Below are 115343 nucleotides of genomic sequence, written 5' to 3' on the forward strand. Positions count from 1 at the left end.
TTTTTTATGAGCAATCTTTCCAGACATCTCTAATTTGATTAAATTCTTCAAAAATTTTCTCCTTACTGCTAAAAGTAAATCCAGATAGTCCTTTTCTGTATGTAAATATTTCTCTTCTGTCATCTGTTGTTCTTTGGATGAAAATAATTCGACATGTTGTGTAAAATCATCTATTAGAACTTTGTCGACAATTGCCATTTGGATGCTCTGATGAATCCCAGTATTCAATCTACCAAGAAAATTTCTACCAACTGTTTGTCCATACTTATTCATAATTCTTTGGTATTTACTCGCACGAATTTGAGTGACTTTTATTTGACATAATGATTTTCTCTTTATTTCATTTGATTTATGAGACTATTTTACAAAACAGAAACCGACAAGTAAATGAAAAAAGAGGTCAAGGTTTTGACAATTCGCGTCACATGAAGTTATTTAAGCATATCCTTTTCTCTCATTACCATTTTCTGTTATAATAAATTGTACTTCTAGAATAGAAAGGACTTAAGATGACAACTCTTATTAAACATAAACGTGTAGAATTTTCAGAACTTTTTTATGACCTAGTTTTTGTTTTTGCAATTTCAAAAGTAACTACTTTAATTGAGCATCTTCATAACGGTATTTTGACTTGGAATTCTTTCCTTGATTTTTTCATGGCTGTCTTGGTTCTCACTGATTCATGGATGATTCAAACCGTTTATACCAATCGCTATGGAAAGAACTCTTTATTTAACATGGTAATCATGTTTATCAAAATGGGACTTTTACTCTTTATAGCCAATATGATTGGACCTGATTGGCAACAATATTTTCATTATCTTTGTTGGGCTGTTGGTACATTAACCTTTACCTTATTTTTACAATATTTGGTTGAATTTTTTAGAAAATCAACCGATAATGTTGAACGGGAAAGTATCAAAGGTTTTCTATGGATAACAGGTCTAGGAAGTTTAGGAGTCTATCTAGCAGCTCTTCTTCCTATTTACGTTGGAGTCTCTGTCTTATTTGCTAGTATTCTGCTAACATTTATTATGCCAATTATCTTGCTTAGTAAAGATAAGCATTACCAGGTAAATCTCCCCCATTTAATCGAGCGCATCTCCCTTCTTGTCATTATTACGTTTGGAGAGATGATTATGGAGCTAGCTAACTTCTTTACAATCGAGAATTTCTCGATTTATTCGGTTCTTTATTTCATTATTATGATTTCTCTGTTCTTGTTTTATTTTGGTCAATTCGACCATGCTATTGATGAAGAATCTAATCAAAAGGGACTATTTCTAATTTACAGTCACTATCCTATTTTCATTGGACTTATTATGATAACCGTTTCGATGAGTTTTCTTCTGAATCCTGAAGCTAATCTTCTCTTTGCAACCATCTTCTCTTATATCGGATTTGGCCTCTTTCAAGCTGCTGTCCTAGTAAATGGACCCCATAACAAACACTATCTTCGCTATTCGAAAAGTTACTACTGTGTCCAAGCGACACTCTATCTGGCTGCCTTGATTCTCTCTTTAATCTTTGCTTCTAATCCTATAATAGTAGTGAGTATAACAACCATTTTAGCTCTAGCTATAGCCATTCATTTTATTTATTTTTATATGACACAGAATAAAAAATATTCCAAATCTAACTGGGGATTATTTTAATGAGTTTATAACATTAAAAAGCTTTGGGAACCAAGGCTTTATATGATATCAATCACCGACCACGAAAATGTTTAGCTTACAGAACTGCTAGTGAAGCTCTAGAGGATGAGTTCGAGTAAATGTTGCACTTATTCTTGCAATTTATCATTTACTTGATGCACGAACTCGATATTTTTTTCGTTAATTTGTTTTTGCCCCACTTTTGCCCCATTTTTAAATCCTGACATTGAAAATACCTAAATGTATTTCCCTAAAATCAGCTATATTTCAACATTTTTGTTTATTTTCAATATGAAAAGTTCTTACAAATTCATGCAGGGGGCATCTAAACAACAGGAAAAAGCCTTGATTTACAAGGCTTTTTTGTTTGTCTATAACTGATTTGCCCTACATTTAAATCTATCTTTTCTTTTTGAATCAAATTACATCTTAACAAATAGTGTAAAGCCAGTTACTTTTGCTTTGATGCCATACAATATTTTCATGTAGAGAAGACAAATTTTATCTTCTCTTTTTATTTTCAAAATAATAAAAACTGATTTTCTTTTCATAAATCAGACTGAAACTTCCAAATTTTCCATTTTGTTTATTGACATTTCCTCTAAAAAGGTGTATAATATTTTTATTATCAAACTATACTATACTATACTATATAGGGGGTATTGAAATGAAATTTTCTAATCGTTTACTGCTATTCCTTGCAGGAGTTGTTTTTGTCCTTTTAGGACTTTTCCTATTTACAAACCCAGTAGCTAATCTTGTTGCTTACAGCTGGTGGATTGCATTTGGTTTACTGGTTTCTTCTATAGCAGCTATTTTAGGCTATTTCTCTGTACCAAAAGAGCTTCGCTCACCAGCTCATCTTTTCCAAGGGATTGTTAATCTTCTCTTAGCTCTTTACCTCGTTGCCTATGGCTTTGTGACGCTGCCAGTTGTCATTCCAACTATTTTAGGAATTTGGTTAATTGTAGAAGCCATTATAGTTTTCTTTAAAGGCAATCGTTTGGGATTGATTTTCCCTATTATTGGCAACCATATCATGTGGATAGCGTTGCTTGCATTTTTACTAGGTCTAGTGATTTTGTTCAATCCAGTAGCTACAAGTGTCTTTGTCGTTTATGTCGTTGCCTTTGCATTTTTAATTGTTGGTTTCACCTATATCCTTGATGCCTTTCGTAAATAATCTAGCTGCCATTTTGGGCATATTAAAATAGCTGGGAAGTTACATTCTCAGCTTTTTCTGTTGCCTCCTTAGCTCAGTTGGGGCATCTAAATCAACAGGAAAAAGCCTTGATAACCAAGGCTTTTTTGTAGTCTTAGCACTCACTCTTTATTGGAGGCTGGGACAAAAGTCCTAGCCTCTCAATTGTCTTTGGATTATCGAACAAGACGCAGTGGTTGAGTGGGCTCTACTACGCTGATTTCATCAGCTTTTAAAGCCCTACTCAACTGTGCGGAGGTGGGACGACGAAATCGAATTCTAACGAATTACCGGTTTCTGTCCCACTCTCTATCCATGAGGCTGAACTCTATATTCTGAAACGGTTTGGCCGGTCCACTTTTTAAAGACCACTTCATACCCTTCCATTTCATTGCCATTTTCTGTTATAATAAATTGTACATCATAACTAGAAGGAACCTACTATGACAAACCTTATCAAACACAAACGGGTAGAATTTACAGAGCTGTTTTATGATCTGGTTCTGGTCTTTGCCATTTCAAAAACAACGGCCCTCATTCACCATCTTCATAACGGTATTTTGACTTGGAGTTCTTTATTTGATTTTTTCATGTCTCTTTTAGTCCTTGTCAATTCCTGGATGATTCAGACCGTTTATACCAATTGCTATGGGAAGAACTCTTTATTTAACATGGTGATCATGTTTATCAATATGGGCCTCCTGCTCTTTATATCAAATATGATTGGCCATGATTGGCAGCTCTATTTCCACTCTTTTTGCTTGGCCGTTGGTACCTTAACCCTTACCCTTTTCTTCCAATATCTTGTTGAATATTATCGACAATCAACAGATACCATTAATCGAAAAAGTATCAAGGGTTTTCTCTGGATGACAGGCTTGCGCACATTTGGTGTCTATCTAGCGGCTCTCCTTCCAATCAACCTTGGTATCTATGTCTTCCGTTCTCAGTATCTTCCTTACCTTTATTATGCCCATAACCATGACTCGTAAGGCCAAGTATTTTCAAGTCAATCTCCCCCATTTAATCGAGCGTATCTCCCTTCTAGTCATTATCACTTTTGGGGAGATGATTATGGGGCTAGCTAACTTCTTTACGATCGAGAATTTCTCGATTTATTCCCTTCTTTATTTCATGATCATGCTTTCTCTGTTCTTCTTTTATTTCGGTCAATTCGACCATGCCATTGATGAAACATCTAATCAAAAGGGGATATTTCTAATTTACAGTCACTATCCTATTTTCATTGGACTAATTATGTTGACTGTTTCGATGAGTTTTCTCCTTAATCCTGAAGCCAATCATCTCTTTGTGACCAGCTTCTTTTATATCGGACTTGGCCTCTTCCAAGCAGCTGTCCTAGCAAATGGCCCCTATAACAAACACTATCTTCGCTTTTCGAAACGTTTCTACTTCATCCAGGCTGCACTCTATCTGACCGCCTTAACTCTCTCTTTAATTTGTGCTTCTAATCCTATGATAGTAGTGACTATTGCAACCATTTTGACCCTAGCTATAGAAATTCATTTTGCTTATTTTTATATTAAACAGACTAAAAAGTTTTCAACAGTTGACTGGCATTTGTTTTAATGATTTTATAACACTGAAAAGCCTTGATTTACAAGCCTTTATTCTTTGCTTTGAACTAAAAAATGACAAGATTTTTAGGATATTCTGAGTCTAATATAGATGAAATTCTTTTCTTATAAGAAAAAACGCTATCTAGCGTTTTTTTATTCTTAGTTACTCGTCTAATCGAATAAACATCATTGCGTTAAGCAAAGAGATGAGAGCGACTGTATTGACATTATTGGAATAGATCAGTCTCTTATTTTCAATAGGCGGAATAATAAAATTAGAAATAATGATGTCGTAAGGTGATTCTTTTAGAGCATCAAGTGATAACTCTAGTTCACTCCAAACTTCCAGTTCAAAATTGTTACTGCAATAGTAAGCAAGTGTCTCGGCTACTGATTTTGCATGATACTGATCAAAATTACTCACGACCAAAACCTTTAATTTAGGTTGGTTTTGTAAAAGATTTAGCACCAAGTGTTTGCTATGAGTGATAAAAGTATAAGACAAATGATTGACCTTCATTGAATTACGATCCATATCCAAAGCCTCTAGATAATGTTCCATTCCTTCCTTCACCTCTGAAACAAATCGAGGGAAAATATTTTGAAAGTTCTTGATTGTATTGCCTTTTTGATCAAATAGGATAAACTCTGTCGATAATTCCTGGCGATGCAGATGTGCTGTATTATGCAGATGCCAAATCAGATTGTCTCTATTGTCTACTTGGAGATTATAGTCTCTTGATACCTGATCTACTAGTTCTCCCAATAACTGATACGATTTTTTTACATAGCTGTCTGTTTTTGCATGGTTCAGAAATACTTCTTCATCTATGAAAAACATTTTTTGAAAATAGGATACAAATAGTTGACCTATCACTTCTTTATTCAGAGAGATACGATATTCAGAATCAAAGCTCGCTACAATCTCTTCGATGCCTTCTGCCTGCATGAAAGACTCTAACAATTGATTGTTAAAAGAATTTTTCTCAACTTCCAAGAAATGACCAAACTTTATGCGATATAAATTTGTAACCAGAAGTAATTTTAACATTCTGTGAGTTGATAAATTCATCGGGAAAGAAGTTGCTTTATAGACAAATTCCAATAATTGAGACAAGGGTTCTTGAGAAAAATCTTCAAAAGGCCATTCAAGGAAATAATATTTCTCTGAAAAATACTGGGCAAAAAAGTAACGGATATCAATCTCATTTCCAGTGATTCGAACTGGATTGAGGCTAATTTCAAAACAATATTGTTTCTTAATAATCTTATTAATGTGACGGATGATACGGTAAAGAGAGGAAGAACTGATATAAAACTCTTTGCAAATACTATCAGCATCACATCCTTCATTAAAGAAGATAAATTCTAAAATTGAAAAGTGGGTTGAATGCTTAAAAAAATGATGATAGACCATCTCAATATCACTATCATCGGTATTAATGATACGGATGCCGTTTGTTGAGGAATGAAATATCAAGTCAGGAAAGGAAGACCTGACATGGGACAAGTCATCTTTTACAGAACGTTCTGTACAGTGCAATAATTCTGCTAGTTCCGAAATATGAAACCAGCGTTTGTTTTCAAATAGTAATTCTAATAATTCTAATTGTCTGTGACTTTTTTTCGATAATAAATCTCTCATGGATAGCTTTTCTCTCTTTATAATAAACTGAAGGATTGTCTTTCAATCTTCATGCAATTATACCACATGGAGTGTATTTATCCTCTTACAACGACTTTTGCTTGTCATCAAAAGACTAGTCTAATTCCTTAGAAACTCAGTAGCATCAAGATTTTCTTATTTATTTGTATCTAAAGTACATGTTTACAGTACGGTTTTTAAGACGAACTATTATGTTTCCAAGTTGAAATACTATATAATTAGTGTAATCAAAGAAATTGATTCTTTGATTTAGAAATAGAAAAGGAGGATACACTATGTTGTGGTCCATTATTGTAGGAGGTCTTATTGGTCTCATCGCAGGTGCAATCACTAAAAAAGGTGGTTCAATGGGATTGATTGCAAATATCTTTGCAGGTCTTATCGGTTCGTCTGTAGGGCAATCACTTCTAGGAAGCTGGGGACCTTCATTGGCTGGAATGGCTATTATTCCGTCAATCGTAGGTGCTGTGATTGTTGTTGCAGTCGTTTCATTTCTATTTGGTAAAAAATAAGCATTACCTAATAAGAAATTAAAAGTGATAAGCCATAATTTTGAATACTGTAGACGGGTAAAATTATGGTTTAAAGCTTTTCATTTGAAAGGATTTAATATGTCAAAATCAAAGAAAATATTGTTACTTATTTTCTGTATCTTAATCTTGACTATTTTCCTTCCTATTCTCATAGATTATCATCAGGTCAGTGATTTAGATATCCATTTATTCAGTTGGAGAGAACTCTACGCTGAATTCCTGATTGCTAGATATGTCTTTTGGGGGACACTTGTCCTATCTGTTTTAGTTTTAATTTCAATGTTAGTGATACTCTTTTATCCTAAACAATATCTAGAGATTCAATTAGAAACTCAAGAAGATACATTAAAACTAAAAAATTCAGCTATCGAAGGCTTTGTTCGATGTTTGGTCATTGATCATCAGTTGATCAAAGAACCAACGGTCCATGTAAATAGCCGCAAAAATAAATGTTTCGTTACTGTAGAAGGGAAAATTCTTCCTTCAGACAACATCTCAAATCGATGTCTAGTCATTCAGAATGAAATAACTCATGGATTAAAGCAGTTCTTTGGTATTGAACGTGAGGTAAAACTTGAAGTTAAAGTAAAAGAAGTTGAACCTCGAAAAACGACCAAAAAGACTGTTAGTCGTGTAAAGTAAGGAAGTAAAAATGGAATGGTTTAAAAAATATCAGTATCCAATTATTGCAGGTTTAGTAGGTGTCATTCTCGCTTGCTTTATCTTATCCTTTGGCTTTTTCAAAACACTCTTTGTACTAATTTGTGGAGCCTTAGGAGCATTTGCAGGATACTATGTTAAGGAAAAATATTTAAATAAATAAAGGAGTCTCGTATGTCAAACGTAGATAAAAATGTAGAAAAAAAAGATGTTGCTGTTGTTTCTCAAGATGTTAAAGGGGAACTCACTTATGAGGATAAAGTCATCCAAAAAATCATTGGTCTTTCACTTGAAAAAGTACCTGGACTTTTGGATGTGGATGGAGGATTCTTCTCTAATCTAACAGAAAAAATTATCAATACGGATAATGTCACTCATGGTGTCAATGTTGAAGTTGGGAAAGAGCAAGTTGCAGTTGACTTGAACATTGTTGTTGAGTACCAAAAGAATGTCCCTGCTTTATACAAAGAAATCAAAGATGTTGTCGTATCACAAGTTACAAAAATGACTGATCTAGAAGTGGTTGAAGTCAATGTGAATGTTGTTGATATCAAAACGAAGGAACAGCATGAAGCAGATTCAGTTAGCCTCCAAGACCGAGTAACTGACGTGGCTTCTTCAACAGGAGAATTTGCTTCAGAACAATTTGAAAAAGTGAAATCTGGTATCGGTTCAGGTGTTGCTGCTGTTCAAGAAAAAGTAGGCGAAGGTGTTGAAGCCGTTAAGGGCGAAGCAAAGGAAAATGCTCGCGTACACTAATTCATCTGGTCTAAATCAATCAATTTAAAGGAGGCAGAATCATGTCAACAGAAGAAAAACTAAATCAAGCAAAAGGTTCCATTAAAGAAGGTGTCGGCAAAATGATTGGCGATGAAAAAATGGAAAAAGAAGGAACAGCTGAAAAAGTTGTTTCTAAAGTAAAAGAAGTTGCTGAAGATGCTAAAGACGCTGTCGAAGGCGCTATTGAAGGTGTTAAAAACATGCTTCACAAAGATGAAAAATAAGGCTAAAAGTTAGCTGACCTTTTCATCTATAGTAGTCAAAAAGAGGACCGTAAATGTCCTCTTTTTTTGTACATCGAATTCTAAACACGCTCCCATTTTTCGTTAAAAGAGATTCTTAACAGGAAAGTCTCTGGTTTCAGGGCTTTTTTGCTTACTTAAAATAATATCTCCCTTTTAAAGAAAGAAAATTTAAAAGCTTGCACACTACTAGACTGGCTTATTTATCCACCACTTGAGCCTCAAATTGGGCTGGTTGGTTGTCTACATTGGTAATGGTTATCGTGTAGGGCTTGTTATTGGTGGCATCAAAGACTTTTTCACCTTGGTAACTCACAACAACTCCATCTTTTTCTAAATAAATATCTGCTTGCTTGTTTGGAAGTTCTTCATCCTCCTCATCGAAACCATGGCTTTTTGTAATTTTTTGTTCCTCTACTCCATAGTAAATAGCACCATTTCGCTCACTCCAAACATCTGATCCAGATAATTTAATTCTGCTAGAATCTTTCTTCTTCAAGATGAAGATTGAATAGTATTCCAAATCTTGTGTTCTGGGATTTACTCTTAAGCTGACGGATTCCCCTGGTTGAAGAGTGTATTTTCCATAGTTCAAAACTGAAAAGACAAACCAAACTAGTAGCAAACCATAGAACACTCCTATCATCATTCGTGAGCGCCTGCTTTTAAAAAAACGTAAAAGTAATACAAAAGAGACAATAAAGAGCAATTCTGTAAACATTCTTTTCCCCTTTTCTTATCATCGTTGACATCCTGAACAGAGTCTCGCTTCCATTTCTCACTAGTAACATCAACCATACAAAGTCTGATACATCTTATCTAGAAAAGATTTCAACTCTTTTTGAACAATCTTTAACAAGCGTTCTTCTTCGGCTTGAGAGATGTTCACATCTTCTTTTTTTGATTACTAATATGAGAATAGTAACTACGTTTTAGGGTTAATTGATTATCTAAAATATAGTAGGCATTTATTTTTTCCTCATTTACCATTGTTGCAAATAAAACAGAAACTTCATCCCTGCCAGGATTCAACATTTTCAGATCGATGTCTCCTTTTATCCCTATGGAGTCAATTCCTCCATCCAAGCGAATGGCACCGTCGGGAGGAACAATATAGCCTGCTTTCCGCATGTCAGACGCATATTTCCCTGACGCCGTTAAATGTTTTAAGACAGCTATAGTGTCCTTTTCTTCAAAGGAGGTCTTTAATTGGAAGCGTTCTTGGTGGCTTTGATACTGAGAATAAAGAGTGATACCAACAACTAAGGCAAGTACAGAAGCGAGCAAGATTCGTATTTTTCTACATCTCGACATGTTTATCTCCTCTATCTTAGAAATCATAGAAGTCTTGTTTCTAACTTTGAAAGATAACTTCCTTATCCTTGAAAATCCTTGGGACTCTAGTCCCCCGTGACTGTTATCTGCCCTTTTTCATGATGTATTTTCGTATAGGTACTTCAACCATTTGAACGATTTCAAATCCTGCTTTTTGGTAAAGCTTGTAAGCTGTTTTATTTGCCTCGTAGACATTTAGAGAAATAGTATCTATGTCTTCATTTTCAAAGGCCAAACTAACAAATTTTCTTAAAGCCTGGCTACCTAAGCCTTGTCCCTGTTTCTGGGGATTGATAAAAAATCTCCCAATATGAAGATTCCTGTCTTCTAGCCTGATTTTCTGGATAAGCCCCACAAACTCTTGTCCATCAAAGATTGAAAAGATTCCTTCCAAATCTTGCAAGATTTGAATTGTTAAGGGAAAAGGAATCATTGTTCCCATCCATTGTTCTTGAAAGGATTTGCCAAGGGAGTTGGACCATTGGCTTAAGAGCTGAGCATTTTCTGTGCTCATATTTTCTTCAAAACGAATCATCATCTTGACCTCACCGTCTTATCAATGTTTCTTTATTATACTACTTCTTCTATTTTTTACGAATAGATAAGTATGATTGATCTTTATTTTTTTCTTGTCGGGAGCATTCTCGCTTCCTTTCTCGGTTTAGTCATTGATCGTTTTCCTGAGCAATCCATTATCCAACCAGCCAGTCACTGCGATTCCTGTCAGACTCGCTTGCGACCCTTAGATTTGATTCCGATTATCTCTCAAGTAATTGGTCGCTTTCGCTGTCGCTACTGCAAGATTCGCTATCCTATTTGGTATGCCCTCTTTGAACTAGGCTTAGGACTCCTCTTTCTAGCTTGGTCTTGGGGCTGGCTTTCCTTAGGTAAAGTCATCCTCATCACTGCTGGTTTGACCTTGGGAATCTATGACTTTCGCCATCAGGAGTATCCCTTACTGGTCTGGATGACTTTCCACCTAATCCTCATGGCCTGCTCTGGCTGGAATCTGGTTATGGTCTTCTTTCTTGTTCTCGGAATCATGGCTCATTTTATCGATATCCACATGGGAGCAGGGGATTTTCTCTTTCTGGCTTCTTGTGCGCTCGTCTTTAGCGTGACAGAATTACTCATCTTGATCCAGTTTGCTTCTGCGACGGGAATCCTAGCCTTTCTCCTGCAAAAGAAAAAGGAAAGACTTCCTTTTGTGCCTTTCCTCTCACTTGCTGTTTGTTTGATTATTTTTGGTAAGCTACTGCTTGTTTGATAAAGTCCTCAATCGGCTCTCCTTGGTGGAGAGCTTTTACAATTTTCGAACCGACAATAACGCCATCTGACACCGCATTAAAGCGTTCTACATCTTCTTGACTAGACACACCAAAACCTGTCAAGACTGGGATGTCAGCTACTTGATGCAATTGCGCCAAGTGCTTGTCCAAGTCTGCACGGTAATTTCCTGATTTCCCTGTTACCCCATTGATGGCAACAGCATAGACAAAGCCTTCAGCTTCCTTGATCAACTCTTTTTGACGCTCGAGTCCTGTTGTCAAGCTAACTAGGGGAATCAAGGCAATGTCTGTATCTACCAAAAAGGGCTCTACAAAGTTGGCATGCTCATGAGGAAGGTCTGGGATAATCAATCCCTTAACCACTGTATCTGCCAAATCTTTGACAAATTTGTCCACACCGTACTGAAAGAGGGGGTTGAAGTAGGTCATGATGACCAGTGGCACCTCAGTCTGAATGGTTTTCAAGGTTTCAACCAAGGCCTGAGTAGAAGTTCCATGAGCTAGACTGCGTAAGCCTGCTTCTTCGATCACAGGTCCATCTGCAACAGGGTCTGAAAAGGGAATACCCACTTCAATGGCTGAAACACCCAAATCTTCTAAAAAGTGGATTGTTTCACCGAGACCCTCAAAGCCTTTCTCGTGGTCCCCAGCCATGATATAGGGAACAAAAATTCCTTTTCCAGTTGCTTTGATAGCGTTCAGTTTTTCTGTTAGTGTCTTAGACATGGACTTCTCCCTTCTTTGCTGCATCTGCTTCCAAGCGGTCTTTGACTTGAACTACATCCTTGTCTCCACGACCGGATAGGCAGACAATCATTGACTTGTCTGGACCAAGTTCTTTGGCCAATTTCACCGCGAAGGCAATGGCATGGCTAGATTCCAAGGCTGGAATAATCCCTTCCACACGAGACAAGAGTTGGAATCCTTCCAAGGCTTCCTCGTCAGTCACAGGAACATAGCTGGCACGTTTGATATCATGATAGTGAGAGTGTTCTGGACCGATACCAGGATAGTCCAATCCTGCTGAGATAGAGAAAGCTTCAAGAATTTGACCATGAGCATCTTGGAGCACATCCATAAGAGAACCGTGGAGAACACCTGGACGACCCTTGGTCAAAGTCGCTGCGTGGTGCTCCGTGTCCACACCAAGTCCAGCTGCTTCAGCCCCATACATAGCTACAGACTCATCTTCTACAAATGGATGGAAGAGACCAATCGCATTAGAACCACCACCAACACAGGCTACTAGGGCATCTGGCAAATCTTGACCTGTCAAGTCACGGTACTGTTGTTTGGCTTCTCTACCGATGACACTTTGGAAGTCACGAACTATTTCTGGGAATGGATGAGGCCCCAAGGCAGAACCAAGGATATAGTGGGTATCATCGATATTAGCCACCCATGAACGAAGGGCTGCATTGACTGCGTCCTTGAGCACGCGCGAACCATCTGTCACGGCCTCAACCTTGGCTCCCAAAAGCTCCATGCGGAAGACATTAAGGGCTTGGCGTTTGACATCTTCCTCACCCATATAGATGGTACATTCCATGTTAAAGAGGGCCGCAGCTGTTGCAGTTGCCACACCGTGCTGACCAGCACCAGTTTCAGCGATAATTTTCTTTTTACCCATGCGTTTAGCCAGAAGAACCTGTCCCAAGGCATTATTAATCTTGTGAGCCCCTGTATGGTTGAGGTCTTCCCGTTTGAGGTAAATCTTGGCTCCTCCGATATGCTGGGTCAAGTTTTTTGCGTAGTAAAGGGGAGTTTCACGTCCTACATACTGGCGTAAGAGCTGCTTTAATTCCTCTTGGAAACTTGGGTCTACCTGACTTTCACGGTAGGCCTTCTCCAACTCCAAAACTGCTGTCATCAATGTTTCTGGGACAAAACGTCCGCCGAATTTTCCGTAAAATCCATCTTTATTTGGTTCTTGATATGCCATTCTTTGCCCTCTCTATAAATCTTCTCATCTTTTCGTGATCTTTTTGTCCATCCGTCTCCACTCCACTTGATACATCTACTGCGTAGGGAGTAAAGCGTTGAATTGCTTGTACTACATTGTCTTCATTAAGCCCACCTGCGATGAAGAAGGTCTGAGCTAATCCCGTCGTATCCAATCGTCCCCAGTCAAAGGTCTGGCCACTCCCAGCCACAGGGGCATCAAAGAGTAGATAATCTGCCTGAGAACTTGGCACATGACCATTTCCATCCACCTGCACAGCCTGAATGCTGGCACAAGGTAAATCCTCAAACAAATCATCTGCTACCTGACCATGAACTTGAACCAAGTCCAAGCCAACTTTTTCAATCGCTTCTAGCAATTCTGCTCGACTTGGTGAAACAAATACACCAACCTTTTTAACATTAGCAGGAATGAGCTTTGCCAGCTCTGCGGTCTCTTCCAAGGTCACCTGCCTTTTACTAGGTGCAAAGACAAAACCAATGTAGTCTGCCCCTGCTGAAACAGCTGTCTCTACCGCTTCTTTGGTCGATAGGCCACAAATCTTAACCTTTGTCAATCTGCAACTCCTTGATTCTCTGGGCTACATCTTCTGCCTGCATGAGAGCTGTTCCCACCAAAATTCCGTTAAAGTATGGTGCTACTCGTTCCGCATCCTGCCCTGTGAAAATGGCAGATTCAGAAATATAATAGCGACCTTCCTTAAAGTGCTGGGCCAAGTCTACACTAGTCTGCAAGTCGACCTCAAAGGTGGTCAAGTTGCGGTTATTAACCCCAATAATCTCAGCGCCAAGTCTGTGGGCCACTTCTAGTTCAGCTAGATTGTGAGTCTCCACCAAGACTTCCAGACCAAGCTCTGTCGCGTAGTCATACAGTTCCTTGAGGCGTTCTTCTGACAAGGCTGCGACGATGAGCAAGATAACTGTCGCGCCGGCATTGCGAGCGCGGATGATTTGCTTTTCGTCGATGATAAAGTCCTTGTTGAGCGTTGGAATGTTTACCTGACTGGAGATCTCACGTAAATAATCCAAATGCCCTTTAAAGAAAACTTCATCTGTCAAAATTGAAATCATCACTGCGCCGTTCGCTTCATAAGTCTGGGCCTGTTGCACAATATCCACATCGAGATTGATATCTCCCAGACTAGGGCTAGCCTTCTTGACTTCGGCGATTACCTGCAAACGGTCCTGGTGATTCTTCAAAAATGCTGCCAAGCGATAGGTCTGGCGCAAGGGCTGGATTTCCTCCAGCTCCATTTGCTTGACTTCACGCGCCTTCTGCTCCAAAATTCGTGCTAAAAATTCCTGACTCATTTTTGGTACTCCTGTAACAGTCTGAGCTTTTCAAGGGCCTTGCCACTAGCAATTACTTGACGGGCCAAGGCTACTCCTTCCTTGATACTAGCTACCTTACCATTAGCATAGAAACCAAGACCAGCGTTTAAGACTGTTGTTTCCAAGAATGGACTTGGTTCATTTTGAAGAACGCTGAGCAAAATTTCTGCATTTTCCTGAGCATTGCCTCCACGAATATCTTCGATAGCGTAGCCTTCCATCCCCAAATCCTCTGGAGTGAAGCTTGACAAGGTGATTTCGCCATTTTCAAGAAGAGCAATCTTGGTTGTTCCGTTCAAGCCAGCTTCATCCAGCCCTTCTGGTCCAGCAACCACGATGGCACGTTTACGACCCATATTTTTCAAAACCTGAGCTGTACTTTCTAGCAGTTCTGGACGACTAATACCAAGCAACTGTGTTTCTAAGGCCATTGGGTGAATCAGTGGACCAGTCAAGTTCATGATTGTTGGAATTCCCAACTCCAAACGAGCTGGCATGATGTATTTCATAGCTGGGTGCATGTTTTTAGCAAAGAGAAAGACGATTCCAGTTTTATCGAAAACCTTACCTAGTTCAGCTGGTTTGAGGTCAAGATTGATGCCTAATGCTTGAAGGACATCTGCCGAACCTGATTTAGAAGAAATCGAACGGTTACCGTGCTTAGCCATATGAATGCCACCACCAGCCAAGACAAAGGCTGCAGTTGTGGAGATGTTAAAGCTGAAGGACTTGTCTCCACCAGTACCACAGTTGTCCATGGCGTCGTGGATTTCAGTCGGAATGTGTTGGGCATGTCCTCTCATGACTTGTGCAATAGCTGTGCGTTCTTCCGGTGTTTCCCCCTTCATCTTAAGAGCTAAAAGGAGAGAAGCAATCTGCGCTTCAGTGACACGACCAGTTACGATGCGCTCAATGACATCCGTCATTTCCACACCTGATAAATTTTCAAATTTTGCTAGTTTTTCAATAATCTCTTTCATCCTAGTTTCCTCACTTTACAACCTTCTCGATAAAATTCCGAATAGAAGACAAGCCATCTGGCGTTCCGATACTTTCTGGATGGTACTGGAAGCCATAAATCGGTAGACTTTTGTGTTGAATTCCCATAATAGCTTGGTCATCAGTCGAACGAGCTGTCACTTCAAAGCCTTCTGGCATTTCTTCAATCAAAATACTATGGTAACGCATGACTGGACGACCATCCTCAATGCCTTGATAGAGAACAGATGGCGCTTCAAAGCTGATATGGCTCTGTTTCCCATGCATGACCTTTGGAGCCAAACCTAACTTCCCACCAAAGACTTCTGCGATGGCTTGGTGACCCAAACAAATCCCTAGAATCGGCTTCTTACCTGCAAAGTCACGAATCATGTCTTCCATCTTTCCAGCATCAACCGGCCAACCAGGACCGGGAGAAAAGACCAGACCATCTGCTTTTTCAGCTTCTTCATACAGCTTGGGATCATCATTTCTCAAGACCTGCACTTCTGCAAAATTCCCAATGTATTGCGCCAAGTTATAGGTAAAAGAATCATAGTTATCAATCAATAAAATCATGGTCTTAGTTCTCCAATTCTAGTCATAGATTTTGCTTTGTTAATGGTTTCTTGGTATTCGTTTTGGGCGATAGAGTCATAGACAATCCCTGCCCCAGCCTGCACATAGGCTGTTTGTTTTTTGAGAATCATCGTTCGAATGGCAATGGCCAAATCCATATCACCCGTCGCAGACAAGTAGCCTATCGCTCCTGCGTATACGCCCCGTTTTTCCGTTTCCAGTTCATAGATACGTCTCATCGCTCGAATCTTTGGTGCTCCTGAAACTGTTCCAGCTGGAAGTGTGGCTTTCAAGGCATCCATGGCAGTGAGTTCTGGAAGCAAACGCCCCTTGACCACACTGGTCAAATGCATGACATAGCGGAAGAACTCCACTTCCATATACTTGGTAACTTGGACACTTGCCGTTTCAGAGATGCGGCCAATATCGTTACGACCCAAGTCTACCAACATCCGATGTTCTGCTGTTTCCTTCTCATCAGAGAGCAAGTCTGTCGCCAAAGCCTTGTCCTCTTCATCCGTGGCCCCTCTTGGTCGCGTCCCCGCAATCGGATTAGTTGTCACGATGCCATTTTTGACAGAAACCAAACTTTCAGGACTGGCACCGATGATTTGATAATCACCAAAGTCATAGAAATAGAGGTAATTGGATGGATTGGTCACGCGGAGATTTCTGTAGAAGTCAAATGGATTTCCAGTAACTTCAGCTGAGAAACGCTGACTGAGCACGCATTGGAACATATCGCCATTACGAATCAAGTCACGAGCTGTTTCCACCATTTCCTCAAACTTCTGAGGAGCGATATGGGGTTTGAAGTCAAGTGGTGATAAATCCAAATCTTCAAATTCATTTGGAGCAGGAATGCGTAATTCCTCAAGCACTTGATTCAAAGCTTTTTCCAAGTCTTCTTGACTGCGCTCACTATAAAGATCATCCTCGATGACATGGATTTTTTCCTTCTTGTGGTCAAAGACCATGTAACTCTCATAGACAAAGAAATGCATGTCTGGCATCCCAATTGTATCCTCAGGGATTTGACCGATTTCTTCATAGAGCGAAATCATATCGTAACCAACAAAGCCGATAGCTCCCCCACCAAAAGGGAGATCTGAATGGTGCTGGCTCTTATGAGTCACTTCATAAAGGTAATCCAAGGGATCCCGATCAATCACTTGACCATTTTGATAAAGGACTCCATTTTCAAACTGAATCTCAAAAACAGGATTATAAGCTAGGATAGAAAAACGAGCGGTTTCCTTGTCTCTCGGGATACTCTCTAGTATAACCTTGTGTTGCCCCTTTAGGCGCATATAAGCCAAGATTGGTGATAAGACATCTCCATGAATGATTCGTTCCATTGTAATTTCCCTTTCAGTTCTACTTCTAGTCCGTGGCGACTGTATGAAAAATCCCCACGCAAAATAACTTGCGTGAGGACGAGATTCGCGGTGCCACCTCAATTATAGGATTTCTCCTATCTCTCATTCCTGTCTCAGAACTTTCCTATAACAGGCTGTGCGATAAAGGGCACTCCCTTGAGAATTATGTTTTCTTCTCTCGTTTCAGATGGACCCAACCTTACAGCTTTCTCTGCTTGTTTCCAGCAACCACAAGCTCTCTGGGAAAGAAAGTACTGTAATTTTTCCATCTCTTATTTTTTAGCTTCAAGGTAGTCTGCAATCGCAGCTACGTCCTTGTCTCCACGACCAGAGACATTGATGATGATAATCTCATCTTTACTTAGTTTCGGTGCACGTTTAACCGCTTCTGCGATGGCGTGCGAACTTTCAATCGCTGGGATAATCCCTTCAGTCTTGCTGAGAAGGAGCAAGGCTTGAACAGCTTCTTCGTCTGTCGCTGCCACATATTCCACGCGACCTGAATCTTTAAAGTAGGCGTGTTCTGGGCCAACCCCTGGATAGTCTAAACCAGCTGAGATAGAGTAAACTGGCGCCAGCTCTCCATCTTCCTTAAAGACTGCATAAGTCTTCATACCGTCGACAATTCCGACACTACCCTTTGTCATAGTGGCTGCATGCTTGTCTGTGTCAAGTCCGTGACCGGCAGCTTCGACCCCAACCAATTTGACTTCTTCATCAGCCACATACTGTGAAAAAGCACCGATGGCATTGGAACCACCACCTACACAGGCAATGACGTAGTCTGGTAAACGACCTTCTTTTTCTAAGATTTGACGACGAGATTCTTCACTGATGACCTTTTGGAATTCATGAACAATGGTAGGATAAGGGTGAGGGCCTACAGCAGATCCCAAAACGTAGAAGGCTTCAAGGTCATTCATCCATGCTCCAAAGGCTGCATCAACCGCATCCTTAAGAGTTCGTGTTCCCGTTTCAACTGCATGAACGGTCGCTCCCATCATCTCCATACGGAAAACATTGAGACGTTGACGCTCCACATCTTCTGCCCCCATGTAGACATCACAGGCCATACCAAACTTGGCCGCAGCTGCTGCTGTCGCAACACCGTGCTGACCAGCTCCTGTTTCTGCGATCACTCGTTTTTTGCCCATACGTTTGGCAAGAAGAATTTGTCCTAAAACATTGTTGAGCTTGTGAGAACCAAGGTGGTTAAGATCTTCACGTTTAAGATAAATCTTAGCTCCACCTAGGTGGTCTGTTAAACTTTCCGCAAAATAAAGCGGTGTTTCGCGACCAGAATAATCCTTCAAGTAATGGCGAAATTCTGCCAAAAACTCTGGATCATCCTTGTACTTGTCAAATGTCACTTCCAACTCATCCAACAAAGCTTGAATCGGCTCCGGTACAAAACTACCACCAAATTGTCCAAAATAACCTTTAGTTGTCATAAAATTTTTCCTCTTTCCATATTAATTCGGCTTTTTGTTTGCTTTTAGTAGTAGGCAAGGAGCTGCAGATAGAACTCAAGTTCATCAAAGCGACTTAACGCCCTAATAAAAGATAAACAAAATGACCGAAAGAAAAAAGCCCACACACAGAATCGACTTCCATGTGAGGGCGTTGGTAACGCGGTGCCACCTCAATTATAAAGGGATTATTCCCCTTTACATCTCTGCCTTGTCTAACAACAAGTTGCACTGTAAGGTGTGCGCACCGAATTTTCATTGTTTCAAATTCATTTTTAAAATCAGCCCACTTTCACTACTTTCAACCACCTGTTCACAATCACCACAGGCTCCCTGAAGATCAAAAATAATTACTCTTCTGATTTATTGAGAATATTATATGTTATTGTTCTATCTTTGTCAAGATTTTTTTATGATTTTTTTCCAGAACCGAGGATTTCTTCGGAAATTCTCACCAAAGTCTGAACGATGTAATCAACTTCTTCATCGCTTAATTTTGTATGAAGAGGGAGCGTAATTTCATTTTCAAAGAAGGCATAGGCTCTTGGATAATCTGCCATATCAAAGCCAAGATTCTTATAGGCTGTCAAGAGAGGAAGCGGTTTGTAGTGTACATTACTTGCAATTCCTGCTTTGGCCAATTCTTGGATGATGAGGTTGCGTTCTTCTAAGCTTGCTCCTTCTACATGGGTGATGTAGAGGTGACGACAAGATTCGACAGTATCAGTCTTGTGTGCCAATGGGTGAATACGAGTACCCGCAAAACCACGATCATAGCGGTCCACGATGTCCTTACGACGTTGCAACAAACCAGGGTAACGATCCAATTGTACCAAACCAATCGAAGCCATGATATCCGTCATGTTGCACTTGTAGGCAGGTGTTACGATATCGTACTCCCACGAACCCAATTGCATCTTAGCAAGAGCATCCTTAGTCTGACCATGAAGGGAAAGGATTTGGAATTCCTTGTACATTTCTTCGTCGTCAATCGCCGGATTGGCCTTCCAAGTCGCACTTCCTCCCTCAGCCGTTGTAAAGTTTTTAACGGCATGGAATGAGAAGGAAGTAAAGTCAGCGATAGAGCCAGCAGGGTGTCCTTTGTAAGTAGATCCCAAAGCATGAGCACTATCAGAGACAAGCACAATACGGTTAAAGACCTTTTGCCATTTACTTGAAGCAGTAAAGAGATCGCGTTTCTTCTCCACAATTTGGAACAAACGATCATAGTTGCAAACAATCCCTGCAAGGTCTACTGGGATGATCACCTTAGTCTTTTCAGTGATGGCTTGCTCAAGCAAGTCATAGTCCATCTCAAACGTATCTGCTTGAATATCCACCATGACAGGTGTCGCTCCTACGTGTGTGATGACACTACATGAAGCTGTATAGGTCATGGCTGGAACAATGACTTCATCTCCAGGTCCCACTTCCAAAACACGTAAAATCAACTCAAGAGCGGCTGTCGCAGAGTTGAGGCAGACAGTCTTAGGTGTCTGTGTGTATTGGGACAAGCGACGCTCCAGTTCTTTTGTCTTAGGACCTGTTGTGATCCAACCAGAACGTAGGGTATCCGCTACTTCAGCAATTTCAGCTTCGGTAATATCAGGTGGTGAAAATGGAATATTGTAATTTGGCATTGATTTGCTCCTTTTATCTGTACTCATTTTCTCATGACTACTTTATTTTAGTACCTCAAACACGGTTTGAAACATGATTTTGATGTCTCCAAGGAAACTAAATTCTCGGAGATAGGCGAGATTATAGCGCATCTTTTCAGGGAGGACATGTTCGACATAGGCCTGGTCAACTGACAGACCTTTCTCCGTCATTTGACTGATGATGGTGTCCTCATCCTTGTAGTTGATGCTGGCTGGAGAGGTGATTCCTGCTGGCAAGAGCAAGGTCGCCATCATTTCAGGACTATACTGCTCCGTGTAGCGTGGCACCTCAGGTCGTGTCCCAACAAAGGACATCTCGCCTTTAAGGACATTGACTAGCTGAGGTAGTTCGTCCAAGCGCACACGGCGAATGAAATTTCCCACTTTGGTAATACGGCTATCGTTAGCAGAAGTCACTAGACTTCCTTTTTTATCCGCATCCGTTACCATAGTACGGAACTTCCAAATCTTGAACGAACGGTTGTACTGGGTCACGCGCTCTTGCTTGTAAATGACAGGTCCCTTGCTATCCAACTTGATCCAAATGCTCAAGATAAGAAAGATGGGAGAAGTCAAAATCAGTAAAACCAAGGCCAGAACCCAGTCCAGACAACGCTTGAAGATCAGCGAACCTTTCCTTTTAGAGACAAGCTGGTAGTAAGACTCAACCTCGCTTGATTGCATTTCCACGGGCAAGTCTTCCCATTTCAGCATGCTGTTTCTCCTTTGTTTTTATTATACTATTTGTCAACATTTTTCATTATACCACAAAATGGAAAAGGCGGTGCAAGAAATCTGTAATTTAGAGGAATTCTTCTTTAGGTAAGAGCCCCTGCCTGCAAACTATACATCTTGTGATAGGTTCCTCCCAAGGCCAAGAGTTCCTCATGGGTTCCACTCTCAATGATGCGTCCCTTGTCCAAAACATAAATGCAGTTGGCGTCCTGGATGGTCGAAAGGCGGTGGGCGATGGCAATGGTCGTCCGTCCTTTTCTCATTTTAGCCAGAGAATCCTGAACCAAACTTTCTGTCTCCGAGTCAATATTGGCTGTCGCTTCATCCAAAATCAAGATTTTAGGCTGACTGGCGACTGTTCTGGCAAAGGCAAGAAGCTGGCGCTGACCAGTAGAAAAGCTCGAACCACGCTCGGAAACAGGGGCATCATAACCCAGCGGAAGGTCCTGAATAAAGGAATCTGCATCGACAAAGGCAGCTGCAGCCTGAATCTCTTCATCACTAAGTTCTTGATACATGGCAATATTGGACTTGATAGTCCCGTGATAGAGGAAGGGATCCTGTAAGACCAGACCGATGTTCTTTCTCAGCTCTTCCTGACTGTAGTTTCGGATATCCACACCATCCAAGAGAACGCGGCCTGACTGAAATTCATAAAAACACATGAGGACATTGATAATCGAAGATTTCCCAGAACCTGTATGTCCTACAAAGGCAATGGTTTCTCCCTTGTTAACAGAGAAAGAAATATCATCTAGGATCTGGTGTTTGCCATCATATGAGAAACACACATGTTCAAAACGGATATTGCCTTCTTTGACTTTAGCTTGCCCATCTTTTTGAAGAGGCTCATAGGTCGTTTCGTCAATCAAGGCAAAGACACGGCCTGCAGATACCATAGACGTTTGAAGGGTTGAAAAGTTTTGCGTCACCTCAATCAGGGGATCAAAAAGGCGGTTGATGTACTGGATGAAGGCATACATGGTTCCAGCTGTTATCCCGATAGACAGACCACGGTAACCAAAGTAAGCCATCAAAACGGCGTAGCCTAGAAGTTTCAGCAAACTCATGGCAGGTCTCAAAAAGAGGGCATCCAAGGCTACAGAACGGTTGGCATAGACCAAGTGTTCTTGGTTGATTTCATCAAATTCTGCCTGCAGGCGCTTCTCTTGATTAAAGGCCTGGATAATCCTGATTCCCTCGATATTCTCTGCCAGCTTACTATTGATATCCGACAAAAGACTTCTGGTTTTTTCGATGACTTTCACTGACTTTTTCCGATAGAGATTGACCAAAAGGAAAATCAAGGGTAGAAATAGCAAAACTAAAGCTGTCAAACGAAAATCCAGCACCAACATGGTATACAGAGTTGTCAGAAAGATAAAAACTGCTGAGATAAAGCTGGATAAAATCCCTGAAAACATATCACTGATAGTCTCGGTATCATTGGTCAAACGAGAGACGATGGAACCTGCTGGCGTCTTGTCAAAATAAGACATGCCCAGTTTCTCCATATTGGCAAAGGCATCTCGACGAATATCTCTGACAATAGTGTAGGACACCCTCGCAAAGAGAAGATTGCCAACATACTGGACCAGAGTTTGCAGGATATAGAGGCCATAGTAGGCTAATAAAACTGTAATAGCAAACTGATTGAGATTGCTGAGGTACTGGTCGATAAAGTGGGAAGCTACAAGGGGAATGACACTTTTAATGACCGTCGTCGCAAGGAGAAAACTGAGTGCCAAAAAGGTCAGGAGTCCATAGGGCTTGAGATAAGACATCAAGCGCTTCAATACAGCCCATTGTTCTTGCTTATTCTGCATCTTCTTCTCCTTTCATTTCCAACTGCTGAGACTGGTAGGTTTGGGCATACCAGCCATCTAGAGCTAGCAGGTCTTCGTGCGTACCTCGTTCGATAATCTGTCCATTTTGCAGAACTAAAATCAAATCTGCATGGACAACCGCACTGAGACGATGTGCTGTAATAATGGTTGTCTTATCCTTCCGCGTCTCCTTGAGATTGTCGATGATCGCATACTCTGTCTTGGCATCCACGGCGGACAAGGAATCATCTAGAATTAAGATATCAGGATCTAAAATCATAGCCCGACTCATGGCCAGACGTTGCTTTTGACCACCTGAAAGACTGACTCCTTTTTCACCGATAACTGTATCAAATCCCTGAGGCATGTCTACAATATCTTGGTAAACTTGTGCTAGCTTGGTCGCTTCCTCAACTGCTGAAAGGGGCAAGTTCGGATTGCCGAAGCGGATATTGTCTAAGATAGAGGTCGCAAAGAGGAACTGGTCCTGAGGAACATAGCCCATGAGACTGCGAAGATCTGTCAGACGATAGTCTCGAATATCGTGATCGTTTAGGTAAATGGCACCCTTATCCACATCGTATTCACGCAAGAGGAGCTTAATCAAGGACGTTTTCCCAGAGCCTGTCTGCCCGACCAAACCAAGAGTTTGCCCTTTTTCCAGACCAAAGTGAATATCCGTCAGTGTTTCCTCATTTTCAAAGGCAAAGCTGTCAATGGCGTACTCCAAACGTCCATTTTCAATACCGTCCAGAGGACATTCAGGATCTTTTACAGGTGATTCCTGAGACAAAAGATCCTCAATCCGTTGGTAAGAAACCTTGCCTCGCTGAGTGATATTAAAGAGGAAGCCAATGGCCATAAGAGGCCAAACTAGCATATCCAAATAGCTGATAAAGGTAACTAGATTCCCAACTGTAATCTGCCCTTTCTGAACCATCAAGGAGCCGACCAAGAGCGTTAAAACATAGGAGGAACCAACAAATAAAAGAACCATGGGGTCAAAGAGACTATCGTATTTCATGGTTTGGAGGTTCTTTTGGAAGGTCAATTCATTGACTGCCTGAAAGGACTTCAACTCGTCCGCCTGGTAACCGAAAGACTTGGTTACTTTAATACCTGATACGGACTCCTGTACCTTGTTATTGAGTTCAGAAAAAGCAGCTTGAGATTCGCCAAAGGCCTTGTGGGTCTTTCTCCCTAGACGACTGGTCGCATAAGCCATGAAAGGCAAGGGAAGAATGGCAACCAAGGTCATTTGCCATGAAATACTAAAGAGCATGGTCAGCAAAGTCACCAGTGCCGTGATAGAAGCATCCACCGCAGACATAACACCGCCACCTGCTAAACGGGTTAAGGCGTTGATATCATTGGTGGCATGTGCCATCAAGTCCCCCGTCCTATAGGTCTGATAAAAGGCTGGCGACATCTTAGTAAAATGCTCAAACAAGCGAGAGCGCATAATCTGCCCCAGACGGTAGGAAGTTCCAAGGATATACATGCGCCAAACATAGCGCAGATAGTACATCCCAAAGGCTGCCAGCAGTAGATAAAATAGATTTAGAAGGAGGTCCTGCTGAGTTAATTGACCCGATGTAATGGCATCAATGACCCGCCCCATAACCATGGGAGGAATGAGATTGAGGACGGAAACCAAGACCAAGGCCATAATCCCGACTAGATAACGGCGTTTTTCTAACCTGAAAAACCACCAAAGTTTTTGAATAATGGACATAAAATCCCTTTCTGATTGCAAATGGAAACCTGAGGCCAAGACTCAATGAAAATCAAAGAGCAAACTAGGAAACTAGCCGCAAGCTGCTCAAAGCACTGCTTTGAGGTTGTAGATAGAACTGACGAAGTCAGTAACCTACATACGGCAAGGCGACGTTGACGCAGTTTGAATTTGATTTTTGAAGAGTACAAGACCCCAGGTTTTTCTTATTCATAAGTTACGACTGAGACGGCACCCTTGTCATACTCAGCGATAAAGATATTGGCCACATTGTCATGCCCTTGTTTGCTGAGATTATCAAGCAACCACTCTTCGCTACGGTCAATATATTCCAAAACATCGACTTGGATCACACCGTCAGTCACAACTGGATACTTAGGATTTTCATCTCCCATTTGGACCACGATGAGTTGGCCATTTTGCTCATGCACAGCTCGTTTGACCTGTTTCATCTGGAAAATTCCTTGGCTACGAAGTTTGAGAGCAACTTCTGCTGCAGACAAACCAACTGAACGACAGGCTTCTGGGTCAATCTGCCCATTTTTGATGAGGAGAGTTGGTTTCCCATCAATCAAGCGTTTGACAAAGCGAACATTGTTATTGAGCCACTTTAGGGTCAAAACCAAAATCGTCCACATCATCAAAATCACTGTGTATTGCAGGATACTGATTGAACTATTGTAAATTACCCCACCGATGATACCACCAAGAACATAGTTCTGAATTTGGTCTGTAGCAGAGTTAGGTGCTAGATTCCCCTTTCCTGTCACATTAATAACAAAAACAAGAGAGAAAAGACCCAAGGCCAGTTTGATTAAAATTTCCATATAGTTGAGTGTCATTTGTTTACCTCCACCAATTCAATAGCGTCTGTTTGATTCAATTCTAATTTCTCTAAAAGATACTTGTCTGGTTGGCTCCCGTTCATGGCGCGGTAGAAATTTGGACCTACCTTGACAAGCGCTCCATCAGTGGCAGCTGAAGTATTAACGTAAACTTCTGATTTATCCACCCCCAAGTCTTTGGAAACAACCTCTATGAAATGAAGTGAGGTTTGAAATTGATTGTTAGAGGCTTGATTGGTCTGGTATTTTGAGATTGTTACCAAAAGCATGGCTACCAAGGTCAAGGCCAAAATCATGACCAATTCCCGAAACTTAGTCCCCTTTTTATCTCGATAAGCCTTAAAAGCAAAAAATCCTGTGATAGCTAGGAGCACAATCCCAAAGCCAATCATGATTCCATTTTGTTGACTGATTTGGCTAAGCACATAGTCATATGAGTAAAATTTCATTTATTTTCACTCCCTTTCATAAAATCATTCTTTATTATAAACGAAAGAGGGTGATTTTTCAAACCATACGTTGGGGAAATAGACCTTTTTTTGGTATAATAAAATCTATAATCTGAATGAAAAAGGTAACTTTATGAAACTTATCTCATGGAATATTGATTCCCTCAATGCAGCCCTAACTAGTGACTCAGCTCGTGCCAAATTGTCCCAAGAAGTCCTACAAACCTTGGTCGCTGAAAATGCTGATATCATTGCTATCCAAGAAACCAAGCTTTCTGCCAAAGGCCCTACAAAGAAACACTTGGAAATTTTAGAAGAACTCTTCCCAGGCTACGAAAACACGTGGCGCTCTTCCCAAGAACCTGCCCGTAAAGGCTATGCTGGTACTATGTTCCTCTATAAGAAAGAACTCACACCCACTGTCACTTTCCCAGAAATCGGTGCCCCTTCTACCATGGACTTGGAAGGTCGTATCATCACTCTAGAATTTGATGAATTTTTCGTGACCCAAGTTTACACTCCAAACGCTGGCGACGGCCTCAAACGTTTGGAAGAACGCCAAGTCTGGGATGTCAAATATGCTGAGTATTTGGCTCAACTGGACAAAGAAAAACCAGTCCTTGCGACCGGTGACTACAACGTGGCCCACAATGAAATCGACCTTGCAAATCCTGCCAGCAACCGCCGTTCACCAGGATTTACCGACGAGGAACGTGCTGGATTTACCAATCTCTTGGCAACAGGATTTACCGACACCTTCCGTCATCTTCACGGCGATGTTCCAGAACGCTACACTTGGTGGGCACAACGCAGCAAGACTTCTAAAATCAACAATACAGGCTGGAGAATCGACTACTGGCTCACTAGCAACCGCGTGGCTGACAAGGTGACCAAGTCTGACATGATTGACTCAGGTGCGCGTCAAGACCATACGCCCATTGTCATGGAGATTGAACTCTAAGGAGAAAGCTAATGGACTATCAAGCTGTCATTCCTGAATTTGTAGTATCTGACCTCGAAAAGTCACGCCACTTCTACTGCGACTTGCTGGGATTTTCTGTCGAATACGAGCGTCCAGAGGAGAAATTTCTCTTCCTCTCGCTTGAAGACTGCCAACTTATGCTAGAAGAAGGCAGCACAGAAGAATTAGCCCAACTAACCTATCCTTTCGGGCGCGGTGTCAATATTTCCTTTGGCATTGAAGATGTCCCTCAGCTCCACCAAAAACTGCTGGAAGCTGACTATCCTATCCATCGTCCGCTGACCAAAAGAGAATTTCGTGTTGGGGATCACTATATCTATCCTCATGAATTTGCCGTTTTGGATCCAGATGGCTATTTTATAAGATTCAGCGAGTAAAAAAATAGAGACTGGAAAAATCTTTCAAATCAGAAAAAGGCATATTGTTAGGTCTTGAAAAATCCTGATAATGTGCCTTTTATAATGGAAAATTCTTCTAATACTCTTCGAAAATCTCTTCAAACCACGTCAGCTTCCATCTGCAACCTCAAAACAGTGTTTTGAGCAACCTGCGGTTAGCTTCCTAGTTTGCTCTTTGATTTTCATTGGGTATAAATGTTAGCTTACAATTAAGCTTTTGCTCTTTTTTCTTCAATTTGTTCGTTTTTTATATCTAAACATTAACAAAATATTTGATTTCTAAAGCTATTTAGTGTAAAATAATAACATTAACGCTATTGCGTTTGATAATAGTATCATTTTACTTGTTTATGTCGTGAATTGGCACGACGTTTCTACAAGGTGCCGGAACACCTAACAATGAGTATGTCAGCTGAAGGTATGGTTTTGACCATGCCTATTTTGGGGACTTACTTAGGGGATTAAGTAGGTTCTTTTTCTATTTCTTGCTAGAAACTCTAAACAAGTAAATGAAGCATCTTTTAGACTTTAGGAGGTCTTATGAAATTATTAGAAGAGCGCATCCTTCAGGATGGGCATATCTTGGGTGACAACATCCTCAAGGTAGATTCCTTTTTAACCCACCAAGTTGACTATCGTTTGATGCGGGAGATTGGTAAGGTTTTTGCGGAAAAATTCGCATCTGCTGGCATTACCAAGGTTGTAACGATCGAAGCTTCTGGTATCGCCCCAGCTGTTTTTACAGCCGAAGCCTTGAATGTTCCCATGATTTTCGCCAAGAAAGCTAAAAACATCACCATGAACGAAGGCATCTTAACTGCTGAGGTTTACTCCTTTACCAAACAAGTGACCAGCACGGTTTCCATCGCTGGAAAATTCCTCTCACCAGATGACAAGGTCTTGATTATCGATGATTTCCTAGCAAATGGACAAGCTGCCAAAGGATTGATCCAAATCATCGAACAAGCTGGAGCAAAAGTTGAAGCGATTGGTATCGTGATTGAAAAATCTTTCCAGGATGGTCGTGATTTGCTCGAGAAAGCTGGCTATCCAGTTCTATCACTGGCTCGCTTGGATCGTTTTGAAAACGGTCAGGTCGTATTTAAGGAGGCAGATCTCTAATGCAAAAACAAGAAAAACACTCGCAAGCTGCGGTTTTAGGGCTTCAGCACCTTCTAGCCATGTACTCTGGTTCTATCTTGGTTCCTATCATGATAGCGACAGCTCTTGGCTATTCAGCTGAGCAGTTGACTTACCTGATTTCTACAGATATCTTCATGTGTGGAGTGGCAACCTTCCTTCAACTACAACTCAACAAATACTTCGGGATTGGACTACCAGTCGTTCTCGGAGTTGCCTTCCAATCAGTCGCTCCTTTAATTATGATTGGGCAAAGCCACGGTAGCGGTGCTATGTTTGGTGCCCTTATCGTTTCTGGGATTTATGTAGTTCTAATTTCCGGCATTTTCTCAAAAGTTGCCAATCTCTTCCCATCTATCGTAACAGGCTCTGTCATTACCACGATTGGTTTAACCCTGATTCCTGTCGCTATTGGAAATATGGGAAATAACGTCCCAGAGCCAACTGGTCAAAGTCTTTTGCTTGCAGCCATCACTGTTCTGATCATCCTCTTGATTAACATCTTTACCAAAGGATTTATCAAGTCTATCTCTATTTTGATTGGTCTAGTTGTCGGAACCGCCATTGCTGCTACCATGGGTTTGGTAGATTTCTCCCCTGTTGCGGCAGCACCGCTTGTCCATGTTCCAACTCCCCTCTACTTTGGGGTGCCAACCTTTGAAATCTCATCTATTGTCATGATGTGTATCATCGCAACGGTGTCTATGGTTGAGTCGACTGGTGTTTACCTAGCCTTGTCTGATATTACCAATGACCCAATCGACAGTACGCGCCTGCGCAACGGTTACCGCGCAGAAGGTCTGGCCGTACTTCTCGGAGGAATCTTTAACACCTTCCCTTACACAGGATTTTCACAAAATGTTGGTTTGGTTAAATTGTCAGGTATCAAGACCCGTCTGCCAATCTACTACGCAGCTGGTTTCCTAGTCCTCCTTGGACTCCTTCCTAAGTTTGGTGCCCTCGCCCAAATCATTCCGAGTCCTGTCCTCGGTGGTGCCATGCTGGTGATGTTTGGTTTTGTTTCCCTTCAAGGTATGCAAATCCTCGCCCGCGTTGACTTTGCTAACAATGAACACAACTTCCTTATCGCAGCTGTTCCCATCGCTGCAGGTGTCGGACTCAACAATAGTAATCTCTTTGTCAGCATGCCGACAGCTTTCCAAATGTTCTTCTCAAACGGAATCGTCGTAGCCAGCATACTGGCCATTGTCCTCAATGCAGTATTAAACCGGAAAAAGAAATAAGAAAAAGAGGTGTGAGCCTCTTTTTTGTTTCTTTATATCCTTACCTGTCTTTCTTCTGACCTTTGTCCTGTGACAAACATGGTAAAGGTGGCTTTGCAGACATTTCTGCCTTCTTGATTGGTGATATCGACATCCACGACACAGGTTGTGCGTCCATGATGGACACATTCTCCTTTAATGGTCAGCACATCGTCGAGTTTTCCTGCCTTGAGGTAGTTGATGGAGGACTGGAGCGTCACTGCATCAAGCCCTAGCGAGATGACCGCCAATCCACTAATCTGATCACAAAGGGTGAAGAGATAGCCTCCATGGGCATTGCCATAATAGTTAAGCGACGAGTCCACTACTTTGGTTGTCACCTCAACGTGGCCATCTCTCATCTCTTTAATTTCATAATTTTCAAAAGCTGATATAGCGTCAAAATGAAAATCTTTCATATTCTCCTCCTGATAGTTCAAACGACACTATGATACTACTTTTTATAGGACTGTGCAAGGAGAAAGCTCCTAGTCGGGTAAAATTCCGACCTGTTCTACAAAGCGCATAAAGGCTGCCTGTCCTTGTTCCGTCTGCTTGTAAACCCCTGCGTCCTCCAAAACACGTGCAAAGATAGCACCCACAGAGTCCTTGACGATTTCAAAGGCTTTTTCTTTATCCGCTATGTCTGGATATTGGGCTTTGAGTTGGTCGGCCCATTCCTGATGATAGTCGGCAACTATATCACCATCTCCCACGAGGTAGCTAGCAACTTGCTCCACTTCCGCTTTCAGACGTGGTGGCAATATAGCCAAACCCATGACCTCAATCAAGCCGATATTTTCCTTCTTGATATGTTGAACATCCTTGTGGGGATGATAGATGCCATCAGGATGCTCTGGTGATGTCTGATTGTCCCGCAAGACCAAATCCAACTCAAATTGCCCATCTCGTTTACGAGCAATGGGTGTGATGGTGTGGTGTGGTGTCCCATCCGTCTCTGCCAAAATCTGTACTTCAGGGTCTGAATATTGCCGCCATTCCTGCAAAATCTTATCAGCCAAGTTGATCAAATCCTCTTTGGAATCCGAAGTCAAACGCAACACCGACATCGGCCACTTGACAATCCCAGCCTTGACCTGCTCAAAACCAGTAAAGCGGAATATCTTTTGCAGCGGAGCCAATTCCATAGGGAAAACATGGCGGCCTCCCTGATAGTGGTCATGGGTCAGGATAGAACCACCGACGATTGGTAGGTCGGCATTCGAGCCTGCAAAATAACCTGGAAACTGCTCTACGATAGCCAGCAGACGCTCAAAGCTCTGCCGGCTAATAGCCATGGGACGATGCTGACCATCTAAGAAAATACAGTGATCATTAAAATAAGCATAGGGCGAATACTGGAAGCCCCACTCCTGACCCGCCATTTCAAAACGGATAATGCGGTGATTACTGCGAGCTGGGTGGTTGACTCGACCATGGTAACCTTCATTCTCTAAACAAAGTTGACACTGAGGATAATGGCTAGCTTGCACCAACTTGGCCGCAGCTATTTCTTTTGGATCCTTTTCAGGCTTAGAGAGGTTGATAGTAATCTCCAGTTCTCCGTAGTCAGACGGAACACGATAAGCAATATTTTTAGCAATGGCCTTGAGTTTGATATAGTCATTTTTCTGACTGAGTTGGTAAAAATTCTCTATCGCTTGCTCAGGAGAGTGGGTATAGGTTTCCCAGAAATCACGATTGACCTGACTGGGACAAGGGGTCACCAAGTCCATCAATTCAGCACCGAGAATCTCACGCGCAGCCTGACTATCCTCAATCGTCTCTAATCGAACCGCTTCCTCAACCAACTGGTCTTTGAGGTCAATCACTTTATCCAGATCAGTCTCAACTTCCAAAACACCTTCTCCCACTCGTGCCAAGACACGATTGGTCAGGTAGATTCGATCCATTTCCTCAAATGAACTTTCAGCAATAACGTGTGTTACAAATTTATCTATTAAGGTCACTATAGAGCCTCCTTTTGACTAGTCAAGGACGCGAGTGCCACCTGCAACTTCAGCGATATAGAAGCTTGGAGCGTATCCAACTACTTCTTCGTAGCGTTTGCCTACAGATTCTTTAAAGGCCTCAACAGTATCTTTTTGCACCAAGGCAATGGCACATCCGCCAAAACCTGCCCCTGTCATACGAGCACCGAGAACACCTTCTTGAGCCCAAGCTGTGTGAACAAGAGTATCCAATTCCAAGCCAGTTACTTCGTAGTCATGCTCCAGAGAAACGTGTGACGCATTCATCAAACGACCAAATGTTTCCAAATCTCCTGCTTGAAGGGCTGCTTGAGCCTTAAGGGTACGTTGGTTTTCAAGAACAGCATGACGAGCACGTTTCAAACGATTTTCGTCTTTGATCAGATAGCTGTATTGGTCAAATGCCCACTCGTCCAATTCACCCAAGGTTTGAATATCTAAGGCGACTTGCAGTTCTTCCACGGCTTTTTCACATTCAGCACGGCGTTCATTGTATTTAGAGTCTGCCAATTCACGGCGTTTATTGGTGTTCATGATAACGACGACATTGTCCTTCAAATCGAGTGGTACCAAGTCGTACTCCAAAGTATTAGTATCTAGATAAATAGCACGTTGGTCTGCCCCCATACCGATAGCAAACTGGTCCATGATACCAGAGTTGACTCCGATAAAGTTGTTTTCTGTTTGTTTCCCGATTTTAACCAAATCCAAACGGTCTAGTTTTAGGTCAAAGAGATGCTCTGCCACGACCCCTGTCAAGAGTTCTAATGATGCTGATGAAGACAAGCCTGCGCCATTTGGGATATTCCCAAAAACATAAAAATCAAAACCTTTGTCAATCACGTGCCCAGCTTCTTGCAAGAAATGAAGAACCCCTTTTGGATAGTTGGTCCAGCTATGCTCTTTTTCAAACTTGAGGTCCGCAAGAGGCACTTCGATGATGCCCTTGTCCTCAAAGTTGGCTGAGTAGAAACGCAAAACTTGGTCGTCACGCTTGCGAGCCGCCCCATAAGTTCCCAAGGAAATCGCAGCAGGAAAAACGTGACCGCCATTGTAGTCCGTGTGTTCACCAATCAAATTGATACGCCCTGGTGAAAAGAAGGTTTGGTCTGCTTCTTGACCAAAAACAGCAAGAAAATCTTTACGAAGGGCTTCAGCAGTAAGATGTTGTGTCATATGAATTCTCCTTTTACTGTCCGTTAAGTCACCTTAACGTGTAATCGTTTTCTTCTATTGTATCCAAGGGATTTCCCAAGGTCAATCCTTTTTACTAAAGTTTTACTAAACAATCGGTAAAAAGAAGAAAAATATGATATACTAACCTAAAAGGAGGAGGATTTATGGCTACCTTAAAAGACATTGCACAGCTAGCCTCTGTCTCTATCGCGACCGTATCCCGTGTCCTCAATCGCGATCAGAGCCTATCTGTTACAGAAGAGACCAGACACCGTATTTTAACTGTCGCTGAAGAGCTAGGCTATACCAAGCACCTCAAGACAGGCGAATCCCACAAACCCAAGCAGAAGATTGCCATTATCCAATGGGTCAGCGAACAAGGGGAGTTGGACGACCTCTACTACTACCAGATTCGTCTCGGTATTGAAAAAAGAGCCCAAGAGTTGGACTATGACATCTTGCGCTATTTTAATGACCATCCCTTTACACTGAGCGAGGAAGTGATTGGCATTCTCTGCATCGGAAAATTTAGCCGTGCTCAGATTTCTGCCTTTGAAGAATACCAAAAACCTTTAGTCTTTATAGACAGCGATACCCTCTCATTAGGTCATACCTGTATTATCACTGACTTTTACACTGCTGTGAAACAAGTTGTAGACCATTTCCTCAGCCAAGGTATGAACCGTATTGGGATTCTCACAGGCCTTGAGGAAACAACCGACCAGGAAGAAATTATCCAAGATAAGCGGCTAGAAAATTTCAAAAACATTACCCAAGCAAAAGGAATCTACAATGGAGAACTGGTCTTTCAGGGGAGCTTTACTGCCCAGTCTGGCTATGACTTGATGAAGGAGGCCATTCACAAATTGGGAGAACAACTCCCACCAGCCTTTTTCGCCGCCAGCGATAGTTTAGCTATCGGTGCCCTCCGTGCCCTCCAAGAAGCTGGAATCAGCCTACCCGACCGCGTCAGCCTCATTTCTTTTAACGACACTAGCCTGACCAAGCAGGTCTATCCTCCTCTTTCTAGCATTACCGTCTATACCGAAGAAATGGGCCGAGCAGGTATGGATATTCTTAACAAGGAAGTCCTCCACGGTCGCAAAATACCTAGCCTAACCATGCTGGGAACCAGACTGACTTTGAGAGAAAGTACGCTGCCATAACTCAACAAATATACCAACGCAAAAAATCCTAATAGAGAGTCTCAAATCTCCATTAGGATTTTCATTGTTAATCCATCACAATCATAGACTTAATGGTCTTGCGTTCATCCATATCTTTATAAGCCTGGTCGATATCTTCCAGTTTATAACTTGAAGTAAAGACGCGACCTGGATTGATGTCTCCATCAAGAACCGCTTTTAACAAAACTTGTTTGTCATAAGTGGTAACTGAGGCTGCTCCACCTGCCACTGAAATATTTTGGGCAAAGGTTGAACCAAGGGCACGGTTATTATAATGTGGAACACCGACAAATCCCATGCGTCCTCCATTATGAAGGACTCCAAGGGCCTGCTCAACGGCTGCTTCAGTCCCAACACATTCAAGGGCTGCATCTGCTCCACCACCGAGGATTTCACGCACCTTGGCAATTCCCTCTTCGCCACGTTCAGCCACAACAGCTGTCGCCCCTGATTCCAAGGCCATCTTTTGGCGGTCTTCATGACGGCTCATAAGGACAATTTGTGATGCACCACGCATCTTAGCTGCAATGACAGCGCATTGACCAACAGCCCCATCACCGATAACGACCACCTTGTCGCCCTTTTGCACATTAGCAACACGCGCCGCATGATAGCCTGTCGGCATGACATCAGCAAGTGTCAAAAGTGACTTGAGCATGCCTTCGCTATAATCTGAAGGTTGACCTGGAATTTTCACAAGTGCCCAATTAGCAAAGTGGAAACGGATGTACTCTGCTTGGACCCCGTTAGACCAGTTGGTGCCAATATGGCGGTCACAAGTCCCATCATAGCCAGCGCGACAGGCATCACACTCCCCACAGCCATGGGTGAAAGGTGCGATGACAAAGTCTCCTGATTTTACTGTAGTAACGTTCTCACCAACTTCTTCGATAATTCCGATAGCCTCATGACCGCTATTTCTATGTCCTTCTTCGATTTCTGGATTACGGTAACTCCAGAGGTCCGAACCACAAACGCAAGTACGGACAATGCGGATAATAGCATCATCTGCTTCTATAATTTGCGGACGTTCAATTGTAGCAAGTCCAACCTTGCCTGCCTTTGTATATACTGCTGATTTCATTTAAAATTTTCCTTCCTTGTAAAGTTTAATTTTGAGATTTAAGCGATTTAAAGCCGTCTGTAACTGAGAAAAGCGCTCCTCTAATTTTTTCTTTTCGTCTTCTAAAATACCAAGCCTTTCTTCTCTCGTTTCATCCCCCTTTTGGTAGAGCGACATATAGTCAACTAAACTGTCTACAGAGACACCCGCCGAACGGAAACACTTAATAAATTCCAGCGCTTCTATATCCTGATCTTGAAAGTCACGAATTCCAGTCGCAGTTCGAGTAATCGGTGGCACAAGACCAACTCGCTCATAATACCGAATCGTATCCGCTGAAATTCCCAATAAGTCGCTGGCAGATTTAATATTCATATACTAGCCTCCTTTCATTATCTTCACTGAATTTAAGCAACTATAACTCATTCATCTTATTATACAACTTTGAGTTGACTCCAAGTCAAACTTTTTGCATCTAATAGAAAAATTTTTTTAATTACCAAACAACTAAGTAAAGTTTATACAGAGCCTTATAGGACCAAACTTTTAAAATATTTAAACAGTAATAAAATACTCTATTTAAAATAACATAGGGGCTTAATCATTCTTTACTTTTTACTAATGATGCCCATGCTTCTGCTCTAACTCTCTCACCTTCCGCCTATGTTCCGCATGATTACTTTGACTGCTGTCCACTTCAATAGTGATATTCTGCACGCCTCTTTCTTCTAAACATTGACGCACCACTTCTTTGGTCTCCATCATCTGCTCCCAGTCCTTAATACAAATGTGAACAATAGCATTGTTCTCTAGACCGTCCATGGACCAAATACTAAGTTGATTGACACTGTTGACATTGGGTAGAGCCTCTAAATCCTTCTCCAAATCACTTGTCTCGACCCCTTCTGGCACAGCATCTAGGAAAATTTTCAGTGCGCTCCAAAAGCGAGGAATGGCTTTTGTTAGAATAAAGATAGAAATAACCAGCGATAAAAGCGGATCGAGGATATACCAGTCCGTAAATCGGAGGATAATCGCCATTAGAATGACAGCCAGCCAACCAAGGGTGTCTTCCAAAAAATGCAAGCTAAGAATAGACTCGTTCTTTGTCTTTCCTTTACGAACTACCAGACTTGCTAGCACATTAATGGTCACTGCAATGATTCCCAGCCAGAGGATACCATTTTCATTAACGGGTTGCGGGTGAACAATCTTTGTGACATTTTCCAAGATCACTAGGACAGACCCTATCATAAGAATCACAGCCGTTAGCATGGCCCCTAAAAGACTAAAACGTTTGTAACCCAAGGTGTACTGTCTATCTTCTTCACGGTTTGAAATTGTTTCTAGAAGGGCTGAGATGCCAATGGCTATTGCATCTCCCAGGTCATGAACAGAATCAGCAAGAACTGCACTCGAACCAAAGATTCCTCCTGCGATAAACTCGACTATCGCATAGCTTAAATTTAAGAAAAAAGATAACCAGATAGATGTTTTAGAACTCATTTCTCTCCCTCCTTTGGTATAATGGGTATATACATACTTCTTTCATTTGTATTATCTAATAAAATCCAAAGAAAGGATAGAAGCAAACTGTCAGTCCTGTTCAGTTCTGAACAGTTTGTCTCAAGTGTCTATATGCCAAAAAGAGACCGTCGAGTCAGCAAGACGAAAAAAGCCATCTATCAAGCTTTTTTACAACTTTTGAACGACAAGGGCTATGATGCCACTACTGTTCAGGATATCATTGACCTAGCAGATGTTGGACGTTCTACTTTTTACTGTCACTACGAGAGTAAGGAACTGCTTTTAGATGAGCTCTGTCGCTACCTCTTTCATCATCTCTTTGAAAGGGAAGGACACTTTACTACCGAGGACTACCTCGCACATATCTTTTTACATTTTCAGAAAAATCAGGACCATGTCACCAGTCTTCTTTTTTCCAAAAACGACTACTTCCTCCGCCAACTACACAAGGAGCTCGAACACCACGTTTATCCCATGGTGGCGGATGACTTACAAGAAGCCTACCCAAACATTCCGGCCTCCTACCTCCAGCATTTTGTTGTAACGAACTTTATCGAGACCCTAACTTGGTGGCTAAAAAAAGGAAAATCCTATACCGAAGACCAAGTGGTGAGATTTTACCTTGATGTAATGGAGATGACCTCTACAACTACACTTGATAACTAAGCCTGTAACTCAGAAAGGAACCAACTATGTTAACTTCGATGATTCTAGGAATACTAACAATCGTACTAGCTCTCGCATTCTCATTACTTCACCTTGCTGCTGCTTTTTCAGCCATGAAACAAAAGAACTACAGTCTGGGAAACACGTGCATCTTGGTCGGCAGTTGCATCACTTCTCTGGCTCTAGCTATCTTTTACTTCGTCCCACTGGCAACCATTCTACTATGGATTGTGGGTTCGAGTATCGTCTGCTATGGTGCCTACTGGAACGGGCGACAGCAAGAAAACCAACATATATCGCACCACATTATTCGTATAACGAGTGCTATTGTCATTACGGTATTATTCATTTTGCTCTAACACAAAAAAAGGATCATCTGATCCTTTTTTTACTTTTTTAAGCGCTTTTTGCTGCCTTGCTCCACTGATACCACCCAACTAGACTATTGATGAGATAAATTAGGTATTTCCCTTGGATTTGCAGGCTTTCTCCCCACCAGAGATAGATTGAAAAGACATTAGTAGCAGCCCAGAATATCCACTGTTCACGGTAAACAGCTGTCATGAGGATTTGCCCTACACCATTGGTCACATCAGTGATAGAATCACGATAGGGACGATTAGCTCCGATAGACTGATAAATAAACCCAAAGGCCAACCACCAAAGAACACTAATAGAAAGATACTTTGTCCAACCCTTGCCGTCTAGTTTACGTGCGACAAACTCTTGTTGTTCTTTCTTAAACTGAGCTTGATAAATCCAAACCAAGAGACCAATTGGCTGCATAATTGTAAAATAGAGAGTTGTTAAAACCTCACCATAGAAGCCTTTTTGAAGGGCAAGCACCAGATAAATGATGGAATTAATCAAACCAAATAGGTAGTTACTAGCACGACCTTCAGCTTCTCAAAGAGCAGAAAAAAGGTTAGTAAGGCTTGAGAGATGAATCATTTTAAAGGCAAACAATTCCAACAAGACGTCATCATTGTCGCTGTTGGTTATTACCTACGTTACAATCTGAGCTATCGTGAAGTTCAGGAATTGCTTTATGTCCGTGGAATAAATGTTTGTCACACTACGATTTATCGGTGGGTTCAAGAATACAGTAAAATCCTCTATCATCTCTGGAAAAAGAAAAATAAACAGTCCTTCTATTCGTGGAAAATGGATGAAACCTATATCAAAATTAAGGGGCGTTGGCATTATCTCTATCGAGCGATTGATGCGGACGGTTTAACATTGGATATCTGGTTACGAAAGAAACGTCGAGCAGACGATAACAGCTATAAGTTAGAAGATACCGCCTATCAAGAAGATAAAGCACGCAAAGCAGAAACCGAAGATAAGCTAGCTATTGAAGTAATGAAAAGCAAGTACACCACGCTATTGCTAGAAAATATGTTGCTAAGTCCGTTTGAAATGCAAGATACAAAAATCATGGCAGGATTGCAAGTCCATGTTTACCCCCTCTATGACGAACTGAAAGAATTAAGAGGGCTAAATAGTGTTAAAGACCACTTGTCTTATGTTGCCAGCAGACGTGAAGAATATTCTAAGCATAATATCGCACGCTACCTCAAAAAAGCCATTGAACAATATCTACCAACGGTTAAAAGGCAGGACTTAAACCATGAGTGAAGACTTAAAAACGATCAAAGAGCTGGCGGATGAGTTGAGTGTTACAAAACAAAATATTCAATATCACTACCAAAGGTTACCAAAAGAATTACAGCTTAAAAGTTCCAATGGGTCTAATCTAATAAATTCTAAAGCAGAAAAAATAATTTTAGGTAAAGTAGAAAGTAGTAGCAAATCAAATACCAAAGACCAACAAATAGAAAAACTAACTAATTTGTTAGACCAGTAACAACGATTAGCCTTGCAAGATAAAAAGTTGCTAGAAGAATACAAGGCGGAAAATGATAACTTAAAAGCCCTCAAAATGCCCTCACAGGAAACAGAATTCAAACACTTAGACAATCAATATAAAGATGAAGTGAACGCTCTTAAAGAGAAGTTGGAAAATTTACAGGAACAAATCAAAGATCAAAAAAGGATAGAAGAACAAGAAAAACCAATAAAATGGTGGGGACTATGGCGAAAATAGATGATTCAGTTAAAAAGAAAGTTCCAGAATTGCGATTTAAAGGATTCACGGATGAATGGGAACAGCGTAAGTTGGGAGACGAAGTTCGAATAGTGATGGGACAGTCTCCTAATTCAGAAAATTATACTGATGATCCTAATGGGCGCTAAAAATGCGAAGACCTATGAAGACCTATTTTGTATTAGTCAAACAAAAAATCCAAAAGAAATGGTATATGATTATGACCATAAAACAAAGTAAAATCAAACCGAGTGATCTGAGGAAGCACCCGATGATCATGAAACGTTATTAAACACAAAAGTCACCCATGTGAGTTCTTGCCAGAAGCTGAAGTTAATCCTTCAACCTGGAAAACCCGCAGAGGTGACTTTTTCTATACATCTCGATTTTTCTGGCAATAATCATTAACCGATAAATATGTCTGTGAATCACCCAGCGACTCCGCTATGTCCATAATCCGCGGTGGTAGTAATCCCACTCGCTGGACAAGTTCGTGATTGCTGAACAATTCCCGTGGACTGCCGGCGAAGCCAAACTTCCCGTGTTCCATAACATACACCGACTCAAACTCGGCGGCGACCCAATCCATGTCATGGGTGATGGTCACAACTTGGTGGCCCGAATCAGCCAACTGATGGAAAATTGCGGTCAACTTGCGCCGGCTTTCCCAATCAAGCGACATCATCGGCTCATCAAATAAATAAATCGCCGGATCCACTGCCAAAACTGTGGCAACGCTCAACAGCTTGCGTTCCGACAATGACAGGTCATATGGACTTTCAGCTGTTTTATCATCCAAGCCAACTCTTTTTAGAGCTGCTAAAGCCCGCCTCGTAATCGTGTCGTGGTCATCCATGACCTGCGCGACATTCCACTCCACCTCTCGTTGAACGGTCGGGTTGAAAAGCTGATCGTCAGGATTCTGAAAAGTAATCCCAACCTTCAGTAACTTTTCTACTGGTTTAAGATCATTAAAATTTTCTCCATCGATCTTAATCACACCGGTTTGTGGTGTCAGCAAACCCGTCAACAATTTGAAGAGCGTTGATTTGCCGGCACCATTTTGGCCGACAATCGCCACCATCGGATCGGCGAAGTGTTTGTCTTCAACATCCAAGCTAAAGGACCGTTCCGGATAAGTGAACGTCAGGTGGCTCAGTTCAATTGTGGACATAACGAACCTCCTTCAGATCAGCGTAATTCACCGGATACCGGCCATCAGCCAAGTGCCAATCCATTTTTTGAGCAAGTTGCTGGATTGTCGGGGCTGGAATCTGCCAGTCAGCTGCCAAATGATTAAACACCTCACCCGGCCTGCCCTGGGCTACCATTTGACCCTCGTGCAGCACCCACACAACGTCGGCGACTTCGCACAAATCGTCAATTTCACTGGTGACAATGAAGACAGTCGTCTCTTTGACTTGGGCCAGCCATTGGAAAAATTGCCGGCGGCCAAGGGGATCCATCTCACTGGTCGGATCATCCATAATCAAAACAGCCGGATTAGCCACAATCGCCGTGGCAATTGCCAACCGCTGGATCTGACCACCGGAAAGGCTCTCGGGACGCAAATTCAGCTGTTCAATCAGCCCCATTTGCGTGGCAACTTCTTCAACCCGTTTTTGAATCAGTCCTTCAGCCATTCCCTGATTAATCAAGTCAAAGGCGATTTCATCGGCAACCGTGTCTGCCAACCCGCTTAGTTGGCCAGCTGGATTTTGCAGTACAACTCCATTCATGGCATTATAAACGGGCCAATTGTCAGACACTCGCTGGCCAAACATGTGCCAATCGCCCTCAATCTCAGCAGACACAATTTTGGGAATGACCCCTGCCAGCACACGGCACAAAGTCGATTTGCCGGAGTGGCTATTCCCGATAATCCCAACCACCTGGCCGGTATGAACCTCCGCGTTAATCTGACGCAGTTGTGGTTGCTCAGTACCCGGATAACGGGTGGTCAAATTTTCAATTACAATCCGTTTATCTTCGTCCATATCTTCCACCCAATCAATAAAATTGCCAATCCAGTCAGACCAATGTGCAGCGTCCGCGACAGGCGATACACGCGCTGGGAGGTTCTGACAGTCCGGTTGAGATTATCAAAACCTCTCAGTTGGAGAGAAATCGACCGCGTCATCGATTGATCCAAGGTCTTAATCACCAATGGAATTAGAACCGGCAGGACTGACTTTAATTTCTGAATCAACGTTTTTTGCGGATTGGTTCCGCGAACTTTTTGTGCCTGCTGGATTTTCCGCATATTGCGCATCATTTCCGGCAAAATATAACACACCGACATCAGAACGTAGACGGTTTTATAAGACAATCCGGACAGTTCCAAATAGGCCGCGTTTTCTGAAATACTCGTGGTCACCATAAAAAAGCCACTGGTCAAAATAATCACCAATACTCGACAACCCAGAGTGGTGGCGTAAATCAGGCCCTCTTTGTAGAACGACACCCCAAGCACAGAAAAAAGCACAGTTTGATTCCGACTGTAAAATAACCCTTGAATGATCAGCATGGTGCAAATCAGAAACAGGCTGAATCCCAGTGCCTTAAAGGTGGTAGAACTCAATTTGGAAAATAACAATAGCAGTGTTGCGACAAGAATTAATCCGGCCTGAAGCAATAAATTCATACTGGCAAAGCTCAACAACGTCATGTCCAAGATGAACAAGAGCTTAGTAATCGGATCGATCACCTGGTACCACTTGAGCTTGACCCGTGGCGCTCCAGAAATAAATGTTTGATCAGTCATCATTTATCATCTTTAAAGAAGTGCACCATCCGCTTCGGCAGCTGACGATAGATGAAGAATGCCAGGTAGGCCACACAGACTTTATCCAAAATATCCAAGACAAACTCATCGGTAAATGAGGCCAGCCACACTGGTGCATGATTGGCGACCATTACCGCAAACAATGAGTCACCCCAAGCGATACCGGTCTGACCACCCCAAAAGATGACGTTGAGTGGCGTTGAAATGACAGCTGAAACGATGGCAATAATAATAGCAGAAACAAATACTCGTCGCGCTGACGAGAACCACCCATTGGCGTGCAAAACTCCGACAGCAATCCCAATTCCGATGCTGGTAATCGCATACACGGTTGAAATTGGCGATAAGGTCAGCCCATAGATCACGTTGTTGATGAAACCACTAATGGCACCGGCAACCGGCCCAGCCAACATGCTGGTAAGAAAGGTTCCCAAAGACCCCAGCCAAACGGGCAACTTTAACCCCTCCGCCAAGGCTTTGGCAACATAGTTAATCCCCACGGCAGCGGGAATCAAAGTCATGGTGGCAGCACTTAACTTAAATTTCCACATACTGGTACGATGAATCGGTTCTGTTTTCATAATCTTCTCCTTTTGTTTTTAAAGAGCCGTGTCTGGATAGACTTTCGGACGCAACGCTCTATTATATATCTACTGAACTGTCTATACACAGGATTTCCATCCTTAGTCGACATGAGCTGGAAATCTCTATTTGTTAAGTAGTTCACAACACATTATACACCTATTTTGTGAATAGTCAAGTGTATTTACAGTGAAATTTTAGAAAATCCTAAAAATTTCCTCTTATTTTCCATTTAAAAATGAAAATCATTACTTCTGACACCAAAAAGCCCAGACAAGATTGCCTGAGCATTTTTCTATATGATCATTTAACCAAGTTGAGTTTGACATTTTCAAGCTATTTCTTCAACAAGCCTTGTTCTTGTAGAAATTCTTTGGCTACTTGTTCTGCTGACTTGCCTTCAACACCGACTTGGTAGTTGAGCTGGCTCATCTGGCTTTCCGTGATTTTACCAGCCAATTTATTGAGAACTGTCTCCAACTCAGGATGTTTCTTGAGAAGAGCTTCTTTCATGAGTGGTGCCCCTTGATAAGGTGGGAAGAGTTGCTTGTCATCTTCCAAGACCTGTAAATCATAACGCGCCAATTCTGCATCTGTCGAATAGGCATCCGTGATTTGAATATCGCCTGACTGAATTGCCTGATAGCGAAGAGCTGGCTCCATGGTCGCTACGTTGAGATTGAGACCATACATTGATTGCAAGCCCTTATTTCCATCCTCACGATCATTAAATTCTAGTGTAAAGCCTGCCTTCAGCTGCCCTTCCACTTTTTTCAAGTCCGAAATGGTCTTCAAGCCATATTCTTGAGCAATTTTTTTCGGAACAGCTACAGCGTAGGTATTTTGATAAGACATAGGTTTGAGATAGGCCAGATGATCCTGTTTAGCAATGCCATCACGCGCCACTTGATAAACCTGATCTGGCTCATGACCTACTTTAGGTGCTGGTTGAAGTAAACTTTCAGTCACCGTACCAGTAAATTCAGGATAGATATCAATATCCCCTTTTTTCAGAGCTTCATAGAGGAAGCTTGTTTTCCCAAAATTTGGTTTAACAGTCGCAGTCATACTGGTATTCTCTTCAATCAGCAACTTATACATATTGGCCAAAATTTCTGGTTCCGGTCCCAATTTCCCAGCAATCACCAAGTTTTCTTTCTCTTTTTGAGCTAATAGAGCTGGACTATAAGACAGACCGAGCAATATTGTCACCAAGGCAAAACCAGAGAAAATCGTCCGCAATTTTGCTTTTTCCATCACTTTTAGCAGGAAGTTAAAGGCAATGGCAAGCACTGCAGAAGAAAGGGCCCCAATCAAAATCAGACTGGTATTATTACGGTCAATTCCCAAAAGGATAAAGGAACCCAGTCCCCCAGCACCAATTAAAGCTGCCAAGGTTGCCGTACCGATAATCAAGACCGCTGCTGTCCGAATCCCAGACATCATAACAGGCATGGCGAGTGGAATTTCGAATTTCTTGAGACGTTCCCATCTGGTCATCCCAAAGGCAATCCCAGCCTCTTGCAGACTCGGATCAATTCCCTTCAGCCCAGTGATGGTGTTTTGCAAAATCGGGAAAATCGCATAAATCACCAGAGCTGTCAAAGCTGGCAAGGTCCCAATTCCCATCAAGGGGATAAAGAGTCCCAACAAGGCCAGAGACGGGATAGTCTGGAAAATCCCTGCAATCTGCAAGACCCAATCCGCCATCTTTTTATGATAACGAAGAAATACCGCTAAGGGGACTGCAATAAAGATAGCTAGTAACAAGGTCAAAAGTGACAACTGCAAATGTTGAGATAGAGCTGTTACCCAATCACCAAAACGATCCTGAAAAGTTGATATCAAATTAGCCATGAACACTACCTCCAAACAAGTCTGCTACAAAGTCTGTTGCAGGAGATTTTAAAATCGTCTCAGGATTCGCCACCTGACGAATCTCTCCATCCTGCAAGACAGCAATACGGTCCGCCAATTTCAAAGCTTCATCCGTATCATGGGTCACAAAAACCGTTGTCATCCCAAACTCTTTATGCAATTCTTTCGTCAGAACCTGCAACTGTTTTCTCGAAATAGCGTCCAAAGCCGAAAAAGGCTCATCCATAAGCAAAATCTTAGGCTGACCAATCATAGCACGGACAATGCCGACCCGTTGCTGTTCTCCACCAGATAATTCGCTTGGAAGTCGATGCCCATACTCAGCTACTGGCAAGCCAACTTTAGCCAAAAGCTCTTCTGTTTTCTGAGCAATTTCTTCCTTAGTCCAGCCCTTCATCTCAGGAATGAGGGCGATATTTTCCGCAACCGTTAGATTGGGAAACAGAGCAATGGCCTGTAAAACATAACCAGTAGAAAGACGAAGTTCACGCTCATCATAGTCTTTGATGCGCTTGCCATCCATATAAATATTTCCATCAGTTGGTTCCAAGAGACGATTAATCATCTTGATCATGGTCGTCTTACCGGACCCAGAAGGCCCAACTAAAACCATGAACTCTCCATTCTCAATCTGTAAATTGACGTCTCTCAAGACGTCTTTTTCTGTATAGCGTAGCGCTACATTTTTGTATTCAATCATTCTTTGTCCTCAATTTAAAATTTTTCCTCGGTTGGTCAAGTTACCAAACTTTTAATAACTAATTTACCCCATTCTAAACCTCATTTTCCTTCTCTTTCAGATTAGCCAAAATTCTTTCTTGAAAAGCTTCAAACTGACGAATCTCTTCCTCTGAAAATCCTTTGTAACAGATAGTATCCAATCTTTGGCTGACACGTTGCCCAACTTCTTTCTGAGACTTGCCCAACTCTGTTAAAACTAGATACTTCTTACGCTTATCTTCTCCACACGGACTGACAGTTATAAGATTTTGCTCCTCTAACTTTTTTATCATAGTCGTCAACGTATTATTAGCAAGCCCAGTCGCAAGCGCAATATCTGTCGCAGTTGCACAGCCCGTCTTACTATTCCATAAAACCGCTAAAATCTTTCCCTGCTCACTCCGATAAAGAGAGTCAGGGTCTTGTCTCAGTAACTTTTGAAAAAGCCGCCCATTCAACAAACAAATATGATGGGCTACCAAATGACAATATTTCATGAAACCTCCAATTTATTTCTATATCGATACGAATAAAAAACATTATAATACTTATTATTCCAATTGTCAACTATTTCGATTTAGAACTAATTTTTCTCAGTAAAAAATCTCCTACTCAAGGTAGAAGATTTCAATCTTATAAACTTAATCCGTCATGTCTGATACCAAGGTTCGACGCTCCAATGGAATACTGCACATAACTAACAAGAAAATGAAACCTGACTGAATCCAGAAAAGGGCCAAGTCAAAGATTCCATGCACAGCAACCACTGTAAGGAAAGATAGATAAAGACCGATAATTGGACGTTTCCCCGACTCCTGACTCATATCCATCATCAAACGAACAGGAGCAACAGAAGACAAAGCTAATAAAATGGTTCCCACAATTCCGTAACTCAGAATCGTATCAATATAAAGGCTGTGAGCATGTTCATGATAAGGAGCATTTATCCGAGGATAAGAGTGCATATAGGTCAATGGCCCCTCCCCCCAAAAAGGATTTTGCTTAAACAAGGCCATCCCAGCATCCCAGATAGAAATGCGTTCTTCCATAGAGGAATCTAAAGTCCCCATCCGAACTCCCAAATCACTAGAAAAAAGGAAACTCAAGCCAATCGCAAAGACCCCAATACTAAGCCAAAAGGCTTTCCAGTTTTTAATGGTCGTAAAGAGATAAATGATGGCTCCAGCGATAATAGCAGGAAAGGCAGTTCGATTTTGCGTAAAGTTCAATCCAAAGAGATTAACAAATCCTGCAATCACACAAAAAATTTTTAACCATCTTAGCTTCGTCGTTGTAAAAAGATAAAAAGCAATCATGATACAGAAACAACAGATAATCCCATAGTAGTTCGGATTAAAGAAAGTTACCTCTGCACGGTTCTGGTGCCATACTTGCATATTGGGCGAAAGAAAGGCGTAGTTAAATTTCTTTACAATTTGGAAATGCTCCAAAGTGGCAAAAGCCGCGGAGAGCACACTGCCAAACAAGATTGTCTGCAAAATCAAACGGAAGAAAGCATGTGTCAAACGTTTCTGGTAAAAACTAAAGAAAATGAGGAAGAGAAACATCAGTAAAGATGCAACCAATCCAAGCCAGTTCTTGGCGACGATGGAGATGATACTACTGTAGGCAATAAAAAAGAGAAGTACAGGATGTTTGGCTAATCCTTTGATAATTCCCTTCATCTCCCCAGTAACAAGTAAACCTATCAAATATAAAGCAAAGAGTGCTAAGAACAAATAAAAAGGTAAAAAGATACTCATGATCATCAAATACAAAAAGAAATCTTTTTTCGAAAGCCCTCTTATCTTATCCAGTAATCCAATTGATTTCAAAACGGATCCTTTCTGTTCTGGATTTCTCCAGAAGATAAATGCTAAACTATTTTTTAATTTTACCATTTTTTCCGTCATTTGGGAACAATGAACACGTTTTCTCTGCAAAAAAACTCTGTTATTAATATGGTACTAAAACTGAATTTTTCTGCCGTTTTCCAATACCTGATAGGTTTGACTTTGCAAATCAATTTCTGCTACTGCTGTTACGGACTTATCTTTATTTTGACGTTTAATCACAATGCTGTATTCCGTTGGTGTTTCCACCTCTATAGTTCCTTCTAGATCAAAGGCTTCTGACCGATTACGGAAAGAAAATAGATTGAGAAGAGACTTCACCACAGGACGTTGAACTTCTTCTGCTATTTCCTCGTTGCTATAGTAATGACGATTAATATTTCGACCTTCTTTGGTTTCTTCTAAAAATTTCAAGTCATTTTTTCCTGCTAATAGACCCACATAGTAAACCTGAGGAATGCCTGGGGCAAAAGCTTGAATCAGACGAGCGAGGAAGTACTTGACATCATCATCTCCAAGCGCAGAATAGTAGGTTGAATTGATTTGGTAGATATCTAGATTGTTATACTCAGCACTGGAGTACTTCCGTTTGACATTCGCTCCAACCTTATAGAGCTCATTTGAAGCATAGTCAACTTCCTCATCGGTCAGGATATCTTTGACATCCACCACTCCAATCCCATCATGAGTATCTAGTGTCGTAAATTGCTTCATCGGGCTCATCTTTAACCACTTAGCCAAGCGCTCTGTTCTGGAACTGTAAAGAGTATAAAGGGTCACCATTGGAAGGGCAAAATCGTAAACATAGTAATCATGGTCCGCTATTTTAAACTGAATCGAATAGTGTTCATGAATCTCAGGTAAGAGCTCTGTCCCATACTCAGCTGCTATATCTCGAACTTTATCCAGCAAATCCCAAATATCTGGTTCCACAAAGAAATCATTGGTATCCAATTTCTTCACTGCATAAGCAAAGGCATCTAGACGAATCAAATCACATCCGTTACTTGCTAGATGTTGAATCGTCTTACGGATGAATGCCATTGTTACTTCTTTGGTCACATCAAGATCAATCTGCTCCTCACCAAAAGTATTCCACAAATGTTCCACTGAACCATCTGCAAAAACAATCTCTTGCTTTGGTGCACGATCCTTACGCTTGTAAATTAAATCTACGTCAGACTGTGTCGGACGGTTCTCTGGCCAAAACTTATCCCAGTTTAAAAAGAGATCTTTAAATTCACTGGCTTCATGTTTTTCTTGATAGTCCTTATAGTACTTGGATTGACGAGAAATATGATTAATCATAAAGTCAAACATAAGATAATATTTCTCACCTAAACGCTTAACGTCCTCCCAATCACCAAAAGCTGAATCCACTTCATCATAGTCAACTGGCGCAAATCCACGATCACCTGTTGATGGGAAAAATGGTAGAAGGTGAACTCCTCCAATAGCATCACCAAAATGCTCTTCCAAATTCTCATACAAGTCTTTAAGGTTATTTCCAAGACTGTCTGAGTAAGTAATCAACATAGTTTTATTTTGAATGGTCATAGATGGTCTCCTTTTTCTGATGAAAGCCAAGTCTTATATGACCTGGCTTCGTAAATGAAAGATATTTTTAGATTTTTGTTCACATTGAACTCGTACTAATATAGACTGCAAGCAATTAAGTACTACTTTCTTATTTTCTACATAGAATTGTCAATAAGCTGAACTGTTCGTCTATGTATGGAATTATACATTCCCTAAGCACTTTCTTACTTCACTGCCCCGTTACTCATTCCTGAAATGATATGTTTTTGAAAGATGAGGTAGACAATGGTTATCGTTACAATTCCCACAATATAGGATGCAAAACTTGGGCCATAGTCATTGAAGTACTGACCTTGGTAGTTGTACTGGAAGAGAGGCAAAGTCCACATCTTGGAATCCTTATTTAGAATCAAAAGTGGTAACATAAAGTCATTCCAGAACCAGAGAGCATTGATAATCAAAGTTGTCGCATGCATGGGCTTCAACATTGGAAAGATGATTCGACGATAAGTTGTAAAACGATCAGCCCCATCAATTTCCGCAGCTTCGTCCAAACTATCTGGTATACTGATTTTTATATAACCAACATACAAGAAGAGAGTCTGTGGAATAGCATAGGTTAGATAGAGTATTACTAGCCCCCACATATTTGCTAGACCGAGTTTACTCATCATAACTGTGATGGGAATCATAATCACCTGAAATGGAACAAATATCCCTAAGATCAAGAGCGAATACATAATTGCAAAGGCTTTTTTCTTGGACATATTTCGAGCAATGGAATAAGCTGCAGCTGGTATAAAGAAAGCTACTACAATCAATGATAACACCGTAATAACTGCTGAATTCCAGAAATAGCCTCCAATTCCATCCGAAACCAAGCGTTCATAATTGCTTAAGGTAAAAGGATTGGGCAAACTAAAGAAATGATTCATGATATCCTTAGTTATTTTGAAAGAACTAAATACTGTTACCAATAAAGGAACAAGTATAAGGATACCACCTACTATCAAGAGGACATATTTCCAAAACTGATTCAATTTTTCTTCTTTTTTCATGTGTAGGACTCCTCTATTAGATTTCAAATTTCTTTGATAGCTTGATTTGGATAAGAGAGACAATTCCAATAATTAAGAATAAAATCAAGGCAATTGCATTCGCATATCCATATTGATTACTCTTGAAAGCATAGTTGTAGACTAAAAGTCCAAGAGACGTTGTAGCATTATTTGGACCACCACTCGTCAAGGCAAATATCTGGTCAAAGGCAGTCAGGCCAGACTTAAGAGCCAGAATAAAAACCATCGAAATCGTTGGAAGCAAATAGGGTAATTCAATTTTCCAAAAAGTTTGTTTGCTTGTTGCACCATCAATTGATGCAGCCTCTAAAATATCAGATGGAATACTCTGAAGACCAGCTAGAAAGAGAATGATTGGCATTGCTACTCCTTGCCATAGAAGAACAAAAATAGTTGCCACTACCGCTCCGACTGGTGTCCCCAATAGACTCTCTTGTAAAAAACCAATCCCTAAAATTCTTCCAATCGTTGGAAGACCATAGTTGAAAAATTGTTTAAAAATCAAGGAAACTGTCAAACCAGACAAAACAGCCGGGAAAAAGAACCAAGCTCTAAAGAAGGTCTGTCCTTTCATCTTAGAATTTAAGGCTCGTGCCACAACCATCCCAATTGTAATCTCTCCAACAATCAATGCCAGAGTTAAAATCAAAGTAAAGGCTATGGCTGTGAAGAATTTCCCATCAATCATCAGCAATTTGTAGTTATTCAAACCAACAAATTTGTAATTATAGGTCAATCCAGTCCAGTTAGTCAAACTATAGAAAGCACCTTGTACCATTGGAAAGTAAAAGAAGATAGCTTGTAAAGCAAGCGGGATAAGCAAAAATGTCCAACCCCAGTATTTATTTAAAAATTTTCGAATAGCCATATCATCTTAACTCCTATTCTAGTCCAAATCTGCCTTCATTGGATTAAAGAAAGCATTGAGATTGTTTGCCATATTTTTCAGATTTTTATCCATCAAGTAACCTGCAGTTAGATTAAAAAAGTCTTCTTCAGAATTCCAGTGTTGACCCAACCAAACATAATGTTTGTCCGTAAATGCCAGTTTAGAAATATCTGCAAGCGCTGAATCTTCTTTTTCCTGTATGCCTTTCACCGCAACTGGTGATCCATCTACATCATAGTATGACTGCATAGCTTTTGGACTAGTCATATAGCTGATAAATTCTTCGGTTTCTTTCGGATGTTTAGTAGTAGCTGAAGTTGATAATGCCATGTCCCCTGCACCAACAGTAACTTCTTTTCCTACTTCTTCTCCTGGAAAGGCAAACATCCCCACCTCAAATTTTGGATCCTGTTGATTAATTGCCGCTAATGCCCATGATCCTTGTGGCATCATCCAGGCTTTTCCACTCGAAAATGCTACCACTGCATCATTATAAGAGGCTCCACGCCAACCATCTTGAGCATTATCTGCCAATAAATCGAGTCGTTCTGCATCGGCTTTTAAAATAGCATCATCTGCAGAGATAGCATTTGGTTTTGAAAAGCGAAGGTAGCTATTAGCCGCATCTCCACTACCTGTAATAGTAATGAGAGAAAGTTGGTGGTAACCATTTAATGTCCAGCCTTCATTGCCTGCAACTGCAAATGGAGAATTCCCACTATCTTTTATCTTCTTAACAATCTCTTGAAACTCTTTAAAAGTCTTCGGTTCCTCAAGTCCTAATTCTTTAAATTTTGTTTTATTGTAATAGATTCCATAGAGGTTAGCCGTTAAAGGCACACTATAAACCTTGTTATTGATTGCATACTTTTCGGCATAGTCATTCTTGATGTTCTCAAGATAGGGTTTTCCTGTCATATCTGCAAAATAGCCTGCCTTCGCCCACTCCTGAAAATCCATATTTTGAGGATAGATATTAATAATATCTGGAACATCTCCTGATAAAATCCGAGTCTTCAGAACAATTCCAGCTGAAGGTACTGTAGTCAACTTCACATCAATATTAGGGTGTTCCTTCTCAAAATCATCCACTATCCTTTGCAAGGTATCCGCCATCTCGGTCTTCTGGTTAAAAAACTCAATCGTTACCTTACCATCAGCTGATTGATTGTTCTGACCACAAGCCACTAAGCCTAGTAAACTTGCCCCAGCTACTAAAAGAAAACCTGCTTTCTTATACCATTTCATTGGAATGCCTCCTTTATAAATTTACACCTTTATTATAGTCTTCTGAAAATATATTGTCTACTCAAAAAATCTCCTTGGGATAAGGTAACAGTTAAACCTGCATACATGAGCTCTGCACCCGAGTAAACATTGTTTGTCCCTTCCAACTCATAAAGCCCTTCCTCCTCTAGGTCTTTCAGTTTCAAGGTGGTTTCTATTATTTCCACAACTGAAAGGACTCGGACGTATGTTACGATCGTTTGATTTCCATAGTTAAATTGTACAGCTGCTTCGTTGGATGCAGCATCGGGATTAATTAACCTATGCTGATTTCCCAACTGGACTACTGGTCGCAATTCTTTATACAAGTTCACCTGATTAGCAATCTCAGCTTTCTCTTCATCTGATAAACTTGTCAAATCAAGCTCATAACCCAGATTTCCCATCATTGCTACATGACCACGAGTTTCCAATGGTGTCATTCGTCCCATCTGATGATTTGGTACTGCTGACACATGAGCCCCCATAGAAATGGTTGGATAGAGATAGGATGAACCGTATTGAATTGGTAAACGTGCAATGGCATCAGTATTATCACTAGCCCAAACCTGTGCGAAATAGCGCATCATACCAAGATCATTTCGTCCACCACCACCAGAGCAAGACTCAAAGAGAATATGACTGTGTTTCTCTGTCAGATAAGAAACGAGTTCGTAAAGCCCCAACATATACTGATGAGACTGCATCTGGGTTTCCAAGTAGGCTGAACCATTCCCCAGATTAGTGATATTGCGGTTCATATCCCATTTGATGTAGTCAATTTTATGATGAGAGAGGAGTTCATCTAAAACATTTTTCAAATATCCTACTACCTGGGGATTGGCAAGATTAAGTACTAATTGATTCCGAGAGTAAGTATGCTCATATCTTGGAACCTGAATAGCCCAGTCAGGATGTTTACGGTACAAATCACTGTCAACAGAAATCATCTCAGGTTCCAACCAAAGTCCAAACTGCAAATCTCTTTCATGGATAGCTGAAATCAGACTTTCAAGACTTCCACCCAGTTTTTTCTCATTAACAACCCAATCACCTAAAGCCCGATTATCATCAAAGCGATTACCAAACCACCCATCATCTAATACAAAAAGTTCAATTCCAACTTTCTTAGCTTCATCAGCTAGTTCTAACAGTTTTTCTCTCTGAAAGTCAAAATAGGTTGCTTCCCAGTTATTGATAAGAATTGGACGTTCTTTTTTAGAAAATTTACTTGGCATAATGTGCTTAAGTACAAAATTCTGACTTTCATGACTGATACCGGTTAATCCCTTATCTGAATAGGTCACTAAAGCTACCGGTGTTTCAAAGTTTTCCTCAGGATCTAACTTCCAAGAAAAGTTTTCTGGATTAATGCCAATAGCCACCCGAACTTCATTCAGTTGATTTTTTTGGACAAAAGCTTCGAAGTTTCCACTGTACAGTAGTTGCAAAGCAAACACATTCCCAGCATCCTCTGTGGCTCCTTGATCACATAGTAGAAGAGCTGGTGTTTGAGCATGCCCAGAAGCTCCACGGTTCGAACTAATCGAAAAGATTCCTTGTTCTACCTGTTGACGTTGAACAGTCTTTTCACGAGCATAAGCTCCCTGCAAAGTTACGATTTCGTAATACGCAACTGGAACATCAACCATAAAAGAAAAATCTTTATGGATGACAACTTCCTGATTACTATTATTCTCTAATTTACTGTAGCTAGCAATTGTCGCATCATTATCAAAAGCAGTATAATACAAAGTCAGACTAAGTTTAGCTTGAGGATCTTTTAAAATCAAGGCAAGCGTCTCTGTAGCATCCATGCTGTGAGGAGAAGGTAAGCCCTGTGGACCATTCTGACCTTTTAAAATCTTTGCTTCTACAAATCGAAAGTCTGTTACTTCAGTTGCATTATGTTGAACCTGTAAAGTTGGTTTTCTAAAGTCACCCAAACCATGTTGTCCAAAAATCTGACGTTGCGTATCCAAACTAAAGGTTCGATTAGTAGCTATGGGATTACCAGAAAAAGCATGATCGCGTTCGTAAACACTATTAGCCCCTCTATAGTTCTTAATAGTCTTTCCTAAATGTTTTAATAATAAGAACCCATCCCTATTTTCAATAATCAAACTTAAACCTTTACTCTCAACGTAAAATAGATTATTCTCTATCCGAATTCCCATAAATTGTACCTCATCTATTTCTTGAAAAAATTTTAACACATAAAAGCGCTTTCTAAAATAGAGAAATGTATACAAAGTATGGTAAAATGTTAGGTAGGAGGTGGCCCATGCTCGTTTTTTCAGAATACCAGACTGGAACAATTGACCTTTCTCTTAGCTTTTACGGTTATGAAGAATGTACGCCTAACTACTCTTTTGGCCCAGCTATTCGAGATACCTATGTACTCCATTACATTACTAAAGGAAAAGGGCAATTCCATTATAAGGGGAAAATTGTTGATTTAAAGGCAGGAGATTTCTTTTTACTAAAACCAGATGAATTAACATTCTATCAAGCAGATAACCAGGATCCTTGGGCTTACTACTGGTTGGGGATCACTGGAGGGAGGGCACCTGACTACTTTGCTCTATCTCAAATTTCTGACCAATCCTACCTCACCCAGTCAAATAACTGTCATACACAAACAACTGCAAAACTCGTTGAAAATATTGTCCGTTTCGCTCAGATTACAAAATCAAATGAATTGGCTCAACTCCACATCATGGGACAACTCCATGAACTAATGTTTCATCTAGGAACGATTGCTCCCAATCAGAAAAAAGAGAATATTTCATCAACTCACCAGCTCTATCTTGACTGCAAACAATTAATTGATAGTCACTATCCACGATCGCTCACCATTCAAGATTTAGCTAAAGAGCTATCGGTTCATAGAAGTTACTTAACTAGTGTGTTTAAAGAATTTCACCAACTCTCTCCAAAAGAGTATTTACTTTTCGTTCGAATGAAGCGTGCGCAACAGTTACTAGAACACACAAATGAAACGATCAAAGTCATTGCATATTCTGTAGGTTTTTCAGACCCACTACATTTCTCAAAAGCCTACAAACAGTTTTTTCATAAAACACCTAGTCAAACTCGAAAAGAATACTCTCATTCCCTCTCAGCTAGAAAGGAAAATCAATGAAATCACACCAACTAGTCTACCAAATATTAGCTAGAGAAAACGATTATGTTAGCGGAGAAAAAATCGGTGAAGAACTGAATTTAAGCCGTACATCCATATGGAAAGCGATCCAACGTCTTCAACAAGAGGGCCTAGAAATTGACAGTATCAAAAATAGAGGCTACAAGCTTATTCAAGGCGATCTGATATTGCCTGATTTGATTCAGGAGAAAACCAACTTAACCATTCGCTACAAACCTGAGACCAAATCAACACAAACAGATGCAAAAGAAGGGATTGAAGCTGGAAACAAAGGAAATACACTCTATCTTTCAACCTGTCAAACAGCAGGTCGTGGCCGCTTTCAGCGTCCCTACTATTCTCCATCTCAGGGCGGGATCTATATGTCCCTGCATATTCAACCCAATCTTCCCTATGAAAAACTCCCTTCCTATACTCTCCTTGTAGCTGCTGCAGTCTACAAAGCCATTAAAAATCTAACTATGATAGAAGTAGATATCAAATGGGTAAATGATATCTACTTAAAAAATAAAAAGATAGCAGGTATCCTCACCGAAGCAATGACATCAGTTGAGACAGGCTTGGTTACAGATGTCATTATCGGACTTGGTATAAATTTTTCTATAGAAGACTTCCCAGAAGAACTAAAAGAAAAAGCAGGTAGCCTATTTATGCCACCTGCACCTATCACACGAAACGAACTAATCTCAGAAATTTGGCGTTGTTTCTACCAAACAGCACCCGAAGAACTACTCTACCTTTATAAAGAACACTCTCTTGTTCTAGGAAGAGAGGTCAGTTTTATCCAAGATCAGACTAAAAAAAAAGGAGTCGCCAAGGACATCTCCGACAAAGGACAACTCCTTATTCAGCTTGATGACCAGACAGAAATCTGGCTCAATAGTGGTGAAATCTCACTCACTAGCTGGACTTAACAAACAGCACTATATGATGTCTAGAATCACATCTAGCAAGCATATAGTGCTGTTTGAATGTAGAAAGTAACAGATATATAAATAGCTAGCTTCCTATCAACAATTTACAGGTGGATAGCTTTTGAGGCATTCTTTTTATATGCCGTGCTATGTACCAAAGAAGCTCCATAGCAGTGATTCTCATATTCAAGCATAATCAATGGCAACGCAAAAACTTTAACAGCATATAAAAGCAGCCAAAACATAAAGATTTCAGCTTTTATATTCACCAAATTTTTACTAAACATCTCGTACAAGAAGCATGCATTTAAAGCCATATTGAAGAGACTTGCCAACGTTGCTAAGACTATATTGGTTTTCAATTTTGGATGATAATATTTAGCCACATATAAGGCCAATAATGAAATATTATAAAGGCAAATCGGTTGATAATTTTCTCTATAAATAACCAGCGTCTTACGATTATAGAACAGGAAACCATGAGGTCCACGATGATATTCATTGATCCAGACATGGCTAAGACCTCTAATCTCATCCCAAGCTACAAATAAATCAATTTTTCTTAGATAAATCCCTTTTTTATAAATCGAACATTTCCATTTAAACAAGAAAGATAGAAGAAAAGTAAGGAGTAAAACCGCAACTGTAACAATCTTCAACTCCCCTTGCCCGATAATCAAGGATAGGTTAAAAAAGCGAATTTGCGCTTTTTTTGCATCTAAGATCATTGAAATCACAGTTAGAAATACTACAAAGATAAATAGTATAAATCTATAAAAAATACTATGAAATTTTACTCCATTTTCCATCTCGATTATCCCCCAGCCACTTAAAGTCCCTAACCTTAGTATACCACTAAATCTAGTCTATTTATGATTTTTTCTAATATGAAAGTTACTGAAACAGCATTAGATAATAGAGCTCAATAATATTTGTAGTAGGTAAATCCACTATGGAGATTATGTAGCCTAGAAAAAAGTCCCAATGACCTATAATGAAAAGCGACTAAACAACTCATTAGAAAGATTCATATGGAACAATTACATTTTATCACAAAACTACTCGATATCAAAGACCCTAATATCCAAATTATGGATGTTGTTAATAAAGATACCCACAAGGAAATCATCGCTAAACTCGACTACGACGCTCCATCTTGTCCTGATTGCGGAAATCAAATGAAGAAATATGACTTTCAAAAATCATCTAAAATTCCTTACCTCGAAACAACTGGTATGCCTACCAGAATTCTCCTTAGAAAACGCCGTTTCAAGTGCTATCAGTGCTCGAAAATGATGGTCTCTGAGACTTCTCTCGTCAAGAAAAATCATCAAATCCCTCGTATCATCAACCCGAAAATTGCTCAAAAGTTGATTGAAAAGACTTCTATGACCGACATTGCCCGCCAGCTTGCCATTTCAACTTCAACCGTCATTCGAAAGCTCAATGACTTCCGTTTTAAACATGATTTTTCTCGTCTTCCCGAGATTATGTCTTGGGATGAGTATGCCTTCACTAAGGGAAAGATGAGCTTTATTGCTCAGGATTTTGAAAAGCTCAATATCATCACTGTCCTTGAAGGCAGGACACAAACTATCATCCGAAATTACTTTCTGCGCTACGAGCGAGCTGTTCGTTGTCAGGTGAAAATCATTACGATGGATATGTCTAGTCCCTACTATGGACTTGTCTAAACAGCTTCGCTTTCGAATTTCTAGGCTCAGGCTGAAACAGTCTCCCAGATTGTTTCACTCCCAAACGCTAAAATAGTTCTAGATCGTTTTTATATTGTCCAACATCTCAGCCGTGCTATGAGTCGTGTCCGTGTTCAAATCATGAACCAATTCGATCGAAAATCCCATGAATACAAGGCCATCAAACGCTACTGGAAGCTTATACAGCAGGATAGTCGTAAACTGAGCGATAAGCGATTTTATCGCCCTACTTTTCGTATTCATCTAACCAACAAAGAGATTCTAGACAAGCTTTTGAGCTATTCAGAAGACTTGAGACACCACTATAAAGCTCTATCAGCTCTTGCTTTTTCACTTTCAGAACAAGGAGCCTGAGAAATTTTTGGACTTATAGAGGAGAAACTAAAGCAGATTCATCCTCTTTTTCAGACGGTCTTTAAAACCTTCCTCAGGGACAAAGAAAAAATTGTCAACGCTCTTTAGTTACCTTATTCCAACGCCAAATTAGAAGCAACCAATAATCTCATTAAACTTATCAAGCGCAACGCCTTTAGTTTTCGGAACTTTGAAAACTTCAAAAAACGAATTTTTATCGCCCTAAATATCAAAAAAGAAAGGACGAAATTTGTCCTTTCTAGATCTTAGCTGACTTCAACCCACTACAGTTAACAAAGAGCAAAAAAAAGAGCCTAGCAGCTCTTAACGTACGGAGAATGGGGGATTCGAACCCCCGCGCCGGTTACCCGACCTAACGATTTAGCAAACCGTCCTCTTCAGCCTCTTGAGTAATTCTCCTATTAATGGGCACGAGTGGACTCGAACCACCGACCTCACGCTTATCAGGCGTGCGCTCTAACCACCTGAGCTACGCGCCCCAGTTTAAAAACTTGGTATGAACTTTCGTTCAAAGCGGGTGACGAGAATCGAACTCGCGACAACAGCTTGGAAGGCTGTAGTTTTACCACTAAACTACACCCGCTTAATAAAATAAGATATGGCGCGAGACGGAATCGAACCGCCGACACATGGAGCTTCAATCCATTGCTCTACCAACTGAGCTACCGAGCCAAATTGCGGGAGCAGGATTTGAACCTACGACCTTCGGGTTATGAGCCCGACGAGCTACCGAGCTGCTCCATCCCGCGTTAATATGAAAGGAGGATGTGGGATTCGAACCCACGCACGCTTTTACACGCCTGACGGTTTTCAAGACCGTTCCCTTCAGCCGGACTTGGGTAATCCTCCATTATTTTCAATGGACCTTGTAGGACTTGAACCTACGACCACTCGGTTATGAGCCGAGAGCTCTAACCAGCTGAGCTAAAGGTCCAACAAGATCATTATAGCGGCGAAGGGGATCGAACCCCCGACCTCCCGGGTATGAACCGGACGCTCTAGCCAGCTGAGCTACACCGCCATCAATCGGGAAGACAGGATTCGAACCTGCGACACCTTGGTCCCAAACCAAGTACTCTTACCAAGCTGAGCTACTTCCCGCGTTAAATAAAAAAATGCACCCTAGAGGAGTCGAACCTCTAACCGCCTGATTCGTAGTCAGGTACTCTAGCCAGTTGAGCTAAGGGTGCTCAGCATTAGAGGCCGAGGACCGGAATCGAACCGGTACGATCGGTACCAAGCGCAGGATTTTAAGTCCTGTGCGTCTGCCAGTTCCGCCACCCCGGCCTCTCTAAGCGAACGACGGGATTCGAACCCGCGACCCCCACCTTGGCAAGGTGGTGTTCTACCACTGAACTACGTTCGCATCGACCTCGTATATAAAAAATGCCGGCTACATGACTTGAACACGCGACCCTCTGATTACAAATCAGATGCTCTACCAACTGAGCTAAGCCGGCTGCTTTCTATTATGCGGGTTAAGGACTTGAACCCCCACGCCGTTCAGCGCCAGATCTTAATCCTGGTGCGTCTGCCAATTCCGCCAAACCCGCAAACATGACCCGTACTGGGCTCGAACCAGTGACCCATTGATTAAAAGTCAATTGCTCTACCAACTGAGCTAACGAGTCTAAAATAACTTCCGTTATCTTAAACGGTCCCGACGGGAATCGAACCCGCGATCTTCGCCGTGACAGGGCGACGTGATAACCGCTACACTACGGGACCTATATGGGAGTTAACGGGATCGAACCGCTGACCCTCTGCTTGTAAGGCAGATGCTCTCCCAGCTGAGCTAAACTCCCAAAGAGCTAAGCGACTTCCATATCTCACAGGGGCCAACCCCCAACTACTTCCGGCGTTCTAGGGCTTAACTGCTGTGTTCGGCATGGGTACAGGTGTATCTCCTAGGCTATCGTCACTTAACTCTGAGTAATACCTACTCAAAATTGAATATCTATCAAATCTCAAGAAAACCTCACACTTCGTATCCTCAGTTACTTTGGATAAGTCCTCGAGCTATTAGTATTAGTCCGCTACATGTGTCGCCACACTTCCACTTCTAACCTATCTACCTGATCTTCTCTCAGGGCTCTTACTGATATATAATCATGGGAAATCTCATCTTGAGGTGGGTTTCACACTTAGATGCTTTCAGCGTTTATCCCTTCCCTACATAGCTACCCAGCGATGCCTTTGGCAAGACAACTGGTACACCAGCGGTAAGTCCACTCTGGTCCTCTCGTACTAGGAGCAGATCCTCTCAAATTTCCTACGCCCGCGACGGATAGGGACCGAACTGTCTCACGACGTTCTGAACCCAGCTCGCGTGCCGCTTTAATGGGCGAACAGCCCAACCCTTGGGACCGACTACAGCCCCAGGATGCGACGAGCCGACATCGAGGTGCCAAACCTCCCCGTCGATGTGAACTCTTGGGGGAGATAAGCCTGTTATCCCCAGGGTAGCTTTTATCCGTTGAGCGATGGCCCTTCCATACGGAACCACCGGATCACTAAGCCCGACTTTCGTCCCTGCTCGAGTTGTTGCTCTCGCAGTCAAGCTCCCTTATACCTTTACACTCTGCGAATGATTTCCAACCATTCTGAGGGAACCTTTGGGCGCCTCCGTTACCTTTTAGGAGGCGACCGCCCCAGTCAAACTGCCCGTCAGACACTGTCTCCGATAGGGATCACCTATCCGGGTTAGAGTGGCCATAACACAAGGGTAGTATCCCAACAACGTCTCCTTCGAAACTGGCGTCCCGATCTCTTAGACTCCTACCTATCCTGTACATGTGGTACAGACACTCAATATCAAACTGCAGTAAAGCTCCATGGGGTCTTTCCGTCCTGTCGCGGGTAACCTGCATCTTCACAGGTACTAAAATTTCACCGAGTCTCTCGTTGAGACAGTGCCCAAATCATTACGCCTTTCGTGCGGGTCGGAACTTACCCGACAAGGAATTTCGCTACCTTAGGACCGTTATAGTTACGGCCGCCGTTTACTGGGGCTTCAATTCATACCTTCGGATTACTCCTAAGCACTCCTCTTAACCTTCCAGCACCGGGCAGGCGTCACCCCCTATACATCATCTTACGATTTAGCAGAGAGCTGTGTTTTTGATAAACAGTTGCTTGGGCCTATTCACTGCGGCTGACATATGTCAGCACCCCTTCTCCCGAAGTTACGGGGTCATTTTGCCGAGTTCCTTAACGAGAGTTCTCTCGCTCACCTGAGGCTACTCGCCTCGACTACCTGTGTCGGTTTGCGGTACGGGTAGAGTATGTTTAAACGCTAGAAGCTTTTCTTGGCAGTGTGACGTCACTAACTTCGCTACTAAACTTCGCTCCCCATTACAGCTCAATGTTATAGATATAAGCATTTGACTCATATCACACCTCACTGCTTAGACAGACACTTCCATTCGTCTGCTTTAGTTAGCCTACTGCGTCCCTCCATCACTACATACTCTAGTACAGGAATATCAACCTGTTGTCCATCGGATACACCTTTCGGTCTCTCCTTAGGTCCCGACTAACCCAGGGCGGACGAGCCTTCCCCTGGAAACCTTAGTCTTACGGTGGACAGGATTCTCACCTGTCTTTCGCTACTCATACCGGCATTCTCACTTCTATGCGTTCCAGCGCTCCTCACGGTACACCTTCTCCACACATAGAACGCTCTCCTACCATACCTATAAAGGTATCCACAGCTTCGGTAAATTGTTTTAGCCCCGGTACATTTTCGGCGCAGGGTCACTCGACTAGTGAGCTATTACGCACTCTTTGAATGAATAGCTGCTTCTAAGCTAACATCCTAGTTGTCTGTGCAACCCCACATCCTTTTCCACTTAACAATTATTTTGGGACCTTAGCTGGTGGTCTGGGCTGTTTCCCTTTCGACTACGGATCTTAGCACTCGCAGTCTGACTGCCGACCATAATTCTTTGGCATTCGGAGTTTATCTGAGATTGGTAATCCGGGATGGACCCCTCACCCAAACAGTGCTCTACCTCCAAGAATCTCTAATGTCGACGCTAGCCCTAAAGCTATTTCGGAGAGAACCAGCTATCTCCAAGTTCGTTTGGAATTTCTCCGCTACCCACAAGTCATCCAAGCACTTTTCAACGTGCCCTGGTTCGGTCCTCCAGTGCGTCTTACCGCACCTTCAACCTGCTCATGGGTAGGTCACATGGTTTCGGGTCTACGACATGATACTAATGCGCCCTATTCAGACTCGGTTTCCCTACGGCTCCGTCTCTTCAACTTAACCTCGCATCATATCGTAACTCGCCGGTTCATTCTACAAAAGGCACGCTCTCACCCATTAACGGGCTCGAACTTGTTGTAGGCACACGGTTTCAGGTTCTATTTCACTCCCCTCCCGGGGTGCTTTTCACCTTTCCCTCACGGTACTGGTTCACTATCGGTCACTAGGGAGTATTTAGGGTTGGGAGATGGTCCTCCCAGATTCCGACGGGATTTCTCGTGTCCCGCCGTACTCAGGATACTGCTAGGTACAAAGACTATTTTAAATACGAGGCTCTTACTCTCTTTGGCTGATCTTCCCAAATCATTCTTCTATAATCTTTGAGTCCACTTTGCAGTCCTACAACCCCGAAGAGTAAACTCTTCGGTTTGCCCTCCTGCCGTTTCGCTCGCCGCTACTAAGGCAATCGCTTTTGCTTTCTCTTCCTGCAGCTACTTAGATGTTTCAGTTCACTGCGTCTTCCTCCTCACATCCTTAACAGATGTGGGTAACAGGTAGTACCTGTTGGGTTCCCCCATTCGGAAATCCCTGGATCATCGCTTACTTACAGCTACCCAAGGCATATCGTCGTTTGTCACGTCCTTCTTCGGCTCCTAGTGCCAAGGCATCCACCGTGCGCCCTTATTAACTTAACCTTATTTTCTGACCTTTCAGTCATAAACTCTTTTAATACTACAGCGTTTCGGTTTATTTTCTTGTTACTATTTGATATAGATATTCAATTTTCAATGTGCATTACTTGGTGATCTCTCACCAATGGAGCCTAGCGGGATCGAACCGCTGACCTCCTGCGTGCAAAGCAGGCGCTCTCCCAGCTGAGCTAAGGCCCCACAAGACCTCTCAAGACTAAACAAGACCAATGTGCAGTTCCTTATCCTTAGAAAGGAGGTGATCCAGCCGCACCTTCCGATACGGCTACCTTGTTACGACTTCACCCCAATCATCTATCCCACCTTAGGCGGCTGGCTCCTAAAAGGTTACCTCACCGACTTCGGGTGTTACAAACTCTCGTGGTGTGACGGGCGGTGTGTACAAGGCCCGGGAACGTATTCACCGCGGCGTGCTGATCCGCGATTACTAGCGATTCCGACTTCATGTAGGCGAGTTGCAGCCTACAATCCGAACTGAGACTGGCTTTAAGAGATTAGCTTGCCGTCACCGGCTTGCGACTCGTTGTACCAGCCATTGTAGCACGTGTGTAGCCCAGGTCATAAGGGGCATGATGATTTGACGTCATCCCCACCTTCCTCCGGTTTATTACCGGCAGTCTCGCTAGAGTGCCCAACTGAATGATGGCAACTAACAATAGGGGTTGCGCTCGTTGCGGGACTTAACCCAACATCTCACGACACGAGCTGACGACAACCATGCACCACCTGTCACCTCTGTCCCGAAGGAAAACTCTATCTCTAGAGCGGTCAGAGGGATGTCAAGACCTGGTAAGGTTCTTCGCGTTGCTTCGAATTAAACCACATGCTCCACCGCTTGTGCGGGCCCCCGTCAATTCCTTTGAGTTTCAACCTTGCGGTCGTACTCCCCAGGCGGAGTGCTTAATGCGTTAGCTGCGGCACTAAACCCCGGAAAGGGTCTAACACCTAGCACTCATCGTTTACGGCGTGGACTACCAGGGTATCTAATCCTGTTTGCTCCCCACGCTTTCGAGCCTCAGCGTCAGTTACAAGCCAGAGAGCCGCTTTCGCCACCGGTGTTCCTCCATATATCTACGCATTTCACCGCTACACATGGAATTCCACTCTCCCCTCTTGCACTCAAGTTAAACAGTTTCCAAAGCGTACTATGGTTAAGCCACAGCCTTTAACTTCAGACTTATCTAACCGCCTGCGCTCGCTTTACGCCCAATAAATCCGGACAACGCTCGGGACCTACGTATTACCGCGGCTGCTGGCACGTAGTTAGCCGTCCCTTTCTGGTAAGATACCGTCACAGTGTGAACTTTCCACTCTCACACTCGTTCTTCTCTTACAACAGAGCTTTACGATCCGAAAACCTTCTTCACTCACGCGGCGTTGCTCGGTCAGACTTCCGTCCATTGCCGAAGATTCCCTACTGCTGCCTCCCGTAGGAGTCTGGGCCGTGTCTCAGTCCCAGTGTGGCCGATCACCCTCTCAGGTCGGCTATGTATCGTCGCCTTGGTGAGCCGTTACCCCACCAACTAGCTAATACAACGCAGGTCCATCTGGTAGTGATGCATTTGCACCTTTCAATCGATTATCATGCGATAATCCATTTTATGCGGTATTAGCTATCGTTTCCAATAGTTATCCCCCGCTACCAGGCAGGTTACCTACGCGTTACTCACCCGTTCGCAACTCATCCGCTCGGTGCAAGCACCAAGCTTCAGCGTTCTACTTGCATGTATTAGGCACGCCGCCAGCGTTCGTCCTGAGCCAGGATCAAACTCTCATTAAAAGTTTGAGTTCTCACTCATTTCTGTCACTGACAGATTTATTGTTTTTTTCATTGTTCAGTACTACAACATTAGTTGTAGTGCCCTGCACATTGGTTCGTCTTGTTCAGTTTTCAAAGGTCTTTGTCACTCAATCTCTCTCAAGCGACAACTATATTAGTATATCACAGCTAACTCTCTCTGTCAACAGTTTTTTGAAACTTTTTTGAACTTTTTTCATCAAGTGTTCCATCCGCAATATACCATAGTCCGTACGGGATTCGAACCCGTGTTACCGCCGTGAAAAGGCGGTGTCTTAACCCCTTGACCAACGGACCTGAGCTTTTCAACTCTTTCTATTATACCTACTTTCCCTACTTTGTCAAGAACTTTTTGAGAATAGCTTCATTTTTTTATTTTAGCATCTATCTTTTATAACCGGATACCTTATTTTACACTCTTCTTAATCAACTTCACGACTGCTTCTGTCCGTGCAGTGTGGGGAAACATATCAACTGACTGGATATACTGGAGATCATAAACTTTTACCAGTTTAACCAAATCTCGCGCCAAGGTCGAAACATTGCAAGAAACATAAACCATTTTTTCCGGTACATAGGTTAGGATGGCATCTAATAACTTGTCATCTAATCCCGTTCGAGGAGGGTCGACTATTAGGGCATCGGCCCTATATCCCTCTTGATACCAGCGGGGAATAATCTCTTCAGCTGTACCAGCTTCGTAATGGGTATTGTCAAATCCCATTTTTTTAGCATTTCGCTTGGCATCTTCAATGGCTTCTGGAATAATATCCATCCCTCTGAGACTCTTGACCTTCTTCGCGAATGCGAACCCAATTGTCCCGACTCCACAATAAGCATCAATCAAATGATCTTCTTTGCTAACATCCAGAGCCTTGACTGCTTCTCCATAGAGAATTTCTGTCTGCTCAGGATTAAGCTGATAAAAAGCTCGGGGCGAGAGAGAAAACTCATAGTCGAGTACTCCTTCTTGAATACTCTCTTGGCCCCAGATAATTTCCGTCTTTTCACCATAGATTTCACTTGTTTTTGCTGTATTTGTATTGACAGCAACCGTGACAACTTCTGGAAAATCATTGACTAGGTCTTTGACTAGTTGATTCAAATTAAGCTGGCGATTCGTGACAATGATTATCTGAACTTGCCCCGTTTTTCTTGCTCTACGTATCATGATAGTGCGAACACCAAGCGTTTTTCTCTCATCTGTAATTGGAATTTGGTGGTAAGTCAGAAGTTCAGCTAGGCGATTCGCTATCACTTGGGTTTCCTTATCTTGCACCAAACAGTCTTTCAACTCTACGAGGTAATGAGAGTTTTGCGCATACAAACCTGCCTTGACCTGATTGTTAAATTTTCGGGTCTGAAATTGCAACTTAGCACGATAGTACTTTGGTTCCTGCATTCCGATAGTTGGACGAATTTCAAAGTTTTCATATCCTTCTGGGGCGAATTTCTTCAGAGCTTGATAAAGTAAGTCTGTTTTAAACTCTAATTGTTTATTATAGTGAAGATGCATGATTTGGCAACCACCGCATTCATTATAAATCGTACATGCTGGTACAACTCGAAATTTAGACTTCTTATTAACTTTTAGTAATTTGGCTTCAACAAAGTTGCGTTTAATAGAAGTAACCTGACAATAGATATCTTCTCCCTTGAGGGCGCCAGGCACAAAAACGAGGGTTTTCTGATAAAAACCGATTCCCTCACCATTAATGCCCATACGCTTGATTTTTAAAGGTATTTTTTGTTTGACTTTCAGATTCATACCCCTATCTTATCACATTTTAGGGTATAATAGAACTATGAAAATCACAAAACTTGAAAAGAAAAAACGCCTCTACTTGATGGAGCTAGATCATCAGCAAACCTTTTATATCACTGAAGATACCATTGTCCGTTTTATGCTGTCTCGAGATAAGGTCATTAGCAAAGAGGAACTTGCCGAGATTCAGTGCTTTGCCCAGTTTTCTTATGGTAAAAATCTTGCTCTCTACCATCTATCCTTCAAAGCCCGTACCGAAAAGGAAGTGCGAGAGTATCTGAAAAAGTATGATATTGAAGATACAATAGCTAGTCAAGTTATCGCTAACCTTAAAGATGAAAACTGGATTAATGATCGTCAGTATGCTTATTCCATTATCAATGCAAATCAACTTTCTGGAGATAAGGGGCCTTATGTACTGACTCAGAAACTAGCACAAAAGGGGATTTCAAAATCTAATATAGAAGAGATCTTGAAAGAATTTGATTTTTCAGAAGTTGCTCATCGTGTAGCCAATAAACTATTGAAAAAATATGAGGGAAAACTTCCAGCTCGTGCCTTGCAAGAAAAGATTATCCAAAATCTGACCAACAAGGGCTTCTCCTATGCCGATGCTAAAAGTGCATTTGATGACTTGGACAGTCAAGTTGACCAAGAAACGACTCAGGAGCTCATTTTTAAAGAGTTAGACAAACAATATACTAAGTACGCTCGCAAATATGAAGGATACGAACTAAAGCAACGTTTGACCCAAGTTTTAGCTAGAAAAGGCTATGATTTTTCGGATATAGCCAGCGCTCTCAGAGAATATCTTTAATATTTTCGTGTAAAATTCAAAAAAAATAAACCAATTTATGATATAATAGTAAACGATAAACTTATAAATTGTAGAAAGTTGGTTAGTTATGAAACTTCCAAAAGAAGGCGACTTTATTACAATTCAAAGTTATAAGCATGATGGGAGTCTCCACCGCACTTGGCGGGACACCATGGTACTAAAAACAACAGAGAACGCCATTATCGGCGTCAACGACCACACACTTGTTACCGAAAGTGACGGTCGTCGTTGGGTGACTCGAGAACCGGCTATTGTTTACTTTCACAAAAAATATTGGTTTAATATCATTGCTATGATTCGCGATAATGGAATTTCCTACTATTGCAATATGGCTAGCCCCTACTATCTAGATGAGGAAGCCCTGAAATACATTGATTATGATTTGGATGTCAAGGTCTTCACTGATGGTGAAAAGCGTCTCTTAGACGTTGAGGAGTATGAGCGCCATAAACGCAAAATGAAGTATTCTGATGATTTAGACTATATTTTGAAAGAGCATGTTAAAATCCTTGTTGATTGGATTAACAATGGACGCGGTCCTTTCTCAGAGGCCTATGTCAACATTTGGTACAAACGCTACATAGAACTAAAGAATCGGTAAAGTTGTCAAACTGGGGTGAGAGCCCTGGTTTTTTATTTGAAAAACCCAGCTTTTCAGCTGGGTTGATTTCTATATATCTAATTTAGTAACAGTAAACTTGATGTGGGAATAGTCTTTTTCAACATCCTTATCCAACAAGAAAGCCGTGGCATCCTTCTTAACCTGGACCAGATCAATATTCTGGGCTTGGGCCGCATAAACGCATCCACAATAACATTGACGATAGATATCATACTCCTCGCACATCTCTACCGAGCGCTTGTAGCCTTGATTTTTCTTGAAATCACTTGGAAGATAGTGGGTGGTATAAATCTTTTGCACATCGATTCCGATGCTGTTGATGGTTTGAGAATTCTTATGGGGACTGATGGTCAAGGCTGAACCAAAGTAGTCAAAGCCCAAGTCCATAGCTACTTGCGCTGTTTTGTCCAGACGGTAGTCGAAACAAACCTTGCAACGATCACCACCTTCGGGTTCTTCTTCCAGTCCTCTGACTAACTTCCGGTATTCATTGGGTTCATAAGGCGCTTCTAGGTATTGAACCGTATTTCCTGTCCGCTCATTGAAATCACTGACAAATTTCTTGGTGACGTAAGCCCGCTTGTGGTATTCTGCCTTGGGATGGATATTGGAATTGGCAAAATAGATGGTCACATCAGCGTATTTTGTCAGGTACTCTAGGGTGTAGGTACTACAAGGAGCACAGCAAACATGCATGAGAATAGTGGGACGTTGCTCATTTTTCTCCCAAACCTGAACCATTTTCTGCATAACACGGTCATAATTAATCTTCTGATTGGGATTCATCTTGCTCAGAATTTCTTCTACATCAATCATGTTCTTCTCCTTTTACTAGTCTTATTTTATCATATAAGTTAGGAGAGCTCAAATCTATTTAGAAGCGAATATCATAAAAAGGAAGGATAAACATTCCCTCCTTTTGTGTTTCTTATGAATTGCTTAGTATAGAAAGCTTACATCATCCCACCCATCATACTTGGATCCATGGCTGGAGCTGGGGCTACTGGTTCCGGTTTATTGGCTACGACTGCTTCTGTTGTCAAAATCAAGCTGGCTACAGATGCTGCATTTTGAAGGGCTGAACGGCTCACTTTCACTGGGTCAATGATTCCTTGATCAATCATGTTGACCCACTCGCCAGTCGCTGCGTTGAAGCCTGTACCAACTTCCGCATTTTTCAAGCGGTCAATAACGATAGACCCTTCGAATCCTGCATTGTGAGCAATTTGACGAACAGGTTCTTCCAAGGCACGGAGAACAATATTGCGTCCTGTTGCTTCATCTCCTGTCAATTCCAAATCAGCTACGGCTGGGATGACATTTACAAGAGCTGTTCCACCACCTGCAACAATTCCTTCTTCAACGGCTGCACGAGTAGCGTTGAGGGCATCTTCAATGCGGAGTTTCATTTCTTTCAACTCAGTTTCAGTTGCAGCTCCGACCTTGATGACTGCGACACCACCTGACAATTTAGCCAAGCGTTCTTGGAGTTTTTCACGGTCGAATTCAGAAGTTGTGGTTTCGATTTGTGACTTGATAACCGCAACACGGTGAGAAATAGCTTCAGGATTTCCAGCACCTTCTACGATAACAGTGCTATCTTTGTCCACAGTTACTCTCGCTGCTTGACCAAGCGCCTCAATAGTCGCATCTTTCAACTCAAGGCCAAGATCTTCTGTGATGACTGTTCCTCCTGTCAAGATAGCGATGTCTTCAAGCATCGCTTTGCGACGGTCACCGAAGCCAGGGGCCTTGACAGCTACGACATTGAATGTTCCACGAATCTTGTTCAATACAAGAGTTGGAAGAGCTTCGCCATCTACATCATCCGCAATAATCAAGAGCGGACGGTTGCTTTGGAGAATGCTTTCTAGAAGTGGCAAGATTTCTTGGATATTTGAGATCTTCTTGTCGGTAATCAAAATGTATGGATTTTCAAGGTCAGCCACCATTTTTTCGCTATCTGTCACCATGTACTGTGATAGGTAACCACGGTCAAACTGCATTCCTTCCACGACTTCGAGCTCTGTTTCCATACCACGTGACTCTTCAATAGTAATGACTCCGTCTTTACCAACTTTTTCCATAGCTTCAGAAATGTACTCGCCAACTTTTTCAGAACGAGAAGATACACTGGCAACCTGAGCGATGGCTTCTTTATTGGCAACAGGGATGGCATTGTTTTTCAAAGCTTCTACTGCTGCGGCAACCGCTGCTTCAATCCCACGACGAATGCCGATTGGATTAGCACCTGCAGTAACGTTTTTGATTCCTTCGCGGACGATCGCTTGGGTCAAAACAGTTGCAGTAGTTGTCCCGTCACCTGCGATATCATTGGTTTTTGAAGCTACTTCTGATACCAATTTGGCACCCATATTTTCAAAATGGTCTTCTAATTCAATTTCTTTAGCAATAGTAACACCGTCATTGGTAATCAATGGTGAGCCAAATGATTTTTCAAGAACGACATTACGACCTTTTGGTCCCAAGGTTACTTTAACTGTGTCCGCAAGGATATCGACACCACGGACCATAGCTGAACGAGCATCAGATGAAAATTTAATTTCTTTTGACATACTTACTTTCTCCTTCTATTCTTCAATGATCGCCAAGATGTTGGCTTCGCCTACGATGATATACTTTTCATCGCCATCTTTGACATCAATGCCTGCATGGGCTTCCACTAAAACACGGTCTCCAGGCTTCACGCTTGGAGCAACCAAGTCACCGTTCAAAGTACGAACACCTTGTCCAGTAGCTACAACTTGGGCTGTTTTTGTTTTTTCTTGGGCTGATCCTGCAAGGACAAAGCCTCCAACAGTTTGTTCTTTTTCTTCGATTTTCAAGACCACACGGTCTCCTAATGGTTTCAACATCTGTTTTCCTCCATGATGAAATACATATTATTAGCACTCTTTATATCTGAGTGCTAATTCATAATTCTATTGTATCACTTGGTCAGAAATAGTCAAGAAAAAAGTCTGACTTTCTCAAGATAAAAAGCCTGAGACCAACTCAGACTTTTTAATGTTTATACTCAATGAAAATCAAAGTGCAAACTAGGAAGCTAGACGCAGGCTGCTAAAAATACAGTTTTTAGGTTGTAGATAGGACTGACGAAGTCAGTTACCTATACCTACGGCAAGGTGAAGCTGACGTTGTTTGAAGAGATTTTCGAAGAGTATTAAAATGGCAATTCCTCCTCTTCCAAAACCAAATCTGCCAAATCCTGTCCGGCATTATTTTCACGCATGGCTCGTTGGGCACGACTTTCCAAAAGTTGGAATCCTGTCACAAGAACTTCAGTCACATAGTTCATCTGGCCATTTTTCTCAAAGCGACGGGTACGAAGTTCTCCATCCACAGATATAAGACTACCTTTAGTTGCGTAGCTTGCCAAGGTTTCAGCCAATTTCCCCCAAAGAACCAAATTGACAAAATCAGCTTCACGTTCCCCATTTTGGTCTTTGTAACGACGGTTCACAGCAATAGTCGCTCGCGCTACTGACTTGTCATTGTTGGTTTTGTGCAATTCTGGTGTAGACGTCAAGCGCCCGATCATGATAACTTTATTATACATATTTTCTTCCTCCTACTTATCTATTCGCAGGAAATCAAAAAAAGTTACAGAAATTTGTAACTTTCGAGGAAAATTTTTTACTTTTTATGAACCATAAATCCAGTCGCCTGTTGATTGGCCATAATAGTCATATCTGTAATCTGCACACGACGAGGCTGACTGGTCACATAGACCACTGTATCTGCAATATCCTGAGCTTGCAAGGCCTCAATTCCCTGATAGACGGTAGCAGCCCGCTCTTTGTCACCATGAAAACGAACTGTAGAGAAATCTGTTTCGACAATCCCTGGTTGAATGGTAGTCACCTTGATATCCGTTGCGATGGTATCAATTCGCAGTCCATCTGAAAAAGTCTTAACTGCTGCCTTGGTGGCTGAATAAACTGCTGCCCCAGCATAGGCATAGATTCCTGCGGTCGATCCCATATTGATAATATGACCTTGATTTGCCGCAACCATGGAAGGCAAGAAAGAGCGAGTGACTGCCATCAAACCCTTGACATTGGTATCCAACATGGTCAGCATATCCAATTCTTCATAGTCTTGATAGGGAGCTAAGCCAAGAGCTAGTCCAGCGTTATTGACCAAGATATCAATCTGCCCTATCGTTTCTAAAATATCGGAGCAGACACTCTTGACCATGCTCATATCCGTGACATCCAGCGGAAAGGTCCAAACTGTTTGATTTGGAAAAGTTTCTGCAAACTCTGACTTGAGGGTCTCTAGTCTGTCTGTCCGTCGCCCTGTTAGAACGACATTCTCCCCCTGCTCCAGATAAGCACGCGCAATCGCTTCTCCGATTCCTGAGGTCGCTCCTGTAATTACTACATTTTTTGGCATCTTATCTCCCTCTATCTGGTCTATCAAGCACTGACAATTTCCTAGACAGTCCAGTGTTTGGCTGGGTCAAACGGAGTTCCGACAACTTGGTCTTCTGATAATTCAAGCACCCCACGTTTTTGCGGAGCATTTGGCAAGGCAAGTTCACGAGGGCTGCACATCATCCCAAAACTCTTTTCGCCACGAAGTTCGCCTGGGAAAATGAGGTTGCCTTTTGGCATCATAGCTCCTGGAAGAGCGACAATGGTTTTCAAACCGACACGCGCATTGGGAGCCCCTGCAACGATTTGCACTGTCTTGTCACTTGCGACTGTTACTTGACAGATATTGAGGTGGTCACTATCTGGATGGGCTACCATCTCGACAATTTCACCAACAACAAACTTAGGTTCCTTGTCATTAACAATTTCCTCTGCAAAACCTTCCGCCTGCAACTCTTGGTTCAAACGTTCTACTTGTTCATCTGATAAAAAGACTTGACCGCGCTCTGCAATTTCAAACAAACTTGAAAGGTCGAAAATATTCCAAGCTACTGTTTCTCCATTTTCTTTGAGGAAAACACGGGCTACCTTGCCTTTGCGCTCCACGTCCAGTTTGGCATCGCCGCTATTTTTCACGATGACCATAAGGACATCTCCAACATGCTCTTTGTTATATGTAAAAATCATTCTTTCCTTTTTCTCCTATTTCAGTCCTGCTAAAAAGTCGTTAATTTGTTGCTTGCTTTTACGGTCGCGATTGACAAATCGGCCGATTTCCTTGTCCTTTTCTAGCACAACAAGGCTAGGAATCCCGTAAACATCCCAGAGTTTGGCCAGATCCATGTACTGGTCTCGGTCCACTCGAATAAAGGTGAACTCTGGATTGGCCTCCTCAATCTCTGGCAAGGCAGGATAGATATAACGACAATCGCCACACCAGTCCGCTACAAAAAGGAAAACCTTCTTGCCATCTTGCTCGACAAAACCTGCGAGCTCTTCTATACTACTAGGAGTTATCATAAGACTTCCTCCTCATAGACTAGGTCTTCATTTTCATAGACAAAGGTATAGTAACGACCATCCTCGAAAATGACTCCTCCGACGAGTCGCTCTAGACTACTTTCGTAGACTTGAACATAGAGAGTCGCAATCTCACCCATATCTGAGAAAAGTTCGCGCACGATAGCGGTCAACTCTTCTTGAGTCTTCATGAGTTTGTGGTTATCTGCTGCTTTTTTGGCACCCAAAGCGAGGGCACTTAGACCAGCCACTGTCAAGCCAGTCATCCATAATTTCTTAGCTTTCATACCATTCATTGTAACACAAAAAGGGCTCTAGGACAAATAGGGAAGCCGCAGAAAAGCAAGTAAAAAGCCCCTTCCTTAAAGGAAAAGGACTTCTTATACTCAAAGAGCAAACTAGGAAACTAGCCGCAAGCTGTACTTGAGTACGGTAAGGCAATGCTGACGTGGTTTGAAGAGATTTTCGAAGAGTATTATTCTTATTGCCAGGCACCTGAGTTGCCAACGTAGTAGCCATCTGGTGTGTAGGTATTGCGAAGCATCTTACCTGATGAAGCTAGATAATACCACTTACCATTGTCTTTGACCCAATCATTCGCAATCATGGCACCAGAAGAACTTACATAATACCATTCTCCCTTGTCAAAAATCCAAGTGCTTGCTTTCATAGAGCCTGAAGTTGATAAATTGTACCACTTGCCTTGGTCGTAAAGCCAATCACTAGCAATCATAGCTCCTGATGATTTAAAGGCATACCATTTGCCACCTTGATAGAGCCAAGTTTGATTAAACATAATCCCTTTATCATTCATAAAGTACCAAGTTCCATTGTCTTTAACCCAAGCATTTTGAACTAGTTGGCCTTGTTTTTGATAGTACCAATTTTGGTCTGATTTTAGCCAGCTTTCTGCTTTTACAATCGGATAAAGTTCTCGGAAGACTCCTCCCCCCTTGTAGGAATGACTGATAGATTCTGGTTTTGTAAGTTTTAACTCACCATTGTCATGGTCTTTCCAAGCATAAACTTTTTGACCATTGATAGTCTCTGGTAAGGTAGCAGTGTAGGTCTTGGTTTGATAGTCCCATTTTGTATCAAGGTAGGTGTAATGGTCTTTTGATTCTTCAATACGGTAGTAGCCACTTTTCTCACCATTATATACATCATCTACCACTTTAGTGGACCAGGTCTTTACTTCATTTCCACTCTTGGCCTCGACCTTGATATCTCCTCTATAGCCATAAGGTACGTAGAAATTCAGGTAACGCCCCTCTGTACCGACCATAGACTTGTCCTTTTCTTGACCTAGGAAATTGACTGTCTGATCTTGACCATTGAGACTGACCGTCCACTCGACTTTCTCAGTTTTTGGCAAATCCAAGACTTTGATATCTACTTCATGGCCATTATTAAATCGAAGAATTTTGCCATCTTGATACTTAACCCCACCCTTAATAACCCATTCTTCTTCCAATTCGAATGCTTTTCCTGAATGAGGGAAAGCCAGTAAAGCTAAACCTGCTAGAGACAAACAAAATAGTGTGATTTTTTTCATTGTATATCCTCCTTAGGAATTATTATATTAATTATATCACTATCTATTTTTTTTGCAAATCTTATCCTAAATATGCTAGAAGAAACCTCTGAGATTGCTCTCAGAGATTAGAGGATAACTAGTTACTATTCTCAACTGCTGCAGTAACAAAGGCTGTGTAGAGTTCCTCTGGACGGTTTGGACGGCTGGAAAGTTCAGGGTGATACTGACAAGCCACGAAGAATTTATTTTCAGGAATTTCCACAATTTCTACCAAACGATTGTCTGGAGAAACTCCTGAAAAGACAAAACCTGCTGCCTCAAACTGTTCACGAAAGGCATTGTTAAACTCATAACGGTGACGGTGACGACGTTGCACTACTTCTTGATCATGATAAGCTGCAGCCGCCTTAGAGCCACGTTTCAACTTAGATGGATAAAGTCCCAAACGAAGGGTCCCACCCATATCCTCAACATCAATCTGATCACGCATGATATCAATGATAGGGTATTTTGTTTCTGGTGCAAGTTCTGCAGAATTGGCACCTTCAAGTCCTAAAACGTGACGAGCAAACTCGATACAGGTCAACTGCATTCCCAAGCAGACACCCAACATTGGAACATCATTCTCACGCGCATAACGGATGGCTTGGATTTTCCCTTCCGTACCACGTTGACCGAAACCGCCTGGTACGATAATCCCGTCCGCATCAGACAAGAGTGCTGCTACATTCTCTGCTGTCACATCATTGGCATTGATCCAATTAATCTTCACTTCTGCGTCGTTGGCATACCCAGAGTGTTTCAAGGCTTCGACCACAGAGATGTAGGCATCTTGCAACTCCACATACTTACCGACAAGGGAAATTTTAACTTGTTTTTTCAGGTTCATGACCTTGTCCACCATGGCTGACCACTCTGTCATATCCGCCGCTGGTGCATCTAGTTTCAAATGGTCACAGACAATTTGGTCCATACCTTGCGCCTGCAAGTTCAATGGAATTTGGTAAAGGTGTTCGACATCCAAAGACTCGATAACAGCTTCTGGTGCTACGTCACAGAACTGAGCTAGTTTATTTTTAATTCCTTGACCAGCTGGTTTTTCTGTACGAATGACCAACATATTTGGCTGGATTCCCAACCCACGTAATTCTTTTACAGAATGCTGAGTCGGCTTGGTCTTCATCTCACCAGCAGCCTTGAGATAAGGAAGCAAGGTTGTATGGATGTACATGACGTTATCTGCACCCACATCTGCCTTCATCTGACGAAGGGCCTCTAGGAATGGCAAGGATTCGATATCCCCGACAGTTCCACCAACCTCTGTGATAATGACATCCGAGTCTGTCGTTACAGCGGCACGCTTGATTTTTTCTTTCAAAGCATCTGTGATATGAGGAATGACTTGGACAGTTGCCCCAAGGTATTCTCCACGGCGTTCCTTACGAAGAACTTCACTGTAAATTTTACCAGTTGTCACGTTGGAATATTTGTTGAGATTGATATCGATGAAACGTTCATAGTGACCCAAGTCCAAATCTGTCTCAGCCCCATCATCTGTCACAAAGACTTCCCCATGCTGGTAAGGACTCATGGTTCCCGGATCGATATTGATATAAGGGTCAAACTTTTGAATGGTTACTTTGAGACCACGATTTTTTAAGAGACGACCCAGACTTGCTGCGACAATCCCTTTCCCAATAGACGATACCACACCACCAGTTACAAAAATATATTTCGTAGACATAGATTCCTCTTTCTAAAATGCTCAAGGCCTTGTTAACTACGAGGGGACATAGAAAACAAGACCCTTATGAATAACGACTTCTCAAGAAAACTTCCTGAAAAACAAAAATAGCTCCCTAGTAACTAGGGAGCCCCGACCTCTAAAAGAGGTGCCCGAACAATATGATACCTTAAAGCAGAACATTTGTCAACCCGAATTGGTAAAACAGGAAAAAGAAGATTGTTTTCAGAAAACCAACTAAAGATCCACATCCAAACGGATGTATCACTCAACTACTCTACCCAAGCGACAAAAAGGTGATCAGGTGATCTCCTCTGTTAAGTCTTTTACTCTTCTTCACTCGTTTCAGTGTCATCGTCTGAAAACTCATCGTCTTCTTCATTAAGATCCACGTCTTCACCCAAGTCATCAGGGGCGATCTCGTTGATTTCCGCATCGTAAGCTTCCACTTCATTTTTCTCATCATCTGGATTTTCATCATCGTATGAAAGAGCTGGATCTGCTTCGTATGCATCCTCGTCTTCGGGATCATCGGCATTGTAGTCAATGGCATCTGAATCACCATCCATGAAGGCATTGACACGTTTTTTCTTAGCTTTTGGTGCCACTTCGTCGTCGTCACTTTCTTCAAGAGCGATGATTTCTTCGTCGATTTCGTCCACACCATACCATGAACGAAGACCCCATTTGTTGTCCCCAAGAGAGATGAAGCTACCGTCAAAGTTCAACTCTGTGTAGAACAAAGGTAAAGCTTCACGGATATCGCTGTTTGATGTTCCAAGGTAGTTTTGAATTTCATTTACAAGATCGCTAAAATGCATCTCATGATCGCGACCACGAAGTTCCAAGATAGCACGCGCTACCTCAATCATAGATAGTTCACTTTTTTCTTGCCCAGCAAATACTTCTAATTCCAAAGCGTTTCTCCTCATTTTTACTACTATCGCCAGAGCGAACAGACTCTGACCTCATTTTATCATGTACTCTTTATTGTACGATAATTTTGCGGAATAGTCAAAGGTTAAATGGGAGAAAGTGGCAGGACTTTTTATTTCTTTGCTACCCAGCCAATGGCATCGCTTTGTGGGTTTTCGGTATCAATCCAGATGAATTCGATGCCGATTATAGATGAAAATTAGGCTCAATGCCCTACTTCTCAGAGCGGTGCGAACTTGTAGAATTAGCTGCTTTCTAAATTGTTTAATCGTCACTCAATTTACTAGGATCAATTTTAGTCTCATCTTTTTTATCATCCGATACGTCTACAAAGTTTTTAGAGAGATATCCTAAATAATCTCCAAAATCTGGGAATAATGCGTGTGAAAAGTAACCATATTCTCCCAACTTACGAATTAACTCCTCTTGTATTACTTTATAATATTTTTCTTCAAAATCTTTAGCTTCCAGACTTTTTTTAACAGCTTCGATATTTGCCTTTGAATATTTTTGGGTAGGAGTGAAATTTTCTAATAGTGTCCCTCCCATAATATCATCTAGTGTTGTTTTACCTTCTCGTACTTTTTCTATATCTTCCTTAGAAAAAAAATATCCTTCTTCTTTAACTTTAGAAATTAATTCCTCTTCATTTTTTAAAAGTTCTTCCGTTTCTTTTTTAGAGAACTCTATTGTAATCGACACTCTTGGGATTCTTCGAAACTCTTCACTAATTTTTATTTCATCTTTAGTAAAGTGAGTATATTTACTCAATTTATCATAATTTATGAATGCACCATGTTGAGCTCTAATTCTTTGATTATCATGTCCTTTTCTAACAAATGTTAACAAACTGCTCTTAGAATGTTCCTCTATACTCATTTTAAACGCTTCGAATTTTGGTTTTTTAATAATTCTATTTCCAGAATTTGATAAAAACAATAGAGCAACGAATGGGTTATCTGTAATATCCAAAAGGCTTGTTGGAAGTTCATAATGTTGTAATTTAGCCAACTGATCTGCTCTAACATCCAAATCTTCATCGATAGAATGATATTCGACTCTATCTGGATATTCTTGACTCACTTGCTTGTATAATTGCTCAAAGAGTTCATAATAGAACTTACTGTCCTTATTGACTTTTTTTCTAAATAAGGCAGGAATAGTCGGCCATGACTCAGTTTGACCTCTAAAAAAATTATACTCACACTGCTCAAATTTAGAAATCAGTTCTTTAAGTAAATAAAAAATTGACCAGTGATTTCCTTTTTCATTGTAACCAGCATTAGTACCTGATTTTTTTAATTTTGTATTCAACTCTGACACAAAACTATTAATCTCTTCATCCGCTCCCTTAGAATATAATGAAACAATCTTATAACAAAATGGACCATACTTAGAATCTTCATTTTGATTATCTATAGAATTCGTTGCACCAAGTTTTATAGTTATATCAGTGTCATTATAAATCTGGCTATTTAGCTTTTTTATAGTATCTTCGGTACTTTTTCCACAAAAGAATGATCCTAAGCTATCATAAAACATTTGATTATTACTTGTCATAATTTTAGTATGTAATTACTCCCAAATTTTGTAAACGAAATGTTGTAGCTTGTTTTGAGGTTCTCATCATTGATGATAAACTATCGATAAATTCATCAACATTAGCATTTACTAACTGTTCATCAGTCAGATTATTATCTTGTTGAAATTTAGTAATACAACGAGCAATTAGTTTTTTGGGCATTAGTAGTTCAGCGGCAAATTGGTTTGCAGAACGTTCTTTAGCAATATCAACAGTTGCAATGTCTTCTGGATTCTTTAATCTATTAGAAATGCCACTATGATTTAAAGCATAATGTCCTATCTCATGTGCAATGGTGAATCTTTGTCGAACATCAGGCTCCATTGAATTGAGATAGATAACTCTATTCTCGCTATCAATCTGACCAGAATGATTATGATAAAATCCTTTTTGTACACTAATATTTAATGCATTTAGAATCTTATCTAAATCAATAAAATAATCATCTTTACTAATTTCAATAGTTTTCATAGCTATTTTTTCTTTTTCGCTTAAACCAATTAAATCTGTTTCAAAAAAATCTCTCGGAAACAATTCTTCCAATCTTTTTATTCCCATTACATTATATCTCCAAGTCAATATCTAATATAAACCTTTCTACAATTTTACTATTAATATATTCGTAAAATACGTAGAAAATGGATTCTCCTTCTATTATACCAAAAACCCCAGCAAATTGCCGAGGTTTGTAGCTTATTTAACAAGTTTATTCATCTCATCAATACGTGCTAAGGTCGCATCGTACTTGGCTTGGTAGTCGGCTTGTTTGTCGCGTTCTTTTTGGACGACTTCTGGTTTGGCGTTGGCTACGAAGCGTTCGTTAGAGAGCTTCTTGCCGACCATGTCCAGTTCTTTTTGCCATTTAGCCAGTTCCTTGTCGAGACGAGCCAATTCTTCTTCGACATTGAGGAGGTCTGCCAGTGGCAAGTAGATTTCTGCTCCGGTGATGACGCTTGACATAGCGAGTTCAGGTGCTGGGATATTTGATGCGATTTCCAAGTGTTCTGGATTTGTGAAGCGTTTGATGTAGTTGACATTGCTGTTAAAGAAGGCTTCCAAGTCGCTATCGCTTGTCTTAACAAGGATGGTGATAGGCTTGCTTGGAGCAACGTTTACTTCCGCACGCGCATTACGAACAGCACGGATCAAGTCTTTGAGACTTTCCACGCCAGTGTGGGCAGCAAGGTCTTCAAAGGCTGGGTTAACAGTTGGGTATTCCGCTGTAACGATAGAGCCTTCTGAGATTTGTCCAAAGATTTCCTCTGTCACGAATGGCATGATTGGGTGAAGGAGACGAAGGATCTTGTCCAAAGTATAAAGGAGAACAGAACGTGTGATGACTTTCTCTTCTTCATTATCGCTATAAAGGACTTCCTTGGTCAACTCAACGTACCAGTCCGCAAACTCATCCCAGATGAAGTTGTAGAGGATGTGGCCAGCAACACCAAACTCAAACTTGTCAAAGTTTTCAGTGACTTTTCCGATCGTTTCATTGAGGTTGTGGAGAATCCAGCGGTCTGTGACATTTCCAGCTTCCTTGTTAACAACTTTTTCGACATTAGCCGTTGCTTGCTCAAGAGTCAAACCTTCATTGTTCATGAGGATGTAGCGAGAGATGTTCCAGATCTTGTTAATGAAGTTCCATGAAGCATCCATTTTCTCGTAAGAGAAGCGCACGTCTTGCCCTGGTGCAGAACCGTTTGAAAGGAACCAACGAAGGCTATCTGTTCCGTACTTATCAATAACATCCATTGGATCAATCCCGTTACCGAGAGATTTCGACATCTTGCGTCCTTGCTCATCACGAATGAGACCATGAATCAAGGCATTTTTGAATGGCGACTTGCCAGTAAATTCCAAACCTTGGAAAATCATCCGAGACACCCAGAACGGAATAATATCATAACCAGTCACCAAAGTTGATGTTGGATAATAACGTTTAAAGTCTTCTGAGTCAACATCCGGCCAGCCCATAGTTGAGAATGGCCAAAGGGCAGAACTGAACCACGTATCCAATACGTCCTCATCCTGAGTCCAACCGTCACCTTCTGGAGCTTCTTCGCCGACATATATTTCACCCTCAGCATTGTACCAAGCAGGGATTTGGTGACCCCACCAGAGCTGACGAGAGATTACCCAGTCGTGGACATTTTCCATCCATTGGAGGAAGGTATCGTTGAAACGAGGTGGGTAGAATTCTACCTTATCATCAGTATCTTGGTTAGCAATAGCGTTCTTAGCCAATTGATCCATCTTGACGAACCATTGTGTAGACAAACGTGGCTCAACCATAACCCCTGTACGCTCTGAGTGACCAACTGAGTGGGTCATCTTCTCAATCTTAACAAGGGCACCAATTTCTTCTAACTTCTTGATAACAGCCTTACGAGCTTCAAAGCGGTCCATGCCATTGAATTCACCAGCCAATTCATTCATGGTACCATCATCGTTCATAACGTTGACTTGTGGCAAGTTATGACGTTGACCAACCAAGAAGTCATTAGGGTCGTGGGCAGGAGTGATTTTAACCACACCGGTACCAAATTCAGGATCTGCGTGTTCGTCCCCAACTATTGGAATTGGCTTGTTCAAGATTGGCAAGATAACATTTTGACCAATCAAGTCTTTATAACGGTCATCATTTGGGTTAACCGCTACGGCAGTATCCCCAAACATGGTTTCAGGACGAGTTGTTGCTACTTCAAGGGCACGTGAACCATCTTCCAACATGTAGTTCATGTGGTAGAAGGCACCTTCCACATCCTTGTGAATAACCTCGATATCAGAAAGGGCTGTACGAGCTTTCGGATCCCAGTTGATGATAAATTCACCACGGTAGATCCAGCCCTTCTTGTAAAGCTCTACAAAGACCTTACGAACCGCTTTTGATAACCCTTCGTCAAGGGTGAAACGCTCACGAGAATAGTCTACAGAGAGCCCCATCTTCCCCCATTGTTCCTTGATGGTAGTGGCATACTCGTCTTTCCATTCCCAAACCTTATCGAGGAATTTCTCACGACCGAGGTCATAACGAGAGATGCCGTCCTCAGCCAAACGGGCTTCTACTTTAGCTTGAGTGGCAATCCCAGCATGGTCCATACCAGGAAGCCAAAGCGTATCAAAACCTTGCATGCGTTTTTGACGGATGATAATATCTTGCAGAGTCGTATCCCAAGCGTGACCAAGGTGGAGTTTCCCAGTTACGTTTGGTGGTGGAATTACGATTGAATAAGGCTTAGCCTTTTTATCGCCAGAAGGCTTGAAAACATCTGCATCAAGCCATTTTTGGTAACGACCAGCCTCAACCTCAGCTGGATTGTATTTAGGTGAAAGTTCTTTAGACATGTGTGTTCTCCTTGTTTAAGTAGTTCAATATCTTAAAAATTTGTTCTAATTCTTGTTTTTTCATATAAGAAGTCATATAGTCATAATCTGGCAATCCAGTTTTAGTAACTGGCAACATAATCTTTTGACGTTTCATGCGTTCGCCATTGAATTTATAACCATAGGCATACTTGATTTTTTGCGACAAAATCATTTGTTTCAAGAAAAGGTAGGTATATTTGTTTCCGTATATCTCGTCCTTCCATTTCAAACGTTTGACATCATCAGAAAAAATGGCTTCGTAGGGATGATAGAAATTTTCAACAACACTACCATTGTAATTTACACCGAGTACATTTGCATCAAGACTTTTATTTGTATTAGATACAAAAGCTGTAACTCCATTATCACTATCGCTAGCACCTACAAATGGTCTCAATCCAATTTCTTGATTTGCTTTTGTCAAACGAACGCCTGATTTAATCTCACAAACATCCTCAATCCAGAAATCTTTCCAAGAAATTTCACAAACTTTTTCTTCAAGAATGTTCTTCACTCTGATATATATATATATATATTCGAGCACTTCTTGGGCTTTATCCAGTTCTAATTTTTTCACAAAGTCAGACATATATTGGAAATTAGGGTTACCTTCTTTATCAACTGGAAGAATGAGTTTTTCTCTTTTTATACGGGTGTCGTTAATCTCTCTGTTAAAAGAATATTTTTCTTCTAAGCGTTTAACAACGGTAGATAAAAATAGATAAGCGTATTTGTCTGCATTCTCAGACTTTAAAGCTGTTACGTGATCACTAGCCACAAACTCAAATTGCTGATAAAAAGTGGAACCGACACTTCCGCTATTGGCAAGAGTGAGGACATCTTCAAATTTCCGAACCCCTGTTTCATTTCCAATAAAGGCATCTACACCATTGTTTTCGGAAGTTGAGGAAATATAAGGTTTAGGACCATCTGTCTGATTAGCTTTTGTCAGACGTTTTCCTCTTTGAATTTCTTGAAAAACTTCAGTGAAACGAAATGTTTTCCATTCTACCTTGTCTAGTCCTGCCACATCTCCAGCTAGCTCAACCAATTTACGCTCATAATAATCAATGATTTTCTGAACTTGTTGCTTCTGTTCCTGCTTGATGTAATCTTCCATGAACTGCCAGTTAGGCTGACCTTGGGAATCCATCGGCAAAATTACGATTCTTTCTTTGAATCTAGTTCCTGTCAGACCTTTTCCATATCCAAAACCACAGTCTTTTATACTATTTCTAAAAGATTGAACCAAAAATATCCCTACGTTTTTGGAAATATTATCATTTTGGATAATATACATTTTATTTCCAGTAATATACTCCACTGACTGGTAAAAGAAATCTGCATTTTCAGCTCCGAGACTTATAGTATTTTTAGGATTTTTATGAACATTTATATTTTCAACTATTTCCTCTAAGCCATTGTTAAAAGATGTTCTTGTAATATATGGTATACCCTTTTTAGTGATTTTAAGATTATTTTTATGGTAAGGTTTTGAATTAGTTACTTCAAAAATATCTTTTACTTTAAACTCTCCCCACTCCACATCCGTCAATTTTAACTTACTCATCTTTGTCACCTGCCATTAGTTTTTTGATTTGCTTGTCAAAATCCGATACGATTTTCTGGGTACGGTTGAACTTCTCATATTCTTGACTGGCTTTCTCGTCTGCCTGTTTTTTAGAAATAGATCCTTTTCCTTCTAGAATTTCATATTCATTAAAAGAAAGGAAGCGGTCAATACTTTCCGCCAAAGATTGCATGGTAAAGGTATTACGGCGTTCAACCAAACCTTCAATATAGTCGAAGTAAGAGGTTACGGTACGCTCTAGCTGACGGATTTCGCTTTCTTGCAAATAATTCTTAGCAACTGTTACATCCGATTTCAGTACTCGGCCATCTGGTGCATTCTTCCAAGTCGTTAATCCCATTTGTTTCTTATCAGCGTCTGCCTTATGATAAATGATCTCAGCAGCGGTATTACCTGTAATAGCAAAATGAAACTTGTTCTGCACCATGGCATAGAAATTCTTAGTGATTTCAGAATTTCTATCGTAGTCAATAGCGCATTCCGCAAAAATATCGGTTATTTGCTGATAAATACGGCGTTCACTGGCACGGATGGAACGGATTCGCTCTAAGAGTTCACGGAAGTAATCTTGACCAAAGACCGTTTGTCCCTGTTTAAGACGCTCATCATCAAGTACGAACCCCTTAATAATAAATTCTTTTAAAGTATTAGTTGCCCAAATTCGAAATTGTGTCGCCTTTGTTGAATTGACGCGATAACCAACTGATATAATGGCATCAAGATTGTAATACTCCAATTCGCGCTGAACCGCTCTACTACCCTCTTTTTGAACTGTTCGAAATTTTCGAACAGTTGCCAGCTTGTCTAACTCGCCATCACTATAAATATTTGATAAATGGTGACTAACCGTTGATTTAGAAACTCCGAATAACTCAGAAATCCCTTTTTGTGTCAACCAAAGATTTTCATCTTGTAATAGAATATCTAAATTAACATCACCATTAGGTGTCGTATATAGGACAAAATTAGAAATTTCATTCATAATCGTCACCTTTTTCCGCTACCATCGGAAGTTCCTCAATATCGGTAATTTCTTGGTAATTCTCTTTCTCTTCTATTCCGAAAAGATAACCTCGTCCATGAGTAATCATATTGACTTCAAAAGTTAGATAATCTGCAATGGTCTTTTGAAAATCTTCCTCAGAAGGAATTTCATCATTAAAGTAATAGAAAGAGTGGAGCCACTCATCATCAGCTTCAATCGTTGTTTGAACACAGAACTTAGTTTCTGCTTCAGTGCGATCAAACCAGACATCAAGCAAGTGTTGTTTTTTATCTTTAGCCGTAGCTGTTTCAACTAGACCGATGTGTTTAGAGACTTCAAAACCATCATTTTCAAAGTTGATAAATTTGCATTCTTTTTCCGGACGATGCGGTATACCAGCTGTAAATACTGCAATACAAGGGTTTGTTCCCACGCCATAAAAGGTATTTTTATTAAGTGTAATAACACCTTCTAAAGTATGGTGTTTTAAAATATTTTGTTTAGTTTCTTTTTCAAACTTGGTCTTCCCTGTAAAGGTGGACTGAGGAACGATGACAACCGCCTTAGCACCTTCAACTAAAGAATTTAACAGGTGTTCTGTAAAGTTGATTTCATACAGATCTGTATTGGCTGTCGAACCCATTGAATATGGCGGATTCATCATACCAACGTTGCATTGTTTTAGCTGAAGCTTACTAGGATTTTGGCGTAGAAAGTCTTGGTTTTCAAGGTTACTTTTCCCATCACCTCGTAATATCATATTCGTCGTAGCAATTGTAAACATATAAGATTGTTCTTCAATCCCGAAGAGCTGATGTTTCCGAATTTGGTCACGTTGAGAATCATTTTCTGCTTTTGTTAACATATCATGCATAGCAGCGATTAGGAAGCCTGCTGTACCGCAAGTCGGATCAAAAACCTTATCCGTCGGTTTCAAATCAACCAAATCACAAAACAGTTCCGTGATATGCTTTGGTGTTAAAACAATGCCTAAGTTCTGGCCATCTCCTCCAGAGTAAGACATGAATTCTCCGTAAAAACGACCTAGATAATCTTCAGCAGAACTGTTATATCTTAAACTTTGATAAATACTCTTATAAAGAAATTCTGTGAAATGTTTGATAGGTGTTTTACCTAGATTAGCATTTTTTTCATTAATTTTCACATCGTCTCTAATGATAGCAAACTGACTAAGTAGTTTATCTTTTTTTACTTCAGGAGACACATTAGCGCGCTGAAGGTTAGACTTGATGGCAGTATAAATCTTTGAGCCGTCTGTTTTTACAGTATCTCCAGTTAAACTTTCCAGAGAGAAGTTTCCATGCTCCGTTTCTCTCAATGCTAACAGAATTCCTGAAACAATCAGAGGTTTGTTCTTTTCCTCAATATTGCCGTAATTTCTCAAATCATTGTGTAAAGTCGCGGCATCTTTTAAAATTTCAGCAGTTTCTTTTTCAAAATTGGTTTCTTCTTGAAGAATCTCTTTTACGTAATACTCATCAATATTATCTATTGAAAAGGAAATAAGGGTCTCAATATCCGCAAGTTCAAAATATTCACCACGTTCATTTACAAAAACAGGAGTAATGCGATGTTTTTTTTCATTGCCACTAATTCCAACAGCAATGATTTTTTTGTAACTAACCTTATCTGCTAAATGTTTAGCATAAAAGACCGCTCCGTTTACTGCATAGTCTGTATTTGATTTGACATCATCAGCAATCAAATCATCATCTGTATAATTGATATGTTTTGATAATCCAGGTTTATCTTCAATAATGATTAAGAAGTCTTTAACAATTCCAACGTATTCTGGGAAGCCTGAATTTCCAGTCCCTTTTTTCGAAGCAGTCTTCAGTGCTTCATTAATCTCTTTAACATTACTTCCCTGCGCATCAAAATTTTCACGGATTCCTGCTTCTTTTAAAAGTTCATGAACCCATAAATCAGTATTTACTTCTTTTTTTGCCATTATTCATCTCTTTTCATTACTAAATTTCCCACTCACTCCTCAGCAAGCCATATATCAGACTGTCACAGCGGTTTCCTTGAACATCCGTTCTGTCCCGGATGCGGGCTTCGAGGGTAAAGCCAAGTTTCTCTGCAACTCGTTGACTTTGAAGGTTATACCCAAAGCAAGTCAGTTCAATCTTGTGAAGATCAAGTTCTTTAAAAGCTAGGTCAATCAAGGCACGTGCCGCCTCTGGAACATAACCTAGACCCCAATAGTTTGGGTGCAAGGTATAGCCAATCTCCAGCACGTCGTCTTCGTGTCGATGAGGAAAATCAACAGAGCCGATGATTGTATCAGTTCCTTTGACCACAATGCCATAACCAGCTGGGAGATTGTCCTTTTCATTGCGTTCGGGAAGAATGTGCTCCAGATAATAAATCTCATCTTCCAAGATCTTGACGGGTGGAAAACCAGCGGGATAAGAAACTTCTGGAAGACTGGCATAGTCAAATATATCCTCAGCATCCGCCACTGTGCGGACTCGCAAGACCAGTCGCTCCGTTTCGATTCGCTCAGGTAATGTTACTCTTGCCATCCTTCCTCCTCGCTTTCTTGATGAAGTTCCCCATAGGGTCGACACGATCATCTAAATAACGATAAACGCGCTGGTGGCCGTCCCCCATAAAGTAAGTTGGCGAAAAACGGTCATTTTTAAAATGCCCCTTGTCATCCAAGAGCTCAGGATCAGCAAGTCGCTCGAGAATCTTGGCAAAGATATGGCAGATGCCGTCTTCCTCGATAATCCTATCTACCTGACAGTCCAATACGACTGGACAGGCCTTTAAAATCGGTGCCTGAGTCTGTTCAGAAATCTCATAGTCTAGCCCCAAGTGTCCCAACTTTTCTCGATGGCTAATAAAACCAGCCTGCTCCATTTCGAGCATGAGGTTTTCATCAGGTATGTTCACAGTAAACTTCTGGAAATGCTTGATTTGCTCAGCCGCATTTTCCTCAGCACCAACACCTATGACTAGCCAATCTCCCAAGCTATAAGAGGAGCTACAGGTCGTAATATTGTGCCCAAAATTCTGATCCTGATATCCCAAAATGAAGATAGGAAAGCCATAGTAGAGCTTACTTGTTTTAAAAGATTGCTTCATAACAACCTCCTTTGACTAAGACGCAAAAAAAGAAAAGCCCTGCCATATCCATGACAGGGACGAATGTGTTTATCCGCGGTACCACCCAATTTCGGGCAGAGCCCGCAACTCTCGTCTTCATAATAAAAAGACAATATTATTTCATTTTCAGCCATTAGCAACCAGTTTCGACACATTTGTGGACTTCTCAACACCGCCACTTTCTGTAAAATGTGGGACTCAAAACACCTCTAATGGCTTTATTTTAACAAGTTTTTGACGGAAATGCAAGGGGCAAGAAAGATTACTTGAACTTGATGCCGTTTTCTTTTAATTTCTTGATGGTAGCTGGGCCAATCCCTTTCAAAGCAAGGAGTTCTTTTTCAGTCCAGTTTTTAAAGTCAGCAGCCGACTTGATCCCTTCATCATAGAAAGTCTTAGCTCGATCTACTGAGAGTCCACCTAGGTTGGCTGCGAATTCTTCTACAGAGCTTGTAACTTTTTGAGCTTGCTCTTTAGTTGCTTCTACTGCTTGTTCCACTTTTTTAGAGACAACTTTCCCTGCTTCGCTAGCAGATTTTTCTGCATGTTTCACAACTTTTTTTGTTTCTTCGACAACCTTGGTCACCGTACTTGAAAATGCACCTGAACGACGAAGGCTGTTTCGTAATTGTTTTTTCCGTTGGAGTTTCTTTGACATGATAAAATCCTTTCAATAAAAAATCCCTGTTCTGACAAGGATTTAATAAAGATATTCTATCAAGATTTTGGGAAAAAATCAAGAAAGGAAACGAGATTGCTCCTAAAAATCTAGCCGTTTTTTCTTTCAATCTAATTTGACAATGATTCAACTTCTTGATAAAACATGCAGTAATGTGCAAGACTAATTCACGTAAAAAGCTGATAAGGAGAAGAATATGAATAATGAAAGTTACTTTGATGGTGGTCTTTTGAGCTACGTTGGATATGCTATCCTAGCCATGCTTATCATAGTTTTTACTATTGGAATCGCTACGCCTTGGGCAGTTTGTATGATGCAAAACTGGAAAGTCAATCACACTGTCATCGATGGGCGTCGCCTCTATTTTGACGGAACAGGTTCTCAATTATTCGGGAACTGGATCAAGTGGTTCTTGCTCACCATCATCACTTTGGGCATCTATTCATTCTGGTTGCATATTAAAATGGAACAATGGATTACCAAACACACACATCACGTATAAACAGAAAAAGTGCGTTCATACGCACTTTTTGATTTACAACGATTAATAGTTTCGCTCACCAAACAAGCCCTCTGGTAGATCATGGAATCCCTTTCCTGCTTTGAAATTTTCAAACTTACCCAGCAAAAACTTGTAGGCATCCAAGCGGCTTTCGTAGCGAATCATGGCATCTTTGGCACGCTCGTCTTGGTCTTCTTCGTAAACTTTTTGACTTTCCTTGTGCGCCATGTCGTTGATCACGATCTGGGTATTGACCCAAGCTTCAAATTCCTTCATAAATTCCTGTTCGTAACTCATTCGTTCTCCTTATTCTAATCCACGGAAATAGTCCGTATCAATCTCTCGGTAGGGCTGGATATCCTGAACATACTCCAACACGCCTTGGAATTCTCCGTTCTCATCGTGTACCGCAGCATAGGTGATGTGGACAAATTTGCCTCGCGACTCTGACTTGAACCACATTTCATACTTGTCCTTTTTACCTTCACGAAGACCTTTCATAACAGCCTTCACCTTGTCTAGGTACTTAGGTGGATGGCAGAGTTCAACATTGCGCCCGACTTGGGACGGTGTCCGTTTGAAAATCATCTCATCAGCTGGCGCATTGTCATTGTAATACTGGAAAATGTCGTCTTTATTGACAAAGGTAATCTCCATAGGGAGGTGATTGAGGATGAGGTTGGCCTGCTCGACTGAGAGAAAGCCATTGCCAAAAGCCTGTTGGCTATGGCGGTCCAGCACTGCTTCTTTTTCCTTAGGGGTAAAGGTAATGGTAAACTGGCCTTCTGGTGTATCGATAACTTGCTGCACTTGGCCTTCGGCCGTGTCTATCTGCACGGCCTCCTCTGCACTCTTTTCCTCAACAAAGCTCTGGCGTTCTGGAACCCATTTCTCAGACGGACGGATGATGGCATAGCCATAGGCGTCGCTCTCCGCCGCAATCTGAAGCCAGTCATCCTGAGTAAAAGACTCGAGGAGAATCATGAGAAGAATGGACTCTTCTTTGAAAATCATGCTCTCAAACTCTGTCGCAAAAGCTTTAAAATCTTCTTTTACACTACTAATCGACACTTCTGGTAGTGACTTGACTGTCTTTAGAGCTGTTTGAAAGAGTTCCCTGATCTGGTCATCCACTCCCCACATAACTTTTGGAGGTGAATCGTGTCCATAGCGCTCCATGATAGGAAAGAAGAGCTCTTCCTTGCGCTGATAGTGGATGTCAAATTGCCCCAAAAGTCCCATTTGACGGACCAAGCCCTTGCGCATCTCTGCCAGCATTTCCTCATCTTCCATAGACTCATAGGTATCCAACAGTCTCCGAATGCGAATCAAAGCTGCACGGAGAGCCAGATTTTCATCCTTGAAGACGCGAACTGGGTGGCCAGGGTGTTCAGTATCCTCCACTTCGACGCCCTTAACAGCATTTTTAAAAAGATTGGCATGGACATCACAGAGCTCCATGACATCTTCAAAGGTAACACCTGAGTCTGAGTTCATCAGCTCGTGCTCCATGAGGGAAATCTCGATGGCTGACACACCTGTAAAGGTCGCATCAAAACGCTCCTGAACTGACTCAGGAGAGGCGCCATTGTGCAATTCTAATAAAATATCCCGTAGGATATGAATCCGTTCATCTGCCATTAGTCTAATCCAATCACTTCGTAACCATTCGCTTCCAGTGTGCGGACAATCTTGTCCATAGGAGTTCCTTCAAGCTTCGAACCCTGTTTAAGAGATACCTTGCGACCGACTGTATTGCGCATCAAGGGATTAGCAAGTGGTTTAAAACCGAGCTCCACTAGGATTTCCAAGACTTCCGGGTGCTTGTCTACCACTTCTGCAACGGGTATTGACACATCGATGATATTGTCCATGACGACCTCCATGTATGTTCTAAAATGATTTTCCTGCTTATATTATACCATAAGGACGATTAGCATACACCAAAAAAGAGGGTTTCCCCTCTTTCTTAGTTTTTATCCAGATTGCGTAACATCTCGTCAATCTTGTTTCCATATTCAATGGATTCGTCTTTGACGAAGGTTAAATCTGGGATTTTGTACAATTTCAAATTGCGACCAAGTTCACGTTTGATGGTACCAGTTGCTTTTTCAAGCCCGATTTGAGCTTTTTGGTTATCCGAAGCAAGGTTACTCAAAATGGTGTAGTAAACCTTAGCAACAGACAAGTCACCTAGCATCTGAACATCTGTAATGGTCACACCTTGGACACGCGGATCACGGACTTTCTTTTGCAAAATCTCATTGACTTCACGCTTGATTTCCATGCCCACACGATCCGTACGGAAATGATTTGCCATGATATTCCTTTCTCTACTTTGAACCAAAAGCTAGGCCAGCAGACCTAGCTATTTTCTAATAGATAGAGGAACTAGAGCCATTTGAATCTAGGAAACAAGCCTTTGATAGAACTGAAGTTCATCAAGGCGCTGTTGACAACGAGTCAAATGAGCTATCGTTTCTCTATTATCGTTTGATTTCTTCCATGATATAGGCCTCAATCACATCATCCGTCTTGATATCATTGTAGCCCTCAATCATCAATCCACCTTCACGACCGTTCGTAACTTCTTTGACGTCGTCTTTGTAGTGTTTCAAGCTTGCGAGTTCACCGTCAAAGATAACAACACCGTCACGGATAACACGGACTTTAGAGTCACGGGTAACTTTACCACTCGTAACCATGAATCCACCGATGGTTCCCACTTTAGACACCTTAAAGGTTTCACGGATGATTGCTTCACCGATAATTTTTTCTTCGAATTCAGGATCGAGCATCCCTTTCATGGCTTCTTCCATCTCTTCGATAACCTTGTAGATAATGCTGTGGAGACGGATTTCTACATCGTCAGCTTCGGCTTGTTGACGCGCTTGTGGTGTAGGGCGTACGTTGAATCCAACGATAAAGGCATTTGAAGCTTCCGCAAGCGTCACATCAGATTCATTGATAGCACCGACTGCTGAGTGAACGATAGTAACTTTCACACCTTCTACATCGATCTTTTGAAGCGAGGCAGAAAGGGCTTCAACTGAACCTTGTACGTCGGCCTTGATGATAACGTTAACAGACTTGAGTTCACCCGCTTTAAGCGTATCAAATAGGTTTTCAAGGCTGACACGTTGGGTAGCTTGACGTTGTTTCATAAGAGCACGTTTGGCACGTTCTTCACCGGCTGCACGCGCAGATTTTTCATCTTCGTAAACAGCAAAGTGGTCACCCGCCATCGGTGCTTCGTTCAAACCTGTGATAGAAACTGGCGTTGATGGTCCAGCAACCTTGACACGACGACCAAGGTCATTGGTCATAGCACGGACACGACCGAAGGTATTTCCGACAACGATAGGGTCTTGCACATTCAGAGTACCTTGTTGCACAAGAAGGGTTGCGACCGCACCTTTCCCTTTATCCAAGCGAGCTTCGATAACCGTACCGATAGCACGCACTGTTGGGTCTGCCTTGAGTTCTTGGATTTCAGCCACAAGAAGGACCGTTTCCAAGAGTTCATCGATATTTTGGTTGAACTTAGCTGAAATTTCGACAAACTCAGAATCTCCACCCCAAGCAGTTGACATGACACCGTGTTCTGCCAATTCACCGATAACGCGTTCTGGGTTGGCACCAGGTTTATCAATCTTGTTGATGGCTACAATGATTGGAACGTTGGCTGCTTTTGAGTGGTTGATGGCTTCGATAGTCTGAGGCATAACCCCGTCGTCTGCCGCTACGACCAAGATGGTGATATCGGTAACAGATGCACCACGCGCACGCATCGATGTAAAGGCCGCGTGTCCTGGTGTATCAAGGAAGGTAATCTTCTTGCCGTTTTCAACGATTTGGTAGGCACCAATATGCTGAGTGATACCACCTGCTTCTCCTGTTGCAACACGAGAGTTACGAAGGGTATCTAGAAGGGTGGTTTTACCATGGTCAACGTGCCCCATGATGGTCACAACTGGTGGACGCTCAACCAATTCATCTTCATTGAGATAACCATCTTCGACGAAGAAACGCTCGATGTCCGCATTGTCCACTTCAACCTTTTGTTTGGCTTCGATACCGTAATCCACCATGAGGAGTTCAATGGTTTCTCCATCCAAGGATTGGTTTTGTGTGGCCATAATCCCCATCATAAAGAGTTTCTTAACGATTTCAGCTGGTTCACGTTTGATACGTTTTGCGATTTCCGCAACAGTCATACCATCTGTATATTCGAATTCTGTTGGCAATTCATGGAACTTGCGCTCTGTAACAGGTTTTGGAGTCTGGTTACGGTTGTTCTTGTTATTGCCTTTTTTGTTCTTCTTATTGTTATTCCAGTTACTATTTCTTTGATTTCTCACTTGATTTTGACTACTTCGATTCTTTTGTTGTTTTCTAGGACCATCTTCTTCGTGATCATAATCATCACGTTCTTTGTCTGGTCGAGCTTGTTTTTTACGACGTGTATCCACTGGCGCTTCTTTCGCTACAGGAACTACTGTTACTGCTGGTTGCGTTTGTTCAGCTAACTTAGCAGCTTCTTCAAAGATTTCCTCTGGCTCCTTGCGTTTATTAGCTTGAGCCAAGGCTTCTTTAGCAGCTTGCGATTGTTTGAAGCGCTCCTCGCTTGAGCGTGCGTACTCTGCATTTTGCTCTGCTTTTAGGGCTGCTGCACGGGCTTTAAAGTCAACACGTGGTCCAGCTGGTTTTGGCTGGAAATCTTGTTGCTGACGGCGATTATTGCCACGATTCCCTTGACCTTGTGGTTTTTTCCCTTGGTCGTTAAAACGGCGATTGTCGCGGTTTCCTTGACCAGGTTTACCACCATTACGGCCGTCATTTTTCTGACGGTTGCCGTTTTGTTGTTGGTCACGGTTGTTGCCCTTGTTTTGTTTGCGTCGCTCTGCCTGCTCTTTAGCACGCGCCTCACGCTCCGCTTTGAAGTTTCGACTTTGTGGTCTCGCTGCCACTACTTTTTCTTCCTTAGGAGCTACAGGTGCAGCTGGTTTACTTTCTTCCTTAGCAACAGCTGGTTTAGCTGATGCAGGCTTTTCCACCTTCTTTTCTACACTTGCTTTTGGTGTCGCAGGTTTTGCTTCTGCCTTAGGAGCAGGTGCAGGCTTAAAGCTCGCTGCGATTCGCTCAGCAGCAGCAGCTTCCACGCTCGATGAGTGGCTTTTTACATCCAAGCCCAACTCTTTTGCACGCGCTACAACTTCTTTACTTTCTTTTCCAAGTTCTTTTGCGATTTCGTACAATCTTTTCTTAGACAAATCATGTCCTCCTCTTCTATTCCATAAGAGACCTCATTTTCTTTGTAAATCCAGCATCTGTCACAGCCAAAACTTTTCTCGATTTTCCGACTGCTATGCTTAATTCCAGTGTTGAAAACACGGTTATAACTTCTACTTGATAATAGTCACTTTTATCGTGAATCTTCTTGGTTAGATTGGGACCAGCATCATGAGCTAGAAAGACTAGCTTGGCTTTCTGGTCTTGGATAGCCTTGATCACCAATTCCTCACCCGATATGATCCGGCCTGCTCGTTGAGCAAGTCCCAAGAGATTACTTATCTTTTGCTTATTCAAGTCCTAACTCTCTTCTTTTCACTTTGTGATCCACATAAGCGATCAACTCGTCATAAAAGCTTTCTTCCACTTCCATGTTAAAGCTGCGGTTAAAGACTTTCTTCTTTTTTGCCTCTAGGGCTTCGGCATTGTCTAGCTTGATATAAGCGCCACGGCCATTGGCCTTGCCTGTCGGATCGATAAAGACCTGTCCTTCTTTGTTCTTGACAATGCGGAGCAAATCACGCTTATCAATCACTTCGTTGGATACAACAGACTTGCGCAAAGGGATTTTTCTTGTTTTCATCTTTCCCTCCTCTAGCAGCTTTTATTCTTCTGTCAATTCATCCGCAGCTGCGTAATCCACTTGACCTGCTTCTTCCATAGCTTCAAACTCACTGGCAGACTTGATATCGATACGGTAACCCGTCAAGTGAGCTGCCAAGCGAACGTTTTGTCCACGACGACCGATGGCAAGAGAAAGCTTGTTATCAGGTACAACGACCAAGGCACGTTTGCTGTCATTTTCATCAAAGATAACTTGGTCAACTTCTGCTGGTGCGATAGCATTGTAGATAAACTCAGCTGGATCTGCTACCCACTCGATAACATCTATATTTTCTTCGACAGGAATCATGCGGTCGCTCTTGGCATCGTAACGAGCTGGGTGGAATTTGCTGGTGATTTTCTTGATATTGGCACCACCACGTCCAACGATTGTCCCGATAGCGTCCACGTTTGGATTGTGACTACGAACGGCAACTTTCGTACGGTCACCAGCTTCGCGGGCTACGCTCATGATTTCAACAGTTCCATCGTAGACTTCTGGAATTTCTTGCTCCATCAAGCGTTTGATCATTTCTGGATGGCTACGGCTAACAAATACGTTGACACCACGAGGATTGTCTTCAACCTTGTAAACGTAGACTTCGATACGGTCGTGGGAAGCAAAGACTTCTCCAGGGATTTGGTCTTGTTTGGACAATTGGGCTTCGATGCTGCCAAGGTTGACGTAAATAAAGCGGTTGTCAAATCTTTCTACTGTACCAGACATGATTTCTTGTTCATGTTCTTTATAAGTATTGTAAGTGATGGCACGTGTTTGCTTGCGCATTTTTTCCATGATGGTTTGTTTAGCAGATTGGGCTGCTACACGACCAAACTCAGCTGGCGCTTCTTCAAATTTGATTTTGTCACCAAGCTCATAGGCAGAATTAATGGCAAGAGCATCTTTCAAACTGATTTCCAAACGGCTATCAAATACTTCATCAACCACTTCACGGACAGTATAAACTGTAAAGTCACCCGTTTTTTCGTTGAAGTCAATAGCTACGCTGTCAGATTGACCATAGCGTCTGCGATAAGCGGAACGAAGCGACTCTACTACTGCGTCGATGATGTCTTCTTTTTTGATTCCCTTGTCTTCTTCCAAAATGCGGAAGGCCTCTAGCATTTCTTTACTCATGTTTTCTTCACTTTTGAATCCTCAAAAGCTATCCTTTCTTTTCTATAATTTTACTGCTAAACGTGCTTTTGATACTAAACTGTATGGAATTTGGACGGTTTTCTTACGCGTCTTGTCCATATACTCCACAGTCAACTCATCCTCTTCAAAGGACAGCAAGGTTCCTTCAAAGACTTTTTGCTTATCGATAGCTTGATAGAGCCCGACATGGATGTATTTTCCAACTGCTCCAGCAACGGCATCCTTGGTTTTCAAAGGACGTTCCAAGCCTGGACTGGTGATTTCTAGGAAATATTGTTCTGGGAAGGGATCGGGCTTGATGGTGTCTAGAACAGGACTGATGATTTCTGTCAAGTCTGCCGTGTCGTTCAAGGTAATTCCTTCGGGTTTATCTACAAAAATACTGAGAATCATGTCACTGCCAATCTTTCCATACTCGATATCCACGAGCTCGAAAGGTGCTTGGATGACAGGTTCTACAACTTCTCTGACTAATTCTACGATTGTTGCGATTGCGTCCACCTCCTCATAAGCAAGAGGCGAAGATATTTCCCCGCCTCTCTTTCTCATATTCTTACTATCAGTATAGCACGTTTGTCAATTTATGTAAAGTATTAGCACTCAAACGGCTGGTTTTCAAGCTATTTCTTAAAATTCTGCTTCAACTCGATAGATCACTTGACCTTTGCTGGAGAATTTTTGCTCATATTCTGTCATGACATTGCCTTCAAAATCACTGGCATGCAAGTCTAGCCAAACACCATTGAGTTTCATCCCATACTGAGAAAAGCTTACCAAGCTGTACTCAAACAAGCCACGATTGTCTGTCTTGAAATGGATTTCCCCATTCTCAGGCAAGATGCGCTTGAAGGTATCCAAGAAACTCTTGTAAGTCAAACGACGTTTTTCATGGCGTTTTTTAGGCCAGGGATCTGAAAAGTTTAGGTAGAGACGATCAATCTCACCGTCTTCGAAATAATCAGTCAAATCTGAACCATCTACCCACAATAACTTGATATTGGGCACTCCAACTTCAAGCACCTTGTCCAAGGCATAACTCAATACCGACTTTTGAATATCAATCCCGATGTAGTTGATGTCAGGATTTTGCTTGGCCATTCCTGATACGAAGGCTCCTTTTCCACTTCCAACTTCTACATGAATAGGATGATCATTTCCAAACAAGTCTCGCCATTTCCCTTTGGCTTCCAAGGGATTGAGGGCCACATACTGGGGATTAGCCTCTAGTAATTCTGTCGCCCCTTTACGATTTCTAACTCTCATCTCTTCTTTCCATACTTGTCACGGAAGACGCGCAAGGCGTAAATCTCCCGGTTTACATTATCTAAATCTTGATTTTCACAGTATTTGGCAATCTGGTTCAAATAAGAATACTGACCATACCAATACAATTTATCTAACACTGTCTGATTGTACTTATAGCCGTAGTCTCTCAACCATTGACGCCACTGATGATCTGGAATGTAGTGGCATAGCAAATGCGCCACATCAAACATACGATCCGTCAGACGAACCGAATCCCAATCCACTAGATAAACGAGTCCACTCTCTGTCTCAATCCAATTACTATGACGAAGATCTCCATGCACAATCGTTGCATGGTCTTCTCTAAAACCTGGAGCCGTCTTACCTAGCTCAGCAATCACACTGTTCAAATAGTGATTCTGTTTCAAGATTTCTGGAACTCCATGTTGCCAAGAACGCAATAAATCAACTGGTGTTTCCATGGTATATCCCAAACGGCTCAACTGCTTCATCAAAGGACGCGAGCGGTGGAGACGGTTCAAGATATTGATAATCTGCTTGCGATTCATGTCGTAAGGGGTCAAGATTTTGCCCGTCAGCCATTCCTGAGCACACATATCACTGCCATCTGGCAAACGACGAGTCCATAGTAATTGAGGAGCGATTTGTTCTCTGGCCAGGCCAGGTAGGATTGGAGAGGTGTTCATTTTTACAAAGACGCGCTTCCCATCAGGGTAGCTTCCCATATAAGCTTTGCCGCTCTTCCCAGGGATAGGGGTCAGCGTTAGCTCATTATCACCCAAGTCCATTTCTTTCCTCCGTATAAAGTTTCCTTACTATTCTACTAGTTTTTGGTCTATTCGTCAACCAATCTTTTTAGTTGGTAAGGTAAATAAAACAATTGTAGGAAGAGACTAGCCCCTACAAGAGCCAACAAGGCTATTTTCCCTTGAAAAACCACTGCTCCGACCAGCAATTCTAACAAAAGAACTGCACTTCCCACACCGACTACAATCTGTTTCAATCCCTTCTCTTTCTCCCCTTTTTCTAGTGGAAAGAGCTGAGTCAAGTACTGGTAGTCAAAGGCATGATAGAGGGCCAGTAACTGAAAGAGCAGGAGATAGTTAAATAAAACTACTACTGCTGTCGCGATCCAAGCTTGCTCAATAAAGATCACAGCTAACAAGGATAGGAAGAGGAGGCGGAGACTGAGGGCAAAGAGGTCTCCATTTCGCAGATAAGAGCGGAGATAGAGATTTTGCCAAATCTTCCCAGGCACCTTTTGAACAGTCTTTAGGATGAAATCTAGATAAGCGCGACGTTTGACACTATTTGAAACGCCCTTGACCTGAGTAAAGAGAGCAAAGAAACGAAGCAAAATTTGCTTGCGTTTGCTTTCTTGAGAGATCACATAGTCCCAGTCAAGCCCAGTCTCTGTAAAAAATTTACTGGCTTTTTGGCGAAAGAGGAGATATTTCCCAGCTCCCAATAAAAGCACGTAGGAAAGAAAGATAGGCAAGCCATAGCCCATGGCTAAAAATAAGGGCGCAAATAAAAGCAAGAAAAGGGTTTGGACAAAGAGCCAAAAGACCAGTGAGCGCGTCGTCTGCCCTTTAAGGTGGGACTTGACCTCTTCTTCACTGACTAAGAGAAAGAGCTTGTCAGATGCCTCCATATAAGTGGCAATCCCTCCCCAAGCCAAAAGCAAGGCAGATACAATCCCCAAAAACAAGAGGATGGGCCAGTGATTTTCAGGAAAATCTTGCAAGAGTTGACTGTACTGGTAAGATAGAAAACCGATGAGAACTAGTAGGAACAAGACAAAGTGGTCATTGAGAACATAACGCAGATAACCTACACACTCCTTACGAAAAGCCTGCTTTCGCTTTAAAAACAAGTCTTTCATAGCTCCTCCTCTTTGGTCAGAGCCAAGTAAATATCATTCAAACTCGCTTCAGGCATGTCAAAGGCTTCGCGCAGTTGCTGGAGGTTCCCCTGAGCCCTCACCTCCCCCTTGTGGAGAATAACAAAGGCGTCACACATCTTCTCAGCCGAGTCCAGCACGTGGGTACTCATGAGGATAGACTTGCCTTTTTGCTTTTCTACTTCCAAAAGCTGAATCAAGTCAGAAATAGCCAGCGGATCGAGGCCAAGAAAAGGCTCGTCAACGATGAAAAGACTCGGATCCACGACAAAGGCACAGATAATCATGACCTTCTGCTTCATCCCTTTGGAGAAATGCACTGGAAACCAGTCTAATTTTTGATCCAGACGGAACATTTTCAACAAAGGTTCTACTCGATCAAAGGCCACTTTTTGCTCAATACCATAGGCCATGGCAACCGTCTCGATATGCTCTCTGAGGGTCAGTTCTTCATACAAGCTAGGCGTTTCTGGGATATAGCCAATCTGCTTGCGATAGCTGGTCGCATCTTCTCGCAAGGTGAGACCGTTAATCTTGATTTCCCCACTGTAAGGTGTCAACAGACCAATGATCTCATTAATTGTCGTTGATTTCCCAGCACCGTTGAGACCAATCAAACCAACCAACTGCCCACTTTCAACGGTAAAGGACACATCTTTCAAGACAGGAACATGAACATAGCCTCCTGTCAGGTTTTTAATTTCTAACATATTTTCTCCGAATCTGGTATAATGTAGCTATATTATATCAAAATTCAATACAGTAGAGGTGGATTTTATGTCAGATTGTATTTTTTGTAAGATCATCGCAGGGGAGATTCCTGCTTCAAAAGTATACGAGGATGAGCAGGTTCTTGCCTTTCTTGATATCTCTCAAGTAACACCTGGACACACCTTGGTCGTACCAAAAGAGCACTACCGCAATCTTTTGGAGATGGATGCTACCAGCGCCAGCCAACTCTTTGCCCAAGTACCAACAGTGGCTCAAAAAGTCATGAAGGCTACCAAGGCTGCCGGCATGAATATCATTGCCAACTGCGAGGAAATTGCTGGTCAAACGGTCTTTCATACTCACGTGCACCTCGTACCTCGCTACAGTGCAGAAGACGACCTCAAGATTGACTTTATCGCCCACGAACCTGACTTTGACAAACTTGCCCAAGTCGCTGAAACTATTAGAAATGCCTAAGGAGATGCCATGAAACTATCCAATCTATTGCTATTTGCAGGTGCTGCAGCTGGAAGTTATTTTGTCGTAAAAAATCGCCAAGTCATCACAGAGGTGTTGATGGATACTAGCGACCGTGTCGAAGCTATGAAGGAGGACTTGGATGTCATTCAAAACAGCCTGCAAATCATCGACCAACAAAAAGCCCTTATCAAGGAATACCAAAAAGACTTGACCTACAAGTTCAAAGTTTTAGAAAAAGATTTCCAAACCAGACTAGCTGTGATAAAAGAAACACAGGAGCTTGAGGATAAGTAAAAAGAGCCAACAACTTTCCTTAAATCCATTTTAGGTTGTCAAGTCCAAACAAAGAAGAGGAATGAAAATGAAACAGTTTGTAAAAGTTCTAGCGAAGGTCATCGCGATCCCTTGCGGCTGCCTCTGCCTTCTTGTAGCCTTGGCATTTCTACTAGTGGCCAATCTTTTCAAGGCTTCACCGAGTGACATCCGTGAGGGGAATGAAGCCTTAAAACAAATCTTTATCTCCCTTGACCTCCCTCCCGAGAAAGTCGAATCGGATGGACACTATCAATACGAGGGTGGAGGCCTAGATTTTTATGTTACTTTCTCAGACGAGGTCATCAATAGTCACCCCGTCCTAAAAGAAAGTCCAAAACTCACCAAAAACCGACTTAAAGTCTATGTCCTCCAGACAGGAGATATTTCCTACTATAAAGTAGGGGACAACTTATTCAATCGTGGTTTAATACAATTTTTAGAGGAGGAGGGCGAGAAATATTTCCAAGAAAAAGGAAAGAAATCAAATTCTTCTTACACAATTCTAAATTGGAAGGATCAGGCAAGTCTTAAAAAGGGAATTGCATTCTATGAAAAAGCTTTGACTTTAGTGGATATTCAGGATAATTCGGCGATCAAACATATCGATACTGTCACCGTGAAACCTGGTAAAGAAGCGGAACTTAAGCAACTCATTCAGGAGATGGATGTGGCTGGCTTGCTCACTCAAAAGTACAAATAGTAGACTAACTGGAAAATGATTTTTCGACACTAAATTTTCAATGATAACAAAAAAAGAGCCAATCGGCTCTTTTTACTTTATTCTCCTTCAAAGGCATCTTTTATATGGTCAAAGAAACCTTTTTTCTTTGGATTGACTTTCAAGTCACCTGCAGCTGCGAACTCTTTAAGGGCTGCTTTTTGGCGATCGTTCAAACCTGTCGGAGTCACGACATTAACGGTTACGTATTGGTCACCAACGGCACCGCCACGAAGGCTCGGTGCTCCCTTACCACGTAGGCGGAATTTCTTGCCAGTCTGAGTTCCTTCTGGGATGACCAATTCGACATCACCATGCACGGTTGGAATTTCCACAGTATCACCAAGGGCTGCTTGGACAAAGTTGAGGTTCAGATTGTAGAAGATAGTGGTTCCTTCACGTTCAAACTTATCACTAGCTTCTACTGAAACCACCACATACAAGTCACCATAAGGTCCACCGTTAAATCCTGCTTCACCTTGACCCGCTAGGCGGATTTGTTGCCCTGTTTCCACACCAGCAGGGATCTTCACATGTACGCTATGAGCTTGTTTTTCATGACCTGTTCCGTGACAAGTTGTACATGGATCTTTGATTTCTTTTCCGCGACCATGACAGACATCACAGGTTACTTGGCGGCGCATCATACCAAGCGGAGTCTGCGTATCGACGTTAATAACACCAGCGCCATGACAGCGTCCACAAGTGACTGGACTTGTCCCTGGCTTAGCACCTGAGCCATTACATGTACGACAGCTAGCTTCACGATTGTATTTAACTTCTTTTTCCGTTCCGAAGATAGCTTCTTCAAAGGTCAAGTTCACACGATACTGGAGGTCATCCCCTTGACGAGGAGCGTTTGGATTGCGCGAAGCTCCGCCTCCACCGAAGAAACTTGAGAAAATATCCTCAAAACCACCGAAGCCACCTGCTCCGTCAAAGCCACCAAAACCACCGGCACCACCAAAGCCACCGTTAGCACCCGCAGCACCATACTGGTCGTAGGCTGCACGTTTTTGGTCGTCACTCAAAGTCTCATAGGCTTCTTGAACTTCCTTGTACTTTTCCTCAGCGCCAGGCTCCTTGTTGATATCTGGGTGGTATTTTTTGGAAAGCTTACGATAAGCCTTTTTGATCTCGTCTGCCGAAGCGTTTTTTGACACCCCCAGACGATCATAAAATTCAGTATTGTTCATAATTCAAGATACAAAGGGCGTCAAACGGACACAGCCAAAATAGGAGTTTTGACGACGGACGCTTACGTCCTAGAAAAAACTATCTTTTTGGCATAGTCCGTAGCCCGTGTTCAGTTACTCGAACACCCTTATTCCTTTCTGTTAATATTGCGGAACGAGACCACGATTTAGGTCGGGTTCAATTCCTTTCTTTGTATATTGATGATAAAAACTCAAATAAATTAGGTTTTGCCCCTTTTTACCGAAAAACAGAGGCTGGGTTGCAACCTCTGGATTTCTTCCTATCATTACGACGTTCATAAGCAAAGTCGATTATACTTTGTTTTTGAACTAGTAAGGCTGAATCGAGTTTCGGCTAAAAACTTCGGAAAAAAGATAAGCCATCTTTTGTGCATCGCACAAGGCGATGGCTTCCTATTTTTCTTTCGTTTTCTTAACGCCCTCGCTCTTCTGATTTTAAAGCTCGGGATAAAATAGTCCGCTGGACTATTTTATTTCTCCGTAAACTCTCCATCTACGACGTCATCGCCTGCGTTTCCTGTTGCTTGTGCGCCTTCTGCTCCTGCTTGAGCTTGTTGCGCTGCTGCGGCTTGTTCGTAGAGTTTAACAGCAAGTCCTTGAGCTTTTTCGTTCAATGCTTCAAGTTTTGCTTTCATTTCGTCCAAATTGTTATCTTCTTGGGCTTTCTTAAGCTCATCAAGGGCAGCTTGGGCAGCGTCACGTTCTGCATCGAAGCCTTTTCCTTCAGTTTCCTTGATTGTCTTTTCAGTCGCAAAGATTGCTTGGTCTACTTCATTACGAAGGTCTACTTCCTCTTTACGTTTCTTATCTGCTTCAGCATTTGCTTCTGCATCTTTCATCATGCGGTCGATTTCTTCATCAGTCAAACCAGAGTTAGATTGGATGACAATAGTTTGTTCTTTTTGAGTTCCAAGATCTTTAGCCTTAACAGATACGATACCGTTCTTGTCGATGTCAAATGTTACTTCGATTTGTGGGATACCACGAGGAGCAGCTGGGATGTCTGTCAATTGGAAGCGTCCAAGAGTCTTGTTATCTGCGGCCATTGGGCGTTCACCTTGAAGAACGTGGATATCAACGGCTGGTTGGTTGTCTGCTGCAGTTGAGAAGACTTGTGATTTAGATGTTGGAATCGTAGTGTTGCGGTCGATGAGTTTTGTGAAGACACCACCCATTGTTTCGATACCAAGTGACAATGGTGTTACATCAAGAAGGACAACGTCTTTCACATCACCAGTGATCACACCACCTTGGATAGCAGCACCCATGGCAACAACTTCGTCAGGGTTTACTGATTTGTTTGGTTCTTTACCAGTTTCAGCTTTCACAGCTTCTACAACGGCTGGGATACGAGTTGAACCACCAACTAGGATAACTTCGTCAATATCTGACAAGCTCAAACCTGCATCTGAAAGGGCTTGACGAACTGGAACTTTTGTACGCTCTACAAGATCACGAGTCAAATCGTCAAATTTCGCACGAGTCAAGGTCATTTCTAAGTGAAGAGGTCCAGATTCACCAGCAGTGATAAATGGCAAGCTGATTTGAGTTGAAGTTACACCTGAAAGGTCTTTCTTAGCCTTTTCAGCCGCATCTTTCAAACGTTGAAGAGCCATCTTGTCTGTTGATAAGTCAATACCATTTTCTTTCTTGAATTCTGCAATCATGTGATCGATGATTTTTTGGTCAAAGTCGTCACCACCGAGTTTGTTATCCCCTGCAGTCGCCAATACGTCGAAGACACCGTCACCCAATTCAAGGATAGATACGTCGAATGTACCACCACCAAGGTCAAATACCAAGATTTTTTCTTCTTTGTCAGTCTTGTCCAAACCATAAGCAAGAGCTGCTGCAGTTGGTTCGTTGACAATACGTTCTACTTCAAGACCAGCGATTTTACCAGCGTCTTTTGTAGCTTGACGTTGTGCATCGTTGAAGTAAGCAGGAACTGTGATAACAGCTTTGGTTACTTTTTCACCAAGGTAATCTTCCGCATAACCCTTCAAGTATTGAAGGATCATAGCTGAGATTTCTTGTGGAGTGTACTCTTTACCATTTGCAGAAACTTTTTCAGAAGTTCCCATCTTAGATTTGATAGAGATAACTGTATCTGGGTTTGTGACTGCTTGACGTTTTGCAGCATCACCAACAATGATTTCACCGTTTTTGAATGATACTACAGATGGAGTTGTACGGTTTCCTTCTGGGTTTGCGATGATTTTGCTTTCAGTTCCTTCAAGAACTGCAACTGCTGAGTTTGTTGTTCCTAAGTCAATACCGATAATTTTAGACATGTGTTTTTCTCCTTGTTGTTTTTTCTTCTTTTTTTGATATTTCCCTTAAGTGGTGGGGACGTGAGCAACTCCCTTCGGGATTTCATCACTTATTTTTGAGCCAATTGTCTCAAAAATCCCCTGTTTCAGTAGCACACGCTACTGAAACTTTCACCACGGCGGGCAACATCTTCCTTGCAAGCCTCCAGCTTGCTTTTTATCTTTCTTCATAGTTTATTGTCGTTTCGGACAAGTTTTTAAGTTCTCTAGCCTAGTTATACACTACTACCATGGCTGGGCGTAGGATGCGGTCATGGAGTTTGTAGCCTTTTTGGAAGACTTGTGCGATGGTATCTGCTGGGTGCTCATCGTCTGCTGGGAGAGTTTGGATGGCCATATGATAGTTATGGTCAAATTCGCCGTCAGCTACAATTTCTTCGATTCCTTCTTCTTTCAAAGCGTGAATCAAGCTCTCTTGCACCATCTCCAATCCTTTTTTGACATCGTCTGTCAATCCTTCAACGGCAAGCGCACGTTCTAAGTTGTCAAGCGATGGTAAGATTGCTTTTGCCAGGTCTTGGCTACGATAACGTTGCAAGTTTTGACGTTCTTCATTGGCACGGCGTTGAATATTTTGCATTTCTGCATGAGCGCGAAGGTATTTGTTTTCGAACTCATCCGCACGTTCATTTGCCAAGTCCAACTCAGACTTCTCAGGAGTTGTTTCTTCAGTTGTTTCCACAACTTCCTCTTCCTTCATTTCTTCGATTTTTTTATCTTGGGCCATTTTCGCCTCCTTTAATGATTCCAATATTAATTTACTTCGTAATGATTACTGCTGAGGTAGCGATAAAAATCTGTCAACTTCATGGTCAAAACACGATTGACCACATTGACTTGGTTGACCAATTGCTGGTAATCCAGGTTGACTGGACCGATAATCGCTAGAATTCCAAAACCTCGATAAGGAATGAGGAACTTACTGCTAATCACCGCCAAGTTTGCTAGACAAGACTCCTGACTGTCCGCAACACGGACATTTTGCATTTGATCTTCATGCAGACCTTCACGAATCTCCAGAGCCACTTTCTGTGGTTGGTCAAAGAACTGATAGGCTGCGAGATTGGCAAAATTCAAGAGATTGACTTTGCCCGATACCACAATGTTTTCGTTGAACATTTCTTTAAAAATGTGTTCAAAGAGATCCATGACATTGTCCGTGGTTGTAAAGTAACGCTGGATAATCTGCGGAATCTCTGTCCGAATCTTGTAGTGAATATCTAGAACCGTGTGACCGAGGAAACGTTCCTGAATGATGTTCTTCAGTTTCAGCAAATCTTCCTGCAAGAAGTTCCTTGGAATCAGAAATTGACTGGTAACCGTTCGGGACTCGTCTAGGGTAAAAACTGCCAAGGCTGTATGTTGTCCCAAAACAACGATATCAAAGGCTGTCAACCGTTGCCTGCTCGGCTCAACATCCAGTGCTACTACCGTACAGCCACTCAGGTCTGTCAGTAGATTAGCAGCCTCTTGCAGAATATCCTCCAGTTTGAAGAACTCCTGATCAAAGGCTTTGACAATCTCGTATACCTCATTTTCAGCCAGTCTGTCAAAAGCCAGCGAGTGTTTCACATAGTACTGAAATCCCGCGACACTTGGCATCCGACCGCTTGAGGTATGAGCCTTCTCAAGCAAACCCTGCTTCTCTAGAGCCGCCATGTCATTACGAATGGTAGCACTACTAGAATTGATAGACTCTTGTAGCGCCTTGGATCCGACAGGTTCGTGCGTTTTGGTAAAGATGTCAATAATCAGATTTAAAATATCCTGCTGACGCTCTGTAACCATCTCATCACTCCTCTCTGTCCGATCGATTAGCACTCTATGTGCCCAAGTGCTAATTCATGATTCTATTATACACCCTTAGAAGAGAATGTCAAGACAAAAACTCAAAAAATTAGCACTCTTTTGTTAAGAGTGCTAAAAATCAGTCTACAAACCTAGAAACTTACTTCTCATCTACTTGGTATTTCCTTTTAAGTCTGAAAAAGCCGTAGATTAGATAAGAAATTAAACAAGTGTATAAAACGAAAATAATAAAGAAAGACTGAGACAAGTTTTCTCGATACAAACTCATGCAAACAACAAGACCACCTGAAAAAGTGGCTATACAGGAACGAAGTCTAGACCGCATAACTTCCCATCTGAGACCCTTACTCATATAGACTTTCTCCTCTGAAAGTATATCAGAAGTTGGTTTACGAAGAATTGAACAAAAACCTGTTTCTATCAATTCCCAACCGCTATTTCTAAAATCTTGCAGTTCATGCTTATACTTTTTAAGAAATCTAGAATCATAGATACGGTAGATGACATCGTCAGGTTGGCATTGTTCAAAATAGAAAAAACCAAAACGACTCGTTCTATATCTCCAGCCTTTCAGATGCATCTCATGTAAATATTCTTCTTTCCTGTCCAAATCAACAATGGTGAAAATCCTAAATTGCTTTTTATTTATCATGACTTCCCCTCCAATTTGAGCATACCTACCTTATCATAAATCTGATAATTCCTTCTTTTTATGCCATAACTTCCAGCTAATATAGGCAACTATTAACAAAAGGATTAAAGACTAGAAAATATCTAGCCTGACCGCAAGAAAACTCCATAGACCATACGCATTACTTCTATTGAGCAATTTAAGTAAGAATGGTATATGTATGGCTAGCAAAAGTAAAGCAGGTACTAACCGCAGTCTTAAAATGCGATTAATCATAGCTAACTTCCCTGTAGCATCATTATAGATTTCAAACTCAGTATCCGATTCAATTTCAGAATGCGCTTTTCTAAAATAGGAAAAACTATTAAAGTCTGTAATATGCTCCCAGCCACAGTCTTTAAATAGTTGTAAATAGGAGGCTCTCTCTGATTTTTTCATGGGATAAAAGTCCAACTGATAAGACACCTGCTCCGGTTGGCACTTTTCAAAAGTATACTTAACCGCAACTACTAAGTTAGAGTAGCTTACTTCCTTAAGTTTCCAGCCTTTAGCATGCATTTCCCCAAGGTATAAAGCCTCTCTATCATAATCTGCAATTGTAGATATCCGATATACAACCTTCTTTTCCATCAACCTTCCTCCCGACTATTTCTATAGAGCCGTTCAATACGTTTCAATTCAATATCTAAGACTTTTCGTCCCAAGTCTGTGATCTGATAGATTTTACGTTTTTCCTCTTCCCGGATAAAGGAAATCAAGCCATCCTTTTCCATCTTTGACAAGGTCCCATACATAGTTCCAGGACTAATCGAAACTTGCGAATCTGTCATCTCCTTGACCTTTTGTGTGATACCATATCCATGGTTCTCCTTCTGTAGACAAAACAAGATATAAAAACCTGTTTCCGTCATGGGAAGGTAAACACGCCTGATTTTATCTGTTAATTCCATTTAATCACACCTCCTATTTAATTCGATATATCGCACCTCGTTATATAAACTATATCACATCTCGATATAAAATACAAGAAAAAGAGAGAACGATTTCTCGTTCTCTCTTCTTAGACTCAGGAATTAAGAATTCAATTTCTTATTTACTAAGAATGGCTTAGTCTTTCTTGCAAAGAACAAAAGCTGCTAGGCTTGCAAAGGCAAGACCGATGATTGAAAGAAGGCCAGATACTGCTGAACCCGTGTTTGGCAACAAGTTCTGATTTTGACTACTTCCTTCTTCTGGTTGACTAGTATTTCCAGAATCTTTAATTGGTGCCGGAGTGAACTCCCAGGTGCCTACGAAGTGTGCGTCTGCTCCATTGATGGTTTCAGAAGTCTTATCGTAGGACTTGAAGCTCCATGTGCCTTCCGCTGTCTTCACTTCTGTTTGACTTGGTTGCGTTGGTGTTGCTTGGCTACCATCTTTCAAGTCTGTTTGGTCTGATGGAAGAAGGGCTTTCACTTCTTGTGGAAGTTCTTTACCTGGGGTTCCGCTGACAAACTCGTGAACTGCTTTATGAGTCACTGTTGGAACTGGGGTGAATTCCCATGTGCCTACAAACTTAACATCTGCTCCATTGATGGTTTCCGATGTCTTGTCATATGACTTGAAGCTCCAGGTGCCTTCTGCGGTCTTAACTTCTGTTTGACTTGGTTGCGTTGGCGTTGCTTGACTGCCATCTTTCAAGTTTGTTTGGTCTGATGGAAGAAGGGTTTTCACTTCTTGTGGAAGTTCTTTACCTGGGGTTCCGCTGACAAACTCGTGAACTGCCTTATGAGTCACTGTTGGAACCGGGCTTGCTGTAAATTCCCATGTACCTACAAACTTAACATCTGCTCCATTGATGGTTTCTGATGTCTTGTCGTAGGTCTTGAAACTCCAGGTACCTTCTGTTGTCTTAACCTCTGTTTGACTTGGTTGCGTTGGAGTCGCTTGACTTCCGTCTTTCAAGTTTGTTTGGTCTGCTGGAAGCAAGTCTTTCACTTCTTGTGGAAGTTCTTTACCTGAAGTTCCGCTGACAAACTCGTGAACCGCCTTATGAGTCACTGTTGGAACTGGGCTTGCTGTAAACTCCCATGTACCTACAAACTTAACATCTGATCCATTAATTGTTTCCGATGTCTTGTCGTAGGACTTGAAGCTCCATGTACCTTCAGTTGTCTTAACTTCTGTTTGGCTTGGTTGAGTTGGCGTCGCTTGATTGCCATCTTTCAAGTCTTTTTGATCTGCTGGAAGAAAGGCTTTCACTTCTTGTGGAAGTTCTTTACCTGGGGTTCCGCTGACAAATTCATGTGTTGCCTTGTAAGTTGGTGCTGGGGTAAATTCCCAAGTGCCGACGAAGTGGGCATCCGCTCCATTGATGGTTTCTGATGCCTTGTCATAAGACTTAAAGCTCCAAGTGCCTTCTGCTGTCTTCACTTCCGTTTTACTTGGTTGAGTCGGAGTTACTTGACTACCATCTTTCAATTCTGTTTGGTCTGCTGGAAGCAAGGCTTTCACTTCTTGGGGAAGGTCTTTTCCTGGCGTTCCGCTGACAAATTCATGTGTTGCCTTGTAAGTTGGTGCTGGGGTGAATTCCCAAGTGCCGACGAAGTGGGCATCCGCTCCATTGATGGTTTCTGATGCCTTGTCATAAGACTTAAAGCTCCAAGTGCCTTCTGCTGTCTTCACTTCTGTTTGACTTGGTTGAGTCGGAGTTACTTGACTACCATCTTTCAAGTCTGTTTGGTCTGCTGGAAGCAAGGCTTTCACTTCTTGGGGAAGGTCTTTTCCTGGCGTTCCGCTGACAAATTCATGTGTTGCCTTGTAAGTTGGTGCTGGGGTGAATTCCCAAGTGCCGACGAAGTGGGCATCCGCTCCATTGATGGTTTCTGATGCCTTGTCATAAGACTTAAAGCTCCAAGTGCCTTCTGCTGTCTTCACTTCTGTTTGACTTGGTTGAGTCGGAGTCGCTTGACTACCGTCTTTCAAGTCTGTTTGGTCTGCTGGAAGCAAGGCTTTCACTTCTTGTGGAAGGTCTTTTCCTGGAGTTCCGCTGACAAATTCATGTGTTGCCTTGTAAGTTGGTGCTGGGGTAAATTCCCAAGTACCGACGAAGTGGGCATCCGCTCCATTGATGGTTTCTGATGCCTTGTCATAAGACTTAAAGCTCCATGTGCCTTCTGCTGTCTTCACTTCCGTTTTACTTGGCTGAGTTGGAGTCGCTTGACTACCGTCTTTCAAGTCTGTTTGGTCTGCTGGAAGCAAGGCTTTCACTTCTTGTGGAAGGTCTTTTCCTGGAGTTCCGCTGACAAATTCATGTGTTGCCTTGTAAGTTGGTGCTGGGGTAAATTCCCAAGTACCGACGAAGTGGGCATCCGCTCCATTGATGGTTTCTGATGCCTTGTCATAAGACTTGAAGCTCCAAGTACCTTCTGCTGTCTTCACTTCTGTTTTACTTGGTTGTGTTGGAGTCGCTTGACTACCGTCTTTCAAGTCTGTTTGGTCTGCTGGAAGCAAGGCTTTCACTTCTTGTGGAAGGTCTTTTCCTGGAGTTCCGCTGACAAATTCATGTGTTGCCTTGTAAGTTGGTGCTGGGGTAAATTCCCAAGTACCGACGAAGTGGGCATCCGCTCCATTGATGGTTTCTGATGCCTTGTCATAAGACTTGAAGCTCCATGTACCCTCTGCCGTCTTCACTTCTGTTTGGCTTGGTTGTGTTGGAGTTACTTGACTACCATTAGCCAAGTTCTTATCCGTCGCTGGAAGCAAGGCTTTCACTTCTTGTGGAAGGTCTTTTCCTGGGGTTCCGCTCACAAACTCATGATGTTTTTCATAAAGAAGGGCAGTGCTTACCTGATTAGAAGGAGCTGATAAATTATCAACATGCAATGTTACAGTATTGTCAATCTTTTCAGGACCTTTTTCTTCTACTTTTTTGTTTGTAGTAGTATTATAAGTTACAATAATTTCAGCAGAAGAATTTGCTTTTATGTATTCAGGTGTCATTTTAACAGTGACTGTCTGACCTGACTTCTCAATCGTATAGTCACGTCCTTCTTGCAGAGTCACTCCACCTGATTCAACTTTAAGTTCTTTATAATCCAAACGCTCATCAAATTTTTGAACCATTTCAATAGATGAAGGGGCTGCTAAAATGTCCTTACCTGGAACCGGAACTTTAAACGTAGCTTTATAGGTTACATCTTGTCCTTCCTTAGCTGGAATCTCTGTAGGATCCACTGCTAGAACAGGGCTCGGATCAATTTTTTCAATATAAAGACCAAAGACGGCCGAAGCAACCTCTGTTGATGAGTAACCAAAATTCATACTATTACTATTTGATCGAAGGGCAAAACCAGAGATATTGTTCTCAGAATAGCTACCGCTTGTAATCTGAGTTGCTACCCAAGCAGTTCGATCTCCTTGGTCTTCCTGTCTTAAAACATTGGCATTATTCATCAAACGAAGATTAACATCATTTTGATAATCTTTAACATAGAAGGTTTCCTTCAAGTTGTTGGCATCCATTGCATCGATGTCTGTTGGCTTCATAACCAACTTCAAATCTGTCTCGGAACCATCTGCATAACGCAACTCTGCTGTTACATCCGCATCAAGCCAAAAAGCCTTATTCATAATATAGTCATGAGCTGCATCTACATAGGGAACATTCCCAATTTCAAAAGCACTACTTTCCCATAATTCAGAAATTGAGAAAAATTCAACAGTAGATTTTTGAGCACTATTCATCTCAGATTCTGCCTGAGCAGTATTAAGATAGTGTAGGGTTACTTTATTGAAATTTAGATAAGCATCTACTTGCTTACCATTGACTGTCCCAATATTTGTGAATTTTAGAGAAAGAGGATTTTCGAAAACTTGATCCTGTTTTTTACTTTTATCTACTTTAAGAGTAAAGTTCTCCATCTCGCCTGGATAGGCACCACCCCAGAGATATTCATAGTGGGGATTCGATAAATGAAACTGATCAACAGCCTGTGATTTAGATAAAACACTAAAATTGTTGATGTTCAAATTAAACTTACGAATATCCAAGGTTGAGATATCCGTTCCGTTTTTTATTTCTTCTAAAGCCGCATAAGATTGAAGCGGAAGAAGAAAAATAGAAAAAAGTAAAACGACTAGTCCGAGAAAAGCCTGTTTTTTTCTACTGAAAATAGTAGAAAAAGGCATTCTCATGCGATATTTCCATTTCATAATGTACCTCCAAAACTAAAAATGATTGTTTAATCATTTCAAAAGAATGTTCGTCTCATTTTAACACAAAAAAAGGTAAATTAAAAGCAGATATAAAAAAATATTTACTTTTTTTATTTCCAAATTATCATTCATTCTTTCCATATACTTTAAACATCCATCTATATATTAAAAAATGTGTTATTTTCACAAAATTGACAAGAGGTAAATTCTGTTTTGATTCATTGAATCTATCTTCATCATGTAGTGTTTATACCAGAAAACCCTCTATAAACTATACAAATAAATTAATTTTTATTTATAATTCCAAAATAAAATAAGAGTCTCTCTCTTTTAATTTAAAACGTATCAGTTTATTTTATATTTTATAAAAAAGAACCCAAGAATAAATTCTGGGTTCTTTTTATAGCTATCTCACAAAAAACTTTTGAACATTAAGATGGCTTAATCTTTCTTACGAAGGACAAAAGCAGCTAGACTTGCAAAGGCAAGACCGATGACTGAAAGAAGACTAGATACTGCTGTACCTGTGCTTGGTAGAGCTTTCTTATCTTGACTTGCAGTTTCTTCTTTCTTAGTGCTTTCGGCTTGGTTTCCTGTTGTTGCAGGATCCTTCTTATCACCGTTGGTTGTTGTAGAAGCTACTTTCTTAGTTCCTACTTCAACGATCTCATCTACGGCTGGAGTTGTGATTGTGTTTGATTTCTCAACACGACCTGTCTCTTTTCCATCTGTGTAGGTAACTGTGTAAACAATAGTGCGAACACCTTTCTTACCAGCTGTTTTTACTTGACGAGTCCCTTCTGGAAGTTCAGGATTTGTAATTTCCTTAGTTTGGAAGTCTAATTCTTCTGTTTTCGTCTCTTCCTTAGTCGTTACTACTGGAGCTACTACTTTCTTAGTTCCAACTTCAACAATCTCATCTACTGCTGGAGTTGTGATTGTGCTGGATTTCTCAACACGACCTGTTTCTACTCCGTCTGTGTAGGTAACTGTGTAAACGATAGTGCGAACACCATTTTTACCAGCTGTTTTCACTCGGCGAACACCTTCAGCTAAGAGTGCATTTTCAACCTCACGAGTCTGAAAGGCAACTTCTTCTGTCTTCGTTTCTTCCTTAGTGGTTACAACTGCTTTGGCACCTGTATAGGTAATCTTGTTTTTTGCAGCTTTCTTAGTCTTGCGTGAAACTTCTTTACGAGATGTTTCAACGCCATCCACTTTTGTCACTTCATAAGTGACTTCATCGATACCTTCTTCACCTTCTTCAACACGCGTTTGACCTTTATCCAGTGCTGGGTCTACTTTCGTTTCTTCTTTGAAAGCAACTTTTTCCTCCACAGTCACTGTTTCTTTGGTTTCAACACCTGTTTTCTTAGTTCCAACTTCGATGATTTCTTCTACTGGTTCTTTGGTAACCTTCTCGCTCTTCTTCGTGCGAGCTGTTTCTTTACCATTGGTCAGAGTGATATCCCAAGTAATTGTCTTCTCACCATTAACACCTGCCTGCTTAACATTGCGTGTTCCTTCTGGAAGGACTGCATTGTTTTCTGTCCGAGATGGGTAAGGAATCTCTTCAGTAGTTGTGATTTCTTGATGCTCAACTTTTGGCTCTGCTGGTTGGGCTGGCTTGCCAGACAAGAGGGCCTCTGCTTTCGCTTTCAAGGTATTGTAGCGAGCTTCAAGCGCCGCAAAACTTTTTTGACCTTCTGGACTCTTCATTGCATTCTTTGCAGTCTCAAAAAAATTCTTTGCTTCTTCTACATCACCCTCTAGGAGTTCTTTATTATCCTCATCTGGACTATCTGTAAAATCCTTAATTGAAGATTCTATACTATCAAGCATTCTTTTGAATGTATTTGCAATACTTCGCTCTTGTCCATCTGGAATTTCTTCATCTTCCGCTGGTGTCTCTTCCGCATGCACCGTTGGAATTTGATACAAGTCGGGAGCTACATGATAAGTGGCTACTCCAAGTGCATTTAAAGCAAGTATTGAAATCCCTAACTTTAATAATTTTTTTCTACTCATTATTTTTTCCTTATCACTTTCAATATACAGTAAGGAGAAGAGTAAAATTTTCTACTCTCCTCTTACTATATGATACTAACGTTTAGCTTTACGCTTCCAAACTAGAAGTCC

At 41.7% G+C, this 115343-nt stretch carries 107 protein-coding genes, 19 tRNA genes, 3 rRNA genes, 8 pseudogenes, 1 riboswitch and 1 other annotated feature (1 of these 139 only partly in view); of the genes and pseudogenes, 31 read left to right on the forward strand and 106 right to left on the reverse strand.

The window, feature by feature from the left end; genetic code table 11:
• Positions 1-51: 51 nt before the first annotated feature.
• Positions 52-357, reverse strand: a pseudogene (locus tag STO1_RS07335) (site-specific integrase); the annotation flags it as partial.
• Positions 358-509: 152 nt separating this feature from the next.
• Here STO1_RS07335 and STO1_RS07340 point away from each other — a divergent pair.
• The 3 genes and pseudogenes from STO1_RS07340 (at position 510) to STO1_RS07350 (ending at position 4446) form a co-directional block, all read left to right on the forward strand.
• Complete coding sequence (locus STO1_RS07340) at positions 510-1655, forward strand: low temperature requirement protein A (RefSeq protein ID WP_096422649.1); 1146 nt, start codon at positions 510-512, stop codon at positions 1653-1655.
• Between the two features lie 667 nt (positions 1656-2322).
• A complete protein-coding gene (locus tag STO1_RS07345) occupies positions 2323-2838 on the forward strand; it encodes a DUF308 domain-containing protein (protein WP_000672740.1) in 516 nt (171 codons plus the stop codon).
• Between the two features lie 461 nt (positions 2839-3299).
• A pseudogene (locus STO1_RS07350) lies at positions 3300-4446 on the forward strand (low temperature requirement protein A).
• Positions 4447-4599: 153 nt separating this feature from the next.
• Here STO1_RS07350 and STO1_RS07355 read toward each other — a convergent pair.
• On the reverse strand, positions 4600-6081 hold the full coding sequence (locus STO1_RS07355; RefSeq protein ID WP_096422651.1) for an AcpB/EbpR/MafR family transcriptional regulator: 1482 nt from the start codon (positions 6079-6081) through the stop codon (positions 4600-4602).
• 296 nt (positions 6082-6377) lie between these two features.
• Here STO1_RS07355 and STO1_RS07360 point away from each other — a divergent pair, with 296 nt between their 5' ends.
• The 5 genes from STO1_RS07360 to STO1_RS07380 all read left to right on the forward strand — a co-directional run bounded on the left by STO1_RS07360 (position 6378) and on the right by STO1_RS07380 (position 8299).
• Entirely contained in the window at positions 6378-6614 is a 237-nt protein-coding gene (locus tag STO1_RS07360; protein ID WP_000964741.1) for a GlsB/YeaQ/YmgE family stress response membrane protein, read from the forward strand.
• Between the two features lie 99 nt (positions 6615-6713).
• Positions 6714-7277 carry an alkaline shock response membrane anchor protein AmaP gene (gene amaP / locus STO1_RS07365; protein WP_049520414.1) on the forward strand — a complete coding sequence of 188 codons (564 nt, stop codon included), beginning with the start codon at positions 6714-6716 and terminating at the stop codon, positions 7275-7277.
• 10 nt (positions 7278-7287) lie between these two features.
• Positions 7288-7458 (forward strand): DUF2273 domain-containing protein, encoded by a 171-nt coding sequence (locus tag STO1_RS07370; protein WP_000454669.1) that lies wholly within the window; start codon positions 7288-7290, stop codon positions 7456-7458.
• A gap of 11 nt (positions 7459-7469) precedes the next feature.
• Positions 7470-8054 (forward strand): Asp23/Gls24 family envelope stress response protein, encoded by a 585-nt coding sequence (locus STO1_RS07375; RefSeq protein ID WP_000072931.1) that lies wholly within the window; start codon positions 7470-7472, stop codon positions 8052-8054.
• 41 nt (positions 8055-8095) lie between these two features.
• The gene (locus STO1_RS07380) at positions 8096-8299 is read left to right on the forward strand and encodes a CsbD family protein (protein WP_000102421.1); all 204 of its coding nucleotides are present in this window, start codon (positions 8096-8098) and stop codon (positions 8297-8299) included.
• A 217-nt stretch (positions 8300-8516) separates the two neighbouring features.
• Here the strand turns inward: STO1_RS07380 and STO1_RS07385 are convergent, their stop codons facing one another.
• From STO1_RS07385 to STO1_RS07395, 3 genes and pseudogenes are all read right to left on the reverse strand, one after another.
• Positions 8517-9038: a hypothetical protein gene (locus STO1_RS07385; RefSeq protein ID WP_172843649.1), complete on the reverse strand. Its 522-nt coding sequence runs from the start codon at positions 9036-9038 to the stop codon at positions 8517-8519.
• Between the two features lie 69 nt (positions 9039-9107).
• Positions 9108-9631 (reverse strand): annotated as a pseudogene (locus STO1_RS07390) (thiol-disulfide isomerase).
• 103 nt (positions 9632-9734) lie between these two features.
• Positions 9735-10190: a GNAT family N-acetyltransferase gene (locus STO1_RS07395; RefSeq protein ID WP_096422653.1), complete on the reverse strand. Its 456-nt coding sequence runs from the start codon at positions 10188-10190 to the stop codon at positions 9735-9737.
• Between the two features lie 69 nt (positions 10191-10259).
• On the opposite strand from STO1_RS07395, the gene STO1_RS07400 reads away from it, so the two are divergent.
• Complete coding sequence (locus STO1_RS07400; protein WP_096422655.1) at positions 10260-10919, forward strand: prepilin peptidase; 660 nt, start codon at positions 10260-10262, stop codon at positions 10917-10919.
• Here the strand turns inward: STO1_RS07400 and trpA are convergent.
• From trpA to STO1_RS07475, 14 genes are all read right to left on the reverse strand, one after another.
• Positions 10891-11667 (reverse strand): tryptophan synthase subunit alpha, encoded by a 777-nt coding sequence (gene trpA / locus STO1_RS07405; RefSeq protein WP_096422657.1) that lies wholly within the window; start codon positions 11665-11667, stop codon positions 10891-10893. The genes STO1_RS07400 and trpA overlap by 29 nt on opposite strands.
• On the reverse strand, positions 11660-12883 hold the full coding sequence (gene trpB / locus STO1_RS07410; RefSeq protein WP_096422659.1) for a tryptophan synthase subunit beta: 1224 nt from the start codon (positions 12881-12883) through the stop codon (positions 11660-11662). The genes trpA and trpB (STO1_RS07410) overlap by 8 nt, the downstream gene beginning before the upstream one ends.
• Complete coding sequence (locus tag STO1_RS07415) at positions 12861-13460, reverse strand: phosphoribosylanthranilate isomerase (protein WP_096422661.1); 600 nt, start codon at positions 13458-13460, stop codon at positions 12861-12863. Before STO1_RS07415 ends, trpB (STO1_RS07410) begins: the two co-directional genes overlap by 23 nt.
• The gene (gene trpC / locus STO1_RS07420; protein ID WP_096422663.1) at positions 13447-14214 is read right to left on the reverse strand and encodes an indole-3-glycerol phosphate synthase TrpC; all 768 of its coding nucleotides are present in this window, start codon (positions 14212-14214) and stop codon (positions 13447-13449) included. Before trpC ends, STO1_RS07415 begins: the two co-directional genes overlap by 14 nt.
• Entirely contained in the window at positions 14211-15215 is a 1005-nt protein-coding gene (trpD, locus tag STO1_RS07425) for an anthranilate phosphoribosyltransferase (protein WP_000658688.1), read from the reverse strand. The genes trpC and trpD overlap by 4 nt, the downstream gene beginning before the upstream one ends.
• A gap of 10 nt (positions 15216-15225) precedes the next feature.
• On the reverse strand, positions 15226-15792 hold the full coding sequence (locus STO1_RS07430; protein WP_000601900.1) for an aminodeoxychorismate/anthranilate synthase component II: 567 nt from the start codon (positions 15790-15792) through the stop codon (positions 15226-15228).
• The gene (gene trpE / locus STO1_RS07435) at positions 15789-17150 is read right to left on the reverse strand and encodes an anthranilate synthase component I (protein ID WP_096422665.1); all 1362 of its coding nucleotides are present in this window, start codon (positions 17148-17150) and stop codon (positions 15789-15791) included. Before trpE ends, STO1_RS07430 begins: the two co-directional genes overlap by 4 nt.
• A gap of 293 nt (positions 17151-17443) precedes the next feature.
• On the reverse strand, positions 17444-18622 hold the full coding sequence (trpB, locus tag STO1_RS07440; protein WP_045592556.1) for a tryptophan synthase subunit beta: 1179 nt from the start codon (positions 18620-18622) through the stop codon (positions 17444-17446).
• Between the two features lie 162 nt (positions 18623-18784).
• Positions 18785-19016 (reverse strand) — a binding site (T-box leader).
• Between the two features lie 34 nt (positions 19017-19050).
• Entirely contained in the window at positions 19051-20280 is a 1230-nt protein-coding gene (locus STO1_RS07445; protein WP_172843650.1) for a DegT/DnrJ/EryC1/StrS family aminotransferase, read from the reverse strand.
• Positions 20281-20322: 42 nt separating this feature from the next.
• Positions 20323-21015 carry a sugar transferase gene (locus tag STO1_RS07450; RefSeq protein ID WP_000922228.1) on the reverse strand — a complete coding sequence of 231 codons (693 nt, stop codon included), beginning with the start codon at positions 21013-21015 and terminating at the stop codon, positions 20323-20325.
• 104 nt (positions 21016-21119) lie between these two features.
• Positions 21120-22862, reverse strand: coding sequence for an ABC transporter ATP-binding protein (locus STO1_RS07455; protein WP_084873447.1), 1743 nt, complete (start codon positions 22860-22862; stop codon positions 21120-21122).
• Positions 22852-24597: an ABC transporter ATP-binding protein gene (locus STO1_RS07460; RefSeq protein ID WP_096422669.1), complete on the reverse strand. Its 1746-nt coding sequence runs from the start codon at positions 24595-24597 to the stop codon at positions 22852-22854. The genes STO1_RS07455 and STO1_RS07460 overlap by 11 nt, the downstream gene beginning before the upstream one ends.
• A gap of 206 nt (positions 24598-24803) precedes the next feature.
• Positions 24804-25439, reverse strand: a complete 636-nt coding sequence (locus tag STO1_RS07470) for a DUF421 domain-containing protein (RefSeq protein ID WP_096422671.1) — start codon at positions 25437-25439, stop codon at positions 24804-24806.
• Positions 25436-25891, reverse strand: coding sequence for a DUF3290 family protein (locus tag STO1_RS07475; protein WP_000675332.1), 456 nt, complete (start codon positions 25889-25891; stop codon positions 25436-25438). The genes STO1_RS07470 and STO1_RS07475 overlap by 4 nt, the downstream gene beginning before the upstream one ends.
• A 133-nt stretch (positions 25892-26024) precedes the next feature.
• Between STO1_RS07475 and STO1_RS07480 the strand changes: the two genes are divergently transcribed.
• From STO1_RS07480 to STO1_RS07495, 4 genes are all read left to right on the forward strand, one after another.
• Positions 26025-26852 (forward strand): exodeoxyribonuclease III, encoded by an 828-nt coding sequence (locus STO1_RS07480; RefSeq protein WP_096422673.1) that lies wholly within the window; start codon positions 26025-26027, stop codon positions 26850-26852.
• An 11-nt stretch (positions 26853-26863) separates the two neighbouring features.
• Positions 26864-27250: a bleomycin resistance protein gene (locus tag STO1_RS07485; protein WP_061588685.1), complete on the forward strand. Its 387-nt coding sequence runs from the start codon at positions 26864-26866 to the stop codon at positions 27248-27250.
• 345 nt (positions 27251-27595) lie between these two features.
• Positions 27596-27691: riboswitch (purine riboswitch) on the forward strand.
• A 120-nt stretch (positions 27692-27811) separates the two neighbouring features.
• Positions 27812-28393 (forward strand): xanthine phosphoribosyltransferase, encoded by a 582-nt coding sequence (locus STO1_RS07490; RefSeq protein WP_096422675.1) that lies wholly within the window; start codon positions 27812-27814, stop codon positions 28391-28393.
• A complete protein-coding gene (locus STO1_RS07495; protein WP_096422677.1) occupies positions 28393-29655 on the forward strand; it encodes a nucleobase:cation symporter-2 family protein in 1263 nt (420 codons plus the stop codon). The genes STO1_RS07490 and STO1_RS07495 overlap by 1 nt, the downstream gene beginning before the upstream one ends.
• Before the next feature lie 32 nt (positions 29656-29687).
• Here STO1_RS07495 and STO1_RS07500 read toward each other — a convergent pair whose 3' ends face one another.
• The 3 genes from STO1_RS07500 to STO1_RS07510 form a co-directional block, all read right to left on the reverse strand.
• Positions 29688-30092: a PaaI family thioesterase gene (locus tag STO1_RS07500; RefSeq protein WP_096422679.1), complete on the reverse strand. Its 405-nt coding sequence runs from the start codon at positions 30090-30092 to the stop codon at positions 29688-29690.
• Positions 30093-30161: 69 nt separating this feature from the next.
• A complete protein-coding gene (locus STO1_RS07505; protein WP_096422681.1) occupies positions 30162-31643 on the reverse strand; it encodes a UDP-glucose--hexose-1-phosphate uridylyltransferase in 1482 nt (493 codons plus the stop codon).
• 18 nt (positions 31644-31661) lie between these two features.
• A complete protein-coding gene (locus STO1_RS07510; protein ID WP_096422683.1) occupies positions 31662-32840 on the reverse strand; it encodes a galactokinase in 1179 nt (392 codons plus the stop codon).
• A gap of 164 nt (positions 32841-33004) precedes the next feature.
• Between STO1_RS07510 and galR the strand changes: the two genes are divergently transcribed.
• Complete coding sequence (gene galR / locus STO1_RS07515; protein WP_096422685.1) at positions 33005-34006, forward strand: DNA-binding transcriptional regulator GalR; 1002 nt, start codon at positions 33005-33007, stop codon at positions 34004-34006.
• Positions 34007-34073: 67 nt separating this feature from the next.
• Here the strand turns inward: galR and STO1_RS07520 are convergent, their stop codons facing one another.
• The 3 genes from STO1_RS07520 to STO1_RS07530 all read right to left on the reverse strand — a co-directional run bounded on the left by STO1_RS07520 (position 34074) and on the right by STO1_RS07530 (position 36596).
• Positions 34074-35111, reverse strand: coding sequence for a zinc-binding dehydrogenase (locus STO1_RS07520; protein ID WP_096422687.1), 1038 nt, complete (start codon positions 35109-35111; stop codon positions 34074-34076).
• Positions 35112-35465, reverse strand: a complete 354-nt coding sequence (nmlR, locus tag STO1_RS07525; RefSeq protein ID WP_096422689.1) for a stress response transcriptional regulator NmlR — start codon at positions 35463-35465, stop codon at positions 35112-35114.
• Positions 35466-35708: 243 nt separating this feature from the next.
• Positions 35709-36596: a cation diffusion facilitator family transporter gene (locus STO1_RS07530; RefSeq protein ID WP_096422691.1), complete on the reverse strand. Its 888-nt coding sequence runs from the start codon at positions 36594-36596 to the stop codon at positions 35709-35711.
• 132 nt (positions 36597-36728) lie between these two features.
• On the opposite strand from STO1_RS07530, the gene STO1_RS07535 reads away from it, so the two are divergent.
• Both STO1_RS07535 and STO1_RS09930 read left to right on the forward strand, forming a co-directional pair.
• Positions 36729-37283: a TetR/AcrR family transcriptional regulator gene (locus STO1_RS07535; protein WP_084938938.1), complete on the forward strand. Its 555-nt coding sequence runs from the start codon at positions 36729-36731 to the stop codon at positions 37281-37283.
• 26 nt (positions 37284-37309) lie between these two features.
• Complete coding sequence (locus STO1_RS09930) at positions 37310-37642, forward strand: hypothetical protein (protein WP_000958145.1); 333 nt, start codon at positions 37310-37312, stop codon at positions 37640-37642.
• 37 nt (positions 37643-37679) lie between these two features.
• Here the strand turns inward: STO1_RS09930 and pnuC are convergent.
• Positions 37680-38186 (reverse strand): annotated as a pseudogene (pnuC, locus tag STO1_RS07545) (nicotinamide riboside transporter PnuC); the annotation flags it as partial.
• Positions 38187-38225: 39 nt separating this feature from the next.
• On the opposite strand from pnuC, the pseudogene STO1_RS09790 reads away from it, so the two are divergent.
• The 5 genes and pseudogenes from STO1_RS09790 to STO1_RS09760 all read left to right on the forward strand — a co-directional run.
• A pseudogene (locus STO1_RS09790) lies at positions 38226-38573 on the forward strand (IS6 family transposase); the annotation flags it as partial.
• Positions 38574-38600: 27 nt separating this feature from the next.
• Positions 38601-38921 (forward strand): annotated as a pseudogene (locus STO1_RS09795) (DNA replication protein); the annotation flags it as partial.
• Complete coding sequence (locus STO1_RS07555) at positions 38914-39150, forward strand: hypothetical protein (RefSeq protein WP_001287839.1); 237 nt, start codon at positions 38914-38916, stop codon at positions 39148-39150. The pseudogene STO1_RS09795 and the gene STO1_RS07555, both read left to right, overlap by 8 nt.
• Positions 39151-39162: 12 nt before the next feature.
• Positions 39163-39390, forward strand: coding sequence for a hypothetical protein (locus STO1_RS07560; RefSeq protein WP_001152920.1), 228 nt, complete (start codon positions 39163-39165; stop codon positions 39388-39390).
• Positions 39378-39539: a hypothetical protein gene (locus STO1_RS09760; protein WP_001062367.1), complete on the forward strand. Its 162-nt coding sequence runs from the start codon at positions 39378-39380 to the stop codon at positions 39537-39539. The genes STO1_RS07560 and STO1_RS09760 overlap by 13 nt, the downstream gene beginning before the upstream one ends.
• Before the next feature lie 224 nt (positions 39540-39763).
• Here STO1_RS09760 and STO1_RS07565 read toward each other — a convergent pair whose 3' ends face one another.
• From STO1_RS07565 to STO1_RS07625, 13 genes are all read right to left on the reverse strand, one after another.
• Positions 39764-40564, reverse strand: coding sequence for an energy-coupling factor ABC transporter ATP-binding protein (locus tag STO1_RS07565; protein ID WP_000103848.1), 801 nt, complete (start codon positions 40562-40564; stop codon positions 39764-39766).
• Complete coding sequence (locus STO1_RS07570; RefSeq protein ID WP_000343048.1) at positions 40551-41387, reverse strand: ABC transporter ATP-binding protein; 837 nt, start codon at positions 41385-41387, stop codon at positions 40551-40553. Before STO1_RS07570 ends, STO1_RS07565 begins: the two co-directional genes overlap by 14 nt.
• Complete coding sequence (locus STO1_RS07575) at positions 41363-42154, reverse strand: energy-coupling factor transporter transmembrane component T (RefSeq protein ID WP_172843661.1); 792 nt, start codon at positions 42152-42154, stop codon at positions 41363-41365. The genes STO1_RS07570 and STO1_RS07575 overlap by 25 nt, the downstream gene beginning before the upstream one ends.
• Complete coding sequence (locus STO1_RS07580) at positions 42154-42756, reverse strand: hypothetical protein (protein WP_007521045.1); 603 nt, start codon at positions 42754-42756, stop codon at positions 42154-42156. The genes STO1_RS07575 and STO1_RS07580 overlap by 1 nt, the downstream gene beginning before the upstream one ends.
• Positions 42757-43093: 337 nt before the next feature.
• Complete coding sequence (locus tag STO1_RS07585; protein WP_057489282.1) at positions 43094-44614, reverse strand: ABC transporter permease/substrate-binding protein; 1521 nt, start codon at positions 44612-44614, stop codon at positions 43094-43096.
• Positions 44607-45335: an ATP-binding cassette domain-containing protein gene (locus STO1_RS07590; protein WP_057489281.1), complete on the reverse strand. Its 729-nt coding sequence runs from the start codon at positions 45333-45335 to the stop codon at positions 44607-44609. The genes STO1_RS07585 and STO1_RS07590 overlap by 8 nt, the downstream gene beginning before the upstream one ends.
• A 73-nt stretch (positions 45336-45408) precedes the next feature.
• Positions 45409-45852, reverse strand: a complete 444-nt coding sequence (locus tag STO1_RS07595; protein WP_057489280.1) for a MarR family winged helix-turn-helix transcriptional regulator — start codon at positions 45850-45852, stop codon at positions 45409-45411.
• Between the two features lie 144 nt (positions 45853-45996).
• Positions 45997-47190, reverse strand: coding sequence for an O-antigen ligase family protein (locus tag STO1_RS07600; protein WP_057489341.1), 1194 nt, complete (start codon positions 47188-47190; stop codon positions 45997-45999).
• 132 nt (positions 47191-47322) lie between these two features.
• A complete protein-coding gene (gene gtfA / locus STO1_RS07605) occupies positions 47323-48765 on the reverse strand; it encodes a sucrose phosphorylase (protein ID WP_057489279.1) in 1443 nt (480 codons plus the stop codon).
• A 206-nt stretch (positions 48766-48971) separates the two neighbouring features.
• Entirely contained in the window at positions 48972-49805 is an 834-nt protein-coding gene (locus STO1_RS07610) for a carbohydrate ABC transporter permease (RefSeq protein WP_096422695.1), read from the reverse strand.
• 16 nt (positions 49806-49821) lie between these two features.
• Positions 49822-50694 (reverse strand): carbohydrate ABC transporter permease, encoded by an 873-nt coding sequence (locus STO1_RS07615; protein ID WP_061588706.1) that lies wholly within the window; start codon positions 50692-50694, stop codon positions 49822-49824.
• Between the two features lie 18 nt (positions 50695-50712).
• The gene (locus STO1_RS07620; RefSeq protein WP_096422697.1) at positions 50713-51963 is read right to left on the reverse strand and encodes an extracellular solute-binding protein; all 1251 of its coding nucleotides are present in this window, start codon (positions 51961-51963) and stop codon (positions 50713-50715) included.
• Positions 51964-51995: 32 nt separating this feature from the next.
• Positions 51996-54158 carry an alpha-galactosidase gene (locus STO1_RS07625; RefSeq protein WP_096422701.1) on the reverse strand — a complete coding sequence of 721 codons (2163 nt, stop codon included), beginning with the start codon at positions 54156-54158 and terminating at the stop codon, positions 51996-51998.
• A 107-nt stretch (positions 54159-54265) separates the two neighbouring features.
• Between STO1_RS07625 and STO1_RS07630 the strand changes: the two genes are divergently transcribed.
• Both STO1_RS07630 and birA read left to right on the forward strand, forming a co-directional pair.
• Complete coding sequence (locus STO1_RS07630; RefSeq protein ID WP_000959977.1) at positions 54266-55126, forward strand: AraC family transcriptional regulator; 861 nt, start codon at positions 54266-54268, stop codon at positions 55124-55126.
• Positions 55123-56061: a bifunctional biotin--[acetyl-CoA-carboxylase] ligase/biotin operon repressor BirA gene (gene birA / locus STO1_RS07635; RefSeq protein WP_096422703.1), complete on the forward strand. Its 939-nt coding sequence runs from the start codon at positions 55123-55125 to the stop codon at positions 56059-56061. The genes STO1_RS07630 and birA overlap by 4 nt, the downstream gene beginning before the upstream one ends.
• Positions 56062-56165: 104 nt before the next feature.
• Here the strand turns inward: birA and STO1_RS07640 are convergent, their stop codons facing one another.
• Complete coding sequence (locus STO1_RS07640) at positions 56166-56870, reverse strand: hypothetical protein (RefSeq protein WP_033584252.1); 705 nt, start codon at positions 56868-56870, stop codon at positions 56166-56168.
• Between the two features lie 369 nt (positions 56871-57239).
• Between STO1_RS07640 and STO1_RS07645 the strand changes: the two are divergent.
• Positions 57240-58130 (forward strand): annotated as a pseudogene (locus tag STO1_RS07645) (transposase).
• Positions 58131-58289: 159 nt separating this feature from the next.
• Positions 58290-58400, forward strand: a complete 111-nt coding sequence (locus STO1_RS10020) for a hypothetical protein (protein ID WP_394334356.1) — start codon at positions 58290-58292, stop codon at positions 58398-58400.
• Between the two features lie 62 nt (positions 58401-58462).
• Here STO1_RS10020 and STO1_RS07650 read toward each other — a convergent pair.
• From STO1_RS07650 to rlmD, 23 genes are all read right to left on the reverse strand, one after another.
• A tRNA-Ser gene (locus tag STO1_RS07650) sits at positions 58463-58550 on the reverse strand.
• Between the two features lie 6 nt (positions 58551-58556).
• Positions 58557-58630, reverse strand: a tRNA-Ile gene (locus tag STO1_RS07655).
• Positions 58631-58663: 33 nt separating this feature from the next.
• Positions 58664-58734 (reverse strand) — tRNA-Gly (locus STO1_RS07660).
• A 16-nt stretch (positions 58735-58750) separates the two neighbouring features.
• Positions 58751-58823, reverse strand: a tRNA-Phe gene (locus STO1_RS07665).
• A gap of 3 nt (positions 58824-58826) precedes the next feature.
• A tRNA-Met gene (locus tag STO1_RS07670) sits at positions 58827-58900 on the reverse strand.
• Between the two features lie 10 nt (positions 58901-58910).
• Positions 58911-59000: transfer RNA gene (locus STO1_RS07675), tRNA-Ser, on the reverse strand.
• 11 nt (positions 59001-59011) lie between these two features.
• Positions 59012-59085: transfer RNA gene (locus STO1_RS07680), tRNA-Ile, on the reverse strand.
• Positions 59086-59098: 13 nt separating this feature from the next.
• Positions 59099-59172 (reverse strand) — tRNA-Met (locus tag STO1_RS07685).
• A 5-nt stretch (positions 59173-59177) separates the two neighbouring features.
• Positions 59178-59252, reverse strand: a tRNA-Pro gene (locus tag STO1_RS07690).
• Between the two features lie 15 nt (positions 59253-59267).
• A tRNA-Arg gene (locus STO1_RS07695) sits at positions 59268-59341 on the reverse strand.
• An 11-nt stretch (positions 59342-59352) separates the two neighbouring features.
• A tRNA-Leu gene (locus STO1_RS07700) sits at positions 59353-59438 on the reverse strand.
• A gap of 7 nt (positions 59439-59445) precedes the next feature.
• Positions 59446-59517, reverse strand: a tRNA-Gly gene (locus STO1_RS07705).
• Positions 59518-59538: 21 nt separating this feature from the next.
• A tRNA-Thr gene (locus STO1_RS07710) sits at positions 59539-59611 on the reverse strand.
• A 12-nt stretch (positions 59612-59623) separates the two neighbouring features.
• Positions 59624-59704: transfer RNA gene (locus STO1_RS07715), tRNA-Leu, on the reverse strand.
• 5 nt (positions 59705-59709) lie between these two features.
• Positions 59710-59782: transfer RNA gene (locus STO1_RS07720), tRNA-Lys, on the reverse strand.
• A 24-nt stretch (positions 59783-59806) separates the two neighbouring features.
• Positions 59807-59879 (reverse strand) — tRNA-Asp (locus STO1_RS07725).
• 4 nt (positions 59880-59883) lie between these two features.
• Positions 59884-59956: transfer RNA gene (locus tag STO1_RS07730), tRNA-Val, on the reverse strand.
• A gap of 5 nt (positions 59957-59961) precedes the next feature.
• A 5S ribosomal RNA gene (gene rrf / locus STO1_RS07735) occupies positions 59962-60077 on the reverse strand.
• A 76-nt stretch (positions 60078-60153) separates the two neighbouring features.
• Positions 60154-63056: ribosomal RNA gene (locus STO1_RS07740) — 23S ribosomal RNA — on the reverse strand.
• Between the two features lie 122 nt (positions 63057-63178).
• A tRNA-Ala gene (locus STO1_RS07745) sits at positions 63179-63251 on the reverse strand.
• Positions 63252-63302: 51 nt separating this feature from the next.
• A 16S ribosomal RNA gene (locus STO1_RS07750) occupies positions 63303-64851 on the reverse strand.
• The 16S, 23S and 5S rRNA genes sit together here with 19 tRNA genes alongside, the layout of an rRNA operon.
• Before the next feature lie 243 nt (positions 64852-65094).
• Positions 65095-65166 (reverse strand) — tRNA-Glu (locus tag STO1_RS07755).
• A gap of 109 nt (positions 65167-65275) precedes the next feature.
• Positions 65276-66637 carry a 23S rRNA (uracil(1939)-C(5))-methyltransferase RlmD gene (gene rlmD / locus STO1_RS07760; RefSeq protein WP_096422705.1) on the reverse strand — a complete coding sequence of 454 codons (1362 nt, stop codon included), beginning with the start codon at positions 66635-66637 and terminating at the stop codon, positions 65276-65278.
• A gap of 37 nt (positions 66638-66674) precedes the next feature.
• On the opposite strand from rlmD, the gene recX reads away from it, so the two are divergent.
• Together recX and STO1_RS07770 are read left to right on the forward strand one after the other, a co-directional pair.
• Positions 66675-67451, forward strand: a complete 777-nt coding sequence (gene recX / locus STO1_RS07765) for a recombination regulator RecX (protein WP_096422707.1) — start codon at positions 66675-66677, stop codon at positions 67449-67451.
• Positions 67452-67539: 88 nt separating this feature from the next.
• The gene (locus tag STO1_RS07770) at positions 67540-68073 is read left to right on the forward strand and encodes a nucleoside tri-diphosphate phosphatase (protein WP_000775318.1); all 534 of its coding nucleotides are present in this window, start codon (positions 67540-67542) and stop codon (positions 68071-68073) included.
• Between the two features lie 69 nt (positions 68074-68142).
• Here the strand turns inward: STO1_RS07770 and STO1_RS07775 are convergent, their stop codons facing one another.
• From STO1_RS07775 to STO1_RS07875, 20 genes are all read right to left on the reverse strand, one after another.
• On the reverse strand, positions 68143-68910 hold the full coding sequence (locus STO1_RS07775) for an epoxyqueuosine reductase QueH (protein WP_000567567.1): 768 nt from the start codon (positions 68908-68910) through the stop codon (positions 68143-68145).
• Between the two features lie 137 nt (positions 68911-69047).
• On the reverse strand, positions 69048-70670 hold the full coding sequence (gene groL, locus STO1_RS07780; protein ID WP_096422709.1) for a chaperonin GroEL: 1623 nt from the start codon (positions 70668-70670) through the stop codon (positions 69048-69050).
• 15 nt (positions 70671-70685) lie between these two features.
• Positions 70686-70970, reverse strand: coding sequence for a co-chaperone GroES (gene groES / locus STO1_RS07785; RefSeq protein ID WP_000917326.1), 285 nt, complete (start codon positions 70968-70970; stop codon positions 70686-70688).
• Positions 70971-71278: 308 nt separating this feature from the next.
• A complete protein-coding gene (locus STO1_RS07790; protein WP_000282461.1) occupies positions 71279-71674 on the reverse strand; it encodes a single-stranded DNA-binding protein in 396 nt (131 codons plus the stop codon).
• 77 nt (positions 71675-71751) lie between these two features.
• Positions 71752-72513, reverse strand: coding sequence for an SDR family NAD(P)-dependent oxidoreductase (locus STO1_RS07795; protein ID WP_096422711.1), 762 nt, complete (start codon positions 72511-72513; stop codon positions 71752-71754).
• 41 nt (positions 72514-72554) lie between these two features.
• Positions 72555-73181 (reverse strand): YtpR family tRNA-binding protein, encoded by a 627-nt coding sequence (ytpR, locus tag STO1_RS07800; protein ID WP_096422713.1) that lies wholly within the window; start codon positions 73179-73181, stop codon positions 72555-72557.
• A gap of 15 nt (positions 73182-73196) precedes the next feature.
• On the reverse strand, positions 73197-73514 hold the full coding sequence (locus tag STO1_RS07805; RefSeq protein ID WP_096422715.1) for a thioredoxin family protein: 318 nt from the start codon (positions 73512-73514) through the stop codon (positions 73197-73199).
• The gene (locus STO1_RS07810) at positions 73511-73810 is read right to left on the reverse strand and encodes a DUF4651 domain-containing protein (RefSeq protein ID WP_084880108.1); all 300 of its coding nucleotides are present in this window, start codon (positions 73808-73810) and stop codon (positions 73511-73513) included. The genes STO1_RS07805 and STO1_RS07810 overlap by 4 nt, the downstream gene beginning before the upstream one ends.
• Positions 73811-73995: 185 nt before the next feature.
• On the reverse strand, positions 73996-75069 hold the full coding sequence (locus tag STO1_RS07815) for an N-acetylmuramoyl-L-alanine amidase family protein (RefSeq protein ID WP_172843651.1): 1074 nt from the start codon (positions 75067-75069) through the stop codon (positions 73996-73998).
• A 118-nt stretch (positions 75070-75187) separates the two neighbouring features.
• Positions 75188-76795 carry a CTP synthase gene (locus STO1_RS07820; protein ID WP_096422717.1) on the reverse strand — a complete coding sequence of 536 codons (1608 nt, stop codon included), beginning with the start codon at positions 76793-76795 and terminating at the stop codon, positions 75188-75190.
• A 326-nt stretch (positions 76796-77121) separates the two neighbouring features.
• Positions 77122-77712 (reverse strand): DNA-directed RNA polymerase subunit delta, encoded by a 591-nt coding sequence (gene rpoE, locus STO1_RS07825; RefSeq protein ID WP_000418417.1) that lies wholly within the window; start codon positions 77710-77712, stop codon positions 77122-77124.
• A gap of 283 nt (positions 77713-77995) precedes the next feature.
• Entirely contained in the window at positions 77996-79291 is a 1296-nt protein-coding gene (locus STO1_RS07835; protein WP_096422719.1) for an FRG domain-containing protein, read from the reverse strand.
• 4 nt (positions 79292-79295) lie between these two features.
• Positions 79296-79871 carry an ImmA/IrrE family metallo-endopeptidase gene (locus STO1_RS07840; protein WP_096422721.1) on the reverse strand — a complete coding sequence of 192 codons (576 nt, stop codon included), beginning with the start codon at positions 79869-79871 and terminating at the stop codon, positions 79296-79298.
• A 135-nt stretch (positions 79872-80006) separates the two neighbouring features.
• Positions 80007-82658 (reverse strand): valine--tRNA ligase, encoded by a 2652-nt coding sequence (locus STO1_RS07845; protein WP_096422723.1) that lies wholly within the window; start codon positions 82656-82658, stop codon positions 80007-80009.
• Positions 82651-84249, reverse strand: coding sequence for a restriction endonuclease subunit S (locus STO1_RS07850; protein ID WP_096422725.1), 1599 nt, complete (start codon positions 84247-84249; stop codon positions 82651-82653). Before STO1_RS07850 ends, STO1_RS07845 begins: the two co-directional genes overlap by 8 nt.
• Complete coding sequence (rhuM, locus tag STO1_RS07855) at positions 84242-85252, reverse strand: virulence RhuM family protein (protein ID WP_033605554.1); 1011 nt, start codon at positions 85250-85252, stop codon at positions 84242-84244. Before rhuM ends, STO1_RS07850 begins: the two co-directional genes overlap by 8 nt.
• Positions 85245-87227 (reverse strand): HsdM family class I SAM-dependent methyltransferase, encoded by a 1983-nt coding sequence (locus tag STO1_RS07860; protein ID WP_045618122.1) that lies wholly within the window; start codon positions 87225-87227, stop codon positions 85245-85247. Before STO1_RS07860 ends, rhuM begins: the two co-directional genes overlap by 8 nt.
• A gap of 19 nt (positions 87228-87246) precedes the next feature.
• Positions 87247-87804 (reverse strand): GNAT family N-acetyltransferase, encoded by a 558-nt coding sequence (locus STO1_RS07865; RefSeq protein ID WP_033583658.1) that lies wholly within the window; start codon positions 87802-87804, stop codon positions 87247-87249.
• Positions 87782-88369 (reverse strand): flavin reductase family protein, encoded by a 588-nt coding sequence (locus STO1_RS07870; protein ID WP_033583656.1) that lies wholly within the window; start codon positions 88367-88369, stop codon positions 87782-87784. The genes STO1_RS07865 and STO1_RS07870 overlap by 23 nt, the downstream gene beginning before the upstream one ends.
• 283 nt (positions 88370-88652) lie before the next feature.
• Positions 88653-89048, reverse strand: coding sequence for a helix-hairpin-helix domain-containing protein (locus STO1_RS07875; protein WP_007519286.1), 396 nt, complete (start codon positions 89046-89048; stop codon positions 88653-88655).
• Positions 89049-89265: 217 nt separating this feature from the next.
• On the opposite strand from STO1_RS07875, the gene STO1_RS07880 reads away from it, so the two are divergent.
• Positions 89266-89571 (forward strand): DUF898 family protein, encoded by a 306-nt coding sequence (locus STO1_RS07880; RefSeq protein WP_033583653.1) that lies wholly within the window; start codon positions 89266-89268, stop codon positions 89569-89571.
• Positions 89572-89613: 42 nt separating this feature from the next.
• Here STO1_RS07880 and STO1_RS07885 read toward each other — a convergent pair whose 3' ends face one another.
• From STO1_RS07885 to STO1_RS07945, 13 genes are all read right to left on the reverse strand, one after another.
• Positions 89614-89868, reverse strand: a complete 255-nt coding sequence (locus STO1_RS07885) for a DUF1912 family protein (RefSeq protein ID WP_096422727.1) — start codon at positions 89866-89868, stop codon at positions 89614-89616.
• A 9-nt stretch (positions 89869-89877) separates the two neighbouring features.
• The gene (locus STO1_RS07890; protein ID WP_096422729.1) at positions 89878-91212 is read right to left on the reverse strand and encodes a DUF438 domain-containing protein; all 1335 of its coding nucleotides are present in this window, start codon (positions 91210-91212) and stop codon (positions 89878-89880) included.
• Positions 91212-91445, reverse strand: coding sequence for a DUF1858 domain-containing protein (locus STO1_RS07895; protein ID WP_000368739.1), 234 nt, complete (start codon positions 91443-91445; stop codon positions 91212-91214). Before STO1_RS07895 ends, STO1_RS07890 begins: the two co-directional genes overlap by 1 nt.
• A gap of 95 nt (positions 91446-91540) precedes the next feature.
• Positions 91541-91891 (reverse strand): 30S ribosome-binding factor RbfA, encoded by a 351-nt coding sequence (gene rbfA / locus STO1_RS07900; protein ID WP_001273601.1) that lies wholly within the window; start codon positions 91889-91891, stop codon positions 91541-91543.
• A gap of 166 nt (positions 91892-92057) precedes the next feature.
• Entirely contained in the window at positions 92058-94844 is a 2787-nt protein-coding gene (infB, locus tag STO1_RS07905; RefSeq protein ID WP_096422731.1) for a translation initiation factor IF-2, read from the reverse strand.
• Positions 94845-94860: 16 nt separating this feature from the next.
• Complete coding sequence (locus tag STO1_RS07910; RefSeq protein ID WP_057489397.1) at positions 94861-95160, reverse strand: YlxQ-related RNA-binding protein; 300 nt, start codon at positions 95158-95160, stop codon at positions 94861-94863.
• A complete protein-coding gene (rnpM, locus tag STO1_RS07915; protein ID WP_000857560.1) occupies positions 95153-95446 on the reverse strand; it encodes an RNase P modulator RnpM in 294 nt (97 codons plus the stop codon). The genes STO1_RS07910 and rnpM overlap by 8 nt, the downstream gene beginning before the upstream one ends.
• 21 nt (positions 95447-95467) lie before the next feature.
• A complete protein-coding gene (nusA, locus tag STO1_RS07920; protein WP_000032278.1) occupies positions 95468-96604 on the reverse strand; it encodes a transcription termination factor NusA in 1137 nt (378 codons plus the stop codon).
• 42 nt (positions 96605-96646) lie between these two features.
• On the reverse strand, positions 96647-97126 hold the full coding sequence (gene rimP / locus STO1_RS07925; protein ID WP_084911995.1) for a ribosome maturation factor RimP: 480 nt from the start codon (positions 97124-97126) through the stop codon (positions 96647-96649).
• A gap of 126 nt (positions 97127-97252) precedes the next feature.
• Positions 97253-97888 carry a tRNA (guanosine(46)-N7)-methyltransferase TrmB gene (gene trmB / locus STO1_RS07930; protein ID WP_096422733.1) on the reverse strand — a complete coding sequence of 212 codons (636 nt, stop codon included), beginning with the start codon at positions 97886-97888 and terminating at the stop codon, positions 97253-97255.
• Positions 97885-98679, reverse strand: coding sequence for a cell cycle regulator CcrZ (gene ccrZ / locus STO1_RS07935; protein ID WP_000363023.1), 795 nt, complete (start codon positions 98677-98679; stop codon positions 97885-97887). Before ccrZ ends, trmB begins: the two co-directional genes overlap by 4 nt.
• A 47-nt stretch (positions 98680-98726) precedes the next feature.
• Positions 98727-99776: an ABC transporter permease gene (locus STO1_RS07940; RefSeq protein ID WP_096422735.1), complete on the reverse strand. Its 1050-nt coding sequence runs from the start codon at positions 99774-99776 to the stop codon at positions 98727-98729.
• Entirely contained in the window at positions 99773-100504 is a 732-nt protein-coding gene (locus STO1_RS07945; RefSeq protein WP_096422737.1) for an ABC transporter ATP-binding protein, read from the reverse strand. The genes STO1_RS07940 and STO1_RS07945 overlap by 4 nt, the downstream gene beginning before the upstream one ends.
• 67 nt (positions 100505-100571) lie before the next feature.
• On the opposite strand from STO1_RS07945, the gene STO1_RS07950 reads away from it, so the two are divergent.
• From STO1_RS07950 to STO1_RS07960, 3 genes are all read left to right on the forward strand, one after another.
• A complete protein-coding gene (locus tag STO1_RS07950) occupies positions 100572-100982 on the forward strand; it encodes an HIT family protein (RefSeq protein ID WP_096422739.1) in 411 nt (136 codons plus the stop codon).
• A 9-nt stretch (positions 100983-100991) separates the two neighbouring features.
• Complete coding sequence (locus STO1_RS07955) at positions 100992-101279, forward strand: hypothetical protein (protein ID WP_096422741.1); 288 nt, start codon at positions 100992-100994, stop codon at positions 101277-101279.
• Between the two features lie 67 nt (positions 101280-101346).
• Positions 101347-102000, forward strand: a complete 654-nt coding sequence (locus tag STO1_RS07960) for a hypothetical protein (RefSeq protein WP_172843652.1) — start codon at positions 101347-101349, stop codon at positions 101998-102000.
• A 77-nt stretch (positions 102001-102077) separates the two neighbouring features.
• Here the strand turns inward: STO1_RS07960 and dnaJ are convergent, their stop codons facing one another.
• From dnaJ to STO1_RS08010, 10 genes and pseudogenes are all read right to left on the reverse strand, one after another.
• Complete coding sequence (gene dnaJ, locus STO1_RS07965) at positions 102078-103214, reverse strand: molecular chaperone DnaJ (RefSeq protein ID WP_001066316.1); 1137 nt, start codon at positions 103212-103214, stop codon at positions 102078-102080.
• A 491-nt stretch (positions 103215-103705) separates the two neighbouring features.
• Entirely contained in the window at positions 103706-105529 is a 1824-nt protein-coding gene (gene dnaK / locus STO1_RS07970; RefSeq protein ID WP_033605565.1) for a molecular chaperone DnaK, read from the reverse strand.
• A 250-nt stretch (positions 105530-105779) separates the two neighbouring features.
• Positions 105780-106295 (reverse strand): nucleotide exchange factor GrpE, encoded by a 516-nt coding sequence (grpE, locus tag STO1_RS07975; RefSeq protein WP_096422745.1) that lies wholly within the window; start codon positions 106293-106295, stop codon positions 105780-105782.
• Between the two features lie 26 nt (positions 106296-106321).
• Positions 106322-107356 carry a heat-inducible transcriptional repressor HrcA gene (gene hrcA, locus STO1_RS07980; protein ID WP_096422747.1) on the reverse strand — a complete coding sequence of 345 codons (1035 nt, stop codon included), beginning with the start codon at positions 107354-107356 and terminating at the stop codon, positions 106322-106324.
• Between the two features lie 160 nt (positions 107357-107516).
• Positions 107517-108029: a DUF2812 domain-containing protein gene (locus tag STO1_RS07985; RefSeq protein WP_096422749.1), complete on the reverse strand. Its 513-nt coding sequence runs from the start codon at positions 108027-108029 to the stop codon at positions 107517-107519.
• Between the two features lie 33 nt (positions 108030-108062).
• Positions 108063-108638, reverse strand: a pseudogene (locus STO1_RS07990) (DUF2812 domain-containing protein).
• Positions 108638-108958 (reverse strand): PadR family transcriptional regulator, encoded by a 321-nt coding sequence (locus STO1_RS07995; protein ID WP_096422751.1) that lies wholly within the window; start codon positions 108956-108958, stop codon positions 108638-108640. Before STO1_RS07995 ends, STO1_RS07990 begins: the two are co-directional and overlap by 1 nt.
• A gap of 157 nt (positions 108959-109115) precedes the next feature.
• A complete protein-coding gene (locus STO1_RS08000) occupies positions 109116-113201 on the reverse strand; it encodes an LPXTG-anchored SHIRT domain periscope protein (RefSeq protein WP_096422753.1) in 4086 nt (1361 codons plus the stop codon).
• Between the two features lie 444 nt (positions 113202-113645).
• Positions 113646-115232 (reverse strand): G5 domain-containing protein, encoded by a 1587-nt coding sequence (locus tag STO1_RS08005; protein ID WP_096422755.1) that lies wholly within the window; start codon positions 115230-115232, stop codon positions 113646-113648.
• 75 nt (positions 115233-115307) lie between these two features.
• A protein-coding gene (locus tag STO1_RS08010) for an isopeptide-forming domain-containing fimbrial protein (protein ID WP_096422756.1) crosses the window boundary here: on the reverse strand, positions 115308-115343 show its 3' portion. It continues 8226 nt past the right edge of the window; the window shows 36 of its 8262 coding nt (coding positions 8227-8262); its start codon lies off the right edge, out of view; its stop codon occupies positions 115308-115310.

Origin of the sequence: Streptococcus oralis subsp. tigurinus (assembly GCF_002356415.1) — a bacterium.
Taxonomy (GTDB): Bacteria; Bacillota; Bacilli; order Lactobacillales; family Streptococcaceae; genus Streptococcus; species Streptococcus oralis_F.

What these genes read in the sequence shown, in the direction of transcription:
- STO1_RS07340 (WP_096422649.1), top strand. Translation starts at nt 510, where the DNA reads ATGACAACTCTTATTAAACATAAACGTGTAGAATTTTCAGAACTTTTT.
- STO1_RS07345 (WP_000672740.1), top strand. Translation starts at nt 2,323, where the DNA reads ATGAAATTTTCTAATCGTTTACTGCTATTCCTTGCAGGAGTTGTTTTT.
- STO1_RS07355 (WP_096422651.1), bottom strand. Translation starts at nt 6,081, where the DNA reads ATGAGAGATTTATTATCGAAAAAAAGTCACAGACAATTAGAATTATTA.
- STO1_RS07360 (WP_000964741.1), top strand. Translation starts at nt 6,378, where the DNA reads ATGTTGTGGTCCATTATTGTAGGAGGTCTTATTGGTCTCATCGCAGGT.
- amaP (WP_049520414.1), top strand. Translation starts at nt 6,714, where the DNA reads ATGTCAAAATCAAAGAAAATATTGTTACTTATTTTCTGTATCTTAATC.
- STO1_RS07370 (WP_000454669.1), top strand. Translation starts at nt 7,288, where the DNA reads ATGGAATGGTTTAAAAAATATCAGTATCCAATTATTGCAGGTTTAGTA.
- STO1_RS07375 (WP_000072931.1), top strand. Translation starts at nt 7,470, where the DNA reads ATGTCAAACGTAGATAAAAATGTAGAAAAAAAAGATGTTGCTGTTGTT.
- STO1_RS07380 (WP_000102421.1), top strand. Translation starts at nt 8,096, where the DNA reads ATGTCAACAGAAGAAAAACTAAATCAAGCAAAAGGTTCCATTAAAGAA.
- STO1_RS07385 (WP_172843649.1), bottom strand. Translation starts at nt 9,038, where the DNA reads ATGTTTACAGAATTGCTCTTTATTGTCTCTTTTGTATTACTTTTACGT.
- STO1_RS07395 (WP_096422653.1), bottom strand. Translation starts at nt 10,190, where the DNA reads ATGATGATTCGTTTTGAAGAAAATATGAGCACAGAAAATGCTCAGCTC.
- STO1_RS07400 (WP_096422655.1), top strand. Translation starts at nt 10,260, where the DNA reads ATGATTGATCTTTATTTTTTTCTTGTCGGGAGCATTCTCGCTTCCTTT.
- trpA (WP_096422657.1), bottom strand. Translation starts at nt 11,667, where the DNA reads ATGTCTAAGACACTAACAGAAAAACTGAACGCTATCAAAGCAACTGGA.
- trpB (WP_096422659.1), bottom strand. Translation starts at nt 12,883, where the DNA reads ATGGCATATCAAGAACCAAATAAAGATGGATTTTACGGAAAATTCGGC.
- trpC (WP_096422663.1), bottom strand. Translation starts at nt 14,214, where the DNA reads ATGAGTCAGGAATTTTTAGCACGAATTTTGGAGCAGAAGGCGCGTGAA.
- trpD (WP_000658688.1), bottom strand. Translation starts at nt 15,215, where the DNA reads ATGAAAGAGATTATTGAAAAACTAGCAAAATTTGAAAATTTATCAGGT.
- STO1_RS07430 (WP_000601900.1), bottom strand. Translation starts at nt 15,792, where the DNA reads ATGATTTTATTGATTGATAACTATGATTCTTTTACCTATAACTTGGCG.
- trpE (WP_096422665.1), bottom strand. Translation starts at nt 17,150, where the DNA reads ATGGAACGAATCATTCATGGAGATGTCTTATCACCAATCTTGGCTTAT.
- trpB (WP_045592556.1), bottom strand. Translation starts at nt 18,622, where the DNA reads ATGACAACTAAAGGTTATTTTGGACAATTTGGTGGTAGTTTTGTACCG.
- STO1_RS07445 (WP_172843650.1), bottom strand. Translation starts at nt 20,280, where the DNA reads ATGCCAAATTACAATATTCCATTTTCACCACCTGATATTACCGAAGCT.
- STO1_RS07450 (WP_000922228.1), bottom strand. Translation starts at nt 21,015, where the DNA reads ATGCTGAAATGGGAAGACTTGCCCGTGGAAATGCAATCAAGCGAGGTT.
- STO1_RS07455 (WP_084873447.1), bottom strand. Translation starts at nt 22,862, where the DNA reads ATGCAGAATAAGCAAGAACAATGGGCTGTATTGAAGCGCTTGATGTCT.
- STO1_RS07460 (WP_096422669.1), bottom strand. Translation starts at nt 24,597, where the DNA reads ATGTCCATTATTCAAAAACTTTGGTGGTTTTTCAGGTTAGAAAAACGC.
- STO1_RS07470 (WP_096422671.1), bottom strand. Translation starts at nt 25,439, where the DNA reads ATGACACTCAACTATATGGAAATTTTAATCAAACTGGCCTTGGGTCTT.
- STO1_RS07475 (WP_000675332.1), bottom strand. Translation starts at nt 25,891, where the DNA reads ATGAAATTTTACTCATATGACTATGTGCTTAGCCAAATCAGTCAACAA.
- STO1_RS07480 (WP_096422673.1), top strand. Translation starts at nt 26,025, where the DNA reads ATGAAACTTATCTCATGGAATATTGATTCCCTCAATGCAGCCCTAACT.
- STO1_RS07485 (WP_061588685.1), top strand. Translation starts at nt 26,864, where the DNA reads ATGGACTATCAAGCTGTCATTCCTGAATTTGTAGTATCTGACCTCGAA.
- STO1_RS07490 (WP_096422675.1), top strand. Translation starts at nt 27,812, where the DNA reads ATGAAATTATTAGAAGAGCGCATCCTTCAGGATGGGCATATCTTGGGT.
- STO1_RS07495 (WP_096422677.1), top strand. Translation starts at nt 28,393, where the DNA reads ATGCAAAAACAAGAAAAACACTCGCAAGCTGCGGTTTTAGGGCTTCAG.
- STO1_RS07500 (WP_096422679.1), bottom strand. Translation starts at nt 30,092, where the DNA reads ATGAAAGATTTTCATTTTGACGCTATATCAGCTTTTGAAAATTATGAA.
- STO1_RS07510 (WP_096422683.1), bottom strand. Translation starts at nt 32,840, where the DNA reads ATGACACAACATCTTACTGCTGAAGCCCTTCGTAAAGATTTTCTTGCT.
- galR (WP_096422685.1), top strand. Translation starts at nt 33,005, where the DNA reads ATGGCTACCTTAAAAGACATTGCACAGCTAGCCTCTGTCTCTATCGCG.
- STO1_RS07520 (WP_096422687.1), bottom strand. Translation starts at nt 35,111, where the DNA reads ATGAAATCAGCAGTATATACAAAGGCAGGCAAGGTTGGACTTGCTACA.
- nmlR (WP_096422689.1), bottom strand. Translation starts at nt 35,465, where the DNA reads ATGAATATTAAATCTGCCAGCGACTTATTGGGAATTTCAGCGGATACG.
- STO1_RS07530 (WP_096422691.1), bottom strand. Translation starts at nt 36,596, where the DNA reads ATGAGTTCTAAAACATCTATCTGGTTATCTTTTTTCTTAAATTTAAGC.
- STO1_RS07535 (WP_084938938.1), top strand. Translation starts at nt 36,729, where the DNA reads ATGCCAAAAAGAGACCGTCGAGTCAGCAAGACGAAAAAAGCCATCTAT.
- STO1_RS09930 (WP_000958145.1), top strand. Translation starts at nt 37,310, where the DNA reads ATGTTAACTTCGATGATTCTAGGAATACTAACAATCGTACTAGCTCTC.
- STO1_RS07555 (WP_001287839.1), top strand. Translation starts at nt 38,914, where the DNA reads ATGAGTGAAGACTTAAAAACGATCAAAGAGCTGGCGGATGAGTTGAGT.
- STO1_RS09760 (WP_001062367.1), top strand. Translation starts at nt 39,378, where the DNA reads ATGGCGAAAATAGATGATTCAGTTAAAAAGAAAGTTCCAGAATTGCGA.
- STO1_RS07565 (WP_000103848.1), bottom strand. Translation starts at nt 40,564, where the DNA reads ATGTCCACAATTGAACTGAGCCACCTGACGTTCACTTATCCGGAACGG.
- STO1_RS07570 (WP_000343048.1), bottom strand. Translation starts at nt 41,387, where the DNA reads ATGGACGAAGATAAACGGATTGTAATTGAAAATTTGACCACCCGTTAT.
- STO1_RS07575 (WP_172843661.1), bottom strand. Translation starts at nt 42,154, where the DNA reads ATGACTGATCAAACATTTATTTCTGGAGCGCCACGGGTCAAGCTCAAG.
- STO1_RS07580 (WP_007521045.1), bottom strand. Translation starts at nt 42,756, where the DNA reads ATGAAAACAGAACCGATTCATCGTACCAGTATGTGGAAATTTAAGTTA.
- STO1_RS07585 (WP_057489282.1), bottom strand. Translation starts at nt 44,614, where the DNA reads ATGGCTAATTTGATATCAACTTTTCAGGATCGTTTTGGTGATTGGGTA.
- STO1_RS07590 (WP_057489281.1), bottom strand. Translation starts at nt 45,335, where the DNA reads ATGATTGAATACAAAAATGTAGCGCTACGCTATACAGAAAAAGACGTC.
- STO1_RS07595 (WP_057489280.1), bottom strand. Translation starts at nt 45,852, where the DNA reads ATGAAATATTGTCATTTGGTAGCCCATCATATTTGTTTGTTGAATGGG.
- gtfA (WP_057489279.1), bottom strand. Translation starts at nt 48,765, where the DNA reads ATGACCATTCAAAATAAAACTATGTTGATTACTTACTCAGACAGTCTT.
- STO1_RS07610 (WP_096422695.1), bottom strand. Translation starts at nt 49,805, where the DNA reads ATGAAAAAAGAAGAAAAATTGAATCAGTTTTGGAAATATGTCCTCTTG.
- STO1_RS07615 (WP_061588706.1), bottom strand. Translation starts at nt 50,694, where the DNA reads ATGGCTATTCGAAAATTTTTAAATAAATACTGGGGTTGGACATTTTTG.
- STO1_RS07620 (WP_096422697.1), bottom strand. Translation starts at nt 51,963, where the DNA reads ATGAAATGGTATAAGAAAGCAGGTTTTCTTTTAGTAGCTGGGGCAAGT.
- STO1_RS07625 (WP_096422701.1), bottom strand. Translation starts at nt 54,158, where the DNA reads ATGGGAATTCGGATAGAGAATAATCTATTTTACGTTGAGAGTAAAGGT.
- STO1_RS07630 (WP_000959977.1), top strand. Translation starts at nt 54,266, where the DNA reads ATGCTCGTTTTTTCAGAATACCAGACTGGAACAATTGACCTTTCTCTT.
- birA (WP_096422703.1), top strand. Translation starts at nt 55,123, where the DNA reads ATGAAATCACACCAACTAGTCTACCAAATATTAGCTAGAGAAAACGAT.
- STO1_RS07640 (WP_033584252.1), bottom strand. Translation starts at nt 56,870, where the DNA reads ATGGAAAATGGAGTAAAATTTCATAGTATTTTTTATAGATTTATACTA.
- rlmD (WP_096422705.1), bottom strand. Translation starts at nt 66,637, where the DNA reads ATGAATCTGAAAGTCAAACAAAAAATACCTTTAAAAATCAAGCGTATG.
- recX (WP_096422707.1), top strand. Translation starts at nt 66,675, where the DNA reads ATGAAAATCACAAAACTTGAAAAGAAAAAACGCCTCTACTTGATGGAG.
- STO1_RS07770 (WP_000775318.1), top strand. Translation starts at nt 67,540, where the DNA reads ATGAAACTTCCAAAAGAAGGCGACTTTATTACAATTCAAAGTTATAAG.
- STO1_RS07775 (WP_000567567.1), bottom strand. Translation starts at nt 68,910, where the DNA reads ATGATTGATGTAGAAGAAATTCTGAGCAAGATGAATCCCAATCAGAAG.
- groL (WP_096422709.1), bottom strand. Translation starts at nt 70,670, where the DNA reads ATGTCAAAAGAAATTAAATTTTCATCTGATGCTCGTTCAGCTATGGTC.
- groES (WP_000917326.1), bottom strand. Translation starts at nt 70,970, where the DNA reads ATGTTGAAACCATTAGGAGACCGTGTGGTCTTGAAAATCGAAGAAAAA.
- STO1_RS07790 (WP_000282461.1), bottom strand. Translation starts at nt 71,674, where the DNA reads ATGTATAATAAAGTTATCATGATCGGGCGCTTGACGTCTACACCAGAA.
- STO1_RS07795 (WP_096422711.1), bottom strand. Translation starts at nt 72,513, where the DNA reads ATGCCAAAAAATGTAGTAATTACAGGAGCGACCTCAGGAATCGGAGAA.
- ytpR (WP_096422713.1), bottom strand. Translation starts at nt 73,181, where the DNA reads ATGATTTTTACATATAACAAAGAGCATGTTGGAGATGTCCTTATGGTC.
- STO1_RS07805 (WP_096422715.1), bottom strand. Translation starts at nt 73,514, where the DNA reads ATGATAACTCCTAGTAGTATAGAAGAGCTCGCAGGTTTTGTCGAGCAA.
- STO1_RS07810 (WP_084880108.1), bottom strand. Translation starts at nt 73,810, where the DNA reads ATGAATGGTATGAAAGCTAAGAAATTATGGATGACTGGCTTGACAGTG.
- STO1_RS07815 (WP_172843651.1), bottom strand. Translation starts at nt 75,069, where the DNA reads ATGAAAAAAATCACACTATTTTGTTTGTCTCTAGCAGGTTTAGCTTTA.
- STO1_RS07820 (WP_096422717.1), bottom strand. Translation starts at nt 76,795, where the DNA reads ATGTCTACGAAATATATTTTTGTAACTGGTGGTGTGGTATCGTCTATT.
- STO1_RS07835 (WP_096422719.1), bottom strand. Translation starts at nt 79,291, where the DNA reads ATGACAAGTAATAATCAAATGTTTTATGATAGCTTAGGATCATTCTTT.
- STO1_RS07840 (WP_096422721.1), bottom strand. Translation starts at nt 79,871, where the DNA reads ATGGGAATAAAAAGATTGGAAGAATTGTTTCCGAGAGATTTTTTTGAA.
- STO1_RS07845 (WP_096422723.1), bottom strand. Translation starts at nt 82,658, where the DNA reads ATGTCTAAAGAACTTTCACCTAAATACAATCCAGCTGAGGTTGAGGCT.
- STO1_RS07850 (WP_096422725.1), bottom strand. Translation starts at nt 84,249, where the DNA reads ATGAGTAAGTTAAAATTGACGGATGTGGAGTGGGGAGAGTTTAAAGTA.
- rhuM (WP_033605554.1), bottom strand. Translation starts at nt 85,252, where the DNA reads ATGAATGAAATTTCTAATTTTGTCCTATATACGACACCTAATGGTGAT.
- STO1_RS07860 (WP_045618122.1), bottom strand. Translation starts at nt 87,227, where the DNA reads ATGGCAAAAAAAGAAGTAAATACTGATTTATGGGTTCATGAACTTTTA.
- STO1_RS07865 (WP_033583658.1), bottom strand. Translation starts at nt 87,804, where the DNA reads ATGGCAAGAGTAACATTACCTGAGCGAATCGAAACGGAGCGACTGGTC.
- STO1_RS07870 (WP_033583656.1), bottom strand. Translation starts at nt 88,369, where the DNA reads ATGAAGCAATCTTTTAAAACAAGTAAGCTCTACTATGGCTTTCCTATC.
- STO1_RS07875 (WP_007519286.1), bottom strand. Translation starts at nt 89,048, where the DNA reads ATGTCAAAGAAACTCCAACGGAAAAAACAATTACGAAACAGCCTTCGT.
- STO1_RS07880 (WP_033583653.1), top strand. Translation starts at nt 89,266, where the DNA reads ATGAATAATGAAAGTTACTTTGATGGTGGTCTTTTGAGCTACGTTGGA.
- STO1_RS07885 (WP_096422727.1), bottom strand. Translation starts at nt 89,868, where the DNA reads ATGAGTTACGAACAGGAATTTATGAAGGAATTTGAAGCTTGGGTCAAT.
- STO1_RS07890 (WP_096422729.1), bottom strand. Translation starts at nt 91,212, where the DNA reads ATGGCAGATGAACGGATTCATATCCTACGGGATATTTTATTAGAATTG.
- STO1_RS07895 (WP_000368739.1), bottom strand. Translation starts at nt 91,445, where the DNA reads ATGGACAATATCATCGATGTGTCAATACCCGTTGCAGAAGTGGTAGAC.
- rbfA (WP_001273601.1), bottom strand. Translation starts at nt 91,891, where the DNA reads ATGGCAAATCATTTCCGTACGGATCGTGTGGGCATGGAAATCAAGCGT.
- rnpM (WP_000857560.1), bottom strand. Translation starts at nt 95,446, where the DNA reads ATGAAAACAAGAAAAATCCCTTTGCGCAAGTCTGTTGTATCCAACGAA.
- nusA (WP_000032278.1), bottom strand. Translation starts at nt 96,604, where the DNA reads ATGAGTAAAGAAATGCTAGAGGCCTTCCGCATTTTGGAAGAAGACAAG.
- trmB (WP_096422733.1), bottom strand. Translation starts at nt 97,888, where the DNA reads ATGAGAGTTAGAAATCGTAAAGGGGCGACAGAATTACTAGAGGCTAAT.
- ccrZ (WP_000363023.1), bottom strand. Translation starts at nt 98,679, where the DNA reads ATGGACTTGGGTGATAATGAGCTAACGCTGACCCCTATCCCTGGGAAG.
- STO1_RS07940 (WP_096422735.1), bottom strand. Translation starts at nt 99,776, where the DNA reads ATGAAAGACTTGTTTTTAAAGCGAAAGCAGGCTTTTCGTAAGGAGTGT.
- STO1_RS07945 (WP_096422737.1), bottom strand. Translation starts at nt 100,504, where the DNA reads ATGTTAGAAATTAAAAACCTGACAGGAGGCTATGTTCATGTTCCTGTC.
- STO1_RS07950 (WP_096422739.1), top strand. Translation starts at nt 100,572, where the DNA reads ATGTCAGATTGTATTTTTTGTAAGATCATCGCAGGGGAGATTCCTGCT.
- STO1_RS07955 (WP_096422741.1), top strand. Translation starts at nt 100,992, where the DNA reads ATGAAACTATCCAATCTATTGCTATTTGCAGGTGCTGCAGCTGGAAGT.
- STO1_RS07960 (WP_172843652.1), top strand. Translation starts at nt 101,347, where the DNA reads ATGAAACAGTTTGTAAAAGTTCTAGCGAAGGTCATCGCGATCCCTTGC.
- dnaJ (WP_001066316.1), bottom strand. Translation starts at nt 103,214, where the DNA reads ATGAACAATACTGAATTTTATGATCGTCTGGGGGTGTCAAAAAACGCT.
- dnaK (WP_033605565.1), bottom strand. Translation starts at nt 105,529, where the DNA reads ATGTCTAAAATTATCGGTATTGACTTAGGAACAACAAACTCAGCAGTT.
- grpE (WP_096422745.1), bottom strand. Translation starts at nt 106,295, where the DNA reads ATGGCCCAAGATAAAAAAATCGAAGAAATGAAGGAAGAGGAAGTTGTG.
- hrcA (WP_096422747.1), bottom strand. Translation starts at nt 107,356, where the DNA reads ATGGTTACAGAGCGTCAGCAGGATATTTTAAATCTGATTATTGACATC.
- STO1_RS07985 (WP_096422749.1), bottom strand. Translation starts at nt 108,029, where the DNA reads ATGATAAATAAAAAGCAATTTAGGATTTTCACCATTGTTGATTTGGAC.
- STO1_RS07995 (WP_096422751.1), bottom strand. Translation starts at nt 108,958, where the DNA reads ATGGAATTAACAGATAAAATCAGGCGTGTTTACCTTCCCATGACGGAA.
- STO1_RS08000 (WP_096422753.1), bottom strand. Translation starts at nt 113,201, where the DNA reads ATGAAATGGAAATATCGCATGAGAATGCCTTTTTCTACTATTTTCAGT.
- STO1_RS08005 (WP_096422755.1), bottom strand. Translation starts at nt 115,232, where the DNA reads ATGAGTAGAAAAAAATTATTAAAGTTAGGGATTTCAATACTTGCTTTA.